This window comes from Pseudomonas brassicacearum (genome assembly GCF_000585995.1).
In the GTDB taxonomy this organism is placed as follows: Bacteria; Pseudomonadota; Gammaproteobacteria; order Pseudomonadales; family Pseudomonadaceae; genus Aquipseudomonas; species Aquipseudomonas brassicacearum_A.
Map to the genome: position 1 here is coordinate 5,635,001 of NZ_CP007410.1, position 115,100 is coordinate 5,750,100.

The 115,100-nt window shown below is 60.8% G+C and carries 105 protein-coding genes, 4 tRNA genes and 2 pseudogenes (2 of these 111 running past the window's edge); 49 read left to right on the plus strand and 62 right to left on the minus strand.

The features are described from left to right. The 6 genes from msrQ to CD58_RS24145 form a co-directional block, all read right to left on the minus strand. Nucleotides 1-217 carry the 5' end (the start) of a protein-methionine-sulfoxide reductase heme-binding subunit MsrQ gene (gene msrQ, locus CD58_RS24120; protein ID WP_025215492.1) on the minus strand. It extends 404 nt beyond the left edge of the window, so 217 of the gene's 621 nt are visible here — the first part of the coding sequence; it begins with the start codon at nt 215-217; its stop codon lies beyond the left edge, outside the window. After that, complete coding sequence (gene msrP, locus CD58_RS24125; protein WP_025215493.1) at nt 217-1,230, minus strand: protein-methionine-sulfoxide reductase catalytic subunit MsrP; 1,014 nt, start codon at nt 1,228-1,230, stop codon at nt 217-219. Before msrP ends, msrQ begins: the two co-directional genes overlap by 1 nt. Nucleotides 1,231-1,305: 75 nt before the next feature. After that, nucleotides 1,306-2,151 carry a CDP-diacylglycerol--serine O-phosphatidyltransferase gene (pssA, locus tag CD58_RS24130; protein ID WP_025215494.1) on the minus strand — a complete coding sequence of 282 codons (846 nt, stop codon included), beginning with the start codon at nt 2,149-2,151 and terminating at the stop codon, nt 1,306-1,308. A gap of 144 nt (nt 2,152-2,295) precedes the next feature. After that, nucleotides 2,296-3,312 carry a ketol-acid reductoisomerase gene (gene ilvC / locus CD58_RS24135; protein WP_003185459.1) on the minus strand — a complete coding sequence of 339 codons (1,017 nt, stop codon included), beginning with the start codon at nt 3,310-3,312 and terminating at the stop codon, nt 2,296-2,298. A 46-nt stretch (nt 3,313-3,358) separates the two neighbouring features. After that, nucleotides 3,359-3,850 carry an acetolactate synthase small subunit gene (ilvN, locus tag CD58_RS24140; protein WP_003176102.1) on the minus strand — a complete coding sequence of 164 codons (492 nt, stop codon included), beginning with the start codon at nt 3,848-3,850 and terminating at the stop codon, nt 3,359-3,361. A gap of 2 nt (nt 3,851-3,852) precedes the next feature. After that, entirely contained in the window at nt 3,853-5,577 is a 1,725-nt protein-coding gene (locus CD58_RS24145) for an acetolactate synthase 3 large subunit (protein WP_025215495.1), read from the minus strand. A 400-nt stretch (nt 5,578-5,977) separates the two neighbouring features. Between CD58_RS24145 and CD58_RS24150 the strand changes: the two genes are divergently transcribed. Next, the gene (locus tag CD58_RS24150) at nt 5,978-6,400 is read left to right on the plus strand and encodes a DUF4124 domain-containing protein (protein ID WP_025215496.1); all 423 of its coding nucleotides are present in this window, start codon (nt 5,978-5,980) and stop codon (nt 6,398-6,400) included. Nucleotides 6,401-6,406: 6 nt separating this feature from the next. Here the strand turns inward: CD58_RS24150 and CD58_RS24155 are convergent, their stop codons facing one another. From CD58_RS24155 to mrcB, 3 genes are read right to left on the minus strand one after another with little or no spacing between them, the layout of a single operon-like run. Then, nucleotides 6,407-6,736, minus strand: coding sequence for a YqcC family protein (locus CD58_RS24155; RefSeq protein WP_025215497.1), 330 nt, complete (start codon nt 6,734-6,736; stop codon nt 6,407-6,409). Beyond that, a complete protein-coding gene (locus CD58_RS24160) occupies nt 6,736-7,455 on the minus strand; it encodes a tetratricopeptide repeat protein (protein ID WP_025215498.1) in 720 nt (239 codons plus the stop codon). The genes CD58_RS24155 and CD58_RS24160 overlap by 1 nt, the downstream gene beginning before the upstream one ends. Nucleotides 7,456-7,471: 16 nt before the next feature. After that, the gene (gene mrcB, locus CD58_RS24165; protein WP_025215499.1) at nt 7,472-9,790 is read right to left on the minus strand and encodes a penicillin-binding protein 1B; all 2,319 of its coding nucleotides are present in this window, start codon (nt 9,788-9,790) and stop codon (nt 7,472-7,474) included. A 117-nt stretch (nt 9,791-9,907) separates the two neighbouring features. Between mrcB and CD58_RS24170 the strand changes: the two genes are divergently transcribed. The 3 genes from CD58_RS24170 to CD58_RS24180 all read left to right on the plus strand — a co-directional run bounded on the left by CD58_RS24170 (nt 9,908) and on the right by CD58_RS24180 (nt 12,407). Continuing rightward, complete coding sequence (locus CD58_RS24170; RefSeq protein ID WP_025215500.1) at nt 9,908-11,464, plus strand: AAA family ATPase; 1,557 nt, start codon at nt 9,908-9,910, stop codon at nt 11,462-11,464. A 94-nt stretch (nt 11,465-11,558) separates the two neighbouring features. Beyond that, complete coding sequence (locus tag CD58_RS24175; RefSeq protein WP_025215501.1) at nt 11,559-11,900, plus strand: pentapeptide repeat-containing protein; 342 nt, start codon at nt 11,559-11,561, stop codon at nt 11,898-11,900. Nucleotides 11,901-12,134: 234 nt separating this feature from the next. Further along, nucleotides 12,135-12,407, plus strand: coding sequence for a TfoX/Sxy family protein (locus CD58_RS24180; protein ID WP_025215502.1), 273 nt, complete (start codon nt 12,135-12,137; stop codon nt 12,405-12,407). 653 nt (nt 12,408-13,060) lie between these two features. Here the strand turns inward: CD58_RS24180 and CD58_RS24185 are convergent. From CD58_RS24185 to CD58_RS24200, 4 genes and pseudogenes are all read right to left on the minus strand, one after another. After that, nucleotides 13,061-13,908: pseudogene (locus tag CD58_RS24185) on the minus strand (ChaN family lipoprotein). A gap of 21 nt (nt 13,909-13,929) precedes the next feature. Continuing rightward, on the minus strand, nt 13,930-14,697 hold the full coding sequence (locus CD58_RS24190; protein WP_025215503.1) for a heme ABC transporter ATP-binding protein: 768 nt from the start codon (nt 14,695-14,697) through the stop codon (nt 13,930-13,932). Further along, nucleotides 14,697-15,680 carry a FecCD family ABC transporter permease gene (locus CD58_RS24195; RefSeq protein WP_162178174.1) on the minus strand — a complete coding sequence of 328 codons (984 nt, stop codon included), beginning with the start codon at nt 15,678-15,680 and terminating at the stop codon, nt 14,697-14,699. The genes CD58_RS24190 and CD58_RS24195 overlap by 1 nt, the downstream gene beginning before the upstream one ends. 50 nt (nt 15,681-15,730) lie before the next feature. Further along, nucleotides 15,731-16,609 (minus strand): heme/hemin ABC transporter substrate-binding protein, encoded by an 879-nt coding sequence (locus tag CD58_RS24200; protein WP_025215505.1) that lies wholly within the window; start codon nt 16,607-16,609, stop codon nt 15,731-15,733. 263 nt (nt 16,610-16,872) lie between these two features. Here CD58_RS24200 and CD58_RS24205 point away from each other — a divergent pair, with 263 nt between their 5' ends. Continuing rightward, complete coding sequence (locus CD58_RS24205) at nt 16,873-17,190, plus strand: Rieske (2Fe-2S) protein (RefSeq protein ID WP_025215506.1); 318 nt, start codon at nt 16,873-16,875, stop codon at nt 17,188-17,190. Here CD58_RS24205 and sfsA read toward each other — a convergent pair. Together sfsA and CD58_RS24215 are read right to left on the minus strand one after the other, a co-directional pair. After that, the gene (gene sfsA, locus CD58_RS24210; protein WP_025215507.1) at nt 17,146-17,901 is read right to left on the minus strand and encodes a DNA/RNA nuclease SfsA; all 756 of its coding nucleotides are present in this window, start codon (nt 17,899-17,901) and stop codon (nt 17,146-17,148) included. The genes CD58_RS24205 and sfsA overlap by 45 nt on opposite strands. Continuing rightward, the gene (locus CD58_RS24215) at nt 17,901-19,073 is read right to left on the minus strand and encodes a pyridoxal phosphate-dependent aminotransferase (RefSeq protein WP_025215508.1); all 1,173 of its coding nucleotides are present in this window, start codon (nt 19,071-19,073) and stop codon (nt 17,901-17,903) included. The genes sfsA and CD58_RS24215 overlap by 1 nt, the downstream gene beginning before the upstream one ends. Before the next feature lie 350 nt (nt 19,074-19,423). Between CD58_RS24215 and dksA the strand changes: the two genes are divergently transcribed. The 15 genes from dksA to CD58_RS24290 all read left to right on the plus strand — a co-directional run bounded on the left by dksA (nt 19,424) and on the right by CD58_RS24290 (nt 39,519). Further along, on the plus strand, nt 19,424-19,867 hold the full coding sequence (dksA, locus tag CD58_RS24220; protein WP_025215509.1) for an RNA polymerase-binding protein DksA: 444 nt from the start codon (nt 19,424-19,426) through the stop codon (nt 19,865-19,867). 230 nt (nt 19,868-20,097) lie between these two features. Next, nucleotides 20,098-20,988: a tRNA glutamyl-Q(34) synthetase GluQRS gene (gluQRS, locus tag CD58_RS24225; protein ID WP_025215510.1), complete on the plus strand. Its 891-nt coding sequence runs from the start codon at nt 20,098-20,100 to the stop codon at nt 20,986-20,988. A gap of 80 nt (nt 20,989-21,068) precedes the next feature. Next, the gene (locus CD58_RS30885; protein WP_003176118.1) at nt 21,069-21,245 is read left to right on the plus strand and encodes a hypothetical protein; all 177 of its coding nucleotides are present in this window, start codon (nt 21,069-21,071) and stop codon (nt 21,243-21,245) included. Beyond that, the gene (locus CD58_RS24235; protein WP_025215511.1) at nt 21,229-24,183 is read left to right on the plus strand and encodes a sensor histidine kinase; all 2,955 of its coding nucleotides are present in this window, start codon (nt 21,229-21,231) and stop codon (nt 24,181-24,183) included. Before CD58_RS30885 ends, CD58_RS24235 begins: the two co-directional genes overlap by 17 nt. Before the next feature lie 22 nt (nt 24,184-24,205). Next, on the plus strand, nt 24,206-25,636 hold the full coding sequence (locus CD58_RS24240) for a sigma-54-dependent transcriptional regulator (protein WP_025215512.1): 1,431 nt from the start codon (nt 24,206-24,208) through the stop codon (nt 25,634-25,636). A 725-nt stretch (nt 25,637-26,361) separates the two neighbouring features. After that, nucleotides 26,362-27,759, plus strand: coding sequence for a polynucleotide adenylyltransferase PcnB (locus CD58_RS24245; protein WP_025215513.1), 1,398 nt, complete (start codon nt 26,362-26,364; stop codon nt 27,757-27,759). A 3-nt stretch (nt 27,760-27,762) separates the two neighbouring features. Further along, nucleotides 27,763-28,248, plus strand: a complete 486-nt coding sequence (gene folK / locus CD58_RS24250; RefSeq protein ID WP_025215514.1) for a 2-amino-4-hydroxy-6-hydroxymethyldihydropteridine diphosphokinase — start codon at nt 27,763-27,765, stop codon at nt 28,246-28,248. Nucleotides 28,249-28,612: 364 nt separating this feature from the next. After that, nucleotides 28,613-29,413 (plus strand): 3-methyl-2-oxobutanoate hydroxymethyltransferase, encoded by an 801-nt coding sequence (panB, locus tag CD58_RS24255; protein WP_025215515.1) that lies wholly within the window; start codon nt 28,613-28,615, stop codon nt 29,411-29,413. Further along, a complete protein-coding gene (gene panC, locus CD58_RS24260; protein WP_025215516.1) occupies nt 29,410-30,270 on the plus strand; it encodes a pantoate--beta-alanine ligase in 861 nt (286 codons plus the stop codon). Before panB ends, panC begins: the two co-directional genes overlap by 4 nt. A gap of 30 nt (nt 30,271-30,300) precedes the next feature. After that, entirely contained in the window at nt 30,301-30,681 is a 381-nt protein-coding gene (gene panD / locus CD58_RS24265) for an aspartate 1-decarboxylase (RefSeq protein ID WP_025215517.1), read from the plus strand. A 363-nt stretch (nt 30,682-31,044) separates the two neighbouring features. Further along, nucleotides 31,045-32,709 (plus strand): glucose-6-phosphate isomerase, encoded by a 1,665-nt coding sequence (pgi, locus tag CD58_RS24270; protein WP_025215518.1) that lies wholly within the window; start codon nt 31,045-31,047, stop codon nt 32,707-32,709. Between the two features lie 191 nt (nt 32,710-32,900). Next, on the plus strand, nt 32,901-34,838 hold the full coding sequence (gene acs / locus CD58_RS24275; RefSeq protein ID WP_025215519.1) for an acetate--CoA ligase: 1,938 nt from the start codon (nt 32,901-32,903) through the stop codon (nt 34,836-34,838). A 313-nt stretch (nt 34,839-35,151) separates the two neighbouring features. Then, nucleotides 35,152-36,168, plus strand: coding sequence for a class I SAM-dependent rRNA methyltransferase (locus tag CD58_RS24280; protein ID WP_025215520.1), 1,017 nt, complete (start codon nt 35,152-35,154; stop codon nt 36,166-36,168). A 119-nt stretch (nt 36,169-36,287) separates the two neighbouring features. Continuing rightward, nucleotides 36,288-39,221, plus strand: a complete 2,934-nt coding sequence (locus CD58_RS24285) for a DUF748 domain-containing protein (protein WP_025215521.1) — start codon at nt 36,288-36,290, stop codon at nt 39,219-39,221. Between the two features lies 1 nt (nt 39,222). Beyond that, the gene (locus tag CD58_RS24290; RefSeq protein ID WP_025215522.1) at nt 39,223-39,519 is read left to right on the plus strand and encodes a DUF2845 domain-containing protein; all 297 of its coding nucleotides are present in this window, start codon (nt 39,223-39,225) and stop codon (nt 39,517-39,519) included. A gap of 337 nt (nt 39,520-39,856) precedes the next feature. Here CD58_RS24290 and CD58_RS24295 read toward each other — a convergent pair whose 3' ends face one another. Both CD58_RS24295 and CD58_RS24300 read right to left on the minus strand, forming a co-directional pair. Then, nucleotides 39,857-40,210 (minus strand): BON domain-containing protein, encoded by a 354-nt coding sequence (locus CD58_RS24295; RefSeq protein ID WP_025215523.1) that lies wholly within the window; start codon nt 40,208-40,210, stop codon nt 39,857-39,859. Between the two features lie 311 nt (nt 40,211-40,521). Continuing rightward, nucleotides 40,522-40,950, minus strand: a complete 429-nt coding sequence (locus CD58_RS24300) for a pilin (protein ID WP_025215524.1) — start codon at nt 40,948-40,950, stop codon at nt 40,522-40,524. A gap of 225 nt (nt 40,951-41,175) precedes the next feature. Between CD58_RS24300 and pilB the strand changes: the two genes are divergently transcribed. The 5 genes from pilB to yacG are packed head-to-tail and all read left to right on the plus strand — an operon-like array spanning nt 41,176 to nt 45,806. Beyond that, nucleotides 41,176-42,876 (plus strand): type IV-A pilus assembly ATPase PilB, encoded by a 1,701-nt coding sequence (pilB, locus tag CD58_RS24305; protein ID WP_025215525.1) that lies wholly within the window; start codon nt 41,176-41,178, stop codon nt 42,874-42,876. A gap of 2 nt (nt 42,877-42,878) precedes the next feature. Next, nucleotides 42,879-44,096, plus strand: coding sequence for a type II secretion system F family protein (locus CD58_RS24310; protein WP_025215526.1), 1,218 nt, complete (start codon nt 42,879-42,881; stop codon nt 44,094-44,096). A 1-nt stretch (nt 44,097) separates the two neighbouring features. Continuing rightward, nucleotides 44,098-44,967: a prepilin peptidase gene (locus CD58_RS24315; RefSeq protein WP_025215527.1), complete on the plus strand. Its 870-nt coding sequence runs from the start codon at nt 44,098-44,100 to the stop codon at nt 44,965-44,967. Between the two features lie 12 nt (nt 44,968-44,979). Continuing rightward, on the plus strand, nt 44,980-45,603 hold the full coding sequence (coaE, locus tag CD58_RS24320; RefSeq protein ID WP_025215528.1) for a dephospho-CoA kinase: 624 nt from the start codon (nt 44,980-44,982) through the stop codon (nt 45,601-45,603). Then, entirely contained in the window at nt 45,600-45,806 is a 207-nt protein-coding gene (yacG, locus tag CD58_RS24325) for a DNA gyrase inhibitor YacG (RefSeq protein WP_025215529.1), read from the plus strand. The genes coaE and yacG overlap by 4 nt, the downstream gene beginning before the upstream one ends. A 20-nt stretch (nt 45,807-45,826) precedes the next feature. Here the strand turns inward: yacG and CD58_RS24330 are convergent, their stop codons facing one another. Next, entirely contained in the window at nt 45,827-46,042 is a 216-nt protein-coding gene (locus tag CD58_RS24330; RefSeq protein ID WP_003185533.1) for a hypothetical protein, read from the minus strand. A gap of 63 nt (nt 46,043-46,105) precedes the next feature. Continuing rightward, nucleotides 46,106-46,792 carry an energy-coupling factor ABC transporter permease gene (locus CD58_RS24335; protein ID WP_025215530.1) on the minus strand — a complete coding sequence of 229 codons (687 nt, stop codon included), beginning with the start codon at nt 46,790-46,792 and terminating at the stop codon, nt 46,106-46,108. A gap of 231 nt (nt 46,793-47,023) precedes the next feature. Between CD58_RS24335 and CD58_RS24340 the strand changes: the two genes are divergently transcribed. Genes CD58_RS24340 through CD58_RS24355 form a run of 4 tightly spaced genes read left to right on the plus strand, consistent with a single transcriptional unit; the run spans nt 47,024 to nt 49,759 of the window. Further along, nucleotides 47,024-47,650 carry a DUF1780 domain-containing protein gene (locus tag CD58_RS24340; RefSeq protein WP_025215531.1) on the plus strand — a complete coding sequence of 209 codons (627 nt, stop codon included), beginning with the start codon at nt 47,024-47,026 and terminating at the stop codon, nt 47,648-47,650. Beyond that, nucleotides 47,647-48,174: an MOSC domain-containing protein gene (locus CD58_RS24345; RefSeq protein WP_025215532.1), complete on the plus strand. Its 528-nt coding sequence runs from the start codon at nt 47,647-47,649 to the stop codon at nt 48,172-48,174. The genes CD58_RS24340 and CD58_RS24345 overlap by 4 nt, the downstream gene beginning before the upstream one ends. 52 nt (nt 48,175-48,226) lie before the next feature. Beyond that, nucleotides 48,227-48,400: a DUF3094 domain-containing protein gene (locus CD58_RS24350; protein WP_003185543.1), complete on the plus strand. Its 174-nt coding sequence runs from the start codon at nt 48,227-48,229 to the stop codon at nt 48,398-48,400. Between the two features lie 60 nt (nt 48,401-48,460). Further along, complete coding sequence (locus CD58_RS24355) at nt 48,461-49,759, plus strand: NAD(P)/FAD-dependent oxidoreductase (protein WP_025215533.1); 1,299 nt, start codon at nt 48,461-48,463, stop codon at nt 49,757-49,759. A gap of 179 nt (nt 49,760-49,938) precedes the next feature. On the opposite strand, the gene CD58_RS32030 is transcribed toward CD58_RS24355, so the two are convergent. From CD58_RS32030 to rluD, 9 genes and pseudogenes are all read right to left on the minus strand, one after another. Then, nucleotides 49,939-50,802, minus strand: a complete 864-nt coding sequence (locus CD58_RS32030) for a methyl-accepting chemotaxis protein (protein WP_413776659.1) — start codon at nt 50,800-50,802, stop codon at nt 49,939-49,941. Further along, nucleotides 50,794-51,564: pseudogene (locus tag CD58_RS32035) on the minus strand (MCP four helix bundle domain-containing protein); the annotation flags it as partial. The pseudogene CD58_RS32035 and the gene CD58_RS32030, both read right to left, overlap by 9 nt. A 153-nt stretch (nt 51,565-51,717) precedes the next feature. Beyond that, nucleotides 51,718-51,794: transfer RNA gene (locus tag CD58_RS24365), tRNA-Pro, on the minus strand. 93 nt (nt 51,795-51,887) lie between these two features. Continuing rightward, nucleotides 51,888-51,963 (minus strand) — tRNA-Lys (locus CD58_RS24370). Nucleotides 51,964-51,968: 5 nt separating this feature from the next. Next, nucleotides 51,969-52,045: transfer RNA gene (locus CD58_RS24375), tRNA-Pro, on the minus strand. A gap of 7 nt (nt 52,046-52,052) precedes the next feature. Then, a tRNA-Asn gene (locus CD58_RS24380) sits at nt 52,053-52,128 on the minus strand. Nucleotides 52,129-52,542: 414 nt separating this feature from the next. Then, complete coding sequence (gene clpB / locus CD58_RS24385) at nt 52,543-55,107, minus strand: ATP-dependent chaperone ClpB (RefSeq protein WP_025215535.1); 2,565 nt, start codon at nt 55,105-55,107, stop codon at nt 52,543-52,545. A 129-nt stretch (nt 55,108-55,236) separates the two neighbouring features. Beyond that, nucleotides 55,237-55,962, minus strand: a complete 726-nt coding sequence (pgeF, locus tag CD58_RS24390) for a peptidoglycan editing factor PgeF (RefSeq protein ID WP_025215536.1) — start codon at nt 55,960-55,962, stop codon at nt 55,237-55,239. Further along, a complete protein-coding gene (gene rluD / locus CD58_RS24395; protein WP_025215537.1) occupies nt 55,959-56,921 on the minus strand; it encodes a 23S rRNA pseudouridine(1911/1915/1917) synthase RluD in 963 nt (320 codons plus the stop codon). Before rluD ends, pgeF begins: the two co-directional genes overlap by 4 nt. A gap of 151 nt (nt 56,922-57,072) precedes the next feature. Between rluD and CD58_RS24400 the strand changes: the two genes are divergently transcribed. From CD58_RS24400 to CD58_RS24410, 4 genes are all read left to right on the plus strand, one after another. Further along, complete coding sequence (locus CD58_RS24400; RefSeq protein WP_025215538.1) at nt 57,073-58,089, plus strand: outer membrane protein assembly factor BamD; 1,017 nt, start codon at nt 57,073-57,075, stop codon at nt 58,087-58,089. Nucleotides 58,090-58,257: 168 nt separating this feature from the next. After that, entirely contained in the window at nt 58,258-58,491 is a 234-nt protein-coding gene (locus CD58_RS29575; protein WP_025215539.1) for a PP0621 family protein, read from the plus strand. Further along, nucleotides 58,481-60,070, plus strand: a complete 1,590-nt coding sequence (locus CD58_RS24405; protein WP_025215540.1) for a two-component system sensor histidine kinase NtrB — start codon at nt 58,481-58,483, stop codon at nt 60,068-60,070. The genes CD58_RS29575 and CD58_RS24405 overlap by 11 nt, the downstream gene beginning before the upstream one ends. Further along, the gene (locus CD58_RS24410; RefSeq protein ID WP_025215541.1) at nt 60,067-61,413 is read left to right on the plus strand and encodes a sigma-54-dependent transcriptional regulator; all 1,347 of its coding nucleotides are present in this window, start codon (nt 60,067-60,069) and stop codon (nt 61,411-61,413) included. Before CD58_RS24405 ends, CD58_RS24410 begins: the two co-directional genes overlap by 4 nt. Nucleotides 61,414-61,599: 186 nt before the next feature. On the opposite strand, the gene CD58_RS24415 is transcribed toward CD58_RS24410, so the two are convergent. From CD58_RS24415 to CD58_RS24455, 9 genes are all read right to left on the minus strand, one after another. Continuing rightward, entirely contained in the window at nt 61,600-61,965 is a 366-nt protein-coding gene (locus CD58_RS24415) for a DUF6124 family protein (RefSeq protein ID WP_025215542.1), read from the minus strand. 1,021 nt (nt 61,966-62,986) lie between these two features. Beyond that, entirely contained in the window at nt 62,987-63,151 is a 165-nt protein-coding gene (locus CD58_RS31145) for a hypothetical protein (RefSeq protein WP_158482165.1), read from the minus strand. Nucleotides 63,152-63,296: 145 nt separating this feature from the next. Continuing rightward, nucleotides 63,297-64,397: a glycine oxidase ThiO gene (thiO, locus tag CD58_RS24425; protein WP_025215544.1), complete on the minus strand. Its 1,101-nt coding sequence runs from the start codon at nt 64,395-64,397 to the stop codon at nt 63,297-63,299. Between the two features lie 54 nt (nt 64,398-64,451). Continuing rightward, entirely contained in the window at nt 64,452-64,853 is a 402-nt protein-coding gene (locus tag CD58_RS24430) for a type IV pilin protein (protein WP_025215545.1), read from the minus strand. 10 nt (nt 64,854-64,863) lie between these two features. Beyond that, the gene (locus CD58_RS24435) at nt 64,864-67,977 is read right to left on the minus strand and encodes a pilus assembly protein (protein WP_025215546.1); all 3,114 of its coding nucleotides are present in this window, start codon (nt 67,975-67,977) and stop codon (nt 64,864-64,866) included. Further along, nucleotides 67,964-68,443: a pilus assembly PilX family protein gene (locus CD58_RS24440; protein WP_025215547.1), complete on the minus strand. Its 480-nt coding sequence runs from the start codon at nt 68,441-68,443 to the stop codon at nt 67,964-67,966. Before CD58_RS24440 ends, CD58_RS24435 begins: the two co-directional genes overlap by 14 nt. A 10-nt stretch (nt 68,444-68,453) precedes the next feature. Further along, nucleotides 68,454-69,167, minus strand: a complete 714-nt coding sequence (locus CD58_RS24445) for a PilW family protein (RefSeq protein ID WP_025215548.1) — start codon at nt 69,165-69,167, stop codon at nt 68,454-68,456. Next, the gene (pilV, locus tag CD58_RS24450) at nt 69,164-69,625 is read right to left on the minus strand and encodes a type IV pilus modification protein PilV (RefSeq protein ID WP_025215549.1); all 462 of its coding nucleotides are present in this window, start codon (nt 69,623-69,625) and stop codon (nt 69,164-69,166) included. The genes CD58_RS24445 and pilV overlap by 4 nt, the downstream gene beginning before the upstream one ends. Next, entirely contained in the window at nt 69,622-70,095 is a 474-nt protein-coding gene (locus CD58_RS24455) for a GspH/FimT family pseudopilin (protein ID WP_025215550.1), read from the minus strand. The genes pilV and CD58_RS24455 overlap by 4 nt, the downstream gene beginning before the upstream one ends. A gap of 261 nt (nt 70,096-70,356) precedes the next feature. Here CD58_RS24455 and CD58_RS24460 point away from each other — a divergent pair, with 261 nt between their 5' ends. After that, nucleotides 70,357-70,872: a GspH/FimT family pseudopilin gene (locus tag CD58_RS24460; RefSeq protein ID WP_025215551.1), complete on the plus strand. Its 516-nt coding sequence runs from the start codon at nt 70,357-70,359 to the stop codon at nt 70,870-70,872. On the opposite strand, the gene ispH is transcribed toward CD58_RS24460, so the two are convergent. The 6 genes from ispH to murJ form a co-directional block, all read right to left on the minus strand. Beyond that, a complete protein-coding gene (gene ispH, locus CD58_RS24465; protein ID WP_025215552.1) occupies nt 70,849-71,796 on the minus strand; it encodes a 4-hydroxy-3-methylbut-2-enyl diphosphate reductase in 948 nt (315 codons plus the stop codon). The two genes, CD58_RS24460 and ispH, sit on opposite strands and share 24 nt — an antisense overlap. A 192-nt stretch (nt 71,797-71,988) precedes the next feature. Next, nucleotides 71,989-72,426 (minus strand): FKBP-type peptidyl-prolyl cis-trans isomerase, encoded by a 438-nt coding sequence (gene fkpB / locus CD58_RS24470; protein ID WP_025215553.1) that lies wholly within the window; start codon nt 72,424-72,426, stop codon nt 71,989-71,991. Then, entirely contained in the window at nt 72,419-72,943 is a 525-nt protein-coding gene (gene lspA, locus CD58_RS24475; protein WP_025215554.1) for a signal peptidase II, read from the minus strand. The genes fkpB and lspA overlap by 8 nt, the downstream gene beginning before the upstream one ends. Next, the gene (gene ileS / locus CD58_RS24480; RefSeq protein WP_025215555.1) at nt 72,936-75,767 is read right to left on the minus strand and encodes an isoleucine--tRNA ligase; all 2,832 of its coding nucleotides are present in this window, start codon (nt 75,765-75,767) and stop codon (nt 72,936-72,938) included. Before ileS ends, lspA begins: the two co-directional genes overlap by 8 nt. Before the next feature lie 13 nt (nt 75,768-75,780). Further along, nucleotides 75,781-76,719: a bifunctional riboflavin kinase/FAD synthetase gene (gene ribF / locus CD58_RS24485; protein WP_025215556.1), complete on the minus strand. Its 939-nt coding sequence runs from the start codon at nt 76,717-76,719 to the stop codon at nt 75,781-75,783. Between the two features lie 129 nt (nt 76,720-76,848). Then, nucleotides 76,849-78,387 carry a murein biosynthesis integral membrane protein MurJ gene (gene murJ / locus CD58_RS24490; RefSeq protein WP_025215557.1) on the minus strand — a complete coding sequence of 513 codons (1,539 nt, stop codon included), beginning with the start codon at nt 78,385-78,387 and terminating at the stop codon, nt 76,849-76,851. Nucleotides 78,388-78,641: 254 nt separating this feature from the next. On the opposite strand from murJ, the gene rpsT reads away from it, so the two are divergent. After that, on the plus strand, nt 78,642-78,920 hold the full coding sequence (gene rpsT / locus CD58_RS24495; RefSeq protein WP_003185593.1) for a 30S ribosomal protein S20: 279 nt from the start codon (nt 78,642-78,644) through the stop codon (nt 78,918-78,920). A 179-nt stretch (nt 78,921-79,099) separates the two neighbouring features. Here the strand turns inward: rpsT and CD58_RS24500 are convergent, their stop codons facing one another. From CD58_RS24500 to rplU, 5 genes are all read right to left on the minus strand, one after another. Next, complete coding sequence (locus CD58_RS24500; RefSeq protein WP_025215558.1) at nt 79,100-79,564, minus strand: CreA family protein; 465 nt, start codon at nt 79,562-79,564, stop codon at nt 79,100-79,102. 9 nt (nt 79,565-79,573) lie between these two features. Further along, complete coding sequence (gene proB / locus CD58_RS24505) at nt 79,574-80,692, minus strand: glutamate 5-kinase (RefSeq protein ID WP_025215559.1); 1,119 nt, start codon at nt 80,690-80,692, stop codon at nt 79,574-79,576. A 282-nt stretch (nt 80,693-80,974) separates the two neighbouring features. Further along, nucleotides 80,975-82,198: an Obg family GTPase CgtA gene (gene cgtA, locus CD58_RS24510; protein WP_025215560.1), complete on the minus strand. Its 1,224-nt coding sequence runs from the start codon at nt 82,196-82,198 to the stop codon at nt 80,975-80,977. Nucleotides 82,199-82,388: 190 nt separating this feature from the next. Then, nucleotides 82,389-82,646, minus strand: coding sequence for a 50S ribosomal protein L27 (rpmA, locus tag CD58_RS24515; protein WP_003176049.1), 258 nt, complete (start codon nt 82,644-82,646; stop codon nt 82,389-82,391). A 35-nt stretch (nt 82,647-82,681) separates the two neighbouring features. Continuing rightward, a complete protein-coding gene (rplU, locus tag CD58_RS24520; RefSeq protein ID WP_003176051.1) occupies nt 82,682-82,996 on the minus strand; it encodes a 50S ribosomal protein L21 in 315 nt (104 codons plus the stop codon). Between the two features lie 239 nt (nt 82,997-83,235). Between rplU and CD58_RS24525 the strand changes: the two genes are divergently transcribed. From CD58_RS24525 to CD58_RS24535, 3 genes are all read left to right on the plus strand, one after another. Next, nucleotides 83,236-84,204, plus strand: a complete 969-nt coding sequence (locus CD58_RS24525) for a polyprenyl synthetase family protein (protein WP_025215561.1) — start codon at nt 83,236-83,238, stop codon at nt 84,202-84,204. A gap of 129 nt (nt 84,205-84,333) precedes the next feature. After that, complete coding sequence (locus CD58_RS24530; protein WP_025215562.1) at nt 84,334-84,675, plus strand: zinc ribbon domain-containing protein YjdM; 342 nt, start codon at nt 84,334-84,336, stop codon at nt 84,673-84,675. 203 nt (nt 84,676-84,878) lie between these two features. Further along, the gene (locus CD58_RS24535) at nt 84,879-85,136 is read left to right on the plus strand and encodes a hypothetical protein (RefSeq protein WP_025215563.1); all 258 of its coding nucleotides are present in this window, start codon (nt 84,879-84,881) and stop codon (nt 85,134-85,136) included. A gap of 126 nt (nt 85,137-85,262) precedes the next feature. On the opposite strand, the gene CD58_RS24540 is transcribed toward CD58_RS24535, so the two are convergent. From CD58_RS24540 to CD58_RS24555, 4 genes are all read right to left on the minus strand, one after another. Beyond that, entirely contained in the window at nt 85,263-85,880 is a 618-nt protein-coding gene (locus CD58_RS24540) for an FKBP-type peptidyl-prolyl cis-trans isomerase (RefSeq protein ID WP_025215564.1), read from the minus strand. Nucleotides 85,881-86,084: 204 nt separating this feature from the next. Beyond that, a complete protein-coding gene (locus CD58_RS24545) occupies nt 86,085-86,573 on the minus strand; it encodes a TIGR00645 family protein (RefSeq protein ID WP_025215565.1) in 489 nt (162 codons plus the stop codon). 131 nt (nt 86,574-86,704) lie between these two features. Then, nucleotides 86,705-87,046: a hypothetical protein gene (locus tag CD58_RS24550; RefSeq protein ID WP_025215566.1), complete on the minus strand. Its 342-nt coding sequence runs from the start codon at nt 87,044-87,046 to the stop codon at nt 86,705-86,707. 324 nt (nt 87,047-87,370) lie between these two features. Next, a complete protein-coding gene (locus CD58_RS24555; protein WP_025215567.1) occupies nt 87,371-89,809 on the minus strand; it encodes a Lon protease family protein in 2,439 nt (812 codons plus the stop codon). Nucleotides 89,810-90,082: 273 nt separating this feature from the next. Here CD58_RS24555 and CD58_RS24560 point away from each other — a divergent pair, with 273 nt between their 5' ends. From CD58_RS24560 to CD58_RS24575, 4 genes are all read left to right on the plus strand, one after another. Next, nucleotides 90,083-90,571 (plus strand): DUF3015 domain-containing protein, encoded by a 489-nt coding sequence (locus tag CD58_RS24560; RefSeq protein WP_025215568.1) that lies wholly within the window; start codon nt 90,083-90,085, stop codon nt 90,569-90,571. 89 nt (nt 90,572-90,660) lie between these two features. Then, the gene (locus tag CD58_RS24565; protein WP_025215569.1) at nt 90,661-92,514 is read left to right on the plus strand and encodes a DUF4105 domain-containing protein; all 1,854 of its coding nucleotides are present in this window, start codon (nt 90,661-90,663) and stop codon (nt 92,512-92,514) included. A 116-nt stretch (nt 92,515-92,630) separates the two neighbouring features. Continuing rightward, complete coding sequence (locus tag CD58_RS24570; protein ID WP_025215570.1) at nt 92,631-92,987, plus strand: hypothetical protein; 357 nt, start codon at nt 92,631-92,633, stop codon at nt 92,985-92,987. Between the two features lie 70 nt (nt 92,988-93,057). Next, the gene (locus tag CD58_RS24575) at nt 93,058-93,549 is read left to right on the plus strand and encodes a GreA/GreB family elongation factor (protein ID WP_025215571.1); all 492 of its coding nucleotides are present in this window, start codon (nt 93,058-93,060) and stop codon (nt 93,547-93,549) included. A 217-nt stretch (nt 93,550-93,766) separates the two neighbouring features. Here CD58_RS24575 and ettA read toward each other — a convergent pair whose 3' ends face one another. Then, on the minus strand, nt 93,767-95,431 hold the full coding sequence (gene ettA, locus CD58_RS24580) for an energy-dependent translational throttle protein EttA (RefSeq protein WP_025215572.1): 1,665 nt from the start codon (nt 95,429-95,431) through the stop codon (nt 93,767-93,769). Nucleotides 95,432-95,702: 271 nt separating this feature from the next. Here ettA and CD58_RS24585 point away from each other — a divergent pair, with 271 nt between their 5' ends. The 3 genes from CD58_RS24585 (at nt 95,703) to CD58_RS24595 (ending at nt 101,801) form a co-directional block, all read left to right on the plus strand. Continuing rightward, entirely contained in the window at nt 95,703-99,551 is a 3,849-nt protein-coding gene (locus CD58_RS24585) for an EAL and GGDEF domain-containing protein (protein WP_025215573.1), read from the plus strand. A 230-nt stretch (nt 99,552-99,781) separates the two neighbouring features. Further along, nucleotides 99,782-101,035 carry a serine hydroxymethyltransferase gene (gene glyA / locus CD58_RS24590; protein WP_025215574.1) on the plus strand — a complete coding sequence of 418 codons (1,254 nt, stop codon included), beginning with the start codon at nt 99,782-99,784 and terminating at the stop codon, nt 101,033-101,035. 226 nt (nt 101,036-101,261) lie between these two features. Then, the gene (locus tag CD58_RS24595; RefSeq protein WP_025215575.1) at nt 101,262-101,801 is read left to right on the plus strand and encodes a hypothetical protein; all 540 of its coding nucleotides are present in this window, start codon (nt 101,262-101,264) and stop codon (nt 101,799-101,801) included. 128 nt (nt 101,802-101,929) lie between these two features. On the opposite strand, the gene yjiA is transcribed toward CD58_RS24595, so the two are convergent. The 3 genes from yjiA to CD58_RS24610 form a co-directional block, all read right to left on the minus strand. Beyond that, entirely contained in the window at nt 101,930-102,898 is a 969-nt protein-coding gene (gene yjiA / locus CD58_RS24600) for a GTPase (protein ID WP_025215576.1), read from the minus strand. Between the two features lie 559 nt (nt 102,899-103,457). Then, nucleotides 103,458-103,655, minus strand: a complete 198-nt coding sequence (locus CD58_RS24605; RefSeq protein ID WP_025215577.1) for a YbdD/YjiX family protein — start codon at nt 103,653-103,655, stop codon at nt 103,458-103,460. 15 nt (nt 103,656-103,670) lie between these two features. Further along, entirely contained in the window at nt 103,671-105,737 is a 2,067-nt protein-coding gene (locus CD58_RS24610) for a carbon starvation CstA family protein (RefSeq protein WP_025215578.1), read from the minus strand. A gap of 158 nt (nt 105,738-105,895) precedes the next feature. On the opposite strand from CD58_RS24610, the gene CD58_RS24615 reads away from it, so the two are divergent. After that, complete coding sequence (locus CD58_RS24615; protein ID WP_025215579.1) at nt 105,896-106,252, plus strand: PilZ domain-containing protein; 357 nt, start codon at nt 105,896-105,898, stop codon at nt 106,250-106,252. Nucleotides 106,253-106,482: 230 nt separating this feature from the next. On the opposite strand, the gene radA is transcribed toward CD58_RS24615, so the two are convergent. From radA to katB, 3 genes are all read right to left on the minus strand, one after another. After that, nucleotides 106,483-107,850, minus strand: coding sequence for a DNA repair protein RadA (gene radA, locus CD58_RS24620; protein WP_025215580.1), 1,368 nt, complete (start codon nt 107,848-107,850; stop codon nt 106,483-106,485). Nucleotides 107,851-107,893: 43 nt separating this feature from the next. Continuing rightward, nucleotides 107,894-108,442 (minus strand): ankyrin repeat domain-containing protein, encoded by a 549-nt coding sequence (locus CD58_RS24625; RefSeq protein ID WP_025215581.1) that lies wholly within the window; start codon nt 108,440-108,442, stop codon nt 107,894-107,896. A 67-nt stretch (nt 108,443-108,509) separates the two neighbouring features. Then, complete coding sequence (gene katB / locus CD58_RS24630; protein ID WP_025215582.1) at nt 108,510-110,051, minus strand: catalase KatB; 1,542 nt, start codon at nt 110,049-110,051, stop codon at nt 108,510-108,512. Between the two features lie 283 nt (nt 110,052-110,334). Between katB and mscL the strand changes: the two genes are divergently transcribed. Continuing rightward, entirely contained in the window at nt 110,335-110,748 is a 414-nt protein-coding gene (gene mscL / locus CD58_RS24635; protein ID WP_003205779.1) for a large-conductance mechanosensitive channel protein MscL, read from the plus strand. Nucleotides 110,749-110,790: 42 nt separating this feature from the next. On the opposite strand, the gene CD58_RS24640 is transcribed toward mscL, so the two are convergent. Further along, complete coding sequence (locus CD58_RS24640) at nt 110,791-111,567, minus strand: ferredoxin--NADP reductase (RefSeq protein ID WP_025215583.1); 777 nt, start codon at nt 111,565-111,567, stop codon at nt 110,791-110,793. A 293-nt stretch (nt 111,568-111,860) separates the two neighbouring features. Here CD58_RS24640 and CD58_RS24645 point away from each other — a divergent pair, with 293 nt between their 5' ends. Both CD58_RS24645 and CD58_RS24650 read left to right on the plus strand, forming a co-directional pair. Next, a complete protein-coding gene (locus tag CD58_RS24645) occupies nt 111,861-112,574 on the plus strand; it encodes an autoinducer binding domain-containing protein (protein WP_025215584.1) in 714 nt (237 codons plus the stop codon). Nucleotides 112,575-112,754: 180 nt separating this feature from the next. Then, on the plus strand, nt 112,755-113,879 hold the full coding sequence (locus CD58_RS24650) for a methyltransferase (RefSeq protein WP_025215585.1): 1,125 nt from the start codon (nt 112,755-112,757) through the stop codon (nt 113,877-113,879). A 71-nt stretch (nt 113,880-113,950) separates the two neighbouring features. Here CD58_RS24650 and CD58_RS29585 read toward each other — a convergent pair whose 3' ends face one another. Further along, nucleotides 113,951-114,115: a DUF2474 domain-containing protein gene (locus CD58_RS29585; RefSeq protein WP_080712613.1), complete on the minus strand. Its 165-nt coding sequence runs from the start codon at nt 114,113-114,115 to the stop codon at nt 113,951-113,953. 21 nt (nt 114,116-114,136) lie between these two features. Further along, nucleotides 114,137-115,100: the 3' portion of a cytochrome d ubiquinol oxidase subunit II gene (cydB, locus tag CD58_RS24655; protein WP_025215586.1), read on the minus strand. 44 nt of this gene lie beyond the right edge of the window; only the last 964 of its 1,008 coding nucleotides appear in the window; its start codon lies beyond the right edge, outside the window — the gene reads right to left on this strand; it ends in the stop codon at nt 114,137-114,139.

Genomic DNA, 115,100 nt, shown 5'->3' on the forward strand with positions numbered 1-115,100 from the left:
GCCTGACCGCGATCCACCCCGCCCACCCCGTCAGCTTCTGCAGCGGCGTCATGCTCAAGGTGATCAGCAGCAAGGTCAGCGTCCCCAACCCGAGACGATCCACCAGTACCTTGCCCGGGTCAGGACCCAGTGAATTCATCAAAGCCTCGTACAGCCAGAACAACGGCCAGATCGCCGCCGCGACGAAGACGCCGATCCGCCATATCGGGAAACGCATCAGTAGTCCTTCCTCAAGTCCATCCCTGCATAAAGAGAAGCGACTTCATCCTGATAGCCGTTGAACATCAGCGTATCGCGAACGTTGGGACTGAACAGCCCACTCGGTAAGCGACGCTCATGGGCCTGGGTCCAGCGCGGGTGATCGACCGTCGGATTAACGTTGGCATAAAAACCGTATTCATCAGACGCGATGCTTTGCCAAGTCGTCTTCGGCTGCTCGCTCACCAGGCTGATGCGCACAATGGACTTCACACTTTTGAAACCGTACTTCCACGGCACCACCAGCCGCAACGGCGCACCGTTCTGGTTTGGGAGCTCTCGCCCGTACATCCCTACCGCCAGGATTGCCAGCGGGTTCATCGCCTCATCCAACCGCAAGCCTTCCACATAAGGCCAGTCGATCAAGGCGAAGCCGGAGCGCTGTCCTGGCATGACCTTGGGATCCTGCAGGGTTTCGAAGCGAATGTATTTAGCCTTGGAAGTAGGCTCGACCTGCTTGAGCAAAGCCGAGATGGGAAAACCAATCCACGGGATGACCATGGACCAGGCTTCGACACAGCGCAGGCGATAGATACGCTCTTCCAACTGATAGGGCTTCATGAAGTCTTCCAGGCCATAACGGCCCGGCTTGCCCACCTCCCCGTCCACCACCACGCTCCAGGGCTCGGTTTTCAAGGATCCGGCATTCGCCGCCGGGTCACCCTTGTCGGTCCCGAACTCATAGAAGTTGTTGTAATGGGTGGCGTCTTTGAACGGCGTGATTGACTCATCCTTGACCGTGATCGCACCCCACTGGGTGGACGGCAGCTTCTCGGCAAACCAGGACGGTGCCTTGCCGGGCTCGACATCGGTATATCGCGCGGCATCGGCAGCACCCGCCCAACGCGGCAGGCTGCTCACGGCGAGACCCGCCATGGTTGCGCCCAGCATTTGACGACGGGATAGATAAAGGGATTCAGGCGTGACGTCCGATTCACGGCAGTCGGACGTCTTGGGGATCTTGATCAGCATGACAACTCCGCAGTATTTGGAGGCAGATGCACCAATAGACTGCGGAGTATGGGGGAAATTACATTAAGGCAACGTTTAGCGTCGACGAAGACGCAGTAAGTATTGCACTGGTCCGGAAGCGGCATAGGCGAGGAACACCAACAGCAGAATACGCGGCGGATCACTGAAGACCACCGCGAACACCAGCACCACCGCCAGAATCGCAACGAACGGCACGCGCCCCTTCAAATCCAGTTCCTTGAAGCTGTTGTACTTGATGTTGCTGACCATCAACATCCCGGCCGCCGCGACCAACAGCGCCACCAGGAACGACATTTTCGAACCCTGGATACCGTAGTCGCTGAATGCCCAGACAACACCCGCCACCACACCTGCCGCAGCCGGACTGGCCAGGCCGATGAAGTAACGTTTGTCAGCCTTGCCGACTTGCGTGTTGAAGCGTGCCAGGCGCAGCGCGGCACCCGCCACATAGATGAAGGCGACCATCCAGCCGACCTTGCCCATGTCTCCCAGCGCCCAGCCGAACGCCAGCAAGGCGGGGGCCACGCCAAAGGCGACCATGTCGGACAGCGAATCGTATTCAGCGCCGAACGCACTCTGGGTATTGGTCATGCGGGCCACGCGCCCATCCAGACCGTCGAGCACCATGGCGACAAAGATCGCAATGGCAGCGAAGGCGAAGTAACGACTCGCCCCTGCACTATCACCAGCGCTCAACGCGGCCTGGGCGCTCATGGAACTGATGATGGAATAGAAACCGGCGAACAGGTTCGCGGTGGTGAACAGGTTCGGCAGCAGATAGATGCCACGATGCCGGACCTTACGGCCTTCAGCGTCATGGCCTTCCTCGACGTGTTCATCGATGGGTAGCAGGCTTTCGGCGTCAGGAGCCTGATTTGGCTCGTCGGGACGTTCAGTCATGGACAGTACCTTGCAACGGTGTGAAAAAATTCGACAGGTGTCTGGGACGACGGTTCGGCCGCAAACGATGCAGCTTTATACCAGAAGCCACCGCCCAAACGAAAAAACGCGGCCAGGGCCGCGTTTTTCGATCAAGCTCGCGACTTAGTTCTTGGCTTTGTCGACGATCTTGTTGGCACCGATCCACGGCATCATCGAGCGCAGTTGCTCACCGATGATTTCGATACCGTGGGCGGCGTTGTTACGACGCTTGGCGGTCATCGAAGGATAGCCGGTGGCGCCCTCGCTGATGAACATCTTGGCGTATTCGCCGTCCTGAATACGTTTCAGGGCGTTGCGCATGGCCTGGCGGGACTCGGCGTTGATCACTTCCGGACCGGTCACGTACTCGCCGTATTCGGCGTTGTTGGAGATCGAGTAGTTCATGTTGGCGATACCGCCTTCGTACATGAGGTCAACGATCAGTTTCAGTTCGTGCAAGCATTCGAAGTAGGCCATTTCTGGCGCGTAGCCCGCTTCGACCAGGGTTTCGAAACCGGCTTTCACCAGCTCGACGGTGCCGCCGCACAGAACGGCTTGCTCGCCGAACAGGTCGGTTTCGGTCTCGTCCTTGAAAGTGGTTTCGATGATGCCGGTACGGCCGCCACCGACACCGGCAGCGTAGGACAGGGCGACGTTCTTGGCATTGCCGGACGCATCCTGGTAGATCGCGATCAGGTCAGGGATACCGCCGCCCTTCACGAACTCGGAACGTACGGTGTGGCCCGGAGCCTTCGGCGCGATCATGATCACGTCGAGGTCGGCGCGCGGCACAACCTGGTTGTAGTGGATCGCGAAGCCGTGGGAGAAGGCCAGGGTGGCGCCTTTCTTGATGTTCGGCTCGATTTCGTTCTTGTACAGGGCAGACTGGAACTCGTCCGGGGTCAGGATCATGACCAGGTCAGCCGCGGCAACGGCAGAAGCCACGTCGGTGACTTTCAGGCCATGGGCCTCGGCCTTGGCAACGGTGGCCGAGCCTTTACGCAGGCCGACGGTCACGTCAACGCCGGAGTCCTTCAGGTTGCACGCCTGGGCGTGACCTTGGGAACCGTAGCCGATGATGGCGACTTTCTTGCCCTGGATGATCGACAGGTCGCAGTCTTTATCGTAGAAAACTTTCATGAATTTCCCCTATATCCCGGCCGTTCAGGCCATTCGCTAATTTGGTTTAGATGCTCAGTACTTTGTCGCCACGGGCAATCCCGGTGACGCCACTGCGTACGGTTTCCAGAATCGAGGCAGTGCCGATCGATTGAATGAAGCTGTCGAGCTTGTCGCTGGTACCGGTCAACTGAACGGTATAGACGCTGGCGCTGACATCGACGATCTGCCCACGATAAATATCGGTAGTGCGTTTGATCTCGGCGCGCTGGGCGCCGGTGGCCTTGACCTTGACCAGCATCAGCTCGCGCTCGATGTGAGCACTTTCCGACAGGTCCACCAGCTTGACCACCTCGATCAGCTTGTTCAGGTTTTTGGTGATCTGCTCAATGACTTCATCGTGACCAACAGTGGTCAGCGTCAGACGCGACAGGGTCGGGTCTTCGGTTGGCGCCACAGTCAGGCTTTCGATGTTGTAGTTGCGCTGCGAGAACAGGCCCACAACACGAGACAGCGCACCCGGTTCGTTTTCCAGAAGCAGGGAAATAATATGTCGCATGATTAGGTACGCTCCGTCTTGCTCAGCCACATATCGCGCATGGAGCCGTCTTTGATCTGCATCGGGTAGACGTGCTCACTGGTGTCGACCGAAATATCGATGACCACCAGACGGTCCTTCATGGCGAACGCTTCCTCCATCTTCGACTTCAAATCCTTCGATTCGGTGATGCGCATGCCGACGTGACCATAGGCCTCTGCAAGCTTGACGAAATCAGGCAACGATTCCATGTAGGAGTGCGAGTGACGGCTACCGTAGCTCATGTCCTGCCACTGGCGAACCATACCCAGCACTCCGTTGTTCAGGATCACGATCTTCACCGGCAGACCGTATTGCAGGCAGGTGGACAGCTCCTGGATGTTCATCTGGATGCTGCCCTCGCCCGTGACACAGGCAACGTCGGCATCCGGAAAGCTCAACTGGATACCCATGGCCGCCGGGAAACCGAAGCCCATGGTGCCCAGGCCACCGGAGTTGATCCAGCGGTTGGGCTTGTTGAACTTGTAGTACTGCGCGGCGAACATCTGGTGCTGGCCCACGTCGGAGGTCACAAAGGCATCGCCCTTGGTCACTTCGCACAGGGTCTCGATCACGGTCTGCGGCTTGATCACGCTGCCGTCGCCCTTGTCGTAAGGGAACAGGCCACGGTCGCCGCGCCATTCATCCACTTGCTTCCACCAACTGGCCACGGACTCCTTGTTCGGTGTCTCGCCAATTTCCTTGAGGATGGCGACCATTTCGGTCAGCACGCTTTCTACAGGACCGACAATTGGCACGTCTGCCTTGATGGTCTTGGAGATGGAAGCCGGATCGATGTCGATGTGGATGATCTTGGCGTTCGGGCAGAACTTCGCCGGGCCGTTGATGACACGGTCGTCGAAACGCGCGCCGACTGCCAGGATCACATCGGCATGGTGCATCGCCAGGTTGGCGGTGTAGCTGCCGTGCATGCCGAGCATACCGATAAACTGACGGTCGGTGCCCGGGTAGGCGCCCAGCCCCATCAAGGTATTGGTGACAGGCAGGTTGAGCATTTTCGCCAGCTCGGTCAGCGGCGCGGAGCCATTACCGAGGATCACGCCACCACCCGAGTACAGCACTGGGCGCTTGGCCGCCAGCAGCATTTCGGCGGCCTTGCGGATTTGCCCGGAGTGCCCGCGTACGGCCGGGCTGTAGGAGCGCAGCTTGGCTTTTTTCGGGAAGATGTATTCGAACTTCTCGGCCGGGTTGGTCATGTCTTTCGGAACATCGACCACGACCGGGCCCGGACGACCGGACTCGGCCAGGTAGAAGGCCTTCTTCATGACTTCCGGGATCTCCGACGCGTGCTTGATCATGAAGCTGTGCTTCACGATCGGCCGGGAGATACCGATCATGTCGGTTTCCTGGAATGCATCGGTGCCAACCAGGGTGCTGGGCACCTGGCCGGAGATGATCACCATCGGGATGGAGTCCATGTACGCCGTGGCGATCCCGGTGATGGCGTTCGTGGCGCCTGGACCGGAAGTCACCAGTACCACGCCGGCCTTGCCGGTGGCACGGGCATAGCCGTCAGCCATATGGGTCGCCGCTTGCTCGTGACGAACCAGGATGTGGGTCACTTCCGGCTCTTTGAACAGGGCATCATAGACATGAAGAAGAGCACCACCAGGGTACCCGTAGATATACTTGACGCCTTCGTCACGCAAAAAGCGGACGAGCATCTCACCGCCAGATAAAAGCTCCACGTTGTTCACCTCTAAAACGCCAGAATACCGACCCTCAAAAGGGGACGGGTCTTAATAGGTTTACTTCTCGGCAGAGCATGAGCGACGGTGGTCGCCGACTACGTCAGCACTGACTGAGCAAGTATTGGGATCGTCCCAAGTGTTGCGGGTCTTTCCCACCCAGCGCGAGGTAACGCGTTGCGGGTGTAACAGGTCGGCGCGGATGTGCGCCTCATGATCTGCCGAGTGGGTCTGCTTCTGGCAGTCCCTCTACAGCGGACTTTGGATTCTTCTGTTTCGCCTTCTGCAAGTCAAGTCGTCAATGTACTTTATTCGAACTAAGCACATGAGAACGCAAGAAAAAACCTTTAAACGGCAACTGTGTTAGCTTCAATTGCGCAACCCATGACAAGGAAACAGCATGCGAATGTTCTTCTTGACGGCCAGCCTGCTGGTTGGCCTGAGCCCGATGTGCATGGCCGGTCAGGTCTACAAATGGGTCGATGCCCAGGGGGTCACCCACTTCGGATCCCAGCCGCCCCAAGACGCGGAGGCCACGACCGTGATCAAGTCTTCGCCGTCCGTCGCCAAGCCGCCCGCACCGCCTTCCGGCGGGCCCATTGGCGACCAGAAGGCGATCGATAAAGAGGTCAAGAAACAGATTGCCGAGCAGCAAGCCCAGCTCAAGGCATTCTGCGAACAGGCCCGGACCAACCTGGCGCAGTTACAGAACAACCCGCGGGTACGTGAAGACGTAGAAGGGGAAATGCGCCGCCTCACTGGCGAAGAGCGGCGCCAGCGCATCGAGGAAACCCGCAAGCAGATCGATGAGCATTGCCAGTAAGGTCGGTCAGCCGACGTTGCTGATCATCTGATCGAACTGCGCCAACAGCCGCTGCAACTCCACGCCCTGCCCGGGGCGCTGGGCATAGACCATTTCCGCCATGGCGAGGATGCCCGAGGCGTTGGGCAGCGGCAGGTCATTTTCCAGGATGGCTTTCATCCGCGGCAGGAAAATCCATTGCAGCCATTGCTCGAAGTCCAGGGTGTCGACCGCGAACGGTTCGACACTGGCCAACGCCTCGGCCGAAGGCGAAACGTCGCTCCACCAGCCCTGGACCCGCAACTCCCGTTCGATCAGCAGCAACTGATCGGCAATCTGGGGAAAACGTGCATCCATCAGAGCGATACCTTGGCCTTCTGACGGGCCAACGCGGCACCAGCCGAGTCGCCCTGTTTCTCACGAGCCTGGGCAATCAATTCCCACAGGCTGGCCTGAAGCGCCGGACGACCACTGCTGAAGGTCAGGCCACGACGGGCGAGTTGTTCAGCTTGCGGCGCATCACCCTGGGCCATGCGCACTTGGGCCAGGCGATAAAGCACCTGCGGTTCCCGCGGCGCTACACGCTGGGCACGCTCCAGACTGGAAGACGCACCGTTGAGGTCGCCCCCGGCCTGCTGCTGTTGCGCAGTGGTGAGCAGGGCCAGTACCGGACCGTCCAATTGTTCATCGGCGGACAAACCGCCCGAACGGGTGGACGGAATGCTGCTCGGCGTCGAAGGCATGCTGTAGCTGCCCTGATCGACCGGCGAGGTCTCGATAGGTCCCGGCGTGATGGGGCCCGGCGTGATCGGTGTGCTGCTGATCGGCGCCGAGGTCACGGCTCCACCACCCGGCACCATCACCACGACACCGGTGTCGCCTTGGGGAATCGCCTGGGTCTGGCCTTGCACTGGCCGCTTCACGGTCGTTTGCCGGAAACCGCCGTTGGCCGAGACCCGCTCACTGTTGGAAACCGCCGTGCCGGAGTCGACCACCGGAATCGAACCGCGCTGTACGGTAGAGCAACCACTGAGCAAAGCCACGGCCGTTACCGCTGGAATCAACCACTTGTTCACTTGAAACCCTCTTTGCTTAATTCATCCAGTCCTTGACCCAATCCATCACCGACTCGGCGGGATTCGTGCCGCCACAGGCAGCACCGGGTGGCGGCTCGCTGCCGCGAATATACGGCATCTGTACGGCGCCCGGGCAATTGGCGTCGGAACCTTGTCCGGTGCGCGAATCGACCCAGGCCTGAACGATGTTGTCCGGTTGCGGCATGTCCAGGGGCAACGGGTCGGCCTTGCGCATGAAACTGGTCCAGACCTGCAACGCGCCGGTGGCACCGGTGAACGGGGTCTTGCCGTTGTCATCCCGTCCGAGCCAGACCACGGCCAGCAGATCCTGGCTGAAGCCGGCGAACCAACTGTCACGCGAATCGTTACTGGTACCGGTCTTGCCTGCCAGGTTCAGGGTCCGAGGCAACACGTTATAAACCGAACTGCCGGTACCTTCACGCATGACCCGCTGCATAGCGCTCTGGATCAGATAAATAGAAGCCGGATCAAACCGCTGCTGGATCTGGAACGGATAACGCTTGAGCGGTTCGCCATCGGCGGTCAGCACACTGCGGATCCCGCGCATAGGCGTATTGAAACCACCGTTGGCCAGCGTCTGGTACATGGCGGCCACCTCGATTGGCGTGAGGCCACCGGCCCCCAGCAGCATCGACGGAAACGCCGGGAATTCGCGGCTTACCCCCAGGCGCGCCAGGGTCTTGAGTACGTTCGGCACACCCACTTCCAGCCCGAGGCGAGCCGTCGAGAGGTTGTAGGAATGCGCCAGCCCCTGGTACAGGAATACCGTGCCGTGGGAGCGACGATCATAGTTCTGTGGCTTCCAGACTTGGCCGTCCGCGCCCTTGACCGAGAACGTCTCGTCCGACAACCAACTGGTCAGCGTGTACTGGCTCGGTTTCTCCAGCGCGGTGAGGTACACCGCAGGCTTGATCAGGGAGCCAATCGGGCGGACCGCATCCAGCGCCCGATTGAAGCCGGCGAAGCTGGCCTGGCGACTGCCGATCATGGCCTGGACTTCGCCAGTCTCCGGGTTGGTCACCACCATGGCGGCTTCGACCTCTTCGGCGCCCTTGCGCCCGCCCAGCCGTTTGAAGGTGTCCTCGACCGACGCTTCGGCCTTCATTTGCAGGATCGGGTCGAAACTGGTGAAGATCCGCAGGCCCTCTTCGGTCAAGTCTTCGTCACGGTAATCTTGACGCAGTTGGCGCTTGACCAGGTCCATGAAGCCGGGGAACGAGCTGTCCGCCAGACTGCCGCGCTTGGTCACGCCCAGTGGCATTTTCTTTGCCGCTTCGACCTGCTCGGCCGTTGCCACGCCTTGTTGTTGTAGCAGGTCGAGCACCAGGTTGCGCCGCTCGAGGGCACGTTCCGGATTACGCCGCGGGTTGTAGGAAGAAGGCCCCTTGACCATGCCCACCAGCAACGCCACCTGATGCAGCTTGAGCTCGGACAACGGCTGGCTGAAGAAGAACTGGCTGGCGAGGCCGAAACCGTGCACCGCCCGCTGACCGTCCTGGCCGATGAAGACCTCGTTGAGGTACGCCTCCAGGATCTCCTGCTTGTCGTAGTGCATCTCCAGCAGCAGCGCCATCATGGCTTCGGTGAGCTTGCGGGTGAGACTGCGCTCGTTGGTCAGGTAGAAGTTCTTGACCAACTGTTGGGTCAGGGTACTGCCACCCTGGCGCATATGGCCCGAGGACGTGTTGACCCAGACAGCCCGGGCAATCGACTTGGGCGAGACACCGAAGTGATGATAGAAGTCGCGGTCTTCGACGGCGATCAGCGTATCGAGCAGGAACGGCGGCACCTGGTCGATCTTGATCAGGATCCGGTCTTCGAGATTCTTCGGGTACAGACCACCAATCAGCAGCGGCTCAAGGCGTACCACCGACAGGCTCGCGTTGTTGGCGCCGGTCAGCGCTGCCACGTAGTCGCCGGAGAAACGCACCCGCACCGGTTGCGCCTGCTCCATGCCCTCGTAGAACTGGAAGCCACGGGTATTGAGGTCGACGGTATTGCCATTGACCGAGGCCGCGCCCGGGCCATTGGCCACGCTTTCACGGCGATAGCCCAAGGCATCGAGTTCGGTCAGGAAGTCTTCCTTGCTCAGCTTTTGTCCGACGAACAGCTCCAACGGCCGGGCGTAGACCTTGGCCGGAATGGTCCAGCGCTTGCCGGAGAACTTCTCCTGGACCACGGCATCGAGATAGACCGCAAAACCGGCGAGCACGACGAGGCCAACCAGGCTGAGTTTAAGGGCCCAGCCCAGCCAGGGCCGCAGGCGGCTGGCGGGTGGTTTCTTGGGGGTGCGGGGGGATCGGGTACGAGTCATGGCGGCGGATTATACGCACTTTGCGGCGGTTCAACATGAGGCCGACGAGGTTTGCGTTAGCGCGGCTTGCCGCCATAATGACGGCCTTGAATTTTCCCAGACTCTGAAGGATCGCCCGTGAGCCAATCCCTGATCGCTGCCCTGCAAAACCCGGCCCTCTACCCGCATCCCGTCGAAGGGTTCCAGGTCATCGAAACCCACATTTCCTGGGTATTGCTCACCGGGCCCTACGCCTACAAATTCAAAAAGCCGGTCAATTTCGGTTTCCTCGACTTCACCAGCCTGGAGGCGCGCAAACATTTCTGCGGTGAAGAATTGCGCCTCAACCAGCGCTTGACCCAGGACCTGTACCTGGAAGTCCTGCCGATCACCGGCAGCGCCGAAGCACCGCAATTGGGCGGCGACGGTCCAGCCGTCGAATACGCCCTGAAGATGCGTCAGTTCCCGCAAAGCCAACTGCTCAGCACCTTGCAAGCCAACGGTGAACTGACCACCACGCACATCGACGAGATGGCCGCGCAGATCGCTCAATTTCACCTGAGCACGCCCAAAGTGCCCGCAGAAAATGCTGCCGGCACCCCGGACAGCGTGATGGCGCCCGTACGGCAGAACTTCGAACAGATTCGCCCGTTCCTCAGCGACAAGGCTGACCTGCTACAACTCGAAGCGCTGCAAGCCTGGGCCGAAAGCAGCTTCGAACGCCTCAAGCCGCTGCTCACCGAGCGCAAGACCGACGGTTTCATCCGTGAATGCCATGGCGATATCCACCTGGGCAACATCACATTGATTGACGGCAACGTGGTGATTTTCGACTGCATCGAGTTCAACGAGCCGTTCCGCTTCACCGACGTCTACGCCGACACGGCGTTCCTGGCGATGGACCTGGAAGACCGTGGGCTCAAATCCCTGGCGCGGCGCTTTGTCAGCCAATACCTGGAGTTGACCGGTGATTACCGGGGCCTGGAACTGCTGAACTTCTATAAAGCCTACCGTGCCCTGGTCCGCGCCAAGGTCGCACTGTTCAGCATGCCGGCCGAAGCCGATCCGGTGCAGCGCGCCACGACCCTTCGCCAATACCGCAACTATGCCAACCTGGCCGAAAGCTACAGCACCATCCCGTCACGTTTCCTGGCCATTACCCACGGTGTTTCGGCCGTTGGCAAAAGCCATGTCGCCATGCGCCTGGTGGAAGCACTGGGGGCGATTCGCTTGCGTTCGGACGTGGAGCGCAAGCGCCTGTTCGGTGAGCAACAAGTTCCCAACGATCCACAAACCGGCATCTATAGCAGCGACGCCAGCAGCGCCACCTATGCCCGCCTGCATGAAATCGCCGACGTGATTCTGCGCGCCGGTTTCCCGGTGGTGGTCGATGCCACTTACCTCAAGTGCGATCAGCGCGACGCGGCAGCGAAAGTCGCCGAGGCCACAGGCGCTCCATTCCTAATCCTTGATTGCAATGCGCCGCAAGCCGTCATCGAAAGCCGGCTGGCCCAGCGTCAAGCCGACCAGAAAGACCCCTCGGACGCGAACCTGGCCGTCATCGCTGCACAACAAGCCAGCCGTGAAGCGCTCACCCCGGCGGAAATTCTCTGCAGCAAACGGGTCCAAACCAATGAAAGCGGCACGCTCGATGTTGTGGTCGCGCAGATCCGTCAGCGCCTGCCGGGCCTGTAAGTCACTATTTCTTCGGTCGTGAGGCGATACCCGGCTTCACGGCCGCCAAATAGTGGCACTATACTGGCGTCATAAAACCAACAGGTGATATGAAATGAGCCTACCCAAGCTTCTCAATACCCCGCTTTATGCCTTGCTGCGTAAAGACGATATCGCAGGTTTCAACAGTGAACGCCCTCAAGGTCCGGTCGACATGCGTGGCGGCGATTTTCGTGGCCTTGATCTGCGGGAACTGAACGCGGACGACATTGATTTCAGCGACGCTTACTTCCGTTCCGCCGATTTGCGCGGCATCGATTTTCGTAAGTCGTCACTGGAAGGCGCGAGCCTGGCCCATGCGCAAATATCCGGTGCCTACTTCCCGCCTGAGTTGTCTGCCGACGAAATCCTGATGTCGATGAATTTCGGCACCCGGCTGCGTTACCGCACCCGCTGACACTGTGGAAACCGGGTAGGCCGATACGCGGCAGACCTCCCACAGACCGGACTGAGCTCCAGCGCCCCCGCTCGCGCTGGACGATGCACCTTGCTGCGCCCTCCCCCTCCATCGTGCGTAATGCATTAGAAGCTTTTGCGTTGAATCCCACCAAAGAATCACGCTTTTCCTACTGACCGCTACACTGCTCAGAAGCTTGCCCAACGCACCAGTCGGCCGTCGCAAGGAGGCTCGATGAATGATGAACTGCAACACCTGAAGAATCTGGGCAAGACATCAGCCCAGTGGCTGCATGCCGTGGGCATTCATAGCGCCTCGGATCTACGCCGGCTTGGCGCGGTGGATGCCTATCGGGCCGTGCGCACTCGCGGCTTCCGGGCTTCCAAGGTGTTGCTGTATGCCATCGAAGGCGCGTTGATGGATGTGCATTGGAACGATATTCCTGCAGAGCGCAAGGAAGCCCTTAATCAGCAGTTGGAGGCTATTTCGACGCGTCATAAAGGCTGACTTTCTTCTTTGTTTTTCGACGGGTGCTGTGACTGATCGGGTTATTTTGGCGATTCGGAAAAACAATGTTTGACATGGTAATGAGAATCGCTATGATTAGCACATCCGGTCGCGAGACTGGTCGATATTTGAACAGCCCTTGGTTCGGACTCTCAGATATCTCCTCATCAGGCTAATCACGGTTATTTGACCCGGCTCTTGCCGGGTCTTTTTTTGTCTGCTCAAAAACAGCCCTCTCTTTTTGGGGGCGGGGTTTGTGTGTATATCCGTTTCTGCGGTAACGGCTACTGGCGGTTCCGCCCTTACGGCGGGTCACTTTCGAAAAGCGCGAAAGTAACCAAAGCGCTCATGCCCCACCACTCGGTGCCTCGCCTAGGCTCGGCATGCCCGAACGCAGGCATTGCTCCGTGGGCCGCCGCGAAGGGCCATCCATGGCCCAGCGCGGCTAACCCGGCATCCATGCCGGGTTGCCCACTGCGCAATGCCTGCGTTCGGCCAGCGTGGTTAATGGGGCGCCGAGATCAACGTCCACAGCAGAGCAAAAGCAAAGCAAAGCAAAAGCAAAAGCAACGGCGGCTTTTCGGTGAAACTGGAAAGTGTCCACTATGTCCCCGCACACCCGTCAACCCTGTGTCCGGTCCGCGCAAGCCTATTCAGTTCTTCATGTGCTCACGCATCTGCGCGCAGTAATCCTGGGGTGGTTTGGCGGGGGTGTACCAGACGTAATCGGCCATGGCCGATGTCACCTCGCTGCCCTCTTCGGCCAGCATCAGGACGATTGGCGCTTCGTCGGCGCCGAGGTCCAGGGTATGTAGCGGCACGCCAACATCCTTGCGTCCATGCCAGGCGCCGGCGAATAGCAATGCGGGTGTCGGTGTACTCAATAGGCGTTCCGCCATGCGCCGGTCACGCTGTTGCTGGACAGCCAGCATCGCCAGCATTTGTGATTCAGGCAGCAGACCGCAGTGGGATTCGCGGATTTGCCCCAATAGCGCGTTCTTTACCGCAACCGCATTGGCACGAGTGCCGCTCAAGTCCGGCGCTTGGCGATAGGCGCGTTGGATCTCGGCGGCGTCCAGGTTGGCCGCCAGTAAAGGATAATGTTGTGCCAGGGCGAACTCGACGACGGGCCCATACAGAGTCCAGTCCCAGCCCGGCGACCAATCCAGTGCCCCAGGCAGATCCTTTGGCAAGGCGGGTAACCGGCGGACTGCGTCCACTCGCGGCTGTTGGGATGGAGTCAGCATTTCCAGCAACAAGCTGCCTTGGTCCCGCTGCCCGGCCAAGGCTTGGAGCAGCCATAGCTGCAAGGCGTGGTGATCTCGATTGTCATGCTGCTCACCCACCACCACCCGGGGGCCTTCGCCAGGCGGTCGACCAGCGCCTGGGACGTCAGGGCCTGGCCAGTGTGCAGATCACGGATCTGCCCGTCGACCGGGGGCGGCGTGAGGCTCTGACAAGCCGTCAATACACTCAATGCCAGTATCAGGATCAGGCGCACGTTTACATCCTCAAGGCACCCTCAACGGGCGATGATCAATGGATGCCCGCGTTCCGGATGGGGTTGCACCAGCACCTCCAGGCCAAACACCGCTTTGAGCGGCTCCGGGCGCAGCACTTGCTGGGGTGTGTCCAGGGCCACCGGCCGGCCGGATGCGAGCAGCAACAGGCGATCACAGTAACGCGCCGCCAGGTTCAGGTCATGCAGGATCACCAGCACGGCGCCGCCGCGATCAGCGAATTCACGCACCGCCTGCAGGATGGTGTGCTGATGCAGGGGATCGAGCATTGAGGTTGGCTCATCCAGCAACAAGGTTTGCCCCGCCTCGCCCGGCCACAGCTGCGCAAGTACCCGCGCCAGATGTACGCGCTGGCGCTCGCCTCCCGACAAGGCCAGGTAACTGCGGCCGTGCAGATGCGCCGCATCTGCGGTTTGCAACGCCGACGCGACGATTTGCTCATCGCGCACTCGCCCACTCTGATGAGGCAGGCGCCCCATGCCGACCACCTCCTCGACGCGGAAGGCAAAGTCCAGGGTCGAAGACTGCGGCAACACCGCCAGGCGACGGGCGCGCTCGGCACCGTTCCACTGCGCCAGCGGCCGATCATCGAGCCAGACCTCTCCCTGGGCCGGGCGCAATTCGCCGCACAGGCCCGCCAACAAGGTACTTTTTCCCGCACCATTAGGCCCGAGCACCCCGAGCACTTCGCCGGGTTGAAGCACCAGATCGACATCCGCCAGCACGGTTTGGCGACCACGGTGAATGTGCAGGTTCTGCGCTCGCAACATCAGGCGCGCCCTCGCAGCAACAGATAAAGAAAGAACGGCGCCCCGATAAAGGCCGTGATGATGCCGATCGGTAGCTCCGCCGGTGCCAGTGCCAGGCGTGCCACCAAGTCGGCGAACAGCAGCAGGCTCGCCCCCGCCAACACTGAAGCCGGCAGCAGGACGCGATGGTCGGGGCCCGCCACCAGCCGCACCAGATGGGGCACCACCAGCCCGACAAAACCAATCATGCCCGCTGCCGCCACCGCCGCGCCAACGCCCAAGGCCGTGCAGAGCACCAGCTCCCGCTTGAGGCCTTCGACGTCGATGCCCAGATGGGCCGCCTCGGATTCACCCAACAACAATGCATTGAGCGCCCGGCCCCGACGTGGCAACCAGAGCGCCACCCCGGCGCTGACCAGCAACAGCGGCCACAACCGCGCATAGCTGGCGCCGTTGAGACTGCCCAGGTTCCAGAACGTCAGGGTGCGCAAGGTTGCGTCGTCCGCCAGGTAAGTGAGCAGGCCAACGGCCGAGCCGGACAACGCGGTCAGGGCAATACCGGCCAGGAGCATGGTCGCGACGTGGGTCTGGCCGTTGCGTCGACCGAGGCGATAGACCAGCGCCGCGACCCCGAGCCCACCGAGAAATGCACACAACGACAACACGTAGGGGCCGAAGGCTTCGGGCAATCCACCCAACGCCGAACCACCGACAATGGCGAAGGCTGCGCCCAGCGCCGCGCCAGCGGAAACCCCCACCAAGCCCGGATCGGCCAGGGGGTTGCGGAACAGCCCCTGCATCGCTACACCGGACAACGCCAATACCCCGCCCACCGCCAGCCCCAGCAAGGTGCGCGGCAAACGGATCTGGCCAAGGATCAGTTCGGCCTGCTCCAGGCCATCGGCAGCCACCGGCAAACCTAGCAGGCGCAACGCGACGCGCAGGGTATCGAACAACGGCAAGCTCACTGGCCCCAGGGCCAGGGACAGCCAGATCGCCAGCAGACACAGCACACTCAGGCCGATGAACAAGCTGCGCGGCTTGACCAACCGGGTCATGGCGCCTTGGCCGACGGGGTCGGATAGAACCCGGCCGTCAATTGCGCCAGGCTTTGCGGCAACCGCGGCCCCAAGCCGCCTACCAGCAGCGTCGGGTCGAGTTCGATAACACGCCCAGCAGTGGCGGCCCGGGTCGATGAGAGGATCGGGTTTTCCTTGAACAAGGCCGCCCGCGCGTCTTCACCGCTCAAGGTGCGGTCGGCGAAGACCAATACTTCGGGATTCAGGCTCGCCAGGGTCTCCACTGAAAACGGCTTGTAACCGCTGTGGGTCGCCAGGTTGTGACCACCGGCCTGCTGCAATAGCCAGTCGGCGGCAGTGCCCTTGCCCGCGACCAGTGACTTGCCGCCGGAGCTGCCCACCAACAGCAATACGCCGGGCGTCTTTTGTTTACGCTGGGCCTCGGTCACCCGGGCATTTTGTTCGGCGAGCTGTTTTTGATAACGGTCGAACAACTGCGCCGCCTCGGCCTCGGCCCCCAGCAACTGCCCCAAGTGCCGTAGATTGCCCTGGAGGGTCGGCAGATCCGGTGTGGCCGAGAACAATTCGATCTGCACTCCGGCGCTGCGGATCTGCGACAACACCGGCGGCGGGCCCATTTCTTCAGTGCCCATCAGGATCTGCGGGCGCAGGCTCAGCACGCCCTCCGCCGACAGCTGTCGCTGATAACCGATACTGGGCAGGGCCCGCAGGGATTGTGGATGCTGGCTGGTGGTGTCCACGCCCACCAGTTTCGATTCGCCACCCAAGGCGCTGACCCATTCCGATAATGCGCCGCCGGCACTGACCCAGCGTTGTGGCAAATCGGCCGCAGTGGCCCCTTGGTTCATCAGCAGTGCGACACAGAGCGCAACAACGCGGATATTCAGGCGCATCAGGCAGCTTCCTCGAAGAAGTTTTCCACAGGGTCGAGCATGGACCCGTCGGGCCAAGTATCCTCAGCCTCTGCGAAGGAGGCGCCATTTGATAATTGTTTTCATTTGGCCGTCAAGCGTGAACCTTCAGCCACACGAAACCCTGTGGGAGCGAGCTTGCTCGCGATAGCGACGTGTCAGTCACCGAGATGTTGAATGTACCCTCGTCATCGCGAGCAGCTTGCTCCCACAGTGGATTGACTCCGACCAATATCGAGACACACATGAAGTTTCTTTGTACCGCCGCCCAATTGCCCGACAACGGCAGTCGCGGTTTCGACATCGATGGGCGCAAGGTGCTGGCGGTGCGGCGCGCGGGCCAGGTTTATGCCTATCTCAACCGTTGCCCGCACCGCGGCGTGCCATTGGAATGGCAACCCGACCAGTTTCTCGACCCCAGCGCCAGCCTGATCCAATGCGCCACCCATGGTGCACTGTTTCTGATCGAAAGCGGTGAATGCGTGGCCGGCCCCTGCGCCGGTCAGTTCCTGGCGGCGTTAGACAGCCGGGAGGACGAACAAGGAATCTGGGTGCAGCTGTAGGGGTTCGAGCAACACCGGCAACGGACGATCCACCCACATCTGCTCGGCGGTCAGCGTGACGCCATAGGCCAGCACCTCCACCCCCGCCGCCACCGCATCGCGCAAGGCAGCCGCGTACACCGGGTCGATTTCCTGCGCCGGGCGCACCGCCTCGATGCCGCTCAGGTTTACGCAATACAGCTGCACCGCCCGCACGCCTTCCCGGGCCAGGCAGGCGAGTTCGCGCAGATGCTTGGCTCCGCGCAGGGTCACGGCATCGGGAAACGCCGCCACATCCGTGCCCTCAAAACCCAGCGTGACGCTTTTGACTTCGACCCAAGCCGAACTGTTTTCGTAGTCCAGCCTGAAATCGATACGGCTGTTTTCCTGACCATAGGCCACTTCACGCTTGAGCCCGGTAAACCCGTTCAATTCGCTGATGACCCCGGCGCGCAGAGCCTCTTCGATCAAGGCATTGGCCCGCGCGGTATTGATGCAGGCGAGCCGCCCCTGCGGGGTTTCGCCGATTTCCCAAGTGCCGGGCAGCTTGCGCTTGGGGTCGCTGGAGCGACTGAACCAGACGCGTGCGCCTTCGGCCATGCAATTGAGCATCGAACCGGTGTTCGGGCAGTGGATAGTCAGAAGTTCGCCATGAACGGTCTCGATATCGGCGAGAAAACGCTTGTAACGTCGAATCAGTCGACCTTCTTCCAACGCAGGGGAAAAACGCATCAGCCTTGCCAGCTCCGCAGTCCACGTTCGATTCGTTCCACCGCTTCTTGAAGCCGCGGCAGGCTCTGGGTGTAGGCGAAACGCACATGGTGGCCGGCCTGGTAACGTCCGAAATCCAGGCCCGGCGTAAACGCCACGTGCTCGGTTTCCAGGAAATGCTGGCAGAACGCAAAGGCATCGCCACCGAACGCGCTGATATCGGCGTAGAGGTAAAACGCCCCCTCCGGCTCCACCGCGATACCGAAGCCCAACTCACGCAGGGCCGGCAGCAGAAAGTCGCGCCGCAGCGCGAACTCGGCCCGACGTTGCTCGAAGATTTCGATGGTGGCGGGTTCAAAACAGGCCAGGGCCGCGTACTGAGCCATGCTCGGCGCACTGATGTAGAGGTTCTGCGCGAGTTTTTCCAGCTCGCCCACGGCCGCCGAAGGGGCCACCAGCCAGCCAAGCCGCCAGCCGGTCATGCCGAAATACTTGGAAAAACTATTAAGGACAAAGGCATCGTTGTCGACTTCCAGCACGCTGGCGGCGTCGGTGCCGTAGGTCAAGCCGTGGTAGATCTCATCCACCACCAGATGGCCGTTATGCCGCTTGATGGCCTTGGACAACCCGGCCAACTCGTCCCGGGTGAGGATTGTCCCGGTCGGGTTGGCCGGCGACGCCACCAGCGCGCCGACGCTGTCCTGGTCCCAATGGCGGTCCACCAGGTCCGGCGTCAATTGGTAACGCACGTCCGGACCCACCGGCACCAATTGCGCCGCGCCTTCCACCAAGCGCAGGAAGTGGCGGTTACACGGATAGCCAGGGTCGGCCAACAACCAGTGTTTGCCTGGGTCCACCAGCAAGGCGCTGGCCAGCAGCAACGCACCGGACCCACCCGGGGTGACCAGGATCCGTCGTGGATCGAGGTCCACCCCGTAGCGCTGGGCGTAAAAACCCGCGATGGCTTCACGCAACTCGGGAATGCCACGGGCGGCGGTGTAGCGGGTCTTGCCCGCCGCCAGCGCCGCCTGGCCGGCCTGGATGATCGGCTCGGCCGTGGTGAAGTCTGGCTCGCCGATCTCCAGGTGGATGACGTCATGCCCCACGGCCTGCAATTCATTGGCACGGGCCAGCAGCGCCATCACATGGAAAGGTTCGATGGCGCGGCTGCGCGCACTGTAGGGCTGAGCCATTGGCCTTCCTTCAGGTGAAAAAGAACCGATTCTACCCAACTCTGCGCCCAAGTCAGAAACAACTGCGGAACGAGCGCGAACCTCAAGCGGTCAGAGCCCTCGGATTACTGGAAATGACTCCAGCGATTGGCCCAGGCTTGACTAGAATCAAGCATTGAGCAGGATTACATCTGCACCGAACCGAACCCGACCACGCTTTACAAAGCCCCGGCCGCCGCAGGCTCGACAACCGGGAGTAGCGCGGCCCGATTTGATCTGGTAAGTTCGCCCGCTTGCAGCCGCAGGGCCGGCAGGTGTCGGTGATGGAGCAATCCTGCGTAGTGGATTACAAGAGTAGAGGCGGTCCATTCATGCCCACCCAAGCAAAGCAGAATCAAAATCAGACGCTCAGCGGGTTTGAGCCTTACGTCCAGAAAGCTGGCGAAGAGTACATGGGCGCCCCCATGCGCGCGCACTTCACCAAGATCCTGAACAAGTGGAAACAGGACTTGATGCAGGAAGTCGACCGCACCGTGGATCACATGAAAGACGACGCGGCCAACTTCCCTGACCCGGCCGACCGTGCCAGCCAGGAAGAAGAATTCAGCCTGGAACTGCGCGCCCGTGACCGTGAGCGCAAGCTCATCAAGAAAATCGACAAGACCTTGCAACTGATCGAAGACGAAGAATACGGTTGGTGCGAGTCCTGCGGCGTCGAGATCGGCATCAAGCGACTGGAAGCACGTCCAACCGCCGACATGTGTGTCGACTGCAAGACCCTGGCGGAAATCAAGGAAAAACAGGTCGGCAAGTAATTGCCCGGGCTGTCACAAAAAAACGGAGCGTTCACACGCTCCGTTTTTTTGTTTCTGAAACTTCCTCCAAGCGTGACAAAACCCTGTGGGAGCGAGCTTGCTCGCGATAGCGCCGGATCAGCCAGCATCCATGTGACTGACACCCCGCCATCGCGAGCAAGCTCGCTCCCACAGAGTGATCGCAGATAGATACATGTTCCCGCCAAACCGGACCTAGTAACATTCTTCCCATGACGCCCACCTCCCCCTACATCGGCCGCTTCGCCCCCACCCCCAGCGGCCACCTGCACTTCGGCTCGCTGGTCGCCGCGCTGGCGTCATACCTGGATGCCCGGGCCGTGGGCGGGCGCTGGTTGCTGCGCATGGAAGACCTCGACCCGCCACGGGAAGAACCCGGCGCGCAAGCCGCGATCCTCCGGGCACTGGAAAGCTATGGGTTTGAATGGGACGGCGAAATGGTCCGCCAGAGCGAGCGCCATGAAGCCTACGACCAGGTCATCAACCGGCTGCTCAGCCAGGGGTTGGCCTACGCGTGCACCTGCTCGCGTAAACAACTGGAGGCGTACCAGGGCATTTACCCTGGATTGTGTCGCAACGCCGGGCATGGCACTGAGAACGCCGCCATTCGCCTGCGCGTTCCTGAGTTGGTGTACCACTTCACCGACCGGGTCCAGGGTGAGTTTCGCCAGCACCTGGGCCACGAAGTCGGTGACTTTGTGATTCGCCGACGCGACGGGCTCCACGCTTATCAACTGGCCGTGGTGCTGGACGACGCCTGGCAAGGGGTCACCGATATCGTGCGCGGCGCCGACCTGCTGGACTCCACGCCGCGCCAGCTCTACCTGCAAGAGCTGCTCGGGCTGCCACAACCGCGTTACCTGCACGTGCCGTTGATCACCCAGCCCGACGGGCACAAGCTGGGCAAATCCTATCGTTCGCCACCGCTGGCGGCCGAGCAGGCTACGCCGCTGCTGTTGCGGGCGTTGCGCGCCTTGGGCCAGCAACCGGGCCTCGAATTGGTCGACGCCAGCCCACGGGCATTGCTGGATTGGGGCGTTCGCCACTGGGAGGCGGCCAAGATCCCGCGCACACTGACCCTGCCTGAAGCGCAAATACGTTGACGGCCCTTGCAGCTTGGCGCCCATCCGTTACCATCGCCGCACGTTTTCGGGCACGCGCTTAAAATTAAAGAGAGACCGGGATGTACATCTATCGCTTGGTCCTGCTCCTGGTAGTGGGGATTTACCTGTTCTCCCCGGCCATCATGGATTGGTGGATCGACGCCACGGGTGCCTGGTATCGGCCGTATCTGCTCTGGCTGATCCTGATCGTCGTGACCTTCATCCTGCAGAGCCAAAAAGATGCCGATGAGCTTTAGCCTGACCCAGATGATCCTGATCAGCGCCGCCTACCTGGCGGTGCTGTTCGGCGTGGCCTGGATCAGCGAACGAGGGATGATCCCCCGGGCGATCATCCGCCACCCGCTGACCTACACCCTGTCGCTGGGTGTCTACGCCAGCGCCTGGGCGTTCTATGGCACGGTAGGGCTGGCCTATCAGTACGGCTATGGTTTCCTGTCCAGTTACCTCGGCGTCTCGGGCGCGTTCCTGCTGGCGCCGGTGTTGCTCTACCCGATCCTGAAAATCACCCGCACCTACCAACTGTCGTCCCTGGCCGACCTGTTCGCCTTTCGTTTCCGCAGCACCTGGGCCGGCGCGCTGACCACCATTTTCATGCTGGTCGGCGTATTGCCGTTGCTGGCCCTGCAAATCCAGGCCGTGGCCGACTCCATCAGCATCCTGACCCGAGAACCCGTGCAGCACCGGGTGGCGCTGAGCTTCTGCGCGCTGATCATCCTCTTCACGATTTTCTTTGGTTCCCGGCACATCGCCACGCGGGAAAAGCACGAAGGCCTGGTGTTCGCCATCGCCTTCGAATCGGTGATCAAACTGATCGCCATCGGCGGTGTCGGCCTCTATGCCCTGTACGGCGTGTTCGATGGCCCGCAACAGCTGGAAGTGTGGTTGCTGCAGAACCAGACCGCCCTCGCCGCCCTGCACACGCCCTTGCAGGAAGGCCCATGGCGCACGCTGCTGCTGGTGTTTTTCGCCTCGGCGATCGTGATGCCGCACATGTACCACATGACCTTTACCGAAAACCTCAACCCGCGCTCGCTGGTCAGCGCGAGCTGGGGCCTGCCGCTGTTCCTGCTGCTGATGAGCCTGGCGGTACCGCTGATCCTGTGGGCGGGCTTGAAATTGGGGGCCAGCACCAATCCGGAATACTTCACCCTGGGCATCGGCATCGCCGCCAACAACAAAGCCTTGGCGCTGCTGGCTTACGTCGGAGGCCTGTCGGCGGCCAGCGGCCTGATCATCGTCACCACACTGGCACTGTCGGGCATGGCCCTCAACCATTTGGTGCTGCCGCTCTACCAGCCACCGGCCGAAGGCAATATCTATCGCTGGTTGAAATGGACCCGGCGGGCGCTGATCGTCGCCATCATCATGGCTGGCTACGGCTTCTACTTGATGCTGGGCGAGGGCCAGGACCTGGCCAACCTCGGCATCGTTGCCTTCGTCGCCACCCTGCAGTTCCTGCCCGGCGTGTTGTCGGTGCTGTATTGGCCGACCGCCAACCGCCGCGGTTTCATCGCTGGCCTGCTGGCAGGGATTCTGGTGTGGCTGGTCGCCATGCTGTTGCCGCTGGTGGGCAACCTGCAAGGCTTCTACATTCCGCTGCTCAACATGATTTACGTGCTCGACGACACCAGTTGGCACATGGCAGCCATCGCCTCCCTGGCGGCGAACGTGTTGATGTTCACCCTGATTTCGCTCTTCACCAACGCCAGCAGCGAGGAGGCCAGCGCCGCCGAAGCCTGTGCCGTGGACAACGTCCGCCGCCCGCAGCGCCGCGAGCTGCACGCTGCTTCGCCCCAGGAGTTCGCCACGCAACTGGCCAAGCCCCTGGGCGCCAAGGCCGCGCAAAAGGAGGTCGAACAGGCCCTGCGCGACCTTTATCTACCTTTCGATGAGCGCCGCCCCTATGCATTGCGCCGCCTGAGGGACCGGATCGAAGCCAACCTGTCGGGCTTGATGGGCCCCAGCGTGGCCCAGGACATGGTCGAGACGTTCCTGCCCTACAAGGCCGGCGGCGAGAACTACGTCACCGAAGACATCCACTTCATCGAAAGCCGCCTCGAGGACTATCACTCGCGCCTCACGGGCCTGGCCGCCGAACTGGACGCCCTGCGCCGTTATCACCGCCAGACCCTGCAAGAACTCCCGATGGGCGTGTGTTCCCTGGCCAAGGATCAGGAAATCCTGATGTGGAACAAGGCCATGGAAGAGCTGACCGGTATCGCCGCCCAACGGGTGGTCGGGTCACGCCTGAGCACGTTGGGCGAGCCGTGGAAAGGCTTGCTGCAAGGGTTCATCGACCTGCCGGACGAGCACTTGCACAAGCAACACCTGGCCCTCGATGGCCAGACGCGCTGGTTGAACCTGCACAAGGCGGCGATCGACGAGCCACTGGCGCCGGGCAACAGCGGCCTGGTGCTGCTGGTGGAAGACCTCACCGATACCCAGATGCTTGAAGACAAACTGGTCCACTCCGAACGCCTGGCGAGCATCGGCCGGCTGGCCGCCGGGGTGGCCCACGAGATCGGCAACCCGATCACCGGCATCGCCTGCCTGGCGCAGAACCTGCGCGAAGAACGCGAGGATGATGGCGAGCTGACGGAAATCAGCGGCCAGATCCTTGAACAGACCAAGCGCGTGTCGCGCATTGTTCAGTCGTTGATGAGCTTCGCCCATGCCGGCGGTCATCAACACAACGATGAGCCCGTCTGTCTGGCCGAAGTCGCCCAGGATGCCATTGGTCTGCTAGCACTCAACCGGCGCAATTTCGAAGTGCAATTTTTCAACCTGTGCGATCCGGATCACTGGGTCGACGGCGATCCCCAGCGGCTCGCCCAGGTGTTGATCAACTTGTTGTCCAACGCGCGCGACGCCTCACCGGCCGGCAGCGCGGTGCGAGTCAAGAGCGAAGCCTTTGAGCACACGATCGACCTGATCGTCGAAGACGAAGGCAGCGGTATCCCACAGAACATCATGGATCGATTGTTCGAACCCTTCTTCACCACCAAGGATCCTGGCGAAGGCACCGGTCTGGGCCTCGCACTGGTCTATTCCATCGTTGAAGAGCATTATGGACAAATCACCATCGACAGCCCGGCCGATGTACAAAGCCAACGCGGCACCCGTATCCGGGTAACCTTGCCGCGTCATGTCGAAGCGACGTCCGCTGTGAACTGAGACCGTCGAGAGAATCGAATCAATGCCGCACATTTTGATCGTCGAAGACGAAACAATTATCCGCTCCGCCTTGCGCCGCCTGCTGGAACGCAACCAGTACCAGGTCAGCGAAGCCGGTTCAGTGCAGGAAGCACAAGAGCGTTTCAGCATCCCAACGTTTGACCTGATCGTCAGCGACCTGCGTCTGCCCGGCGCCCCCGGCACCGAGCTGATCAAGCTCGGTCAAGGCACGCCGGTGCTGATCATGACCAGTTACGCCAGCCTGCGCTCGGCGGTCGACTCCATGAAAATGGGCGCCGTGGACTACATCGCCAAACCCTTCGATCACGACGAGATGCTCCAGGCCGTGGCCCGCATCCTGCGCGACCGACAGACGGCAACCGGCAACGCCGTGGAGCCCGTCGGCAAGACTTCGGCCGCGGCAAAAGCCGGCGCCAGCAACCATAACGGCGAAATCGGCATCATCGGCTCCTGCCCGCCCATGCAGGATCTGTACAGCAAGATCCGCAAAGTGGCGCCAACCGACTCCAATGTCCTGGTCCAGGGCGAGTCCGGTACCGGTAAGGAATTGGTGGCCCGGGCGCTGCATAACCTCTCTCGCCGGGCCAAGGCGCCGATGATCTCGGTGAACTGCGCGGCGATCCCGGAAAGCCTGATCGAGTCCGAGCTGTTCGGTCACGAGAAAGGTGCGTTTACCGGCGCCAGCGCCGGACGCGCCGGGCTGGTGGAAGCAGCGGACGGCGGCACGCTGTTCCTCGATGAAATCGGCGAACTGCCGCTGGAAGCCCAGGCACGCTTGCTGCGTGTGCTTCAGGAAGGCGAAATCCGCCGGGTCGGCTCGGTGCAGTCGCAGAAGGTCGACGTACGCCTGATCGCGGCCACCCACCGCGACCTCAAGAGCCTGGCGAAGATCGGCCAGTTCCGTGAAGACTTGTATTACCGCCTGCACGTCATCGCCTTGAAGCTGCCGGCCCTGCGCGAACGTGGCGCGGACGTCAACGAAATCGCCAATGCCTTCCTCGCTCGCCAGAGCGCCCGGGTCAACCGCACCGACCTGACGTTCGCCCCGGACGCCGAGCAGGCGATTCGTCATTACGCTTGGCCGGGTAACGTCCGAGAGTTGGAAAACGCGGTCGAACGGGCAGTGATCCTGTGCGAGAGCCCGGAAATCTCCGCCGACCTGCTGGGCATCGACATCGAACTCAGCGATCTGGACGATGAGGAATTCATCGGCCTGGCCCCTCAACAGGGCGCGGCCAACAACACCAGCCACGAGCCCACCGAAGACCTGTCATTGGAAGACTACTTCCAACATTTCGTCCTGGAACACCAGGACCACATGACCGAGACCGAACTGGCGCGCAAGCTGGGTGTAAGCCGCAAATGCCTGTGGGAACGCCGCCAGCGCCTGGGCATTCCACGACGCAAGACCGGCGTGGCCAGCGAAAGCTGACTGTGTGGGAGCAAGCTCACTCCCACAGTGAATGTGAAAAAACTGTTACCTCAGCTTTTTCACGTAACAGAAGCCGGGGTTTACGGTAACGAAACCCCGGCTTTTTTTCGCCCCGGAAAAACCGCTATAAGCATAGAAGCCCCGGTTTTCCGGGGCTTTGCAAAAGTTGGCACGCACCCTGCTATAGCTTTGGTACAAGAACAATAACAAGCAATGCACAAGACAATAAAAATAAGACGAATCGACTCACGCACAATAAAAACAAGACGGCGAGAGGCGCAGCTAACTGATTCTTTTGGAGAGGCGTTGTATTTGGGGCTTGCCCCACAACCAGGCCGAGAACAATAAAAACTGTCTCAAGACAGGTGCCTGAACTGGTTGGATCGATTGATCACTGCAACACAGCGACCAAAGCAATCCGTTTGCTCTTGACTCCCGATTGGGAGGGTCACGAAGGAAAAACCTTGTGGCGCGGGCACTCAACAAAAACAAGAAGCCCGAAACCAATAATAAAAATAGAGCACGTAACTAATTCTGGGGGAGCTTCGGCTCCCCTTGTGGTTTCTGTCATTTCCCTTCCTTGAAGCCTACAAAGCTTGTCGCTTGCAGCTTGCAGCTCAAAACTGCTGTGTCCTACACCATCCCTCGACTAAATGCTAGAATCCCCGCCCATCATGCGGTCATTCTTCGTTTTTGGCCGAATATTCCTTCAAACAGTGCATCCCATGCTGAAGAAGCTGTTCCAGTCATTCCGTTCTCCCTTGCGTCGTACGCAACACATTCGCAGCACGCCTGAAGTGCTCAACAGCGGCCAGCATTCCCTGCAAAAGGCCCAGTTCAGCCGTTATGCGGTGAACATCGTCGAACGCCTGCAGAACGCCGGTTACCAGGCTTACCTGGTCGGTGGTTGCGTGCGCGACATGCTGCTCAACATCACGCCCAAGGATTTCGACGTCGCCACCAGCGCCACGCCGGAACAGATACGGGCCGAATTTCGCAATGCGCGGATCATTGGCCGGCGCTTCAAGCTGGTCCACATCCACTTCGGTCGCGAAATCATCGAAGTGGCGACATTCCGCGCCAACCACCCGCAAAACGATGAAGAAGAAGACAGCAACCAGTCTTCTCGCAACGAGAGCGGGCGCATCCTGCGCGATAACGTCTACGGCACGCTGGAAGAAGACGCGCAACGCCGCGACTTCACCATCAACGCCCTGTATTACGATCCGGTCAGCGAGCGCATCCTCGATTACGCCAACGGCGTACATGACATCCGCAATCGCCTGATCCGCCTGATTGGCGATCCAAAGCAGCGCTACCAGGAAGACCCGGTGCGGATGCTGCGGGCCGTACGGTTCGCCGCCAAGCTGGATTTCGGCATCGAAAAACACAGCGCCGTGCCGATTCGCGAATTGGCGCCGATGCTGCGGGAAATTCCTTCGGCGCGCCTGTTTGAGGAAGTGCTCAAGCTGTTCCTGTCGGGCAACGCGGCGGACACCTTCGAGATGCTGGTGGACCTGCAGCTGTTCGACCCGCTGTTCCCGGCCAGCGCCGAGGCGCTGGAGCACAACCCGACCTACACCCACACCCTGATCAGCGATGCGCTGATCAACACCGACCTGCGCATCAAGCAGAACAAGCCGGTGACCCCGGCCTTCCTGTTCGCCGCCCTGCTCTGGCCTGCCCTGCCGGCCCGGGTCCTGCGTTTGCAGGAGCGCGGCATGCCGCCGATCCCGGCGATGCAGGAAGCCGCCCACGAGCTGATCAGCGAACAGTGCCAGCGCATCGCCATTCCAAAACGCTTCACGATGCCGATCCGCGAGATCTGGGACATGCAGGAGCGTCTGCCACGGCGCAGCGGCAAACGGGCCGACCTGTTGCTGGACAACCCACGTTTCCGCGCCGGCTACGACTTCCTGCTGTTGCGCGAAGGCGCCGGCGAGCAGACCGATGGCCTGGGTGAATGGTGGACGGATTATCAGGACGCCAATGAGAGCGAGCGCCGCGACATGATTCGTGAGCTCAGCGGCAAGGACGACGGCGCCAGTGGCCCACGCAAGCGTCGTCGCAGCAGCGGCGCCAAGCGTAAACGCGCGGGTGTATCGGGCGCTTCGGACGAGTAATCGATGGAACGCATCTACATCGGCCTGGGCAGCAACCTGGCCGAACCCGCCGAACAATTGCGCAGTGCCGTCCAGGCGCTGGCGCAACTTGCCGACACCCAGCTGGCGGGCGTTTCAGCGTTCTATCAAAGCGATTCCCTGCTGCCTGGCCAGCCGCGCTACACCAACGCGGTGGCAGCGCTGGACAGCCGACTGGCGCCGCTGGACCTGCTCGATGCGCTGCAAGCCATCGAAACCGGCCAAGGCCGTGAACGCCTGGAGCGTTGGGGCCCGCGCACGCTGGACCTGGATATTCTGTTGTTTGGCGATCGCCTGATCGACGAGCCCCGTCTCAAAGTCCCCCACTACCATATGCAGGCCCGGGCCTTTGTGCTGTATCCCCTGGCGGAACTGGCGCCCACCGACCTGCGCCTGGCCGATGGGCGCTTGCTCAAGGATCTCCTCGCAGCGTGTCCTTTCATGGGTCTGGAACGCCTGCCTCCCAACTGACGAAAACCATCCCCTGTGGGAGCGAGCTTGCTCGCGATAGCGTCGGATCAGCCAGCATTGATGTTGACTGACACACCGCTATCGCGAGCAAGCTCGCTCCCACAGGCTCCGGTACCGGACAGTCACATCCGGGACGCTCCCCAAGCTGAAACGCATCAGTAACCGCGGTAACACCCGCCGGTAACACATCCAATTGACTTCCCGGCAGCGCCTCACGACTATAGGCGTCCCGTAGCCGCCAACGCGGCGTTAAAGGGCGCAATCCAGGCCTTACAAGCACCACGCATAGAGGGTGCGCCTGTATAGATGACGATTCATGCGCGTTACTCGCAGTAGCTCAAGAGCGCCTAATGAGGACTTTTTCATGCCAGCTATTACCCTGACCACGCTGCAAGGTCTCAAGCAAAAAGGTGAGAAAATCGCCATGCTGACCTGCTATGACGCAACCTTCGCCCATGCCTGCAACGAGGCCGGTGTCGAAGTGCTGCTGGTGGGCGATTCCCTCGGCATGGTGCTGCAAGGTCACGACAGCACGCTGCCGGTGACCACCGCCGAGATGGCCTACCATGTGGCCGCCGTCAAACGCGGTAACACCGATGCGTTGATCCTCGCCGACCTGCCGTTCATGGCCTACGCCACCCTCGAACAAACCATGACCAACAGCGCCATGCTGATGCAGGCCGGCGCCCACATGGTCAAGGTCGAAGGCGCGTTGTGGCTGGCCGATTCGATTCGGCTGCTGGCTGAACGTGGTATCCCGGTATGCGCGCACCTGGGCCTGACACCCCAGGCGGTGAACATTCTCGGGGGCTACAAGGTTCAGGGCCGCAATGAGAACCAGGCACGGCAGATGCGCGCCGATGCCATTGCCTTGGAACAGGCTGGCGCCGCGATGTTGCTGCTCGAATGCGTACCCAGCGAGCTGGCGGAAGAAATCACCCAGGCGGTGAAGATCCCGGTGATCGGGATCGGCGCCGGCCACGCCACCGACGGTCAGGTGCTGGTCCTGCACGACATGCTCGGGCTGTCGATCACCGGTCGCGTGCCCAAGTTCGTGAAGAACTTCATGGTTGGGCAAACCTCCATCCAAGCGGCCCTGAGCGCCTACGTCGCGCAAGTCAAGGCGGCGACCTTCCCAGGCGTTGAACACGGATTCTCGGCATGAACACCGTCAAAACCGTACGTGAACTGCGGGCCGCCGTGGCCCGTGCCCGGGGCGAAGGCAAACGCATCGCGTTCGTGCCAACCATGGGCAACCTGCACAGCGGTCATGTGGCGCTGGTGACCAAGGCGGCGCAGCGGGCCGACTTCGTGGTCACCAGCATTTTCGTCAATCCGCTGCAATTCGGCGCCGGCGAAGACCTGGACAAATACCCCCGCACCCTCGCGGCCGACCAGGAGAAACTGCTCCAGGCCGGCTGCCACCTGCTGTTCGCCCCCAGTGTCGAAGAGATGTACCCCGACGGCATGGCCGGGCAGACACGGGTCAGCGTCCCGCAGTTGTCCGAAGGCCTGTGCGGCGCCAGTCGCCCCGGGCATTTCGAGGGCGTGGCAACGGTGGTCAGCAAGTTGTTCAACATGGTCCAACCTGACCTGGCGGTGTTTGGCCAGAAAGACTTCCAGCAACTGGCGGTGATTCGCGCGCTGGTCCATGACCTGAACATGCCGATCCAGATCATCGGCGAACCCACCGTGCGCGCCGAGGATGGCCTGGCGCTGTCGTCGCGCAACGGCTTCCTCAGCCCAGAGCAACGCGCTATCGCGCCCGTGGTCTACCGCAGCCTGAGCCAGATGGCCGAGGCGATCCGCCAGGGGCGGCGGGATTTCCCGGCATTGGTTGCCGAGCAGATCAAGCAACTCGAGGCCGCCGGCCTGCGTCCCGATTACCTGGAAGTCCGTCACGCCAAGACCTTGCGCCCGGCGTTGAGCGAGGACCGCGACCTGGTGATTCTGATAGCAGCATTCCTGGGCACCACGCGGCTGATCGACAACCTGCACCTGGACCTCGACGCCCCCGTCTGAACGTCGCCAAACAAGCTGAAGGAAACCCTCATGCACACCATCATGCTCAAGGCCAAGCTGCACCGCGCCGAAGTCACTCACGCCGTCCTCGATTACGAAGGCTCCTGCGCCATCGATGGTGAATGGCTGGACCTGTCGGGTATCCGTGAGTACGAACAGATCCAGATCTATAACGTCGACAACGGCGAGCGCTTCACCACCTATGCCATCCGTGGCGAGGAAGGTTCGCGGATGATCTCGGTCAACGGTGCCGCGGCGCACAAGGCCAAGGTCGGTGACCGCGTCATCATCTGCGCCTATGCCCACTACAGCGAAGCCGAACTACTCAACTTCAAGCCCCGCATGCTGTACATGGCCCCGGGCAACGAGCTGAGCCACACCAGCAACGCCATCCCGGTTCAGGTTGCCTGATCGAACCGACCTGCTTAACCACTTCCCCCTGTGGGAGCGAGCTTGCTCGCGATAGCGGTAGACCAGTTGATAGAGATGCCGACTGACACACCGCTATCGCGAGCAAGCTCGCTCCCACAATGAGTACTCAGTGTTAGGAAGATGCCTTTACTCTTCCGTCTGTCGGCCCATTCCCTCCCCTGTTGTATAAAAAAGTACCGGGAACCGGTCTGACAAAGTCAAGACAGATCGCAACGCGAGGTTTACTGTAGTCGCCCTGCGCCAAAAGATCGTGTCGACGCAGTTGTCCGGACGCCCACCTCGGGCCGGGCCGGAATTTTTAGTGTACAAAAGGTCGTTCAAGTAAAAAGGAAACCCGCAGCGATGGCGTATTACCGAACCCCTCATGACGTGACCGCTCTGCCTGCCTGGCAAGCGCTGAATGACCACCGCAAAGCCATGCAGGATTTCAGCATGCGCGAAGCGTTCAATGCCGATCCGCAGCGTTTCAGCCAATTCACCCTGTCGAGCTGCGGCTTGTTTCTCGACTATTCAAAAAACCTGATCAACGCCCAGACCCGCGACCTGCTGGTGGGCCTGGCCAATGAAGTCGACCTCAAGGGCGCCATCAAGTCGCTGTTCGAAGGCGAAATCGTCAACGCCTCCGAAGGCCGCCCTGCCCTGCACACCGCCCTGCGTCGGCCGGTGGGCGATAAATTGCTGGTCAATGGCGTCAACGTGATGCCGGACGTGCACAAAGTGCTGAACCAGATCACCGATCTGGTGGGCCGCATTCACGACGGCCTGTGGCGCGGCTACACCGAGAAACCGATCACCGACGTGGTGAACATCGGCATCGGCGGTTCCTTCCTCGGCCCAGAGCTGGTGTCCGAAGCGCTGTTGTCCTACGCGCATAAGGGCGTTCGCTGCCACTACCTGGCGAACATCGATGGCAGTGAGTTCCACGAACTGACCATGAAACTGCGCGCCGAGACCACGCTGTTCATCGTCTCGTCGAAATCCTTCAACACCCTCGAAACCCTGAAGAACGCCCAGGCCGCTCGCGCCTGGTACCTGGCCCAGGGCGGTTCCGAGGCAGAGCTGTATCGCCATTTCATCGCGGTATCGAGCAACAACGCCGCCGCCGTGGCCTTCGGCATCCGCGAAGAAAACATCTTCCCGATGTGGGACTGGGTTGGCGGGCGTTACTCGCTGTGGTCCGCCATCGGTTTGCCGATTGCCCTGGCCATCGGCATGTCGAACTTCAAGGAATTGCTCTCCGGGGCCTATTCCATGGACCAGCACTTCCAGAGCGCACCGTTCGAACAGAACATGCCGGTGCTGCTGGCGCTGCTGGGCGTGTGGTACGGCAACTTCTGGGGCGCGCAAAGCCACGCGATCCTGCCGTACGACCATTACCTGCGCAACATCACCAAGCATTTGCAGCAGCTGGACATGGAATCCAACGGCAAGAGCGTGCGCCAGGACGGCACCCCCGTATCGACCGACACGGGCCCAGTGATCTGGGGCGGCGTCGGTTGCAACGGTCAGCACGCTTACCATCAGTTGCTGCACCAAGGCACCCAGTTGATCCCGGCCGACTTCATCGTGCCGATTGTCAGCTTCAACCCGGTGTCCGATCACCACCAGTGGCTGTACGCCAACTGCCTGTCCCAGAGCCAGGCACTGATGCTGGGCAAGACCCGCGCCGAAGCCGAAGCTGAGCTGCGGGACAAGGGCGCGAGCGAAGAAGACGTGCAGAAACTGGCGTCTCACAAGGTGATCCCGGGCAACCGTCCGAGCAACACCCTGGTGGTCGAACGCATCAGCCCACGTCGCCTTGGCGCACTGGTGGCGCTGTATGAACACAAGGTGTTCGTGCAAAGCGTGGTCTGGGGCATCAACGCCTTCGACCAATGGGGCGTGGAGTTGGGCAAGGAGCTGGGCAAAGGTGTCTACAACCGTCTGGTGGGCAGCGAAGAAAGCCCGGCCGAGGATGCCTCGACCCAGGGTTTGATCAACTACTTCCGCGGGCGTCATCGCGGCTGATCTTGAGGTTGCACTGCCCTTGTGGGAGCGGGCTTGCTCGCGAAGACGGTGTGTCAGTTGCCATTCATGTGTCTGACACACCGCTTTCGCGAGCAAGCCCGCTCCCACAATGACTCCATGTACAACTTGAACTCGATATTCGCAGGGCGCATCTTTATGACTTGTCGCAAAAACAAGAATAAGGAACCGTCATGTTCGATATCAGCCAGTACCCCCAAGCCGATGCCGTCCGCCGGGCGGCGCAACTGAGTCAGGACGAGTACACGCGGCTCTACAAAGAATCCATCGAACACCCCAGTGCCTTCTGGGCCGAGCAGGCCACGCGTTTTCTCGACTGGATGACGCCCTGGCAAACCGTCCAGCGCTATGACCTCAGGACCGGCGACGCCAAGTGGTTCGCGGGCGGCAAGCTGAACGTCAGCGCCAATTGCATCGACCGGCATCTGGACACTCGTGGCGACCAGACGGCAATCATCTGGGAAGGCGACGACCCCGCCGAATCGGCAGAAATCACTTACAAAAAACTTCACAATCATGTCTGCCGCCTGGCCAACGTGCTGAAAAGCCGTGGGGTGAAGAAAGGCGACCGGGTCTGCATCTACATGCCGATGATTCCGGAAGCGGCCTACGCCATGCTCGCCTGCACCCGCATCGGCGCGGTGCATTCGGTGGTCTTCGGCGGCTTCTCACCGGACTCCCTGCGCGACCGGATTCTCGACGCCGATTGCCGCACCGTGATCACGGCCGACGAAGGCGTGCGTGGCGGGCGCTTCATACCGCTCAAGCGTAACGTCGACAAGGCGCTGGAAGGCTGCCCGAACGTCAGCACCGTGCTGGTGGTCGAGCGCACCCAGGGCGAAGTGATCTGGGTCGAGGGTCGTGACCTGTGGTACCACCAGGCCATGCACGACATGAGCGACGACTGCCCCCCTGAGCCGATGGACGCCGAAGACCCGCTGTTCATCCTCTACACCTCCGGCAGCACCGGCAAACCCAAGGGTGTGCTGCACACCACGGGCGGTTATCTGCTGCAAGCGGCGATGACGTTCAAGTACGTACTGGATTACCGCGACAACGAGGTGTTCTGGTGCACGGCCGATGTTGGCTGGGTCACAGGCCACAGTTACATCGTCTACGGCCCGTTGGCCAACGGCGCCACCACACTGATCTTCGAAGGCGTTCCGAGCCACCCCAGCAGCTCACGCTTCTGGCAAGTGATCGACAAGCACCAGGTCAACATCTTCTACACCGCCCCCACCGCCTTGCGCGCCTTGATGCGTGAAGGCGCCGGGCCGTTGCAGGAAACGTCCCGCAAAAGCCTGCGATTGCTCGGCAGTGTCGGTGAGCCGATCAACCCGGAGGCGTGGGAATGGTATTTCAACGTGGTGGGCGAGCAGCGCTGCCCGATTGTCGATACCTGGTGGCAGACCGAAACCGGCGGCATCATGCTCAGCCCGCTGGTGAGTGCCCCGCGGCTCAAACCCGGCTGCGCGACCCGGCCGATGTTTGGCGTGCAACCGGTGTTGCTGAATGAAGTCGGCAAGGAAATCCACGGTGCCGGCAGCGGCGTGCTGGCGATCAAATCCAGTTGGCCGGCGCAGATTCGCAGCGTCTACGGCGATCATCAGCGAATGATCGACACCTACTTCAAGCCCTACCCCGGCTATTACTTCACTGGCGACGGCGCTCGCCGCGACGAAGATGGCGACTACTGGATCACCGGGCGTATCGACGATGTGATCAACGTCTCCGGGCACCGTATCGGCACCGCCGAGGTGGAAAGCGCCCTGGTCCTGCACGACAACATCGCCGAAGCGGCGGTCGTTGGTTACCCCCACGACCTCAAGGGCCAGGGCATCTATGCCTTTGTCACACCAATGAACGGTGTGGAGGCCAACGACGATTTGAAGAAAGAATTGCTGGCCCACGTCAGCAAGGAAATCGGCAGCTTCGCCAAACCGGAACTGATCCAGTGGGCGCCCGCGTTGCCCAAGACCCGTTCGGGCAAGATCATGCGGCGGATCCTGCGCAAAATCGCCTGCAACGAGCTCGACAGCCTCGGCGACACCTCGACCCTGGCCGATCCGAGCGTGGTGGAGGGGTTGATCGACAAGCGCCTGAATCGCTGAGCCAGGCGACTCGGCCCCCCGAGGCACCGAGTCCCTGTGGTGAAGGGATTCATCTGTGGCGAGGCTTTTATCTGTGGCGAGGGGATTTATCCCCGTTGGGCTGCGCAGCAGCCCCCTACAGCAAGCGAGGTCTGGCTGACACTCCGAGTAGTCAGATCTTAGGGCTGCTGCGCAGCCCAGCGGGGATAAATCCCCTCGCCACAAATGAATCCCCCACAGGTCGGTGCCCGGCTTCACATGCGTATGCAATCCCCAACCCGGGTTTGCAGAACTGCTAAACTCCCGCGCCTCATTTCTCTAAGGCGCGCCCGGCATGTCTTCCTTGAATCAGGCGCTGCGCGCCGCCCTCGACCAGCGTCAGGACCTGCTCGGCCAATTGCACCAGCAAGGCACCGATTGCTATCGCCTGTTCCACGGCAGCCAGGAAGGCGCGCCCGGCCTGACCGTCGACCGCTACGGCCCGCAACTGCTGGTGCAGAGCTTCCACCAATCGCTGGAGCGCGAGGCCTTGCTGCAACTGCACGGCATCGTCAACGAACGCCTGGGCCTGGACACCCTGCTGGTCTACAACGACCGTGCCCGGGGCAATTCGCGCATAGACCGTCAGGACACTGTCTATCAAGCCGACGCAGCCGCCCTGCAAGACCTTATCGGCCATGAATGGGGCCTGAACTACCGCGTTCGTGGACGCCATGCCGGGCAGGACCCGCTGCTGTTCCTCGACCTGCGCAACGCCCGGGGCTGGGTCAAGGCACACAGCCGCAACAAAAGCGTGCTGAACCTGTTCGCCTACACCTGCGGCGTCGGCCTGAGCGCTGCGGCCGGTGGAGCACGGGAGGTGTGCAACCTGGACTTCGCCGAAGGCAACCTGGCGGTGGGGCGCGAAAACGGCTTGCTGAACCCTGATTTGCCCGCCATGGAATTCGTGCAGTCGGATTACTTCCCGGCGATCCGCCAACTGGCCGGCCTGCCCATCAGCCAGCGACGCGGGCAAAAACTGCCCAGCTACGTGCGCCTGGAACAACGCCAGTACGACCTGGTGCTGCTCGATCCGCCGGCCTGGGCCAAGAGTGCTTTCGGCACCGTCGACCTGTTGCGCGACTACCAAAGCCTGCTCAAACCGGCACTGCTGACCACCGCCGACGATGGCGTGCTGATTTGCTGCAACAACCTGGCAAAAGTCTCCATGGACGACTGGCGTGAACAGGTGTTGCGTTGCGCCGAAAAGGCCGGCCGCCCGGTACGCGAATGGAGCGTGCTGACGCCCGGCAGCGATTTCCCCTCCCTGGACCAGCAACCGCCGCTCAAGACGCTGGTCCTCCAGCTCTAAGCCAAGCTCAGAATTCTTACGCAAAAAACGGACAAATCTCTTAAATCACAGTGGCTTCGGAACCGTAAACGCATGCCATACTCCAAGGCACTCCGAATTCACACTAGATGAAGCCGCACATGCCCAAAGGATTGATACGCGCTTTCGGCGCCCTGTTGACCGTACTGGCCCTCTACAGCCTGTTGGGTTTTCTGATACTGCCGGGCGTCGCCTTGCGGATCGCCAATCAGCAATTGGCCGCGCATGCGACGATGCCGGCCCAGATCCAACGCATCGAACTCAACCCTTTCAGCCTTGAAGTCACCCTTTGGGGCCTGAATATCGGCGAACCGGGCAAGGAACAGGTCGGCTTCGAACGGCTCTACGCCAACCTGCAACTCGACAGCCTATGGTCCGGCGCCCTGCACCTGACCGATATCGAGCTGGACAAGCCCAAGACCGAAGTCATGTTCGACAAGGGCGGCCAGTTGAACCTGTTGGGCCTGTTCAAGCTCCCCGCCAGCGAACCAACGCCCGCCGATCCCGAGGCCAAGCCGTTCCCCCTGCGGGTCGATCGCATCAAGTTGGCCGGCGGTTATGTGCATTTCCAGGACTTGCGCCCCAGCGAGCCCATCGAATTTCTCTACGACACCCTCGATTTCGAGCTGAAGAACCTCAGTACCCTGCCCGACGACAACGCCGACATGACCCTGGTGGCCGCCGGCCCCGAAGGCGGACAGATCGACTGGACCGGTAATTTCAGCCTCACGCCGATTGCCTCCGAAGGTACCCTCAAGGTGACCGGCGGCCAGATGAAAGCCTGGTGGCCCTACGTGCGCGACGCGGTACCGCTGGTATTGGAAAACGGCGTCCTGAACCTCAGCACCGACTACAAGCTCAACCTGGCCAAGGGCACCGAACTGCTGCTCAGCAACGCCGCGGTCAGTGTCGCGCCCTTCTCCATCAAGGCGCCCGATGGCCGTCCACTGGTGAAACTCGAACGCCTGGATGTCAGTGAAACCACGGTGGACCTGGCCAAGCAGCAAGTGGTGGTGGGCAAGATCCGCAGCCAGAAGCTGGAAACCTGGGCCGCTCGCGAGGCAGACGGGCAACTGGACTGGCAGAAGCTCTTCGCCAGCCAGCCGGCCAAACCGCAGGTCAAGGCGGAACCGGCATCCGCCCCGGCCGCCGCCGATTCGCCAAAACCTGAACCGGCGCCTCCCAGCAAACCGTGGCAGGTGCTGTTGAAAGACGTGCAACTGCGTGACTACCAGGTGCACCTGGCCGACCGCCAGGCGCAGCCCGCCGTGGCACTCGACGTCGGCCCTCTGAACCTCGACCTGCAGAACTACGACACCCTCAACGGCTCGCCCTTCAGCCTCAAGCTGGACACCGGCCTGGGTAAGCAAGGCAAGATCCTGGCCGACGGCGAGGTCAACCTGAACCCGATCAGCGCCCGGCTCAAGGTCAAGACCCAGGACATCGACCTGCGGGTTGCCCAGTCGTATATCAACCCGTTCATTCGCCTGGAGCTACGCTCCGGGATGCTTGGCAGCGATCTGGCGGTAGACCTCAAGAGCACCGAACCGCTGGCATTCGCGGTCACCGGTCGCGCCCAGGTCGATCAGTTGCACACCCTCGACACCCTAAAGACCCGCGACTTCCTCAAGTGGCAGCGTCTGGTGCTCGAAGGCCTCAATTATCAGCACGGTGACAGCCTGTCCATCGACAAGGTCAACCTGTTCCAGCCTTACGCGCGCTTCATGATCAACGACGACCGCACCACCAACGTCGATGACCTGCTGATCCCACAACCGGCCGACAGTGGCGCAAAGAGCACTGCGGCAAAACCGAAGTCCCAGGAAAAACCGCTGGGCATCCACATCGGCGGCATCGCCATCAACGACGGTTCGGCCAACTTCGCCGACTTCAGCCTGACACCCAACTTCGCCACGGCTATCCAACAGCTCAACGGTGCGATCGGCACGATCGACAGTCGCCAGGCCAAACCGGCGACCGTGGACGTCAAGGGCAAGGTCGACCGCTACGCGCCTGTCACCATCAAGGGCGCGCTGAACCCCTTCGACCCGATGGCCAGCCTCGACATCGCCACCAGTTTCAAACGGGTCGAGCTGACGACCCTTACGCCCTACTCCGGCAAGTTCGCCGGCTATCGCATCCGCAAGGGCCGGCTCAATCTCGATTTGCACTACCGCATCACCAAAGGCCAGCTCCAGGCGGAAAACAAAGTGGTGGTCGAGCAACTGCAACTGGGAGAAAAAGTCGACAGCCCGGACGCCGTGAGCCTGCCGCTGAAACTGGCCATCGCGTTGCTCAAGGATTCCGAGGGCAGGATTTCCATCGAACTGCCGGTCACCGGCAACCTCAACGATCCCCAATTCAGTGTCATGCCGATTGTCTGGCAGACCCTGCGCAACCTGGTGGTCCGGGCGGCCCAGGCGCCGTTCAAACTTATCGGCGGGCTGGTGGCCGGTGGTGGTTCGGAGGACCTGGGCAGTGTGTCGTTCGCGCCGGGCTCCAGCGATCTGAGCAAGGAAAACGAAGGTGTATTGCTGAAACTGTCCGAAGCCCTCGGCAAGCGTCCGGAGCTGCGCCTGGAGATCGAAGGCACCGCCGCCGAAGGCAGCGACGGCCCTCTGCTTGCCGCCCAGCGCCTGGAGCGCGAATACCAGTACAACTACTACAAGATGCTCCAGCGCCGAGGCGACAAAGTGCCGGCCCAGGCCTCGCTGTTGGAGGTGCCCGAGGATGAAAAACCACCGCTGCTCGAAGGCATCTATCGCACGCGCCTCAAGACCCAGCCACCGGCTGAATGGACCCAATTGGATAAAAAGGCGCGTATCGAGAAACTGCGCGAAGGCGTGATCAAGTTCTGGAGCGGCAGTGACGTGCTCTTGCGCCAACTGGGGCAAGAGCGGGCCAGCAGCATCAAGGACTTCCTGGTGGACAAGGGCCGCCTCGCCGACGACCGCGTGTACTTCATCGACGCCAGCCTCGGCCAGGCCGAAAGCGACGGTCGCGTGATTACCCCACTGCATCTGGATGCTGAATGACATGAAGCGTTTGTATGGGCTCAGCCTGGGTCTACTGCTCGTCGCAGGCCAAGCGTCGGCAGCCGATACGCTGCGTTGCGGCAGCCAGTTGATCAGCGTCGGCGACCGCTCGAGCGAAGTGCTGCAAAAGTGCGGGCAGCCAGTGGCGCGGGATGACTTGGGCTATAAACGCAGTGTCAATCGCCGGGAAGAATATCCGGTGGAGGAATGGACCTACGGCCCCAACAGCGGCATGTACCAGTACCTGCGTTTCGAAGGCAATCGGCTGGTGCAGATCACCAGCAAGCGGGGGCGCTGAGCGGCCACTGCACAATGGCGACATGTGGGTTGATTGTGCCGACGTCTTCGCGAGCAAGCCCGCTCCCACAGTAGACCGAGTTCGTTCAGGAAGAATGCGATCAAAATGTGGGAGCGGGCTTGCTCGCGAAAAAGGCGACTCGGTTTATCAGGCGTGCCACGCATACCAGCCCTCGCACCTTTGTATCCCTGAATAGAACAGGCCCCCGGCACGAATGCCGGGGGCCTGTAATGGCCACATCCGTGTGGCCTTTCGCATGAACTCCAAAGCAACGGCAAACGTATATCTAGGCCCGCTTGCCGCGCCTTCTCCCAGTCCAGGCGAGAAGTCTTAAGCCTTATTCGGCTTTCAGGCCGTCAGCCGATACGGCTTTGACGCCTTTGATTTTCTTGGCGATCGCCACAGCGGTGTCTTTTTGTGCATCAGTGACTTTGGTCATCGAAGATAGGGACACAACACCTTTGTTGGTTTCGACCTTGATGTCGCTGCCAGGAATGCCTTTTTCGGTGACCAGGTCAGCTTTGACCTTGGTGGTGATCCAGGTATCGGAAACGTCTTCCTTGGCCTCTGTCACTTCGCCCGCAGCCAGCATCATTGGCGCCTGAGTTGCTTGAGTGGTCTCGGCGAATGCGCTAGCCATGGTCAGGGTCAGTGCGGTAGCAGCGGCGGCAGTGATAGCGAACTTCTTCATACGAGTAACTCCTGTTTTTCTCAAAAACTGCCGGACGTGCATCCCGGCAGGGTTAACAGGAGTAGTGCGAAGGCTGTGCCAGTTTTGACGAACTTATTAAATCGTTTTAAATCAATCAGTTAAGCGAAGCGGTGTTTTTCATAATCATGCAAAATGCATGAACGGTTGATTCTGGACATGCAAGTTGCGGGTTTTGGTTTCCAACTAACCATATGAATTTCTAAGCTTTTCTATTTTCATTCAAAAACATGGACGATATCGTTTTCGAAGATAAAAAAGCCCCGCTCATCAGAGCGGGGCGCCTACTGTTATTAACCTGCTGGGGCGGCAGCGCCGCCAGTACAGCCGGCGGGTAAAAACTCCTGGGCCGCCGTAGAGCCGCACGTCCAGACGCCTGCCGCAGAACGGCTCAGGGTGATTGTTTGACCTGCCACAGGAGCAGGCGCATTGCGAAGAATACAAGCGATGGTACCCGTTCCGGCGGAAGCAGTGCCTGAAGCGCTCATAGTGCAGTTGCTGGTAGATGCAGTTCCCCCTATAAGGTCCAACGTTGGATTGGTACCTTGATTCATGACGTCTTCAAACGGCACTTTCAATGCAGATGCCTCTGCCAACCCCGCCGTCGCCTTGGCCCGCGCCTGGTACTTGGAATACTGCGGCAACGCAAACGTCGCCAGAATGCCGATGATCGCCACGACGATCAGCAGCTCGATCAGGGTAAAACCACTCTGCTTATTCATAGACATCTCCATAGCATGAGGCGAAATCTCATGACCTGAAACGGCCGTTGCACGGCACATGCCAACCCTTTGCAACCCGGCCCACAAGGGGCCGCAACCCGCACAACACCTACGTCCTACCCCAACAACCGCACTATCTGACGTTTTTTGTCACCCTGCCGCGCTGGTTTGGCGTCGATGCTTGACTAGGCTATAAGTCATGAACTGTTCGCCGCCGGTATCCCCATGAATGACATCGCCCTCAGCGGCCTGACCAAACAATTGGTGCTGGCCGAACTGATCACGGAGCAAAGTGCGCAGCAGGCGTACCAACAGGCCCAGCGCAGTCGCATGCCCCTGGTCAGTTACCTGGTGCAAAACAAACTGGTCCAGAGCCGTCAGGTGGCGGAAATCGCCTCGGAGCATTTCGGCGTCGCCCTGCTGGACCTCAACAGCCTGGACAGGGACACCCAGCCCATCGGCCTGGTCAGCGAAAAACTGGTGCGCCAACATCACGCCCTGCCCCTGTGGCGGCGCGGCAACAAGTTGTTCGTGGGCATCTCCGACCCGACCAATCACCAGGCCATCAATGACATTCAATTCAGTACCGGCCTGACCACCGAAGCCATTCTGGTGGAGGACGACAAGCTCAGCGACGCCATCGAAAAGTTTTTCGAATCCAGTAGCACGGGCCTGGAAGGCATGGGCGATGTCGACCTGGACGGCCTGGACATCGAATCGATCGACGATTCCAAGCAGGATTCCATCGGCGGCCAGGACGTCGACGATGCGCCGGTGGTGCGCTTCGTCAACAAGATGTTGCTGGACGCGATCAAGGGCGGCTCTTCCGACCTGCATTTCGAGCCCTATGAAAAAACCTACCGGGTGCGGGTGCGCACCGACGGCATGCTGCGGGAAGTGGCCAAGCCACCGATCCAGTTGGCCACCCGCATCGCCGCACGCCTCAAGGTCATGGCCAGCCTCGATATCTCCGAACGGCGCAAACCCCAGGACGGGCGGCTGAAAATGCGCCTGTCGAAAAACAAATCCATCGACTTCCGGGTCAACACCCTGCCTACGCTCTGGGGCGAGAAGGTGGTAATCCGGATCCTCGATCCCTCCAGTGCGCAAATGGGCATCGATGCCCTGGGCTACGAGCCGGAACAGAAAGACCTGTACATGGCGGCCCTCAAACAGCCACAAGGGCTGATCCTGGTGACCGGGCCGACCGGTTCGGGCAAGACCGTGTCGCTGTACACCGGGCTGAATATCCTCAACACCGTGGACATCAACATTTCCACCGCCGAAGACCCGGTGGAGATCAACATGGAGGGCATCAACCAGGTCAACGTGAACCCGCGCCAGGGGCTGGATTTCGCCCAGGCCCTGCGCTCGTTCCTGCGCCAGGACCCGGATGTGATCATGGTCGGCGAGATCCGCGACCTGGAAACCGCCGAAATCGCCATCAAGGCCGCCCAGACCGGGCACTTGGTGCTCTCCACGCTGCACACCAACAGCGCCGCCGAAACCCTGATCCGCCTACAGAACATGGGTATTCCGGGCTTCAACATCGCCACGGCGGTGCACCTGATCATCGCCCAACGGCTGGCGCGCAAGCTGTGCACCCACTGCAAGAAAGCCATCGAGATTCCCGAGGAAACCCTGCTCAAGGAAGGTTTCCCCCGGGAACGCATCGGCACATTCACGATCTATGAGCCGGTCGGTTGTGAACAGTGCAACCATGGTTACAAAGGGCGCGTGGGGGTCTACGAAGTGGTCAAGAACACGCCCGAACTGCAGCGGTTGATCATGGCCGAGGGCAACTCGCTGGAAATCGACCTGCAGATGCGCAAAGACGGTTTCAACGACCTACGTACCTCGGGGTTGCACAAAGTGATGCAAGGCGTCACCAGCCTCGAGGAAATCAACCGGGTCACCAAGGATTGAACATGGCGGTCAAAGCAGTAAAAACCGATGTCTACACGTGGGAAGGCAAAGACCGCAAAGGCACGAAAATGAGCGGTGAACTGACCGGTCAGAGCCCAGCCCTGATCAAGGCTCAGTTACGCAAACAGGGCATCAACCCGGAGAAGGTACGCAAGAAATCCACCTCGATATTCAGCAAGGGCAAGCGCATCAAGCCGTTGGACATCGCCCTGTTCACCCGCCAGATGGCGACGATGCTCAAGGCCGGCGTGCCGCTGTTGCAGGCGTTCGACATCATTGGCGAAGGCTTCGACAACGCTAATATGCGCAAGCTGGTGGACGAGGTGAAACAGGAAGTCGCTGCCGGCAACAGCTTCGCGGCGTCGTTGCGAAAATGTCCGCAGTATTTCGATGACTTGTACTGCAACCTGGTAGACGCCGGTGAACAGGCCGGTGCCCTGGACACGCTGCTGGATCGGGTCGCGACCTACAAGGAAAAGAGCGAAGCGCTCAAGGCCAAGATCAAGAAAGCCATGACCTACCCGGCGGCCGTAGTGGTGGTCGCGGCCGTGGTCACCGGCATCCTGCTGGTCAAGGTGGTGCCGCAATTCGAATCGGTCTTTTCAGGATTCGGCGCACAGCTACCGGCCTTCACGGTGATGGTCATCGGCCTGTCGGAATTCCTGCAGCAATGGTGGTGGGTGGTGCTTGGCGGGTTTGTGGGGACGTTTTTCGGCGTGAAATACGCGCTCAAGCGCTCCCAGGGGTTTCGCGACTGGCGCGATAAATGGCTGCTCAAGCTGCCGCTGATAGGCAGCTTGATGTACAAGTCCGCTGTGGCCCGCTACGCCCGGACGCTGTCCACCACATTCGCCGCCGGCGTGCCGCTGGTAGAGGCACTGGATTCGGTCTCGGGGGCCACCGGTAACGTGGTGTTCAAACGCGCGGTGCAGCGCATCCGCCAGGATGTCTCGACCGGCATGCAGTTGAATTTTTCCATGCGTGCGTCAGGCATCTTTCCCAACCTGGCGATCCAGATGACCGCCATCGGCGAGGAGTCCGGCGCGCTGGACGACATGCTCGACAAGGTGGCGAGTTTTTATGAGGCCGAGGTGGACAATCTGGTGGACAACCTCACCAGCCTGATGGAACCCTTCATCATGGTGGTCCTGGGGGTGGTCGTCGGTGGCCTGGTGGTTGCCATGTACCTGCCCATCTTTCAACTCGGCTCTGCGATCTGACATGCCCCTGACTGATTTCTTCGTGCTCTATCCCCTGGCCTTCGTGCTCACTGCGTTATTGCTCGGATTGATCGTCGGCAGCTTCCTCAATGTACTGGTGTGGCGCCTGCCGAAGATGCTCACCCGAGAATGGCGCGTGCAAGCCCACGACCTGCTGGGCCTGCCGGCCGAAGCGCCCGGCCCGGTCTACAACCTGATGCTGCCGCATTCCCAGTGCCCCCACTGTGGCCATCGTATCCGCGCCTGGGAAAATATCCCGTTGCTGAGCTACCTGGTGTTGCGCGGTCGCTGCTCCAACTGCGCCGCGCCCATCGGCAGGCGCTACCCGCTGACCGAACTGGCCTGCGGCGCCGTGTCAGCGTTCGTCGCCTGGCATTTCGGCTTTGGCTGGCAGGCCGCGATGGTGATGGTGTTGAGCTGGGGCCTGCTGGGCATGAGCCTGATCGACGCCGAGCATCAATTACTGCCTGATACCCTGGTGCTGCCGTTGTTGTGGCTGGGCTTGATCGTCAACAGCTTCGAGCTGTTCGTCCCCTTGAACCAGGCGATGTGGGGCGCGGTGGCCGGTTACCTGGCGCTGTGGTCAGTGTTCTGGGTGTTCAAGCTGATCACCGGTAAGGAAGGCATGGGCTATGGGGATTTCAAGCTGCTGGCGATGCTGGGAGCCTGGGGTGGCTGGCAGATCCTGCCGCTGACATTGCTGCTGTCGTCGCTGGTGGGCGCCGTTGTCGGCGTGATTGTGCTGCGCCTGCGTAATGCCCCGGGGTCGACGCAGATCCCCTTCGGACCCTATCTGGCCATTGCCGGCTGGATTGCCTTGCTCTGGGGTGGTCAAATAACCCACTTCTATTGGCAGTCTGTCGGTTTCTAATGTCGATCTTTTATGAATAACCCTGTGGAAAAACCCTGGATTCTCGGCCTGACCGGTGGCATCGGCAGCGGCAAAAGCGCGGCGGCCCAGCATTTCATCGACTTGGGCGTGCACGTCATCGACGCCGATCACGCGGCGCGCTGGGTGGTTGAACCCGGTCGTCCGGCATTGGCTAAAATTGCTGAACACTTCGGCCCTGGCGTATTGCAGGCCGACGGCACGCTGGACCGAGCGGCCCTGCGCAAACTGATCTTCGAAAATGCCGAGGAGCGTCGCTGGCTCGAAGCGCTGCTGCATCCACTGATCGCAGACGAGATCGCTCATCATCTGGCCCAGGCACAATCGCCCTACGCGATTCTGGTCTCGCCGCTGCTGATCGAATCGGGCCAGTACACCATGACCCAGCGGATCCTGGTGATCGACGCGCCGGAACAGTTGCAGATCGAACGCACCTTGCAGCGTGACCAGACCAGTGAGCAGCAGGTCCAGGCCATCCTCAAGGCCCAATCCAGCCGCCAGGATCGCCTGAGCCATGCCGACGACGTGGTGGTCAACGACCGCGACCTCGCCTGGCTACACAGCGAGGTCGAGCGCCTGCATCACTTTTACCTTACTTTGCGTGGAGGCCAATCATGAGCCAAATTCCAACCGTTGATTGCCCAACCTGTGGCGCCCCTGTGGAATGGAGCCCGGAGAACACCTTCCGGCCGTTCTGCTCCGATCGCTGCAAACTGATCGACCTCGGCGCCTGGGCGTCGGAAGAACACAAGATTCCGGTCAGCCCCGATGCCGAGGATGAGCTGTTCAGCGAAGATTTCGAGCCTCGCTCGCACCATTAAGGCATTAAGGCATTAAGGCATTAAGGCCGCATGAAACCGTAGTCCTGCTCATCGTCGAGATTTTCCGCCAGGAAACTCAACTCATCGGCCAAATCTTCAACGCTGCGCACTGTCTTGCTCTGCTGCACAATCGCACTGAGCAAGGCACGCAGGCTCAAGCCCGGGTCGAAACCGATCTCCATGGCCGCATCGTGGCTACGCCTGATCTCTTGTCTCGCCCACTCATAAACACTCATGGTTGTACTCCTGGAAGTTTTCCAGAGCATGAAGGGCGCCTGCCCGGCCAGCCTTGATGTGAATCAAGGCTTGTCATCATCGTTCCAGGGCGCCGACAGGTAGCGCGTGCGGTTGAACGTCTCCAGCCATTCAGGGCTGAACACCACCAGCGCACTGATCACCATGCCGTTGATGAAGGCCTCGGGGAAGATGATCAGCCAGAGATAGCCGATGAAATCCTCGAGCCAGTAAGGCATGGCGAATATGCCGTCGTACCACAACAGGCCAAGCCCCAGCAGCAAGCACAACAATGCCGAAAGCGCCGCGGCGAGAAATCCCGAACAGAAGATGTACACGAACAAATTGCGCGGCTGGGCGCGCTCCACCAGGATCGCGCAACACTCGGTGACCAGCACTGGCAACAGGATCAACAATGCACCGTTGACGCCCACCGCCGCCATGTCCTGGCGGCCCAGCAGCACCAGCGCAAGTTGGGCAAAAAGGCCGCCGAGAATCGCCAGCGGCCAGTCCAGCAGCAGGGTCACGGCGGTCATGCCGATAAAGTGATACGAGACGCCCGTGTCGAAATCCCGTCGCACCAGCCACAACAGGAACAGCGCCAGCACCGTGCCGAACAGCAAGTGCTGGCGACGGTTGTCAGTGAACAGCTCGACCCACGGCGCCCGCGCCACGGCCCAGACCAACACCGGCACATAAATCAGCCAGCCGCCCGCCAGGGTCTGCGGTGAGAGCAGCTCGGCACCGATCATGGGACTACTCCTTTGCTTGTCCGTGCATCAAACGGGCTGTTGTGGCGAGGGAGCTTGCTCCCGCTCGAGCGCGAAGCGGTCGCAAATTCTTTTGGGTCTGCTTCGCAGCCCGACGGGAGCAAGCTCCCTCGCCACGGTTACTTCAAGCCAGCAGTCTACACCCCACCCACAATGTCCATTAATCAACGCAACGCTTTCAGCTTGTCGCAATTGAACGCTAAGCTTGGGCTCATGGATGATTCCGATTATTTACGCCTGCTGACCATCGCGGCCGAGCAAGCCAACGCCTTTCTCTCCAATGCCCGCAAATGGGAGCGTGAGCGTTGGGTCTGCCAGCGTCTGCTGCAAGGGCTGAACGTGCCCTATCGCGCCGACGAGTTCGCCCCCGCGGGAGAACCGCCGGACGTGTTGTTTCGGGATGCCAACTTCGAGGTGTTTTTCGTCCTCGACGAAGGCCGGCGCCTCAATGATGAGTGGCGCGACGAACTGCAACGCCGGCGCAGCGCCTTCTCCCTGAGCCAACTGGTGCGCCGCGAAGCCAAGCCCCGGCGGATCCCGGCCAATGAGTTCCTGATGCGGCTGGCTCCAACCCTGCGCAAGAAAGCCCACAACTACACCGAGCGCGGCATGGACCTGGGGGACCTGGATATCATTGCCTTCGCCAGCCTCAAGCGCGAAGTGCTGGACCTCAACAGCCACTTCCCACCGCCCACCGAATACCTGCGCCAGGGTTGGCGCTCGCTGTCGCTGGTGGGGCCGACGTTCGCCCGGGTGCTGTTCGCCCACCCCGACGCGCCGGATTTCCTACGGGGCAACCTGGGACGCAGCATCGTGTTCGATGTCGGGATAAGCCTGTGAGCCCGTTACAGGAACTGATCGCCGCCGTGCCCCAGCAAGGCCGCGTACGCTGGATTGGCGTACGCCCCCAAGGCCATGCACCCATGCTCGAACTGGACGCCGTGGAGGCACGCCTGGAGGCCGGCCTGACGGGCGACCATGCCCGTCCCGGCGTGCGCAATGCGCGGCAAGTCACCTTGATTCAATGGGAACACCTGGCCGTGATCGCCTCGCTAATGGGACGCCCGGCTGATCGCCCCGTGTTACCGCAAGAACTGCGCCGCAACATCGTGGTCAGCGGTATCAATCTGTTCAGCCTCAAGGGCCGGCGCTTCCGCATCGGCCAGGCCCTCTTCGAAACCACCGGCTGGTGCCAACCGTGCGCGCGACTGGAGCGCAACCTGGGGGAAGGTACGTTCCAGGCCGTACGCGGCCATGGCGGAATCACCGCACGGGTGATAAAAAGTGGAATCATTCGCCTGGACGACCGCTTGAGTGTCGAACCCGTTCCGGCGAGCGGCTACGCTGCTTTCAATGCCGGATAGCCAGACGCTGTAGCGTCTACACCTTTCGCAACGTCTACCTGACGAGGCCTTTATGACCAGCCGCCTGAACCCAGATGACCAGAAGCATGTCGAAGAGTACCTGCAACTGTCCCAGCACCGAGTCGAGCGCCGGCCTTTCCGGCCGTGGATGCTCCTGGTGGTGGTACTGGCCGTGACCATCGGCCTGGGCCTGTTGAGCCGACTGATCAGTTACCTGACGCTATGAAGCGCATCGCGCTCGCTCGGGTAACGGCACCGATTTCCTTTAGCCTTGCGAGATATCCCCATGACTCATCGTATTGTCATCGTTGGCGGCGGCGCCGGCGGCCTGGAGTTGGCTACCCGCCTGGGTAAGACTCTGGGCAAGCGTGGCACGGCCAGTGTGATGCTGGTCGACGCGAACCTGACCCACATCTGGAAACCGCTGCTGCACGAAGTGGCCGCCGGATCCCTGAACTCCTCCGAAGACGAACTCAACTACGTCGCCCAGGCAAAATGGAACCACTTCGAGTTCCAGCTGGGGCGCATGAGCGGTCTGGATCGCGAGCGCAAGCGAATCCAACTGGCCGCCACCTATGACGAAGCCGGCCTGGAGCTGTTACCGGCCCGGGAGCTGGGCTACGACTCCCTGGTGATTGCCGTCGGCAGCACCACCAATGACTTCGGCACCGAAGGCGCGGCGCAGCACTGCCTGTTCCTGGATACCCGCAAGCAGGCCGAGCGCTTCCATCAGCAATTGCTCCACCACTATCTGCGTGCCCACGCCGGACAGACCGATATTGTCGAGCGCATCAGCGTCGCCATCGTCGGCGCCGGTGCGACCGGTGTCGAACTGGCGGCCGAGCTGCACAATGCCGCTCACGAACTGCACGCCTATGGCCTGGACCGGATCAAACCGGAGAACATGCACATCACCCTGATCGAGGCGGGTCCACGGGTCTTGCCAGCGCTGCCGGAGCGTATCGGCGGGCCGGTGCACAAGACTCTGGAGAAACTCGGAGTCAACGTCATGACCAACGCTTCCGTCAGCCAGGTGACCGCCGACAGCCTGATTACCGCGGACGGCCAAGTGATCGACGCGAGCCTGAAAGTCTGGGCCGCCGGGATTCGCGCCCCGGATTTCCTCAAGGAAATCGACGGGCTGGAAACCAACCGGATCAACCAGCTGCAAGTACTGCCGACACTGCAGACCACCCGCGACGAGAACATCTTCGCCTTCGGCGACTGCGCCGCCTGCCCACAACCCGGCAGCGATCGCAATGTTCCGCCCCGCGCCCAGGCCGCGCATCAGCAGGCATCGCTGCTGGCCAAATCCCTGAAGCTGCGTATCGAAGGCAAGGCCCTGCCGCACTACAAATACACCGACTACGGCTCGCTGATTTCGCTGTCGCGTTTCTCGGCGGTAGGCAACCTGATGGGCAACCTCACCGGCAGCGTGATGCTCGAAGGCTGGCTGGCGCGGATGTTCTACGTGTCGCTGTACCGCATGCACCAAATGGCGTTGTACGGCCTGTTCCGCACGGCGATGTTGATGCTGGGCAGCAAGATCGGGCGTGGCACCGAGCCACGGCTGAAGTTGCACTGAGGCCTGACTGACGATTGCGCTGGATCAGCAATATTGATGCTGAATGATCCACCGCAATCGCGAGCAAGCTCGCTCCCACAGGATGACCGCGATCAGCTGTGGGAGCGAGCTTGCTCGCGATGAGGGCAGTACAGTCAATGCTAACTTCGGGCAGGACCTCTGTCCGAGCTATCCATCAATCAAACCTGAAACCGCTGCACCATCGTGCGCAACGAATTCGCCAGTTGCGACAACTCATGGCTGGAGGCACTGGTCTGGCCCGCGCCGGAAGCCGAGCGCACCGACAAATCACGAATGTTCACCAGGTTGCGATCCACCTCGCGAGCCACTTGCGCCTGTTCTTCGGCGGCGCTGGCGATCACCAGATTGCGTTCGTGGATTTCATTGACCGACGTGGTGATGGTCTGTAGCGCTTCGCCCGCCCGCTCCGCCATCGCCAGGGTACTGGCGGCGCGACTGGAACTGGCCTGCATGGAATCGAGCGCCTGGGTGGCGCCGCTGCGCATGCCCTGGACCATTTGCTCGATTTCCTGGGTCGATTGCTGCGTGCGATAAGCCAACGCCCGCACCTCATCGGCCACTACCGCAAACCCACGACCGCTTTCGCCGGCCCGGGCCGCTTCAATGGCCGCATTGAGGGCCAGCAGGTTAGTCTGCTCGGCGATGGCGCGGATCACGTCCAGTACCTTGCCAATGTCCTGCGATTGGTTGGCCAGGGACTGCACCAGGCCGCCGGTCACCTGCACATCGCTGGCGAGGGCGCCGATGGCGCCGACCGTGTCGCTGACCCGCTGCTGCCCAAGGGATGCCGACTCACTGGACTGGCGCGTGGCGTCAGAGGTGGAAACCGCATTGCGCGCGACCTCTTCCACCGCCGTGGTCATTTCGGTGACAGCCGTGGCGGCCTGTTCGATTTCGTTATTCTGTTGTTGCAGGCTCTGGGTACTGTCGAGCGTGACCGCATTCAACTCATCGGCGGCGGTGGCCAATTGCGCCGCCGAGCCGCTGATGCCCTGCAAGGTTTCCCGCAGGTTCTGCTGCATGGTCGCCAGCGCCTTGAGCAAGCGGCTCACTTCGTCGTTGCCGTGGGTCTCGATCGGTCGAGTCAGGTCGCCTCGGGCTACGTTCTCTGCGGCATTCAGCGCCTCGCCCAAAGGCCTGACGATGCTGCGGGTGAGCAGCATGGCCAGCACGACCGTGGCCAGGGCCGCGAGCACCACGAACAGGCTGACGATCATCCGGGAATTGGCGTAGTGCTCCTGGGACTTCTGGCTCTCGATGGAGACTTGTTTGGAGAACAGCTCGGCCAGATCATTGAGCTGTTTACCGGAACCGTCCACCACGGTCTTCATGTCCACCAGCAGCAGCTTGATCAGCTCGTCCCGACGCCCCTGCTCTGCCAGGGTGAAGGATTGCGCGATACCGGTACGGTAAGCGGCAAAGGTCTGCTTGAACTGGTCGTAGAGGGCCTTGCCTTCAGGGGTGACGACGAGCTTTTCGTAACTGGCGATTTTTTCGCTCAGCTCCTTGTCGCGCGTGTCCATTTGGCCGCGGTACACCGGGATGTTCTTCGGGTCCTGGTCCAGGGCCATGCGCAGGGAAATCGTACGGATACGCAACATCCATTCACGGATCTCGTCACCGCCACGGATGCTGGGCAGCCATTGGGTCTCCACGGCGACTTCACTGTCACGGATGCTCGACATCTGCCCCAACGCAAACACCCCGAGCAACGCCACCAGCAGGGCGATCAAGGCAAAACCCAACGCCGCACGGGGGGCGATATTCAGCTGACGAAGAAACATAACGAGGTGCCTTTTTTATTGTTTGCCTGAAATAGGGCGGACGTCCGTGCCCCTGTCGGCGTGTTATCGGCAAGTTGTACGACGACTTGAGGGATTTACATTTTTCGCAGGCAAAAAAAATCCCCGTATCTTTCGATACGAGGATTTTCAATATGGTCGGGGTAAGGGGATTCGAACTCCTGACATCCTGCTCCCAAAGCAGGCGCGCTACCGGACTGCGCTATACCCCGGTAAAAAAAAGGCGACCTTCGCAAGTCGCCTTCTCGATCAGCGCTTTTGGCCTCTGATCTTAAGATTCGATTCCAGCGAGCTGGTTTCAAAAATGGTGGGTCGTGTGGGATTCGAACCTACGACCAATTGGTTAAAAGCCAACTGCTCTACCAACTGAGCTAACGACCCAAAGATGGTCGGGGTAAGGGGATTCGAACTCCTGACATCCTGCTCCCAAAGCAGGCGCGCTACCGGACTGCGCTATACCCCGATTGAAATGGCTCCGTGACCAGGACTCGAACCTGGGACCCAATGATTAACAGTCATTTGCTCTACCGACTGAGCTATCACGGAACTGATATTTCAAGTTACAACGTTGAAGCTAGCTTCAACCTCTTCTACCCTTACGCATCGCTGCGTTCGTGTGTCTGAGGCGCGCTATTCTACAATCTTAAAAACCTCTGTCAACCCCTTAAATTGCTTTCAAGACAATGATTTGCAACTTATTTCGGGTTCTTTCTCAGGGAGAAGTAACCCTTGGGGGTGACGTACTGCGGGGCGCACTTTACAAGCCTTTTCCTTTGAGTTCAACGGCCTGATGAAAAAAATGGCGCTTGGAAGCGAGCCCTCATAAATCAGGAAAAGAACACCCGTCGTGGCGAGGGAGCTTGCTCCCGCTGGGTCGCGTAGCGGCCCCTCAAAAAGCGAGGAGTGCTTCGCCCTCCAGCGGGAGCAAGCTCCCTCGCCACAAAAGCCCAGACAATCGCCTCAGTTGAAGACGATTTCGTCGTTCTCCACAGTGCCCGTCACGGTTTCGCCTGGCATGAAGCGACCGGACAGAATCAACTGCGCCAGCGGGTTTTCGATCCAGCGCTGGATCGCCCGCTTCAACGGCCGTGCACCATAGACCGGGTCGTAACCCACGGCGATCAACTTGTCCAAGGCCTCGCTGCTCAATTGCAGCTTCAGCTCGCGCTCGGTGAGGCGGCTGCGCAGGCGACCGAGCTGGATCTCAGTGATGCCGGCGATCTGATCACGGGCCAGCGGCTCGAAGATCACCACTTCATCCACCCGGTTGATGAACTCCGGCCGGAAGTGGGTGGAAATCGCATCCATCACCGCAGCGCGTTGCGCCTCGCGGTCCCCCACCAACTCCTGGATTTGCGCCGACCCCAGGTTGGAGGTCATCACAATCACCGTGTTGCGGAAGTCCACCGTACGCCCGTGGCTATCGGTGAGGCGGCCATCCTCCAGCACTTGCAACAGAATATTGAACACATCCGGGTGGGCCTTCTCGACCTCATCGAGCAGGATCACCGAGTACGGCTTGCGACGTACCGCTTCGGTCAGGTAACCGCCCTCTTCATAGCCCACGTAACCCGGAGGCGCACCGATCAGCCGGGCCACGGAATGCTTCTCCATGAATTCGGACATGTCGATGCGCACCATCGCTTCTTCCGTATCGAAGAGGAACTCGGCCAGCGCCTTGCACAGCTCGGTTTTACCAACACCGGTCGGGCCGAGGAACATGAACGAACCGCTCGGACGATTCGGGTCCGACAGCCCGGCACGGGACCGGCGCACGGCGTTGGAGACCGCCACTACCGCTTCTTCCTGGCCAATCACGCGCTGGTGCAGCAGGCTTTCCATCTTCAGCAGCTTGTCGCGCTCGCCTTCGAGCATTTTCGACACGGGAATGCCGGTCCACTTGGAGACCACTTCGGCAATCTCTTCCTCAGTGACCTTGCTGCGCAGCAACTGGTTTTCGCTCTTGCCGTGCTGGTCGACCATTTGCAGGCTGCGCTCCAGGTCCGGGATCACCCCGTACTGCAGCTCGGCCATGCGGTTGAGGTCGCCTTTGCGGCGGGCCGCTTCCAATTCCTGGCGGGACTGTTCGATTTTTTGCTGGATCTGCGCCGAACCCTGGACTTCGGCTTTCTCCGAGTTCCAGATCTCTTCGAGATCGGAATATTCGCGCTCGTGACGAACGATTTCTTCCTGCAACTTCTCCAGGCGCTTCTTCGCCGCTTCGTCACTTTCTTTCTTCAAGGCCTGGGATTCGACCTTGAGCTGAATCAGGCGCCGCTCCAACCGATCCAGCACTTCGGGCTTGGAGTCGATTTCCATGCGGATGCGGCTGGCCGCCTCGTCGATCAGGTCGATGGCCTTGTCCGGCAATTGCCGGTCGGTGATGTAGCGGTGGCTGAGCTTGGCCGCGGCGATGATCGCGCCGTCGGTGATCGCCACCTTGTGGTGAACTTCGTAGCGTTCTTTAAGGCCGCGCAGGATGGCGATGGTGTCTTCTTCGCTCGGTTCCTCCACCAGCACTTTCTGGAAGCGCCGCTCCAGCGCCGCATCCTTTTCTATGTACTGGCGGTACTCGTTGAGCGTGGTCGCGCCGACACAGTGCAACTCGCCACGGGCCAGCGCCGGCTTGAGCATGTTGCCAGCGTCCATCGAGCCTTCACCCTTGCCCGCACCGACCATGGTGTGCAATTCGTCGATGAACAGAATGATCTGTCCTTCCTGCTTCGACAGTTCATTGAGCAGGGATTTGAGCCGTTCTTCGAACTCGCCACGGTACTTGGCACCGGCGATCAACGCGCCCATGTCCAAGGACAGCAGGCGCTTGCCCTTGAGGCCATCCGGCACTTCGCCGTTGATGATGCGTTGGGCCAGGCCCTCGGCGATGGCGGTTTTACCCACGCCAGGCTCACCGATCAGCACTGGGTTGTTCTTGGTACGGCGCTGCAGCACCTGGATCGTACGGCGGATTTCGTCGTCGCGACCAATCACCGGGTCGAGCTTGCCTTCCTCGGCGCGCTTGGTCAGGTCGACGGTGTATTTATCCAGCGCCTGGCGGGACTCCTCGTGGTTGGCGTCGTTCACCGCTTCGCCGCCACGCAGGTTGTTGATGGCATTTTCCAGGGCTTTCTTGCTCACGCCCTGGCCCAGCAGCAATTTGCCGAGCTTGCTGTTCTCGTCCATGGCAGCGAGCAGCACCAGCTCGCTGGAAATGAACTGGTCGCCCTTCTGCTGGGCCAGGCGATCCGCCTGGTTGAGCAGCCGCGCCAGATCCTGGGACATGTTCACATCCCCTGTCGGATTCTGGATCTTGGGCAACTGGTCGAGTTCTTTGGTCAACTCTTTACGCAGGCTGCTCACGTCAAAGCCTACCTGCATCAGCAGTGGCTTGATCGAGCCGCCCTGCTGCTCGAGCATGGCCTGCATCAAGTGCGCCGGTTCGATACCGGGATGGTCGAGGCCGACGGCCAGGGACTGGGCATCGGACAGGGCCAACTGCAATTTGCTGGTTAAACGATCAATACGCATGGGTCACCTTCCTTTTGAGCAGGCCGGACCTAAAAACATCCTGAATGAAGAAACCTGCCAGATACCGTTATAGATGTGGTCGATTCTGGAAGATTCAAGCAGTGCACTGTTGATGCAGATCAGAGAAGTCTAGCGTTCGATCCAAATCAGGGAGGCGAAGCGACCGGTGCGCGGATTGCGGCGGTAGGAAAAGAAGCGTGAGTCAGTCACGGTGCATAGACCCCCACCGTAGACGGCCGTGACGCCCCGTGCCGCCAGCCGCAGACGTGCCAACGCATAGATGTCGGCGAGGAACTTGCCGGCGTTGTGGCTCGGGACGAAGGCCTGTGCCGCCTGGGGCAACTGCGCGATGAAGGCTTCACGCACCTCGGGCCCGACTTCGAACGCTTGCGGGCCGATGGCCGGGCCGAGCCAGGCAAGGATTTCATCGGCGGGGTCTTCGAGGCTGTCCAGGGTGGCCTCCAGCACGCCATTCGCCAATCCGCGCCAACCGGCATGGGCCGCCGCGACGCGGGTGCCGGCACGGTTACAGAACAGCACGGGCAAGCAGTCCGCCGTCATCGCCGCGCACGCGATACCCGGCGTGGCGGTCCAGCTGGCATCGGCGGTTGCCACCTGGTCCGGGTCGGCCTCGACCACGGCAATGCCGTGGACCTGCTGCAACCAGGCCGGGGTGATGGCGAAGTGATCGGTGAGACGGCGACGGTTTTCGGCGACAGCCGCCGGGTCGTCGCCCACATGATCGCCCAGATTGAGACTGTCGAACGGCGCCAGGCTGACGCCGCCCTCACGGGTGGTGACGCAGGCCTTTACCCGGCCCGGCGCGGGCCAGTCGGGTATCAGCCAGTCACTCATCCGATGAACGCCTCGCGATCCTGCTTGAGCAAGGTCAGCAGCCAGACGAAGTCATCCGGCAACGGCGACTCCCAGCTCATGCGTTTACCGGTGGTCGGATGATCCAGCTCCAGGAAACGCGCGTGCAGCGCCTGGCGCGGGAAGTTTTTCAGCGATTCGACCATGGTCTGGCTAGCCGCCGGCGGAATGCGGAAACGTCCACCGTAGGCTGGGTCGCCCACCAGCGGGAAGTTGATGTGGGCCATGTGCACGCGAATCTGGTGGGTACGGCCAGTTTCCAGCTTGACCCGCACATGCGTGTGGGAGCGGAAGCGTTCGAGCACGCGGTAATGACTCACCGCCTGCTTGCCGCCCTCCATTACCGCCATGCGTTGGCGCTGTTGGCCGTGACGGCCGATGGGTGCGTTGATCTTGCCACCGGCGGTGACCACGCCGATCACGATGCATTCATAGATACGGCTGACACTGCGGCTTTGCAGCTGTGTGACCAGTTGTGTCTGCGCCTGGATGGTCTTGGCCACCACCATCAGACCGGTGGTGTCCTTGTCCAGGCGATGCACGATGCCGGCGCGCGGCACATTGACGATACCGGGAACATGGTGCAGCAGGGCGTTGAGCAGGGTGCCATCGGCATGACCCGCCGCCGGGTGTACCACCAGACCCGCAGGCTTGTTGATCACCAGGATGTCATCGTCTTCATAGACGATGTCCAGGGCGATGTCCTGGGCGACCCATTCTCCCTGGGCCTCCTGTTCGGCAGTCAGCTCGAGGATGGCACCGCCATGGACGATGTCACGCGGGCGGATCACCGCCCCATCCACAGTCAGGCGGCCGTCCTTGATCCAGGCGGAAAGGCGCGAGCGAGAGTGCTCGGCGAAGAGTTGTGCGGCGACTTGATCGAGGCGTTGGCCGCCCAATTCGGACGGCACCTCTGCGCGAAGTTCTATTTTATCGGACATGCTCGGACTGGGCGTCGGCACAGCCTTTGGTTTCGGCTGCGCGCTTGTGGTTAAATACGGCGTCTTTTGCCCCGAGGCTTTTCAACGGGGCGCTCATCATAACAGGACGGCCCCGCCCAAGACAGCGGCCGTCATAGGGACGCAAGCCGCCATGCAAGTGAAACACCTGCTGCTGATCGCCATCCTCGCATTGACTGCTGCTTGCTCGTCGAAGGAAGTCGTAGACGAAAACCTGAGCGAAGTCGAGCTGTACCAACAGGCGCAGACCGACCTGGACAACAACAGCTACACCAGCGCCACAGCCAAGCTCAAGGCGCTGGAGTCGCGGTATCCGTTCGGGCGCTACGCCGATCAGGCTCAACTGGAGCTGATCTACGCCAACTACAAGAACGCCGAGCCGGAAGCTGCAAAATCCGCCGCCGAGCGCTTCATTCGCCTGCACCCGCAGCACCCGAACGTCGATTACGCCTATTACCTCAAGGGCCTGACCTCCTTCGACCAGGACGTCGGCCTGCTGGCGCGCTTCCTGCCGCTGGACATGACCAAGCGTGACCCGGGCGCCGCGCGCGACTCCTACAACGAGTTCGCCCAGCTGACCAGCCGCTTCCCCAACAGCCGCTACTCGCCGGACGCCAAGCAGCGCATGATCTACCTGCGCAACCTGCTGGCCTCCTACGAAATCCACGTGGCCGACTACTACCTGACCCGTCAGGCCTACGTCGCCGCCGCCAACCGTGGCCGCTACGTGGTGGAGAACTTCCAGGAAACCCCGTCGGTGGGCGACGGCCTGGCGGTGATGACCGAAGCGTACCAGCGCCTGCACCTGGACGACCTCGCGGCCACCAGCCTGGAAACCCTCAAGCTGAACTACCCGGATCACCCTTCCCTGGTCGATGGCCAGTTCACCCCACGGGTTGACGAAGCCGACAACCGTTCGTGGCTGAGCAAGGCGACCTTGGGCCTGATCGAGTCCCGTCCGCCGCTGCCGCCGGGTGAAACCCGCGCAAACCAGGACGTGCAGCGTCAGTTCCAGGATGCCAAGGAAGCCATTCCGAGCGAGCTCAAGCCTAAAGACGAAAATGGCGACGTGATCGAAGAAGAAGAGCCTGAAAGCGAGTCCAGCGACCGTTCCTGGTTCAGCTACATGACCTTCGGCGTGTTCGACTGATCAATCGAAAAAACCTGACGCTGATGACTCCCACGCTCCGCGTGGGAACGATCAACTCAAAAAGGGAGACCCACGGTCTCCCTTTTTTGTGCCTGGCCTTTATTGCGCTGTGCGCCGTTCCAGTCCTTTGGCTAAACTGCCGGATCACTCGCCAGAAAGCCGCCCATCATGCTTCGTTTACTGATCTTGTTCGCTGTCGTTGCCGCCGCCATATGGATCTTTCGCGGGGTGAAGTCCGGCCCCCGGGCGTCGCGTTCCACTCCGGAGCAAGACGCACCGCCCATGGTTCGTTGCGCCCATTGCGGCGTACACCTGCCTCGTGACCGGGCGCTGGCCCTCGAACAACAATGGTATTGCAGCCAGGCTCATCTCGAGCAAGGCCCAGGCACCCGTGAGCGCTGAGGCCTCAAGCCCGCGCGTCAAACAGGCGCAGCGCCTGCTGCGTCTCTATCACCTGTACCGCCTGAGCATCGGCATCACCCTGGTGCTGCTGATCTCCAGCAACATGGACAATCGCCTGCTGGAGTTCGCCAACGACGACCTGCTGCGCAGCGGCAGCTGGTTGTACCTGGTGCTGAACATCCTGCTGGTGGTGTTCCTTGAAAACACCCGCCGCCCTGCCCGGCTGTTCGGCCTCGCCCTCACCGACGTGCTGTTGCTGTCGTGGCTGTTCTTCGCCGCTGGCGGCGCCCCCAGTGCCATCGGCAACCTGCTCATCGTCTCGGTCGCCATCGGCAACACGCTGTTGCGCGGTCGAATCGGCCTGTTGATCGCCGCCGTCGCCACGATTGGTATCGTCAGCTCGACGTTCTTCCTCGGCCTGAGCGATTCGAACCGCCCCAGCAGTTACTTGCAGGCCGGCACCCTGGGGGCGTTGTGTTTTGCTGCCGCCCTGCTGGTACAAGGCCTGACCCGGCGACTGGAAGCCAGTGAAACCCTGGCCGAGCAACGCGCCAGCGAAGTGATCGGCCTCGAAGCGCTCAACGCGCTGATCCTGCAACGCATGCGCACCGGCATCCTGGTGCTGGATCGCGAGCGCCGGGTGCAACTGGCCAACGAAAGCGCGCTGAACCTGCTGGGCATGCACGATCTGGTCGGCCAGCCGATCGACGACTATTCCATGGCCCTGGTGGAGCGCCTGCAACTCTGGCTGAACAACCCCAGCCTACGCCCGCAGAGCCTGACCATCAGCGGCACCGGCCTCACCCTGCAACCGAGCTTCATCGCCCTGGGACACAACGACCAGCATCAGACCCTGGTATTCCTCGAAGACCTGGCCCAGGTCGCCCAGCACGCCCAGCAACTCAAACTCGCCTCCCTCGGGCGCCTGACCGCCGGTATCGCCCATGAAATCCGCAACCCTTTGGGGGCGATCAGTCATGCGGCGCAATTGCTGCGCGAATCCGAGGAACTGAACGACGCGGATCGACGTCTGACGCAGATTATTCAAGACCACTCCCAACGAATGAATCGCGTCATTGAAAACGTCCTGCAACTGTCCCGCCGCCAGCAAACCACGCCCCAACGCCTGGATCTGCGGGCCTGGCTCGCCCAGTTCGTCCGCCAAGCCCACGAAAGCGCAGCCGAGCACCAACAATTGCACCTGAGCATCGACCCGGGCGACTACACCACGCTGATGGATCCCGACCAGTTGACCCAGGTGCTCGACAACCTGTTGCGCAACGCCTGGCGCCACAGCGCCATGCTCCATGAACAGGCCGAGGCCTGGCTGAAACTGTTCATCGACCCCCATAGCCAGCTATCCACACTGGATATCCTCGACAACGGCCCCGGCGTCACAGCGGAGCAGCAAGCGCATCTGTTCGAGCCCTTCTTCACCACCAGCAACCAGGGCACCGGCCTTGGGCTCTATCTGTCCCGTGAGCTGTGCGAAAGCAACCAGGCCCGCCTAGACTTCAAACCACGCCAAGGCGGCGGCTGCTTTCGCATCACCTTTGCTCACGGACGGAAACAGATTTGAATATTCGCTCACGGCAACGAATCCTGATCGTCGATGACGAACCGGACATCCGCGAACTCCTGGACATCACCCTGGGAAGGATGAAACTCGACACCCGCAGCGCCAAGAACCTCGCCGAGGCCCAAAGCCTGCTGATGGCCGAAGCCTTCGACCTGTGCCTGACCGACATGCGCCTGCCCGATGGCACCGGCCTGGAACTGGTGCAACACATCCAGCAGCGTTACCCCCAACTTCCCGTGGCGATGATCACCGCCTACGGCAGCCTGGAAACCGCCATCGACGCCCTGAAGGCCGGGGCCTTCGACTTCCTGACCAAACCGGTCGACCTGGGCCGCCTGCGAGAGCTGGTCACCAGTGCCTTGCGCCTGCCATCCGTCGCCACACCGGCCACCACCATCGAGCGCTGCCTGCTGGGCGACTCCCCACCGATGCGCAGCGTGCGCAAACAGATCGAAAAACTCGCCCGGAGCCAGGCACCGGTGTACATCAGCGGGGAGTCAGGTTGCGGCAAGGAACTGGTTGCCCGATTGATCCACGAACAAGGTCCCCGCACCAACCAGCGTTTTGTACCGGTCAACTGTGGGGCGATTCCCACCGAGCTGATGGAAAGCGAGTTTTTCGGCCATCGAAGAGGCAGCTTCAGCGGCGCCATCGAAGACAAACCCGGATTGTTCCAGGCCGCCCACGGCGGGACCCTGTTCCTCGATGAAGTGGCCGACCTGCCCTTGGCCATGCAGGTCAAACTGTTGCGGGCGATCCAGGAAAAAGCCGTGCGCGCCGTTGGCGGCCAGCAGGAAGAAGTGGTGGATGTGCGCATCCTCTGCGCGACCCACAAGGACCTGGACGGCGAAGTAGCCGCCGGGCGCTTTCGCCAGGACCTGTACTATCGGCTGAACGTCATCGAACTGCGTGTGCCGCCATTGCGTGAACGCCGCGAAGACATTGGGCTGCTGGCCGAGCACATGCTCCAGCGCCTGGCGGCCAACGCCGGCAGCCCTGCGGTCAAGCTTCATCCCCAAGCGCTGGATGCCCTGCGCAACTATCGCTTCCCGGGCAATGTGCGGGAACTGGAGAACATGCTCGAACGGGCCTACACCCTTTGTGAGCATCAACAGATCGAAGCCGACGACCTGCGCCTGGCCGAGGGCAATGGCAGCGCTGAGGCGGGCAATCCCGACTTGATGCAGGTCGACAATTTGGAAGACTACCTGGAAGACGTCGAACGCAAACTCATCCTCCAGGCCTTGGAGGAAACCCGCTGGAACCGCACGGCGGCGGCGCAGCGGTTGAAGTTGTCGTTTCGGTCGATGCGGTATCGGTTGAAGAAGTTGGGGTTGGATTGAGCCACGGTTTTCAAGCCCATGCTGCCCCCGTGGCGAGGGAGCTTGCTCCCGCTGGGCTGCGCAGCAGCCCCGAACCTGGCACCTCGGTGTGTCAGGTTGATTGAGTCGCTGCTTTTGGGGCTGCTGCGCAGCCCAGCGGGAGCAAGCTCCCTCGCCACAGGGGCTGTGTTCGCCTTGGCAGCTTTTCTAGCCCTTCGCCACCGGCACCTGCTCGTCCAGCGCACGATTGGCCAATAACTCACTCAACTCGATCAGCTGTTGCACACCCAATGCAACATGCCGTCGCGAGCCGTTAAGCTCGAAGGCCAGGTCGCTGATTGTTGCATTGGCGGAGGCAAGGGTTTCGCTGAGGTTGGCGAGGAGGCATTCGGTGTCTATGCCTTCCACGACGGTGAATAGCTGGTTTGAGGGTGGTTTCTTTTTGGCTTCGGGCTTTGGGGCTAGGTAATAGTCGAGGGCGCGCTGGGCGGCTTCGTCGAGCTTTTGAGGATCGAGTCCATTTTGAGCTGATGAGGAATCGGTTTCGGGGGGATTGGGTGTGACCTTGATCATCGTGCATCTCCAAGATATGGAGCTGCCACTGATCGCCGCGACGCGATTGGAAGTGGCAGCTGTACGCAGGTTCGCGGACCGAACTTGGAGCCTCCGGCATACCCGAAGGTATCCCACGCACAGCCAGCCATGACAGAACGACAAATACCGAAGTACTGTCGTCGGCTGGAATTATGCACCAAGTTAGCGGGCCGCGACGCCCGGACGCTGAATTGGCAGCGACAGGGGGAGGTTAGCCAGAGCCCTTCCCACTCGGCAACCGCCAGAACTCGTCGGAAATGTCTGCTTAAATTAGAAGGTTGTCCGACCATTCCCACAAATTCTGATTTGGCTGTCAGGGCATCGGGAGTGTGTATATCCGTTTCTGCGGTAACGGCTACTTACGGTTCCGCCCTTACGGCGGGTCACTTTCGAAAATCCGGAAGCCGGCCCAGGCGAAAGTAACCAAAGCGCTTTTGCCCCACCACTCGGCACCTCGCCTAGGCTCGGTGTGCCCGAACGCAGGCATTGCTCCGTGGGCCCGCCGCGAAGGGCCATCCATGGCCCAGCGCGGCTATCCCGGCATCCATGCCGGGATGCCCACTGCGCAATGCCTGCGTTCGGCCAGCGTGGTTAATGGGGCGCCGAGATCAACGTCCGGTGCGAGGCGGCCTTATAGCCGACCTGGTTCTTGATGGAGACCGCGTTTCTCCTGTGGGAGCGGGCTTGCTCGCAAAGGCGATGCCACTGTCGATGAGGATGTTGCGTTTGCTGGCCTCATCGCGAGCAAGCTCGCTCCCACAAGGGATGGGTGGCGTATACAAAATTTGTAGCTGTTGAAGGTCTAAATGTGGGAGCGAGCTTGCTCGCGATGACGGTAGGAAATCCAACCGCTATGTCAAGGAATTACCGCTATCGCGAACAGGCTGAGGCTATGAAGACGCGACCGCAGTCAATCAGGATGCCGTATGTACCGGCCTCTTCGCGAGCAAGCCCGCTCCCACAATTGGGTCGGAGTACGACAAAAGAGACAGGTCGGCTCTCAGGCCGCCTCGCGTCGGACGTTGATCTCGGGCGCCCCATTAACCACGATGGCCGAACGTAGGTATTGCGCAGAGGGCACCTCGGCATGGATGCCGAGGTAGCCGCGCAGGGCCATGGATGGCCCTTCGCGGCGGCCCACGGAGCAATGCCTACGTTCGGGCATGCCGAGCCTAGGCGAGGCACCGAGTGGTGGGGCAAAAGCGTTTTGCTTACTTTTGCGCTTCTCAAAAGTGAGCCGCCGTCAGGGCGGAACCCTAAGCCGCCGTTACCGCAGAAACGGATATGTACTCAGTAAAAATGCCCCAAACCTACAACCGCCCCGCCAACGCATAGGGAGCAGGATCAATCACCGCCTCCCGCCCCAACATCAGATCCGTAAACAACCGACACGACGCAGGCGCCAACACCAACCCATTGCGATAATGCCCACAATTCAACCACAACCCCGCAAACCCCGGCACTTCGCCAATATAGGGAATACCCTCCGGAGACCCAGGCCGCAGCCCAGCCCAATGGCCAACCACCTCAGCCCCCGCCAGCGCCGGAATCAACTGTTGCGCCGAAGCCTTCAGACTGTCCAAAGCAGCATCGGTCGGCGTCTTGTCGAAGCCCTCGCGCTCCAGCGTACTGCCAACCAGAATATGCCCATCGCGACGAGGAATCGCATAACGACCCTTGGCCAACACCATGCTCGATAAAAAATCCGACGCACACTTGTACAAAATCATCTGGCCCTTGACCGGCTCGACCGGCAACTTCAGCCCCAGCGTCTTGAGCAACTCACCGCTCCAGGCGCCTGCGGCCAGCACCACCTGATCGCCATGTATCGGCCCCACCGAGCTGTCCACCCCGACGACACGCTCACCCTCGCGAATGAACCCACTGACTTCACAGTGCTCATGAACCGTGACATTGGGCAGCGCCAGCAAGGCAGCCTTGAGGGATTTCACCAAGCGCGGATTACGCACGTTGGCCACATCGGCCATGTAGATCGCCCGGGAAAAACCCGCCCCCAGAACCGGCACAGCATCATGAACAGCGGAGATATCCACAGCCCGCAGCGGACGCCCTTCCCGCTCGGCCCAGGCCAGCGCCTCTTCCTGATCGTCCAGGTCCAGCCAATACAGGCCGGTGACATGCACTTGCGGATCGATCCCCGTGGCCGCAAACAAACGCTCGCCCAATTGTGGATAAAAATCCTGCGACCAATGGGCCAGCGCGGTGACCGCCGGGCTATAGCGCCACGGGTACAGCGGCGAAACGATACCGCCGCCGGCCCAGGACGACTCCTGGCCGAGACTGGAGCGGTCCAACAGCACCACACGCTGCCCCTCGGACGCCAGATTGAACGCCGTCAGCAGGCCGATGACTCCGCCGCCGACAATCACCACTTGCTGTTGCCTGGTCATGTTTTGATTCGACTCATAAGACAGAGGGCGCAAGCGTGCACCCGAATAAAAAACTCAGCGGCCCCAGCAATCCTTGGCGGTCAGCCCGGCAGCCTGGTTGACCATGTCTCGCGTGCCTGTGTTGTTGATCCTGAAATCACCGCACTTGTCCGTGGCCATGGACGAACCGCTCTTGCGCACGGCGGTCAGGGTGAAGCTTTGGTCCGCCAGTGTCTGGGTAATGGTATAAAAATCGTTGCCGCTGCTCAGGCCTGTGGCGTTGGTGTAGACGTTATTCTTCGAGTAATAACGTTCAAGAATTTGCGCCTGCTGCGCCAACAGCCCGGCGATTTCAGTACGTCGGCCCTTCTTCATGTATTCGGTCAGGCTCGGATAGCCGATGGTGATCACAATACCGATGATCGCGATCACGATCATGATTTCGATCAAGGTGAAACCCCGGTTGGATCTGTGCATACCTTACCTCTCACTGAATTTGTCGCCACATGATGCGACGGCTGCCGCCAACGGTTTTTTCCAGCAACTCGGTGATGTTGCCGCTGGAGTCGTTGACGATCATGTTGGTGGCCCCGCTGGCGCTGACGACGGCACTCAAGGTCGGGATACCGCCGGTGAAGACCACCCCGCTGGAAATCGTGTCGAGGGTATTGAGCGCACCGTCACCGTTGGTATCGAGCACCGCGTAGTTGAGCATCTTACCGTTGAACGCATCCACTTCGATCAGTTTGCCGGTACCGAAGCTGGCGCATGGGTCGGTGGTGTCCACGGCGGCCGTGGTAAAGACCACGCGCCCGCTCACCAGATTGGCCGGGTTGATCACCCGCTCGCCGGTCAGCACGTTGTTGTACACCAGGGGCAGGTACCAGCCCTTTTTCGAAGGATAAGCCACGTCGTTCTGGCTGGTGGTCACGAACTGCCCCGTGGTGCCTGAGAACACCCCGGTGATGGACTGCGCCTGCAGGCTCGATACAGTGATTTGCCCGGCGCCGCCGGTGGCGTCCCAGATCGAGTAGAACCCTTGCAGGTCCTTGTTGAGTTTGTCCGCCGTTTCGTTGAACTTGCCGGTGCCGAAAAATACCTGGGTACCGCCCTGCGGATTGTCTGCCAGCAACGGTTGAACGGTGATCGGCTGGGTCGCGCCACCGGGCGCGGTGAACAACGGCTGGCCGGCAAACGCCACGCCCCAAGCGGTCGGGGAAGTGCCACTGAGGTCGAATTTCCACATCCTTCCTCTCAAGTCGCCCCCGTACGCAGCCTGCACCACGTTCTGGGAATTGACCCGCAGCTTGACCGACGACAGGCCGTTATTGGTTTCGCTGCTGTTGATGACGATTTTCCTGATCAACGAACCGTCGCGGATGTCCACCACGTACAACGCCGCCACGCCGCTGTTGCTGCCATAGCCATTGGAGATGAACGCCGCCCAGCGTCCATCCGCCAGGCGGGCGACTTCGGGGTGGGCGTAGGCGTAGCCCAGATCATTGAAGGCGTTGGCCGTGTTGGCAACGGCCGGTGCGCTGATTTCCCACAGCGCCCGAAATGCATTGCCCGCCGCCGCATCGAACAGCTGGACCGCGAAGAACGTCTTGCCTCCGGCGCCAGTGCCGCCCACGGCCACCGTCTTCCAGGCACTTCCCGATTGCGTATCGAACACGCCGATCTGGCCATCCACCAAGAACTTGTGGCTCACACCATTGATGTAGGTGGTATCGGCAATGTCCTGCAACGAGGGCAGCACGCTCGACGGCATGTAGGCGTAACGCCGCGTACCGTTGGCACTGTTGATGACACTGAAAAAACCGTCGTTGGCGTTCACCACCAGGTTGGCGCTCATGTTCGTCGCCTTGGTCGTCAGATACGTGCTGTAGCTGGTGTCGTTGAGCAAATCCGCGGCGGTCTGCTCATTGGGCGATGCCAGCACCAGTGGCGAGTTGATGATGTCCCCCAGTAACACGCTGCGCACCTTCAAGCCGGTTTTGTTGACGCCCTTGCTCCACTCCACCAGATCGTTGCCGGTGATTCCCGTGGGCAGGTTCTGGTTGAGGCTGGTTTGCTGGGCCGGTGAAAAGTTAGCGTAGGCCAAGGTCACAGGCGCATTGGTCGCGGTATTCCACGACTGATAAATCGGCGCCGTGGCGCCGGGCACGATGGCCGTGTCGGTGGTCCATTGCACTGCAGCCCTGTTGACCGTGCCGGCCGAGGTGAAGCCGAACGCCCGGATGGTCCCGCGCCAGTCCTTGGGGTCATACGTGGTCTGGTAGTAGCTGGAGGTACTGGACAACGTGGCGGCATTGGTCGTGCCAGCGCCCCCGGACCCGGCCTTGGAGGTGATGTCGCTCAGGGCAGAGGCCAACGCCGAGTTGAGGCCTTCGCTGTCGGTCGCTTGGTAATACTTGCCCGCCCCGTAGCGGGCGGCGTCGGAGAGCATTTGATTGGTGGCGGTAAAACCCACGGTGTAGGTGTTCAGGTACTGCCGATTGAAATCCGTGGCGTTCCAGCTCTGGCCGGTGGCGTCGGTGCCGGTGGAGCGCATGTCGATGTCGAAGGCGAACTTGGCGATGTCGTCCAGGTAGAGCGTGTCGCCCTCGCTGTCACCACTGGGGTTGTCGCCATCGTTGGTGCTGATGCCATCCCAGTTGGGCAGCCGGGCGCCGCCCGTTGGGGTACCCTGCGGGTCGTTGGTGGGGAATGTCCGGTCATAGGTGGGCAACCCGTCGGTGATCACCACGCCGAAGTTTTTCTGGCAACGGTACTGGATCGGGCTGGTATAAGTGCTCGGCGTGCCGTTGTAGTACGGCGCCATGCCCCTGAAGTAACGGGTGACTTCGTAATAGCTCTCGGCCAGCGGCGTATTCGCGACGGCACCCAGCGCGTTGATGGCGTTGATCAGGGCAGTGTAGTTGGTGTTGGCCTGGGTCTGGGTCACGCTGCCGCTGACCGGTGACAGATCGCTGACCGCACGGGCGATGTAGCCCCCAGGACCTGAGTTGTTGCTGTTGGGCGGGTTGAAGGTGGCAAGGCCAATGCGCAAGGCGCGGTTAGCGGCGACCAAGTCGTTGGAGACATCCCGTGCCACGTTGATTCGATAGTCGTTGGGGATCGTGCCGGTGGTGAAGTCCCGGCTCGATCCGTTGGCCAGGGTCACCAGATACGCCAGGTATTTACCGGTGTAACGGGTATTGCCGCCTCCCACAGGATCTGGCAACCGAAGACAGACCCGCCCAATGCTGGGTCGATAGAAACCGTACCAGCCAGACGAGCAGCCGCCCCGCAACAGACCTACCAACAGGATGTTCGAATCTTCCAGGTCCAGCTCATACCTGTCGTTACAGTTGTTACTGGCGCTGCAAGCATAAGTGCGCGTCTGTGTCGCCGCCGGATCAAACCCCGCCGCCCAGATAATATTATTCATACTCCCCGAATCATCGATCAGCAGCATCACGTTCGGCGTAACCGCAGCCGCACTCAACAGCGGCGAATCCGAGGGCGTGAACGCAAACGCCGGGGCCGCCAGGTAAAGGCTGAGCAACGCGCCCCACAGCGCCTGCATCCAATTGCGGCGCACCTTAGTACTTCGCATAAATGCTCTCCACCACGCTGCGCTGGTTATTCCCCACCACAGCCACCGCCGTGATCCTGTACAGCGTCGCCGACGTATTGCTGGGCACATTGACCGCCGCGAGCGTGGTGCCAATGTTCTGCACCCCATAAAACCCGCCAGCGGCGGCGACCCAGGTCACTCCCGACAATGAGTTGCGCCCGGCTACCGAGAGGGTCGCCGACTCAGCCGGAGGCGCACATTGCGTTGTGGTGGTACACACCGCCAGCGCATAGGTCTCGACCTGCACCGCACTCTCGCCCATCCTCAGCGCCGCCTCGGCGATCTGGAAAGACTGGTTGCGCAGCATGACGCTGCTGGTCATCTTTTCCTGGAGCGTGGCGCTCTGCATCGACGACAGGCCGATCAGCGTCAGCAGCAACAGGAAAACCAGGCTGACCAGCAAGGCCATGCCGCGCTGGCTGTGTTTGATGGACGTCGTATTCATCAAGCGCCCCTCACAAGAGCCGGTTGCGCAAAGCGGCAACCACGTTGAAGGTCTGCTCGCGCACGGCGTTCTTCGGATCGAAGAGCGTCAGGGTCAGGCGCACGCTGCGAATCAGGGCCGGGTCCGCCGGATTGCTGCTGTAGCTCGACGCCGCGGTGGCCGACGCGCTACCGGCCACGCCGAACGTCACGTTGAACGTTCGCACGTTGTCTACCAGCACCGCCTGGGTCGGGTTGCCGGCACCGGTGCCCATCAGCAACTGGTTATTACTGAAGCTGTAGACCAGTCGTCGTATCGGAAACGCCAGCTGCCCGGTCGCGGGTGCCCGTACGCCGGTGTAGGCGGTGGCCGAGGTGCGGCAATCGGAGACGACGGTCCACGTCGGCGCACCGCCGCCACTGCCGACATCCGTCGTCACCAGGGTCAGTTTCAGGTTGGCGTTGTCCCAGCGGATCGGCGTGATCTGACTGGCATTGAAATCCCCCGCCGTGGAAGCATCGGTAATGGTTCCCAGACAACCGAACATGCCCACCATGCGCAGCTCCTGGACCATTTTGCTCAGGGCGAACCGGGCATCCTCCTGCATCACCGCCGCGGCACCCTGGCTGATGTAGGTGTTTTTGGCCGCAATGAAAATCTGCACGACGCCCAGCACGACGATCAGGCTGAGCACCAGCGCGATCATCAATTCAATCAGGCCGAATCCCCGGCAATGCCTGCTCATGGCGGCGTCCCCAGCGGGTCGACGGCGGCACGACTGGTCAGTACAAAGCTGCGTCGCGCCTCGGCCGCATCGGACGTGTTGGCGGCTCGGTCGTCGTCCCAGGAAATGGTAATGGTGTAGACCCGCTGGTTCAGTCGTATGGTGCCCGTGGCCGTGGCACCGCCGAAGGCAATGATGTTGGTCTTGAAGTCGTAGAGGTCCTGGTCACGCGCCACGTTAAGGTTTGGTGAATTGGGTGGCGTGATGGTGTAGTCGGCACCGGAATTGGCGCGAATACGGTCCAGGATGTCGTAGGCGATGAAGCTGGCCTGGCTGGTCATGCGCGAACTGTCGGTGTACTTGAGGGCATTGAGCTGGATCATCGCCGCCCCCAGCATGCCCACGCCGAGGATCAGCACCGCCACCAGCACCTCGATCAGCGTCATGCCCGCCTGTGCCCTGTTACTGCAATCCTTCATCCGCACCCACCACCCAATACGATTCGTCCATTGAGGCAAACACTCAGCGTCCGGCTCTGCGCCCCCCTTACATAATTGAAACTCACCGGCACGGCCAGGGCCGACAACCCGCCAAGGCTGTTGAAATCGATGCTGGTCACCTCCAAGCTTAGTGTCAGAGTGACGCCGCTGCCCATCGCTGGAATAACCCGCAATACATTGGCCGGCGAGCCAGTACTGTCGTACACCGTGAGTTCGCCGCTCCAGGCCCCGCCCTCGGCCGTGGGGCGAATTCGAATGGTGGTACCGCGATCGATCGCCTCCATCCGGGCGAAGTTCAGTGCCCGGCGCAGATCGCCGATCTCGGTATCGGCCTTGGTGCTTTGCATCGATCCAGTAAACGCCGGTACCGCCATCGTGATCAGGATCAGCAGCACACCCAAGGCCACCAGCACCTCGATCAGCGTGAAACCTTTTGTACGAGGATCCATCGGTGCCCTCCGTTGCCGTCGGCTATACCTGCTTCTACACGCTAGAACAAACCACCGCTGTGTGCCCAATACTGCCCTGTGGCGAGGGGATTTATCCCCGCTGGGTTGCGCAGCGGCCCCCAAACCAACCTACGCAGGGTGTCAGGTTGGATCGTAATCAGCTTCATTGGGGCTGCTGCGCAGCCCAACGGGGATAAATCCCCTCGCCACAATGGGCTATTAATCTTGAATCCGCTTCACATTCTCCAGGGAGGAGATGTCATGCACCAACAGGGCTTCAGCCTGATCGAGCTGCTCATGGGACTAGTGATTGCGGCAATTGTTCTGCCGTGGGCCTGCGCAAGCTATACAGCGCTGGTCGAAGCCACCGAACGCAAAGACGCCGCGCAGTTGCTGGCCAGTGGTTTGCGTAGCGCCCGCAGTGAAGCCATCACGCGCAACCGGACCGTCGTGATCAGGGGGATAGACAACGATTGGGGCCGAGGCTGGCGGATCACCCTGGACGACAAGGAGAAGACATTGCTGATGGAGCGCAGCGGCCGCGCGCGCGTGATAGGCAACTGGCCGGTGAAGCGCTCGGTGAGGTTCGGCAGCCAAGGGCAAGCGCTGCTGCCCAGCGACGCATTCCAGGCTGGCACACTGCATGTCTGCGCCAAACGCGAGCCGGTCAGTCACCATCAGGTGGTGCTGGCGCGCAGCGGGCGCATCAGCCTGCGCAGCGAAAAAACCGAGCAGGCCTTGTGCGAAAAAGGCTTAAAGCAGGGAGCGAACGCGTAGTTCCTTGGGCATGGAGAAGGTGATGTTCTCCTCGCGCCCGGCCAGTTCATCGGCACCGGTGGCGCCCCAGGCCTGCAATTGCTGGATCACGCCGCGTACCAACACTTCCGGCGCGGAGGCACCGGCGGTGATACCGATACGCTCGACGCCATCGAACCAGCTGCGCTGCATGTCCTCGGCACCGTCGATCAGGTAGGCCGGGGTGTCCATGCGCTCGGCCAGTTCCCGCAGGCGATTGGAGTTGGAGCTGTTCGGGCTGCCGACCACCAACACCACGTCACACTCGTTCGCCAGTTGCTTGACCGCGTCCTGACGGTTTTGGGTGGCGTAGCAGATGTCGTCCTTGCGTGGGCCGCCAATGGCCGGAAAGCGGGAGCGCAGGGCGTCGATCACACGGCTGGTGTCGTCCATGGACAGGGTGGTCTGGGTGACAAAAGCCAGGCTTTCTGGATTACGCACCTGCAAGGCCGCGACGTCATCCTCGTCTTCGACCAGGTAGATCGCACCGCCATTTTGGGCGTCGTACTGGCCCATGGTGCCTTCGACTTCCGGATGGCCTTCGTGGCCGATCAGGATACATTCGCGACCGTCACGGCTGTAGCGCGCGACTTCGATATGCACCTTGGTCACCAGTGGGCAAGTCGCGTCGAAGACCTTCAGGCCACGGCCGGCGGCTTCGGTCCGCACCGCCTGGGAAACCCCGTGGGCGCTGAAGATCACGATGACGTCGTCCGGCACCTGCTCCAGTTCCTCGACGAAAATGGCCCCGCGACTACGCAGGTCTTCGACGACGAATTTGTTGTGGACCACTTCGTGGCGCACGTAGATCGGCGGCCCGAAGACTTCCAGGGCGCGGTTGACGATTTCGATCGCCCGGTCCACACCGGCGCAGAAGCCACGGGGGTTGGCGAGTTTGATTTGCATGCTGTGCCTCGTGTCTTGCGCGCAAGAAATTGAATCAGTGCTTGTCGATCAAGCAAAAAAGCCCGAAAACAATGGAGATCCCATGTGGGAGCGGGCTTGCTCGCGAAAGCGGAGTGTCAGTCAGCACAGATATTGGATGTGCCGACGCTTTCGCGAGCAAGCCCGCTCCCACACTAAACCGCATTCACTCAGTTACAACGCCTTGACGTCGAGGATTTCCACTTCGAAGTTCAAGGTCTTGCCCGCCAGCGGATGGTTGAAGTCCACGGTCACCTGGGCGTCGTTGAAAGCCTTTACCACACCCGGCAGCTCGGTGTTGGCGGCGTCGTTGAAGATCACCAGCAGGCCCAGGGACAACTCCATGTCCTGGAACTGGGAGCGTGGCATGGTCTGCACGTTTTGCGGGTTGGGCTGACCAAAGGCGTTTTCCGGTGGCACGACTACGGTGCGCTTGTCGCCGGCCTTGAAACCGAAGATCGCCGCTTCGAAGCCTGGCAGCAGGTTGCCGTCGCCGACCTTGAACACGGCCGGGGCCTTGTCGAAGGTGCTATCGACGGTGTCGCCGTTTTCCAGGTGCAGGGCAAAGTGAAGCTTCACTTCAGTGTTTTGAGCGATACGCTGCTCAGTCATGGACGGTTTCTCCGGTTTTCTTGCTCTTGAACATGTCCAGGGCGAGCATCACGGCGCCCACGCTGATGGCGCTGTCGGCAAAGTTGAACGCCGGGAAATACCAGCGGTTCTGCCAATGCACCAGGATGAAATCGATCACGTGGCCGAGGGCGATCCGGTCGTAAAGATTGCCCAGGGCGCCACCGAGCACCAACGCCAGTGCCACGGCCAGCCAGGTCTCGTCACGGCCCAGGCGTTTGAGCCAGACCACGAGAACAGCGCTGACCACGACAGCGATCAGGGCGAACAACCAGCGCTGCCAGCCCGAACTGTCGGCCAGAAAGCTGAACGCGGCGCCCGTGTTGTAGGCCAGGGTCCAGCTGAAGTAGTCAGGGATGACCACGATCTGCTGGTACATGGTCAGCGAGCCTTCGAAGTAGAACTTGCTGGCCTGGTCGATGACCAGGACCAGCACGCTCAACCAGAGCCAGCCCAGCCGTCCGAAACGGCCCGCTGCGTTAGGCGCCACATTAGGCATAGTGGCGAACCTCGCCGGTGCCGCTGATGTTGTCGACACAACGCCCGCAGATTTCCGGATGCTCCGGGTTCACGCCAACGTCTTCGCGGCAGTGCCAGCAACGGGCGCACTTGGTGTGGATCGACTTGACGATCTTGAGCTTCAAGCCGCTGACTTCGGTGACCACCGCATCGGCCGGCGCCTGCACCAACGGGGCGACACTGGCGGTGGAGGTGATCAGCACGAAACGCAGCTCGTTGCTCAGCTTGGCCAGGTCACTGCTCAGGGCCTCTTCAGCGTAAAGCGTCACTTCGGCCTGCAGGTTGCCACCGACGGCCTTGGCCGCACGCTGGATCTCCATTTCCTTGTTAACCGCGGTCTTGACCGCCATGATCCGGTCCCAATAGGCACGGTCCAGTTCGAAGCCCTGGGGCAGTTCGGTCAAGCCTTCGTACCAGGTGTTGAGCATCACCGACTCGTTGCGCTCGCCCGGCAGGTATTGCCATAGCTCATCGGCGGTGAACGCCAGGATCGGCGCGATCCAGCGCACCAGCGCTTCGCTGATATGGAACAGCGCGGTCTGGCACGAACGGCGGGCCTTGCTGTTGGCGCCGGTGGTGTACTGGCGGTCCTTGATGATGTCGAGGTAGAAACCACCCAGCTCCTGCACACAGAAATTGTGGATCTTGGAGTAGACGTTCCAGAAGCGGTACTCGCCGTAGTGTTCCTGCAACTCGCGTTGCAGCAGCAGGGTACGGTCGACGGCCCAACGGTCCAGCGCGAGCATGTCTTCGGCCGGCAGCAGGTCGGTGGCCGGGTTGAAGCCGGTCAGGTTCGAGAGCAGGAAGCGCGCGGTGTTACGGATCCGCCGGTAGGCGTCCGCGCTGCGCTGCAGGATCTGTTCGGAAACGGCCATTTCGCCGGAATAGTCGGTGGACGCCACCCACAGACGCATGATGTCGGCGCCCAGGGTGTCGTTGACCTTTTGCGGCGCGATCACGTTGCCCAAGGACTTGGACATCTTGCGGCCAGACTCATCGACGGTGAACCCGTGGGTCAGCAGCTCGCGGTACGGCGCATGGTTGTCGATGGCGCAACCGGTCAGCAACGATGAGTGGAACCAGCCGCGGTGCTGGTCCGAACCTTCCAGGTACAGGTCGGCACGCGGGCCGGTCTCGTGGCCCATCGGGTGCGAACCGCGCAGCACGTGCCAATGGGTGGTACCGGAGTCGAACCAGACGTCCAGGGTATCGCTGATCTTGTCGTACAGCGGCGCTTCGTCGCCCAGCAGCTCGGCAGCGTCCATCTTGAACCAGGCTTCGATGCCTTCGACTTCGACGCGCTTGGCCACGGCTTCCATCAACTCGACGGTGCGCGGGTGCAGCTCACCGCTTTCCTTGTTCAGGAAGAACGGGATCGGCACGCCCCAGTTGCGCTGGCGGGAGATGCACCAGTCCGGACGGTTGGCGATCATCGAGTGCAGGCGCGCCTGGCCCCAGGCCGGCACGAACTGGGTCTCTTCGATGGCCTTGAGCGAACGCTGGCGCAGGGTGTCGCCAGTGGTGGGCTGCTTGTCCATGCCGATGAACCACTGCGCGGTGGCGCGGTAGATCAGCGGAGTCTTGTGGCGCCAGCAGTGCATGTAGCTGTGTTCGATGACCGTGGTGTGCAGCAGCGCGCCGACTTCGGTCAGTTTGTCGACGATGGCCGGGTTGGCTTTCCAGATGAACTGGCCGCCAAAGAATTCCAGCGACGGCACGTACACGCCATTGCTCTGCACCGGATTGAGGATGTCGTCGTTGACCATGCCGTATTTCTTGCAGGTCACGAAGTCGTCGACGCCATAGGCCGGTGCGGAGTGAACCACGCCAGTGCCAGCGCCCAGCTCCACGTAGTCGGCCAGGTACACCGGCGACAGGCGGTCATAGAACGGATGACGGAAATTGATCAGCTCCAGCGCCGAACCCGGCGCAGTAGCCAGCACCGAGCCTTCGAGGTTGTAGCGGACCAGGCAGGACTCGACCAGCTCTTCAGCCAGCACCAGCAGCTTGTCGCCGACATCGACCAAGGCGTAGTTGAATTCCGGATGGACGTTCAGCGCCTGGTTGGCCGGGATGGTCCACGGGGTGGTGGTCCAGATCACGATCGAGGCCGGTTTGCCCAGCTTGCCCAGGCCGAAAGCGGTCGCGAGCTTGTCTTCATCGGCAATCGGGAACGCAACGTCGATGGTCGAGGACTTCTTGTTCTCGTACTCGACTTCCGCCTCGGCCAGGGCCGAACCGCAATCGAAGCACCAGTTCACCGGCTTGAGGCCCTTGAACACGAAGCCGCCCTCGACGATTTTCGCCAGGGCACGGATTTCACCGGCTTCGTTCTTGAAATCCATGGTCTTGTACGGATTGGCGAAGTCGCCCAGCACACCGAGGCGGATGAATTCGGACTTCTGCCCTTCGATCTGCTCGGTGGCGTAGGCACGGCACAGCTCGCGGGTCTTGTCCGCGCCCAGGTTCTTGCCGTGGGTCACTTCCACCTTGTGCTCGATCGGCAGGCCGTGGCAATCCCAGCCCGGGACATAAGGCGCGTCAAAACCCGACAGGGTCTTGGAGCGGATGATCATGTCCTTGAGAATCTTGTTCAGCGCGTGACCGATGTGAATGGTGCCGTTGGCGTACGGAGGGCCGTCGTGCAGGACGAACTTCGGACGATCCTTGCCAATTTCGCGCAACTTTCCGTACAGGCCAATGCTGTCCCAACGCTGCAGAATCTGTGGTTCGCGCTGAGGCAGGCCGGCCTTCATAGGGAAGGCGGTGTCCGGAAGGTTTAGCGTGGCTTTATAGTCGGTCATTTAAGGCTCTTCATTAGCGATTGGCGCTGGTTGCGACAAGGGCACGGGCGGCGGCGATATCTGCATGGATCGCCGTCTTGAGCGCCTCCAGAGAGGCAAAACGCTGCTCTTCACGCAGCTTTTGGTGGAAAACCACCGTCAAACGCCGGTCATACAGATCGCCGGCAAAATCCAGAACATGTACTTCGAGGTGGGCCTTGCCATCCCCTTGGACCGTGGGCCGTACGCCGATATTGGCGACACCGGGCCAGGTCTTGCCGTCGATCTCGACGCTCACCAGGAACACCCCGGTCAGCGGCACACGACGGCGCTTGAGTTGCACGTTGGCCGTCGGCGTGCCCAATTGGCGCGCCAGCTTCTGCCCGTGCAGGATCCGTCCGGCAATCCGGTACGGCCGGCCGAGCAAGCGCTCGGCCAATTCGAAGTCGGCAGCCGCCAGGGCATTGCGAACCTGGGTGCTGCTGACGCGCAAGCCATCGATCTCGACCGTCTGCGCCGCTTCGACAGTAAAACCCTGGGCGATACCGGCCTGTTGCAGGTAGTCGAAATCCCCCGACCGGTCACAGCCGAAACGGAAATCATCGCCGACTTCCAAATGCTTCACGTCGAGACCGTCCACCAGGATGGTGTCGACGAACTCGGCAGCGCTGAGCTTGCTCAGGCGCTGGTTGAAGGCCAGGCACAGGACCCGGTCGACGCCTTCGGCGGCCAGCAGTTGCAGTTTGTCCCGCAACCGGGCCAGACGGGCCGGGGCGGTGTCCGGGGCGAAAAATTCCCGGGGCTGCGGCTCGAAGATCACCACGCAGCTGGGCACGCCCAATTCCAGCGCACGCTCGCGCAGCCGCGCCAGGATAGCCTGGTGGCCACGGTGAACACCGTCAAAGTTGCCAATAGTGGCGACACAGCCCCGATGTTGGGGGCGCAGGTTGTGGAGGCCTCGAACCAGCTGCATAACGCGCTTCTTGCTCATAAAGTGGCCGATTATAACCACACCCGGCGGCCGACGACAGGCAACACCGCACCCCAAAGTGATCGAACCGACAAAACCACTGCCCAGCCCGGGATTATCGAGGGCCGAGCCTCAGCCCAAGGCCTTGCGGTTGAAGTCGCGCAGACGGAAACCCATGAGCAACAACATACCGAAATACGTCACCACACCGGCGGCGACCAGCACGCCCAGGCGCAGGAAACGTTCGGGCATCTGCCCGTCGCCCCAGGGTGGCATGAAATGCATCGCGCCAAGTAAAACCACCGACATCATCGCCACGGCCACCAGCAGCTTGAGACCAAACTTGCCCCAGCCCGGCTGCGGCTGATACATCTTCTGCTTGCGCAACTGATAAAACAGCAACCCGGCGTTGAGGCAGGCACCGGCACTGATCGCCAGGGCCAGGCCGGCGTGGGCCAGCGGACCGATCAGCAACAAGTTGAACAACTGGGTCATCACCAGGGTGAAAATGGCGATCTTTACCGGTGTGCGAATGTTCTGCTGGGCGTAGAAGCCCGGCGCCAGCACCTTGATCACGATAATCCCGAGCAAGCCCACCGAATAAGCGATCAGTGCGCGCTGGGTCATCAAGGCGTCGAACGCGTTGAACTGACCGTACTGGAACAGCGAAACGGTCAGCGGCTCGGCCAGGATCCCCAGCGCCAGGGAGCACGGCAAGACCAGCACGAAACACAAGCGCAGGCCCCAATCGAGGATGCGCGAGTATTCCTGGCGGTCCTGGCTGGCGTAGGTCTTGGCCAGGGTCGGCAACAGGATCGTGCCCAAGGCCACACCCAATACGCCGGACGGCAACTCCATCAGACGGTCGGCGTAGTACATCCACGACACCGAACCGGCCACCAGGAACGAAGCGAAAATGGTGTTGATAATCAGGGAAATCTGGCTCACCGAAACCCCGAGGATCGCCGGCAGCATCTGCTTCATCACCCGCCACACACCGCTGTCACGCAGGTTCAGCCGCGGCAGTACCAGCATGCCGATTTTCTTCAGGTGCGGCAGTTGATACAACAACTGCGCCAGGCCACCCACCAGCACGGCCCAGCCGAGAGCCATCACCGGCGGATCGAAATACGGCGTCAGGAACACTGCGAACACGATCATGCTGACGTTGAGCAGGGTCGGCACAAAGGCCGGCACGGAAAAACGGTTCCAGGTATTGAGGATCGCCCCGGCCAGGGATGACAGGGAAATCAGCAATATATAAGGAAAGGTCACCCGCAGCAGATCAGCGGTGAGCTGGAATTTTTCCGGGGTATCGGTGAAACCTGGCGCCGTGGCCCAGATCACCCAGGGCGCGGCGAGCATGCCGGCGGCCGTGACCAGCGCCAGCACCAAGGTCAGTAGGCCGGTGACGTAGGCAATGAATGTGCGGGTTGCCTCATCGCCCTTCTGGCTTTTATATTCCGCCAGGATCGGCACAAAGGCCTGGGAAAACGCCCCCTCGGCGAAGATCCGTCGCAGCAGGTTGGGCAACTTGAAGGCAATGAAGAAGGCATCGGTGGCCATCCCGGCGCCGAATATCCGTGCGATCAGCGTGTCGCGAACGAACCCCAGGACGCGGGAAAGCATCGTGATAGAGCTGACGGCAGCCAACGATTTGAGCAGATTCATGAAAAGAGTTTTTGCCTGTCGATAAACAGCAGGCGAACAACGCGCCCACTTATGCGATACTCCGCGCCGCTAAACAGTACAGAGCCAAAGCCCGCGAGTTTACAGGTCGCACGCCGGAAAGAAATCCTTCGGTGCGCTGCACCTGCCATTCAGCGGAACGCGTCACCCGCCCTTGACAACACGTCAACTCATCGGCATGATTCGCGGCCTATTTTGTTTGCTATTTCCTAAAAAGTCTTTCGAGGAGCTCGACGGTGGCCAACACACCTTCCGCCAAAAAACGTGCAAAACAGGCTGAGAAGCGTCGCAGCCACAACGCCAGCCTGCGTTCCATGGTCCGTACCTACATCAAGAACGTAGTTAAGGCCATCGACGCAAAAGACGCTGAAAAAGCCCAAGCTGCTTACGTTCTGGCTGTGCCAGTTATCGACCGCATGGCCGATAAAGGCATCATCCACAAGAACAAGGCTGCTCGCCATAAGAGCCGCCTGAATGGCCACGTAAAGGCCCTGAACGTTGCCGCTGCTGCCTAAGCGACGCGTTCATTAAAAAACCGACCTCAGGGTCGGTTTTTTATTGCCCGGGATTTAACCGGCACGCCGCAAAAAATGTGGGAGCGGGCTTGTTCGCGAAAGCGGTGTGCCAGGCAACATCTACTCCACTGACAGACCGCATTCGCGAGCAAGCCCGCTCCCACAGGGCTATGTGTTGATTATTGAGCGCGAGCCCACGGCAAGATCGGAATCGCCGTCACCGCGTTCTGCGGGCTGCCCTCGATCACACGGTCGCTGTAGACCAGGTACACCAGTGTGTTGCGCTTCTTGTCGAGGAAACGCACCACCTGCATGGTCTTGAACACCAGGGAAGTGCGCTCCTTGAACACCTCCTCGCCATCCTTGAGCTCGCCCTTGAAGTTGATGGGTCCCACCTGGCGGCAGGCGATGGACGCCTCGGCGCGATCCTCGGCCAGACCCAGGCCGCCCTTCACGCCGCCAGTCTTGGCCCGCGACAGGTAACAGGTCACGCCTTCGACCTTGGGATCATCGAATGCCTCGACCACGATCCGGTCGTTCGGCCCGACAAACTTGAACACCGTCGACACCTGGCCAATTTCCTCGGCCGACGCCAGCAGCGGTACTGCCAGCAGCAAGCCGATCAATCCTTTTGCCAAACCCATGATTTTTCCTTAGACGAGGATCAGGTTGTCACGGTGAACCAGTTCAGGCTCCGCCATGTAACCCAACAGACCGACAATCGCATCAGACGATTGACCGATGATTTTCTGTGCTTCCAGCGCACTGTAGTTGGCCAGGCCACGAGCAATCTCGCGACCATCCGGCGCCACGCACACGACCATTTCGCCCCGACGGAAACTGCCCTGGACCAGCTTCACACCCACCGGCAGCAGGCTTTTGTTGCCCTGGGACAAGGCCGTCACGGCGCCCGCATCCAGCACCAGCGTGCCACGGGTTTGCAGGTGCCCGGCGAGCCATTGCTTGCGCGCTGCCAGCATGCCGCGCTCAGGGGACAGCAAGGTGCCGATGCGCTCGCCCGCCTTCAGACGATCCAGCACCCGCTCCAACCGACCACCGACAATGATGGTGTGGGCCCCGGAACGCGCCGCCAGGCGCGCGGCACGCAGCTTGGTTTGCATACCGCCACGCCCCAGCGCACCGCCAGTGCCACCCGCCACCGCATCCAGGGCCGGATCATCAGCACGGGCTTCATAGATCAACTGGGCATTGGGGTTGTTGCGCGGATCAGCATCGAACATGCCGTCGCGATCCGTGAGGATCACCAGCAGATCGGCTTCCACCAGGTTCGCCACCAGCGCGGCCAAGGTGTCGTTGTCGCCGAAACGGATCTCATCGGTAACCACCGTGTCGTTCTCGTTGATCACCGGGATGACTTTCAACTCGACCAGCGCCCGCAAGGTACTGCGGGCATTGAGGTAGCGCTTGCGGTCGGACAGGTCATCGTGGGTCAGCAGAATCTGCGCCGTATGGCGACCATGCTCGGCAAAGCTCGACTCCCAGGCCTGCACCAGACCCATCTGGCCGATGGCAGCGGCGGCCTGCAGCTCGTGCATCGCGCTGGGTCGCGACGTCCAGCCCAAACGGCTCATACCCGCTGCCACGGCCCCCGAGGAAACCAATACCAGCTCGACGCCAGCCTCATGCAAGGCCACCATCTGCTCGACCCACACCGCCATCGCCTGACGATCCAGACCCTTGCCATCCGCCGTCAGCAGCGCGCTACCGATCTTCACGACCCAGCGCCGCGCACCCGTCACCTTGCTCCGCATCATCTTCAACCTTTGCCAGCGAACGGCGCGACCCAGCGCCGCCCATGGGATTATTCGTATTTGCGTTTTACAGAAACCAAAACGCCGCTCGAATGAGCGGCGCCTTGGAAACCGGCTTGCCGGCGATGATAACACTGCGCTGAAACACTTGAACCTGTGGGAGCGAGCTTGCTCGCGATAGCGGCGTGTCAGCTAACGACCATGTCAACTGACAGACCGCTATCGCGAGCAAGCTCGCTCCCACAGGGCTCCTACAGGTCCTGGCTTCACGCCAGCACAAAATCAGTCGCGAACGTAGATAATTTCCGGACCGTCTTCGTCATCCACGTCTTCTTCGTCCCAATCGTCGTCACCGATGTCATGGACCGACTTCACGCCGCTGCGACGCAGGGCACGCTGGTCATCCAGCGCCTGAAGCTGGGCACGGGCCTCGTCTTCGATGCGCTGGTCGAGTTCGGCCAGCTCTTCCTTGTAGGCCGGGTCATTGGCCAGGCGATCGGCGCGATCTTCCAGGTAACGCATGATGTCGTGGCACAGGCGCTCGGTGCCTTCTTTGGCAATGGCCGAGATCACGTGGACCGGACCTTCCCACTCCAGGCGATCGACGATTTCCTTGACCCGCTCTTCATGCTCTTCTTCGAGGATCTGGTCGCATTTGTTCAGCACCAGCCAGCGATCACGCTCAGCCAGGGCCGGGCTGAACTTGGTCAGCTCACTGACGATGACCTCGGCGGCATCGGCGGCACTGGTGTCATCCAGCGGCGCCATGTCCACGAGGTGCAGCAACAGGCGCGTACGGGACAAGTGCTTGAGGAAGCGAATCCCCAGGCCAGCACCATCGGAAGCGCCCTCGATCAGCCCCGGAATGTCCGCAACCACGAAGCTCTTCCAACGGTCGACGCTGACCACGCCCAGGTTCGGCACCAGGGTGGTGAACGGGTAATCGGCCACTTTCGGCTTGGCCGCCGACACCGAGCGAATGAAGGTGCTTTTACCGGCGTTCGGCAGACCCAGCAGGCCCACATCAGCCAGCACTTTCATTTCCAGCTTCAGGTCACGCTGCTCGCCGGGCTTGCCTGGCGTGGTCTGGCGCGGCGCACGGTTGGTACTGGACTTGAAACGGGTGTTACCCAGGCCGTGCCAGCCGCCATGGGCGACCAGCAGACGCTGGCCAGCCTTGGTCAGGTCGCCAATGACTTCCTGGGTGGCGGAGTCGATCACCGTGGTGCCAACTGGCACGCGCAGGACCAGGTCCTCACCTTTTTTGCCGGTGCAGTCGGTGCTGCCGCCGTTGGAGCCACGCTCGGCATCGAAGTGCCGGGTGTAACGGTAGTCCACCAGGGTGTTGAGGTTTTCGTCGGCGAGCATGTAGATCGAGCCGCCGTCGCCCCCGTCACCACCGTTCGGGCCGCCGTTTTCAATGAATTTTTCCCGACGGAAACTCATGCAACCATTGCCGCCGTCGCCAGCCTTTACTCGGATCGATACTTCATCAACAAACTTCATGACACACGCCTCTCGCCATACGGACGAGCCAAAAAAACAAGACATAAGACTCTTGCAAAAATGAACGCAGCGACCTGATGAAACGCCCCAATTGCAGCGCCGACAGCCCATACAAACAGTTTTGCAAGAGACTCACCCCACAAACGAAAAAGCCCCGTCGCAAGACAGGGCTTTTCCAGCATTCTCGCGATTAAGCCGCGACAACACTCACGTAACGGCGGTTGAACGCGCCCTTTACTTCGAACTTGATCACGCCTTCGATTTTAGCGAAGAGGGTGTGATCCTTACCCATGCCAACACCGTAACCGGCGTGGAATTGGGTGCCGCGCTGACGCACGATGATGTTGCCCGGAATGATTTTCTGGCCGCCATACATCTTCACGCCAAGACGTTTGGCTTCTGAGTCGCGACCGTTACGGGTACTACCACCAGCTTTTTTGTGTGCCATGAGTTCAATTCTCCTAGTGAGGAATTAGGCTGAAATTAAGCCTGAATACCGGTGATTTTGATCTCGGTGTACCACTGGCGGTGGCCCATACGCTTCATGTGGTGCTTACGGCGACGGAACTTGATGATGCGGACTTTATCGTGACGACCTTGGGAGATCACTTCAGCCACAACGGTAGCGCCAGCAACGACTGGAGCGCCGATATTCACGTCATCGCCATTGGCGACCAACAGAACGCGATCAAAAGTCACGGATTCGCCGGTAGCGATTTCCAGTTTTTCGATCTTCAGGTATTCACCTGGGGCGACCTTGTATTGCTTGCCACCAGTAACAATTACTGCGTACGACATGGTATTTCTCCGATAATCCTGCTCACCCAGCGCTTTATAAGAAGAGGTATTGGCTGGCATGGCTGCATGGGCTGGAAGGCCCGGATGCAATTGCGTAAGGCAGGTGCTGCCCAGGAAGTTCAGGGTGCGCGATTGTACGCAAGCCGCCAGCGCCTTGCAAGTAGCCGTCCATCGCGCCTTGACACCTGCGGACGTGGGTCCTAGCATGCCGCGCAACCCTTCTGGAGCACCTGTCGCTGATGCAACCCCAAGCTTTCTACCGCGCGGTGGCGGACGATTTTAGCGCCGTCGACGGCATCATCAAGAAGCAGCTGACTTCCCGAGTGCCTCTGGTATCGAAAATCGGCGATTACATCACTTCAGCCGGTGGCAAGCGCCTGCGTCCTTTATTGGTGCTGTTGTGCGGCAAGGCCCTGGGTCGTGAAGGCGATGACATGCGCCTGCTGGCCGCCACCATCGAGTTCCTGCACACCGCAACCCTGTTGCATGACGATGTGGTCGACATGTCCGGCATGCGCCGTGGCCGTTCGACCGCCAACGCCATGTGGGGCAATGCCCCGAGCGTGCTGGTGGGCGACTTCCTCTATTCGCGCTCGTTCGAAATGATGGTCGAACTGGGCTCGATGCCGGTGATGAAGATCCTGTCCCAGGCCACGCGCATCATCGCCGAAGGCGAAGTGCTGCAGTTGTCCAAGGTGCGCGATGCCAGCACCACCGAAGAAACCTACATGGAAGTCATCCGCGGCAAGACCGCGATGCTCTTCGAAGCCTCGACCCACAGTGCCGCGGCCCTGGCCGGCGCCAGCGCCGAGCAGAGCGAAGCGCTGCGCACCTTTGGCGATCACCTGGGCGTGGCCTTCCAACTGGTGGACGACCTGCTGGACTACAAGGGCGACGCCGAAACCCTGGGCAAGAACGTCGGCGACGACCTGGCCGAAGGCAAGCCGACCCTGCCGCTGATCTACACCATGCGCGAAGGCACGCCAGAACAGGCGGCACTGGTACGCAAGGCGATCCAGAAAGGCGGGATCGAGGACCTGGAAAGCATTCGCGAAGCCGTCGAGGCGTCCGGCTCGCTGGACTACACCGCGAAACTGGCCCGTGACTACGTCGCCCGCGCGATCAAATGCCTCGACGCCCTGCCAGCCAGCGAGTACCGCGACGCGCTGGTGGAGCTGAGTGAGTTTGCGGTGGCGCGTACTCACTAAGTCAATTGCAAGAGGCTTTTTGTGGCGAGGGAGCTTGCTCCCTCGCCACAGGACCGCATACACCCCTCTCAGCAACAAAACCCTATATAATGTGCGCCCTTTTGCCCTCCTGATACCCAAGGAACCTTAGTGAGCACGTTGCCTCCCTGCCCGAAATGCAATTCCGAATACACCTACGAAGACGGCACTCAACTGGTCTGCCCGGAGTGTGCCCACGAATGGTCTGCCAGCGGCGAAGCTGAAACGGCGTCCGATGACACCGTGAAGAAAGATTCGGTCGGCAACGTCCTGCAGGACGGCGACACCATCACCGTGATCAAGGACCTCAAGGTCAAGGGCACGTCGCTGGTGGTCAAGGTAGGCACCAAGGTCAAGAACATCCGCCTGTGCGATGGCGACCACGACATCGATTGCAAGATCGACGGGATCGGCCCGATGAAGCTCAAATCCGAGTTCGTCAGAAAAGTCTGATCTTTGTGTATCCCATCCCGCGCGCCTGCGTGGGATGGTGCTTCGCCCTCCCCGCTTCAGCCCCGCTTTCCGCACACAGCCAAGCGCCAGTCGGTTTGACCTGACACGACCCACCGTCAGAAAACGAATCGGAGCACCAATAGAGACTTGCTATTTAGCGAATAAGAATTATTCTCATCGAACCCATCAAGGAGATGAGAACCATGACTTATTTGATCGATGCCTGGCTGGACCGCCCACATCCCTACCTCAGGATCCTGCATCGGGAAACCGGGGAAGTCTGTGCAGTGCTTGAAGAAGAAGCCTTGAACGAGTTGCAGGACCAGGGAGATCTGGACCTCAACAGCCTCAATTCCAGCGAACCGCTGGTGCTCAAGGAGCTGGTGCGCAATCTGTTCCTGTTCTGTTATGCCCGGGCGTTGCGCCCGACAAGCGATTTCAATGGCAGGTTTCACGGATGAAGCAGGCAAACCCTGTGGGAGCGAGCTTGCTCGCGATGGCGGCGTATCAGCTGACAAGATGTCGTCTGACCCTCCGCTTTCGCGAGCAAGCTCGCTCCCACAAGAGCTTGTTCAAGCGTTGATGCCTTACAGAACGTCCAGCAACTCGACGTCGAACACCAATACGCTGTGCGGCGGGATGCTGCCAACGCCTTGAGCGCCGTAAGCCAGTTCGCTCGGCACGTACAAACGCCATTTACTGCCGGCGTTCATCAGTTGCAGTGCTTCGGTCCAGCCAGGGATCACGCCGCCCACCGGGAATTCAGCAGGCTGGCCACGATCGTAGGAGCTGTCGAATACGGTGCCGTCGATCAGGGTACCGTGATAATGGGTACGCACCTGGTCTTCACGGGACGGCTTGGCGCCTTCGCCCTGGGTCAGCACTTCGAACTGCAGGCCGGAAGCCAAAGTGGTGATGCCTTCGCGCTTGGCATTTTCAGCCAGGAACGCACGGCCTTCGCCAGCGGCGGCTTCAGCCTTGGCAGCGGCTTCGGCCTGCATGATTTCGCGGATGACTTTGAAGCTGGCGGACATCTCGTCCTGGCCCACACGGCTTGGCTTGCCGGCGAAGGCGTCGGTCAGGCCGGCCAGGATCGCGTCCAGGCTGACGCCCGGTGGCGGGTTGTCGCGCAGCTGGTCGCCCAACTGACGGCCAATGCCGTAGCTGACGCGGGTTTCGTCGGTGGACAGGTTAACTTCGGACATGATGCTGCTCCGCTGTGCGGACGGCTCGGGAAATTGCCGTGCGTGACACAGCGCCTCCCGGAGCGCCCGGAACCAAAAGGGCGAGCAGACTAGCACAGATGCCGAGGCGGGTGACGAGCCCCCGCGTCAAAGCATCGCCCCAGAAACGACAACGCCCGCCTGCATCTCAGCAGGCGGGCGCCGCGCCGGGGCGATGAAACGACCTCAGTGCTTGGTCAGTTTATCCAGGTAGCCCATGGCAAATGCCGACACCACGAACGTCATGTGGATAATCACGTACCACATCAGGTGTTCGGGATCGACGTTCTTGGCGTCCATGAAAATGCGCAACAGGTGAATGGAGGAAATGGCCACGATCGAGGCGGCGACTTTCATCTTCAGCGATGAAGAGTCCATGGTGCCCAGCCAGTTGAGCTTTTCCTTGTCGGAGTCGATGTCCAGTTGCGAGACGAAGTTCTCGTAGCCGGAAATCATCACCATCACCAGCAGGCCACCCACCAGTGCCATGTCGATCAGCGACAGCAACACCAGGATCAGCTCGGATTCAGCCATGGCAAACACGTTGGGGATGACGTGAAAGACTTCCTGGAAAAATTTCAGCGCCAGGGCCAGCAAGCCCAGGGACAGCCCGAAGTAGATCGGCGCCAGCAGCCAACGGGAGGCGTACATTGCATTTTCGATAAAGCGTTCCATTGAATCTCACACCAGGGCTGAAAAATCGCGGCGAGTATATCAGCCACGACCTGCCCTACAAACGCCGAGCCCATCCTTGGCCCCAGCCCTTGTTTCAAAATCTTACAGCCGCTGCCCGCGCAACGATGCCTTCAATGCAGCGGGCGAAACTCGAAGCCGTCGACGCTGCGACAACGACCGCCATTGATCTCACGCAATTGAGCCTGCATGTGCAGGCACCAGATTTGCGGATCGTCGGCCAATGTATAGCCGTGCGTGGTCAGGGTCTGGACGATGTTATCGAGGATCGATTCGGCGGCGTTCGGGCCAGGAAACGGGCCCTGGGCCTTGATGGCAGAAGGTTGTTCACCGGCCATTCCGGCGGCGAAGAGCACGGTCCACATACCGGTATCTCCCGCGAGTGGGCGGATGGCGCATTCGATACGGGTGACAAGGCCCAAGCATTGACGAGTGAGGCAAAGGTTGCGCGACATGGCGGCGCCCCTCGGTAGATCCGGTATTCAGCCCCTTAAATGAGGCTGTTTCGATCCGATGATGACTCTCGTTATCCTTGAGCTGAGGATAGAAGAAAAGTTCCGGGCGCAAGGGTTTTCGAGACTAGAATGCGCCGAGCGGTCATAGTGTGAATATTGACGCCAAAGTGGCGGCATTTCTGACAAGAAACCACCGCAAAACCTATTGTGGGAGCGGGCTTGCTCGCGAAAGCAGTGTGTCAGCTAACGACTATGTCAACTGACAGACCGCTTTCGCGGGCAAGCCCGCTCCCACAGGGGTTTATACGGGCGATCAAGAGAACATCAGGCCGGCTTGGCCTCCGCCAACGCCTGCTGCGCCAGTTCCTTTTCCGCTTCCTTGATGTCGTCTTCGCTGATCATCTCCGCAATGACCCGCAGCCGCTCCACCACCCGGGCGTTGACGCTGCCTTCCGGGAATTCGCCGTTTTCGTCCGGCTCACCGGCAGGCTCGCCCACCAGCAGACTCAAGGCTTCGTCGGCCTGGCGCACGGCATAGACGTGGAATTGCCCGGCGCGCACGGCAGCCAACACTTTCTCGTCGAGCATCAGGGTGGCGACGTTGGCCTGGGGAATGATCGCCCCTTGCTCACCGGTCAACCCACGGGCTTCGCAGAGGCGGAAGAAGCCTTCGATCTTCTCGTTGACCCCGCCCACCGCCTGCACTTCACCGAACTGGTTGATCGAGCCGGTGATGGCGAAGCACTGCTTCAACGGCGTCTTCGACAAGGCCGAGATCAGCGTGCACGCCTCGCCCAGGGATGCGCTGTCGCCGTCCACATAACCGTAGGACTGCTCCAGGGCGATGCTCGCGGAGATCGCCAGCGGGAATTCCTGGGCATAACGGCTGCCCAGGTAACCCGTGAGGATCATCACGCCCTTGGAGTGGATCGGCTGGCCGAGGTTGACCTCGCGCTCGATGTCGACAATCCCGCTGCCGCCCGGGTACACCGTGGCGGAAATCCGCGCCGGTACACCGAACGCCGAGTCGCCAACCTCCAGTACCGTCAATCCGTTGCATTTGCCCACGGCCGCGCCGTCGGTGTCGATCAGGATGATCCCCGCCAGCATGTCGTCGAGGATCCGTGCCGAGACACGCCCGGTGCGCGTGGCCTTGGCCTTGAGGGCGCGTTCGATGTGGCCGGCGTCGGTCATCTCGTCACCGGCCAGCTGACGAATGAAATCCGCCTCGCTGACCAGTTGGAACAGGTCGCCGATCCGCGCCGACAAGCGCCCCTGGTGTTCGGCCAGGCGCGCACTGTAAGTGGCCAGGCGCGCCACCGCATCGGCGGTCAGCGGGGCCATGCCTTCTTCCGAAGTACGGGTCTTGAGCAACTGGGCGAACTGCTCCAGGCTCTCGTCGCCCATCGGGATGTCTTCATCGAAATCCACCAGCACGCGAAACATTTCCTGGAAATCCGGATCCAGGTCCTGCAACGCGTAGTAGAGCTGGCGCGCGCCGATGATCACGACCTTGACCTGCAACGGGATGTGCTGCGGCGTCAGGGTCACCGTGGCCAACCGACCCAGCTCACCCAGCGGCGATTCCATTTTCAGCTTGCGCGATTGCAGGGCGCGCTTGAGCGCATCCCACACGAACGGCTCGCCGAGCATTTTTTCGGCTTCAAGAATCAGGAAACCGCCGTTGGCCCGGTGCAAGGCCCCCGGACGCAGCTGCCGATACGTGGTGTAGAGCGCACCCTGGTCGGTGCTGTATTCGATGCGGCCGAACAGGTTGTCGTAGGTCGGGTGCGGCTCGAACACCACCGGGGCGCCACCGCTGAACGGATGCCCGACCACCAGGCTCGGGGCGTATTGCTCTTCCAGCAGCTTGCGGGCGATGGCGTCGGTCTTGCTGTCGTCCACCAGTTGCTCGACCACGGTCTTGAGCAGGTACACCTGCATCGCCTGCAAATAACCGCAGACCGCCGCGTTCTCCGCGTATTTTTCCGACAGCGGCGCCAGAAGGGGTTGCAGGGCCAGGGTAATGGTTTCTTCGTTGAGCTGGCGCAACTGGTTGCTGGACTCGCGCTTCCACTGCGGGAGGCTGGCGAGTTCTTCGTTCAGGCGCTCTTCGAGGCCGGAAATGTCATCATGGAAACGCTCGCGCTCGGCCTCCGGCAACTGGGCGAATTCGGCCTCATCCAGGGCCTTGCCTTCGCTCATCGGCGTGAAGGCGATGTTGCTGCTGTCACGGTACAGCGCGACATCTTTCTCCAGCGCCAGGCGCTCGATCACATCGAGCGCGCGGTCGTAGCGCTGGTTGAACGCGCGGTCGATGGCACTTTTTTTCTGCTGGTAGGACGGGTGCTCGAACACCGCCGGAAAGGTCGCCAACAGGTTGTCAATCAGGCCGTTGATGTCGGCGATGAACGCCCCGGCAGTGCCCGACGGCAGCTCCAGGGCACGGGGTTCGCGGGGTTCATCGAAGTTGTTGACGTAGACCCAGTCGGCCGGGGTCTGCAGGCGCTTGCCTTCGGCCTTGAGATAGCGTTTGACGAACGAGAACCGGCCAGTGCCGGGCTCGCCCATGACAAATACGTTGTAACCGGGGCGCGGCATCGCCACGCCGAACTGCAATGCTTCGACCGCACGTTCCTGGCCAAGCACACCGCGGAAGGGCTCCAGATCATTAGTGGTAGAGAAGCTGAACTGTTCAGCGGAAAACGGACGGGTCAGCGCTTCGGGCGCTAGACGCAAGCTGGCAGCAACAGGATCAGGCATCGGGCTTCCTTACATCAGGCGGGGCAGATAACGGCATTCTGGCGCCCCCCGCACCTGACTGGCAAGGAGCGCCTCAGGCCAAAGCATAGTCAAGACGCGAACCCCGGGCAGGGCCCCGTGAATTCATGACTTGGCGGATAGTTTTTGCAAAATGTCACGGAACCCTCGGATCGTGCCTAAACTCCAAATTGCGCGGCTGGAACATAACCAGCCCACTGGCAGCTGTAGGGGCCAGACCCTGTCCATTGGTATGCACATAAAGAGAACATAGCTATGAAACGGATTCTTCTCGGTACTCTCTTCACCGCTGTATCCCTCAACGCCATGGCTCAGGCGCCGGGCGGCCCGGATTGCGGCTGGGGCAACATGCTGTTCGAAGGTCAGCGTGGCACTCCGGCTCACTTCCTGGCATCCACCACCAACGGCACTTCCGGTAACGCGACCTTCGGCATGACCTCCGGCACCAACGGCTGCTCGACCAACGCGGCACTGACCTACGGTGGCAAGTCCTGGCTGGCCATGAATGGCATGATGAACGAGCTGTCCGAAGACATGGCCAAGGGTCAGGGCGAAGCACTGACGACCTACGCCGTGGTACTGGGCGTGGCGCCGGAAGACCGTGCGCATTTCTCTGCCGTCACTCACGAGCACTTCCAGCAGATCTTCAGCAAGGCTGACGTGACCGCAGAAGACGTGCATACCAACACCCTGACCGTACTGAAAAGCGATCCTCGCCTGGCCAAGTACGCGACTCAAGCTTAAGCTCGGTACCGCTCGCTCCTCTCGGGGAGCGGGTTTTTCTTTTTGGGGCCCCTTTCGGTCTTTATTTTCGACTTTCCAAGTAGCCGACTATGCTCAAACGCCTTGCCTGGCTGGCGCTCTGTGTGTGCGCCCCGCTGTCCGCCGCGCCTCATATCGACCCTCAACGTTTGCAGCAACTGGCCAATGACCGCTTCTGGATCTCCCTGGGCCACTACGAAACCGCCAAGCTTGGCGGCTGGCGCAGCTACGTCAGCGACAAGAAATTTTTCCTCGCGCCCGACGGCAATGAACATCCCGACCGTGAGCTGACCGCCACCCTCCAAGCCCTGTACGGCCCGGCCAGCGCTGGTCAGCAGCACGCCCAGTGCGTGTTCCCGGCGCGAACGCGCTGGCTCAAGGCGCAGCTCAAGCTGACGGACCTGCCGGCCATCGATTGCAGCGAGTTCACCCAGTGGTTCAAGGACGTGTCGCCCCACAGCGCGGTGATGATTTTCCCCGCTGCGTACCTGAACAGCCCTTCGTCGATGTTCGGCCATACCCTGTTGCGCATCGACCAGGCTGATGTGCAAAGCGACAAGACCGCCCTGCTCAGCTATGCGATCAATTTCGGTGCCTACATCGAAGGCTCGGATAACAGCATCCTCTATGCCTGGAAAGGCCTGATGGGCGGCTATCCCGGCCTGTTCGCCCTGGTGCCGTACCAGGAAAAACTCTCCGAGTACCGTAGCCTGGAGAACCGCGACCTGTGGGAATACCGCCTCAACCTGAGCCAGGCGGAAACCGAGCGCATGGTCGAGCACGTCTGGGAACTCAAGCAGATTCAGTTCGACTATTTTTTCTTCGATGAAAACTGTTCCTATCGCCTGCTCGAATTGCTCCAAGTGGCCCGCCCCAGCCTGCGCCTGACCGAACAATTCCCGTTGACGGCGATTCCCACCGACACCGTCAAGGCCGTGAAAGAAGCCGGGCTGGTGGAGAGCATCGAGTATCGGCCATCCCGGGAACGGGAACTGCTCAGTCGGGCGGAACCGCTCAGCGATGACGAACAACAATGGGTGCTGAAGGTCAGCGCCGACCAGCAGCAACTCCAAGCCCCCGACTTCAAGGCGCTGCCACGGGCGCGCCAGGCGCTGATCATCGATGCGGCCTATCGCCTGGAACGCTATCGGGCCAACGGCCAGGAACGCGACCCGCAACGGGCCCAGCGCAGCTTCGAGCTGTTGCGGGCGATCAACCAGAACCCCGCGCCGGAACTCGACATCCCGCAACCGGGCCTGCCCGAGGATGGCCATGAGTCGCGCACCTGGCAAGCTGGCCTCGGCACCCGGGGCGACCGGGCGTTCGGCGAGTATGGCTTGCGCATGGCCTATCACGACCTCAACGACAACGCCGAGAGCTTCCCCCTGGGGGCGCAGATCGAAATCCTGCAACTGAAGCTGCGCCAGTACGAAGGCAATGACTGGCAGCTTCAGCAATTGGACCTGGCGACCATTCGCTCCCTGACCCCGCGCAACGAGCTGCTGCAACCGCTGTCCTGGCAGGTCACCGGTGGCCTGGAGCGGGTGCCGGGCAAACACGATGATGAAACCTTGGTCAGCCACGTCAATGGCGGCGCCGGTGGTACCTGGGCGCTGGGCGAAGAGGTCCTGGGCTTTGCCCTGGGCACGGTGCGGGTCGAGCACAACAACGACTTCGCCCAGTTCATCGCCCCGGCCGCCGGTTTCAACAGCGGCGTGCTGTGGAAGAATCCGCTGGGCAACCTGAGCCTGGAAGCCAAGGGCGATTACTTCGTCAACGGCGAGGTGCGCCGTAGCCTGAGCCTGAATCAACAGTGGGAATTGTCCCGCAACCTCGGCCTGCGCTTGAGTGCCCAGCGAGAATTCAGCCACCTGGCTTCGCCGGAGAACGAGGTGATGCTCGAGGTGAAGTGGTATCACTATTGACCGAGACCGCTCTGCACGCGCCCAGAGACAAACGGATTAATCACAGGGCTTTCACATCGGCCTGACGAATCCGCTTCTAGACTTCTCGTATAAGCGGATACGGCAGGAAGGCTCAAATGAGGCGCGCGGCAGTGGTACTGGGTGTGTTGATGTTGCTCGGCGGCTGTGAAACCACTCATGAAGACCTGATCGCCCGAGGTTATCCACCGGCGTTCGCCGACGGCTACGACGACGGTTGCAGCAGTGGTCGGCAAGCGGCGGGGGTGATCACTGGCCAGTTCAGGAAAGACGTGCCGCGTTATCTCAAGGATCCGCGCTACGCAGAAGGCTGGAGCGATGGTTTCCGGCAGTGCCAGGCGATGCGCGAAAGCGAGGAGCGCAATGCCTACCGCGATCGTCATTGGGATGACCACGAACGTGCCTGGCAACAAGAAAAGGATCGGGACGCCGGCCGGGCTTATCGCTCGCCGTGAGTCGCGTACAGACATCCGTCGAAACCAAAAGCCTGCAACCATGGCCCAAGCTCCAATAGAGGAGAACACCATGAGCCGCGCTTTCGTCAACGAAGACAACGCCGCTGCCCAGGCCGATCAGCCGGTCGAACGCCAGGTCAGTGCGCAACCCAATTACGTCACGCCCACCGGGTTCGCCCAGTTGCAGGCCCGGGTCACCGAGCTGCAGGCGTTGCACAGCCAACAGGCGGCCAGGAAGGATCAGGCAGACAAGCAGCGCATCGCCGACATCGAACGAGACCTGCGCTATTTCAACCAACGCTTGCAAAGCGCGCAGGTCGTCGCGCCGACGTCAGCGGATCAAGTGCGGATCGGGCATTGGGTGACGTTTGTCGATGAGCACGATCACGAGCAGCGAGTGCAATTGGTGGGTGAAGATCAGGCCGATGCGGCCACTGGACTGATCAACTGGGGCTCGCCGCTGGGGCGGGCATTGCTGGGGGCGAAAGTTGGGGATGAGGTGATCTGGACGCGACCGATGGGGAGTCTCGCCATTGAAGTCATGGCGATAACGCTTGATTAACGGACTGAGCAGCCCGCTCCCACACTGGATCGACGGTAGTCCGCGATTTCCAGCCAGCCAATCCCCCTGTGGGAGCGAGCTTGCTCGCGATGAGGCCGTCACATCCAACATCATTGCAAGCTGATCCAACGCCTTCGCGGGCAAGCCCGCTCCCACACTGAATTGCGCCATGAAAAACGGAGCCCGAAGGCTCCGTTTTTTCATGCAACCAACCGACTCAAGCCAGTTTCTTGTGCCGTACGCGGTGCGGCTGGGCAGCCGCTTCGCCGAGGCGTTTCTTGCGGTCGGCTTCGTACTCGGTGTAGTTGCCTTCGAAGAACACCGCTTGCGAATCGTCTTCATACGCCAGGATGTGCGTCGCCACACGGTCGAGGAACCACCGATCGTGGGAGATCACAATGGCGGCACCCGGGAAGTCCAGCAAGGCCTCTTCCAGGGAACGCAGGGTTTCGACGTCGAGGTCGTTGGACGGTTCGTCGAGCAGCAGGACGTTGCCGCCCTCCTTCAAGGTCAACGCCAGGTGCAAGCGACCGCGCTCACCACCGGACAGGTCCTTGACGAATTTCTGCTGGTCGCCGCCCTTGAAGTTGAAACGGCCCACGTAAGTGCGCGACGGGATTTCATAGTTGCCGATGCGGATCTGGTCGGAACCGTCGGAGATCTGCTGGAACACAGTCTTGCTGCCGTCCAGGTCTTCGCGGCTCTGGTCGACGCAAGCCAGTTGCACGGTTTCACCGACTTCGATGCTGCCCGAATCCGGCGTTTCCTTGCCCATCAACATGCGGAACAACGTGGATTTACCCGCACCGTTACCGCCGATCACACCAACGATGGCCCCTTTGGGCATGGAGAACGACAGGTTGTCGATCAGCACGCGGTCGCCATAGCCCTTGGTGACGTTCTTGAACTCGATGACCTTGTCACCCAGGCGCGGACCGGCCGGGATGTAGATCTCGTTGGTTTCGCTGCGTTTCTGGAATTCCTGGGACTGCATTTCCTCGAAGCGCTGCAAACGTGCCTTGGATTTGGACTGGCGAGCCTTGGCGCCTTTGCGCACCCACTCCAGTTCTTCCTTCATGGCTTTTTCGTGGGCCGACTGCTGCTTGGATTCCTGGGCCAGACGATCGGACTTGGCTTCCAGCCAGCCCGAATAGTTGCCCTCGTACGGAATACCCGCGCCACGGTCCAGTTCGAGGATCCAGCCGGCGACGTTGTCGAGGAAGTAACGGTCGTGCGTGATCGCGACCACAGTGCCCGGGAAATCGTGCAGGAAGTGCTCCAGCCAGGCGACGGAATCGGCGTCCAAGTGGTTGGTCGGTTCGTCGAGCAGCAACATGTCCGGGGCAGACAGCAGCAACCGGCACAGGGCCACGCGGCGTTTTTCACCGCCGGACAGGTGTTCGACCTTCGCGTCCCAGGCGGGCAGGCGCAACGCATCGGCGGCGACTTCCAGCTGGCGGTCCAGGTTATGGCCATCACTGGCCTGCAGGATCGCTTCAAGCTTGGCCTGCTCGGCGGCCAGCTTGTCGAAATCGGCATCCGGCTCGGCGTAGGCGGCGTAGACCTCGTCCAGGCGCGCCTGGGCGTCCTTGATCACGCTGACCGCTTCCTCGACCACTTCACGCACGGTCTTGGTCGGGTCCAGCTGCGGCTCTTGGGGCAGGTAGCCGATGTTCAGGTCTGGCATCGGACGGGCTTCGCCGTCGAATTCGTTATCGACGCCGGCCATGATTTTCAGCAGCGTGGACTTACCCGAGCCGTTAAGGCCCAGTACGCCGATCTTGGCGCCGGGGAAGAACGAGAGTGAAATATTTTTCAGGATTTCCCGCTTCGGCGGAACAACTTTGCTCAGCCGATGCATGGTGAAGACGTATTGAGCCATGGTGAACCTAGCGTCAGTGACAGGTGAAAAGAACGAGCCAGGCCATGCGCGGCGCGGGCACTTGATAGTCATCAATGCCTGCGGGCAGTTAAAGCCTGGGGATCTGGAGCCGGAGCGCTCTTGTTTGACCGGCAAAGCTACCTCAACCGTCGGTCAAGGTCCAGCCGCCAAGGGCTGGCACTTTGCCACAACTCAAGGCATGCTAGCCGCCCTTCGGGCGTCCGGCTTATAGTGCACGTCGCGCCAGTCCAGCAAACTGCAGGATTCCAGCTTGTCCAAAGTCACGCCGTCCCTGTCCCCACGAGCACCGACTGGTGTGCCCAGCGCCCCCCTGCGCGGGACATTGAAGAGCGCGCTGGCCACGCTGGTGCTGGTGTTGCTCGGATTGCTCTTCTGGCAGTTGCTCGACCAACTGCGCGAAACCCAGCAGCAACAGCGCCAATACACCATCGAATACACCGCCGACCTGGCCGCGCAAGTCAGCCTTAACATGGCCCTGAACGCGCAAATCGCCCTCAATTTGCTACCGATCGTCGAACAACCGCAAACGACCGACGAACAGCAGGCCCTCTTGCGCAAACTCCAGCAATCGTTGCCCGAGCTGCGCAGCCTGGTCTTGCTGAGCCCGTCCGGCAAAGTGCTCAGCGACAGCGCAGCCGACAGCCAGGACGCCGACTACCTGAGCGAACTGGTGCGCCGCAGTCGTGCCCAGGCGCACTATTTCAGCAATGCCAAAGACGGCTCCGTGGTGCATCTGCTGTTGCACCAGGCCACTGGCAGCACCCGCGGTTACTGGGCCCTGCGCCTGTCTCCAAGCTTTTTCTCGACCCTGACCAAACAGGCCGATGTGGGCTTGCGCCCGTTGTGGCTGGTGGAGAACCGTCTTGACCAGCAGATCATCAGTCGCGATGAAGGCCTGACCTCGGCTCGCCCTGCCTACCTATCGCCGGATGACCTGAGCAACACCGTGCTGACCGTGCCCTTGAGCAGCAGTGACTGGCAACTGCGCGGGCTGTTCGACCAACGCCAGGTGATCGAGCAACTGCTACCGGCCTTCATCGGCAAGTGCCTGCTGGGCCTGGCATTTTCAATGCTGCCGGTGCTCGCGTTACTGAATACGCGCCGACGCCAGCGCCAGTTGCACGAAGGTCGTCGTCGCTACCAGGATATTTTCGAAGGCACCGGCGTGGCCCTGTGTGTGCTTGACCTGTCTGGGCTCAAGGCCTTTTTTGACAGGGCCGGCCTGCACAACGGCGATCAATTGCGAGCCTGGGTGGAACGTCCGCACCAGTTCGAGCAGCTGCGCCAGGAAGTGCAGGTCACCGAAGTCAATCAGATGGCGCTGAAGCTGCTCAACGTCGATTCCTGCGAAGAAGCCTGGCAATTGTTGGTCGGCAAAGGACCGCAGGACAACAACCCCATCGGCTCGAAACTGCTCGAAGCGCTGCTCGACCCGCACAAACAGCTGGAACTGGAGATCAAGCTCCAGGATGCCCATGGCCGCGATCAACACCTCTGGCTGGTACTGCGCCTGCCGGAAAAGCAGCAAGACTATAACGCCGTCATCCTGAGCATCAGCGACATCACCAGCCGCAAGCTGATCGAGCTCTCGCTGCTTGAACGCGAAGGTTTCTGGTCCGACGTGGTGCGCACCGTGCCGGATCATCTCTACGTGCAGGACGTCATCAGCCAGCGGATGATCTTCAGCAACCATCACCTGGGCCAGACCCTGGGGTACGACCGTACCGAACTGCACCAGATGGGCGAGTACTTCTGGGAAATCCTGCTACACAGCGAAGATGCCGAGCACTACCACAACCTGCGCCAGGAACAACGGCGCGGCGGGTATACACAACTGCTGCAATGTCAGCTGCGCTTTCGCCATCGCAACGGCAAATGGCGGTGTTTCGACATTCGCGAACAGGCACTGGCCCGGGACCGGCACAACCAGGTGACACGGATCATCGGCGTGGCCAAGGACGTCACCGAGCAGATCGAGGCCAGCGAATCGCTGCGCGACAGCGAGCAACGCTACCGAATGCTCGCCGAAAGCATCAGCGACGTGATTTTCTCCACCGACAACAAACTCTCGCTCAACTACGTCAGCCCCTCGGTACAAGCGGTGCTGGGCTACAACGCCGATTGGATCTTCCAAAACGGCTGGCAATCAATCATTGCCAATCCGCAACAGTTGACCGGCATCTACACCTTGATGGACCGCGTCAGCAAGGCTCTCGACATTCCCGAGCAACTGGCCGAACTGCGCAACCAGCTACAAACCCAGCTGTTCCTGTTCGACTGCCTGCGTGCCGACGGGCGCAAGATCCCCATCGAGTTGCGGCTGGTGCTGGTGTGGGATGACAACGGTGGATTCGAAGGCGTGCTCGGCGTCGGCCGCGACATCAGCCAGCAGCGGCGCGCCGAAAAAGACCTGCGCATGGCCGCCACGGTGTTCGAGCACTCGACCTCGGCGATTCTGATCACCGACCCGGCTGGCTATATCGTCCAGGCCAACGAAGCCTTCAGCCGCGTCAGTGGTTATGCGGTGTCGCAAGTGCTGGACCAGTTGCCCAACATGCTGACCGTGGACGACCAGCAGGAAGCTCACTTGCGCTACGTGCTCAAGCAGTTGCAACAGCACAGCACCTGGGAGGGCGAGGTCTGGCTCAAGCGCCGCAATGGCGAACACTATCCGGCCTGGGTCGGCATCACGGCGGTACTGGACGATGAAGGCGATCTGGCCAGCTACGTGTGCTTCTTCAGCGACATCAGCGAACGCAAGGCCAGCGAGCAGCGTATCCATCGCCTGGCCTACTACGACGCCCTGACCCACCTGCCCAACCGCACGCTGTTCCAGGATCGCCTGCACACTGCCTTGCAATCGGCCGAAAGGCAGAAGACCTGGGTGGTGCTGATGTTCCTCGACCTGGACCGTTTCAAGCCGATCAACGACTCCCTGGGCCACGCCGCTGGCGACCGGATGCTCAAGGAAATGGCCACGCGGCTGCTCGGCTGCGTGGCCGACGACGACACCGTGGCACGCATGGGCGGCGACGAGTTCACCCTGCTGCTGCAACCTCGGGCCAGCCGGGAAATGGCGCTGAACCGGGCGATTACCGTGGCCGAGCAAATCCTCGCCAGCCTGGTCCGGCCATTCGTGCTCGAAGGCCGGGAGTTCTTCGTCACCGCCAGTATCGGTATCGCCCTGAGCCCCCAGGACGGCAACGAGCTGAGCCAACTGATGAAAAACGCCGACACGGCCATGTATCACGCCAAGGAACGCGGCAAGAACAACTTCCAGTTCTATCAAGCCGACATGAACGCCAGCGCCCTGGAGCGGCTGGAACTGGAAAGCGACCTGCGCCATGCCCTGGAACAGAACGAGTTCGTGTTGTATTACCAACCGCAGTTCAGCGGCGATGGCAAACGTTTGACCGGCGCCGAGGCCCTGTTGCGCTGGCGTCATCCACGCCGTGGGCTGGTGCCGCCGGGGGATTTCATCCCGGTGCTCGAGGAACTCGGGCTGGTGGTGGACGTCGGCGATTGGGTCATCACCGAGGCCTGCCGGCAACTCAGGACTTGGCACCAGGCCAAGGTCCGGGTGCCGAAGGTCTCGGTCAACATTTCGGCCCGGCAGTTCTCCGACGGCCAACTCGGCACGCGAATCGCCAATATCCTGCGCAGCACTGGCCTGCCACCGGCCTGTCTGGAGCTGGAACTGACTGAAAGTATCCTGATGCGTGAAGTCAGCGAAGCGATGCAGATCCTGGACGGCCTGAAAAACCTGGGCCTGAGCATCGCGGTGGATGACTTCGGCACCGGCTATTCGTCGCTCAACTACCTCAAGCAGTTTCCCATCGACGTGCTGAAGATCGACCGTACCTTTGTCGATGGCCTGCCGTCAGGCGAACAGGATGCCCAGATCGCCCGGGCGATCATCGCCATGGCCCACAGCCTCAACCTGGCGGTGATTGCCGAAGGTGTCGAGACCCACGAACAACTGGAATTCTTGCGCGAGCACGGTTGCGACGAAGTCCAAGGCTACCTGTTCGGCCGCCCAATGCCGGCCACCCGGTTCGAAGCGCAGTTCAGCAATGATGCGTTGTTCATGCTCGACTGAGGTTCTTCGGTGCCTGCTGTGGCCTCATCGCGAGCAAGCTCGCTCCCACATTTGGACCTGTGTCCCCATAACCCTGTGGGAGCGAGCTTGCTCGCGATGGGGCCCGCCAAGGCAACGCAGAATGGCGCGTGAAACCCATTCGTCCGCGACATGACGTCCTTTCATATGCCTTCCAAAACCGGTTGGGTTAGAATGCCCCCCTTTTCTGCCCCCGATCCTTGAGGACCGCCATGTTCAGCCGTGATTTGACTATTGCCAAGTACGACGCCGATCTCTTTGCCGCCATGGAGCAAGAAGCTCAGCGCCAGGAAGAGCACATTGAGCTGATCGCTTCGGAAAACTACACCAGCCCCGCGGTGATGGAAGCTCAAGGCTCGGTACTGACCAACAAGTACGCCGAAGGTTATCCGGGCAAGCGCTACTACGGTGGTTGCGAGTTCGTCGACGTGGTCGAGCAACTGGCCATCGACCGCGCCAAGGAACTGTTCGGTGCCGACTACGCCAACGTCCAGCCCCACGCCGGTTCCCAGGCCAACGCTGCCGTGTACCTGGCGCTGCTGTCGGCCGGTGACACCATCCTGGGCATGAGCCTGGCCCACGGCGGTCACCTGACCCACGGCGCCAGTGTTTCGTCCTCGGGCAAGCTGTACAACGCCATCCAGTACGGCATCGACGGCAACGGCCTGATCGACTACGACGAAGTCGAGCGCCTGGCCCTCGAGCACAAGCCGAAAATGATCGTGGCCGGCTTCTCGGCCTACTCGCAGATCCTCGACTTCCCACGCTTCCGCGCAATCGCCGACAAGGTCGGTGCCTACCTGTTCGTGGACATGGCTCACGTGGCGGGCCTGGTCGCCGCTGGCGTCTACCCGAACCCGGTGCCGTTCGCCGACGTGGTCACCACCACGACCCACAAGACCCTGCGCGGTCCACGTGGCGGCCTGATCCTGGCTCGCGCCAACGCCGACATCGAGAAGAAGCTGAACTCCGCCGTCTTCCCGGGCGCCCAGGGCGGTCCACTGGAACACGTGATCGCCGCCAAGGCGATCTGCTTCAAGGAAGCGCTGCAACCTGAATTCAAGGCTTATCAGCAGCAAGTGGTAAAGAACGCCAAGGCCATGGCCGGCGTGTTCATCGAGCGCGGCTTCGACGTCGTGTCGGGCGGCACCGAGAACCACCTGTTCCTGTTGTCCCTGATCAAGCAGGACATCTCCGGCAAAGACGCTGACGCGGCCCTGGGCAAGGCGTTCATCACCGTGAACAAGAACTCGGTGCCAAACGATCCTCGCTCCCCGTTCGTCACCTCCGGCCTGCGCTTCGGCACCCCGGCCGTGACTACCCGCGGTTTCAAGGAAGCCGAGTGCAAGGAACTGGCCGGCTGGATCTGCGACATCCTGGCAGACCTGAACAACGAAGCGGTGATCGACGCCGTTCGTGAGAAGGTCAAGACCATCTGCAAGAAGCTGCCGGTATACGGCGCTTAATCAGTCTTTCAGACCGCAGTAAAAAGGCCCGCCTCTTTCGAGGCGGGCCTTTTTTATTGACCTTTAAATAGGTCACGGCAACTAGCAGCCGCTTTTTAACATTCAACAATTGTCACCGCACTTAACTTCCCGCAATACAAACAACACCAACAGCGATCAACAAACCAATAAGATCCGCCTCGCTCCACGTCGAACTTCACCGCTCACTACAGGATTCAATCATCACATGGACAGTGAAAAATCTTTTCATGCAACACTTCGCATGTTTGACGCCCACGTAAATTTACTGGAAACGCTGCATGGTAAACCCGCGATGGCAACCGTCAGTTCATTCAGCGGTGGATTCTTTACCGGCAAACCGCAAACCCATGATCACTCACACCTGCTGGGCATGCGCGCCGGAGCCCAGGGCGTGGCCCCTACCCCATTGTTGCTGCATTTCCGGCCTACGCCCACTGGCTACATCCTGACCCTGAAAAACCCCGGGGAACACTACAACAAACTGATGAGCAAGAGCTGGCTTGAAGTGCTTGGCGCAGAAAATTCAAACACAGCCAATCCGACGCGTTTCATCTTTATCGATCATCAACACAAGATCATCACCCGAAAAAACATCAACGCCCAGCACACCCCCATCTCGCTCATGACCGCGACTGATAAATATGTCGGCGGATTAAGAGTGCGTGGCTCGCCTTACATCTATCTTGCCGAGACCGAAGAAAGATCAAAAATAACTTTTATCTTGAGCCTGCACGAAAGCATGTAGATTTCGAAAAAAACATATCACCAGACAGCGCTTGTGGCGAAGGATAATCTCTCGCCACAAGGTTCTACGGTGGACGGCTTCTTCAACAACTCAACTTGGGCAAGTGGACAGCCGCAGGGCACCGGACGTCAAAGCAGGATGGCTTCGAAGCCTGCGCGGATTTTTTCTTCGGGCAGTTCGTCGGCGATGAACACGATCACGCTTTCCCGGGCTTCATCCGAGGCCCATTCGGTGTCCCAATCGAAACCGTACAGCTTGAGTACACCCTGGAACACCAACCGCCGGGATTCGCCTGCGATGTTCAGCACGCCCTTGTAGCGCAGCAGCTGCTTGCCATGCTCTTCCAGCAACTGGTTCATGAACTCGCTGAGTTTTTCGATATCCAGCGGTTTGTCGGTGCGCAGCACGAGGCTGCTGATCCGATCGCCCGTAGTGGCCTTGCCGACCGGCCGCAGGCTGAACCCTGCGCCCAGGTCCGCATTGAGATTGAACCCTCGGATGTCGAGCAGTTCGGCCAGATCGATCTTGCCGTGTTCAACCACCCTGATGGGCGCCCGCCGGTTGATGCGCGCCAGACGCTCGCCAAGGGCTTGGACCTGGGCAGCGTCCACCAGATCGGTTTTGCTCAAGAGCAGGCGGTCGGCAAATCCGACCTGGGCCTGGGCGATGGCCTGGGTCAGGTGGACATCGGCGTGAGCAGCGTCTACCAGGGTCAGAATCCCATCGAGGATGTAGCGCTCGCGCAGGTCCTCGTCGATGAAGAACGTCTGCGCCACCGGGGCCGGGTCAGCCAGGCCGGTGCACTCGATCACCAAGCGGTCGAAGGCGATCTCGCCGCTGTCCAGCCGTTCAAGCAGCAGGTACAGGGCTTTGGTCAGGTCGGTGTGGATGGTGCAGCACACGCAGCCATTGGCCAGGGTCATGACTTGCACCGGCTCGTCGCCCAGCAATTGGGTGTCGATACCGGCATCACTGAATTCGTTCTCGATCACGGCGATTTTCAGGCCGTGCTCGGCCTTGAGCAGGTGACGCAACAGCGTGGTCTTGCCAGCGCCGAGGAAGCCGCTGAGGATGGTGACCGGGATGGGAGAGGACAAACTGAATCTCCTTGATGCCTGAAAGGAAAACGGTTTTGTGGGAGCGAGCTTGCTCGCGAAGGCGGTGGATCAGTTGACATCGATGCTACTGACCCGACGCCATCGCGAGCAAGCTCGCTCCCACAAGGGGATCTGTGGTAGCCCGCAAATGTTGAAACCACCCCAAAACAACTGTGGGAGCGGGCTTACTCGCGAAGGCGGTGTGTCAGTTGACATCGATGCTACTGACCCGACGCCATCGCGAGCAAGCTCGCTCCCACAAGGGGATCTGTGGCAGCACGCAAATGTTGAAATCACCCCAAAACAACTGTGGGAGCGGGCTTGCTCGCGAAGGCGGTGTGTCAGCCACATCAATGGCGACTGACCCGACGCCATCGCGAGCAAGCTCGCTCCCACAAGGGGATCTGTGGCAGCACGCAGATGTTGAAACCACCCTAAAACAACTGTGGGAGCGGGCTTGCTCGCGAAGGCGGAGTGTCAGCCACATCAATGGCGACTGACCCGACGCCTTCGCGAGCAAGCCCGCTCCCACGGGGGTTACTTCAACCCAAGCGGTGTTTCAACAACACTTGGGCCCACCCTTGCCACCGTAGCGGGCCTCCTGGCGTTCGCGGAAGAACGCCTCGTAGTCCATCAACGGTTTGTCCGGGTGTTTGGTTTGCATGTGCTCGACGTAGTTGTCGTAGTCGGGCATGCCGACCATCAGGCGCGCGGCCTGACCGAGGTATTTACCGAGGCGACCCAGGTCATTGAACATCGTTGCAATCCTCTATCAAGCGTCCGGCACGGCCTGGAATGGCGCTTCTTTATCCGTACGTTCCTTGGTGCCCCAGGCAGCAATGCCGACCTTGAGCGCGTAGAACAGGATGCTGAATACCACGAACAGGAACAATACCGTCAGCGTGGCGTTGGTGTAGGCGTTGAACACCACGTGCTGCATCTGCTCGATGCTCTTGGCCGGGGCCAGGATCTGGCCGGCGGCCAGGGCATCGTTGTATTTGCGCGCCAGGGCCAGGAAGCCAATCGCCGGGTTAGCGTCGAACAGCTTGATCAGGCCCGCCGTGGTGGTGCAGATCAACAGCCAGACCGCCGGCAGCATGGTCACCCAGACGTAGCGCTGGCGCTTCATCTTGATCAGCACCACGGTGGCGAGCATCAGGGCAATACCGGCCAGCATCTGGTTGGAGATGCCGAACAGCGGCCACAAGGTGTTGATGCCGCCCAGCGGATCGATCACGCCCTGGTACAGCAGGTAACCCCACAGCGCCACGCAACCGGCGGTGGCGATCAGGTTGGCGGTCCAGGATTCGGTGCGCTTGAGCGAAGGCACGAACGAGCCCAGCAAGTCCTGCAGCATGAACCGTCCGGCACGGGTACCGGCGTCCACCGCCGTGAGGATGAACAACGCTTCGAACAGAATCGCGAAGTGGTACCAGAACGCCATGGTGTTCTCACCCGGCAGCACCGAGTGCAGGATCTGCGCGATACCGACCGCCAGGGTCGGCGCACCGCCGGCACGGGCCAGGACGGTGGTTTCGCCGATGTCCTTGGCCACCGCTTGCAGCGCCTCGGGGGTGATTGCAAAACCCCAGCTGCTGACGGTTTGCGCCACGGCCACCACGTCACCTCCGACGATCGCCGCCGGGCTGTTCATGGCGAAGTACACGCCTGGCTCGATCACCGACGCGGCGACCATGGCCATGATCGCCACGAACGACTCCATCAGCATGCCGCCGTAACCGATGTAGCGGGCGTTGACTTCGTTATCCAGCAGCTTGGGCGTGGTGCCCGAGGAGATCAGCGCATGGAACCCCGAGACCGCGCCGCAGGCGATGGTGATGAACAGGAACGGGAACAGCCCGCCCTTCCACACCGGACCGGTGCCGTCGGTGAACTGGGTCAGCGCCGGCATTTTCAGCTCGGGCATGGTGACCAGGATGCCGATGGCCAGGGCGACGATGGTGCCGATTTTCAGGAACGTCGACAGGTAGTCCCGCGGGGCCAGGATCAGCCACACCGGCAGCACCGCCGCGACAAAACCATAGCCGATCAACATCCAGGTGATCTGGATCCCGGTGAAGGAGAAGGCCTTGGCCCAGACCGGGTCGGCGGCGATCTGCCCGCCCAGCCAGATCGAGCCCAGCAGCAACAGCACGCCGATGAGCGAGATTTCACCGATGCGGCCCGGGCGGATGTAGCGCATGTAGATGCCCATGAACATCGCGATCGGGATGGTCGCCATCACCGTGAAGATCCCCCACGGGCTCTCGGCCAGGGCCTTGACCACGATCAGCGCCAGCACCGCGAGGATGATGATCATGATCAGGAAGCAACCGAACAGCGCGATGGTGCCGGGGATGCGGCCCATTTCTTCCCGGACCATGTCGCCCAGGGAACGACCGTTACGGCGGGTGGACAGGAACAGGATCATGAAGTCCTGCACCGCACCGGCCAGCACCACGCCGGCAATCAGCCAGAGCGTGCCAGGCAGGTAGCCCATCTGCGCCGCCAGCACCGGCCCGACCAGCGGCCCCGCACCGGCAATGGCCGCGAAGTGGTGACCGAAGAGAATGTGTTTGTTGGTCGGGACGTAGTCCAGGCCATCGTTGTTGAGCACGGCGGGGGTGGCCCGGCGCGCATCGAGTTGCATCACGTTGTTGGCGATGAAGAGGCTGTAGTAGCGGTAAGCGACCAGGTAGATGGCCACGGCGGCGACGACGATCCACAAGGCATTGATCGCCTCGCCTCGACGCAATGCCACGACGCCCAGGGCGCAGGCTCCTACAACGGCCAGCAGTAGCCAGGGTAGATGGCGCAGCAGGCTATTATTGTTTTTCATTTTTATATTCCAGCCAGGGTGGACAAGAAAGAGTGCCATCGGAGTTTAGCGCTAACCCGGGTAAAGGCCATACCTGACATTCGTCTGCCACCGGCCGAACGGTGTCGATGACCGGCCAGTAGGGTCTATAGTCATTAAATCTTCAGAGGGAAAGCGTAATGAGCGAACGCCGCCGCTTCGTACGAATAGAGTTCCATGCCAAGACCGAGCTGACCCAGGGCCCATTCACCTGGCCGGTGAAACTGCTGGACCTGTCCCTTAAGGGCCTGCTGATCGAAAAACCCCAGCCCTGGCTGGGCAACGCCGAAAAAACCTTCATGGCCGACATTCACCTGAGCAATGAGGTCGAGGTGAAGATGGAAGTCAGGCTCACCCACGACGATCACGGCCACCTGGGCTTTGTCTGCGAGCACATCGACCTGGACTCCATCGCACACTTGCGCCGACTGGTGGAGCTGAACCTGGCCGATCATGACGAACTGGAGCGGGAATTCGCGGCGTTGATCCAGGTTTGAACCAGCCTGCGCGCTCTTTGTGGCGAGGGGATTTATCCCCGCTGGGCTGCGCAGCAGCCCCCGAAAAGCGACGCCAATCTACCTGACACAACGAGTTGTCAGATTCAGGGCTGCTTCGCAGCCCAGCGGGGATAAATCCCCTCGCCACAGATAAATCCCCTCGCCACAGATAAATCCCCTCGTCACAGATAACTCCACTCGTCACAAAGGGCCTTGTAAAGCCTTTAGGATTACTCGAACAACGCATCCAACGCCTGTTCCAGGCGTGTCACCGCAATGATCTGCAACCCCGGCGGCGCTTCCTTCGGTGCATTGCCCTTGGGCACGATGGCGCGCTTGAAGCCATGCTTGGCCGCTTCCTTGAGCCGCTCCTGGCCACTGGGCACCGGCCGGACTTCCCCCGACAGCCCCACTTCGCCGAACACCAGCAGATCATGGGGCAGCGGTCGATTGCGCAGGCTGGACATGACCGCCGCCATCAGCGCCAGGTCGGACGCGGTTTCCAGCACCTTGACCCCACCGACCACGTTGAGGAAAACGTCCTGGTCGTGAGTCGGAATCCCACCGTGTCGATGCAGGACCGCCAACAACATGGCCAGCCGATTCTGGTCCAGGCCCAAGGTGACCCGCCGCGGGTTCGCCAGGTGACTGTCATCCACCAGTGCTTGCACTTCCACCAGCATTGGCCGGGTGCCTTCCCAGGTCGCCATGACCACGCTGCCCGGCACTTCTTCCTGGGCACGCGTCAGGAAGATCGCCGAAGGGTTGGAGACTTCTTTCAGGCCTTTGTCGGTCATGCCGAACACACCCAGTTCGTTGACGGCGCCAAAGCGGTTCTTCACGGCCCGCAATAGACGCAGGCGCCCATCGGACTCGCCTTCGAAATACAACACGGTGTCGACCATGTGCTCCAGCACCCGGGGTCCCGCCAGCGCCCCCTCCTTGGTGACGTGGCCCACCAGGAAAATCGCCGTGCCGCTCTGCTTGGCGTAACGCACCAGCAACGCCGCGCTTTCGCGCACCTGGGACACACCGCCCGGGGCCGATTGCAGTTGTTCAGTGAAAATCGTCTGGATCGAATCGATCACCATCACCTTGGGCTTTTCCAGGCGGGCCGTGGCGATGATGGTCTCGATGCAGGTCTCGGTCATGACCCGCAGTTGGTCCTGGGGCAGCCCCAGGCGCCGGGCGCGCATGGCGACTTGCTGCTGGGATTCCTCACCGGTGACGTACAGCGCCGGCATGCGGGTGGCGAGGTTGCACAAGGTTTGCAGGAGGATGGTGGATTTGCCGATGCCCGGGTCCCCGCCGATCAGCACCACCGAACCGTCCACCAGGCCCCCGCCCAGCACGCGGTCGAGTTCGCCGGAGGCGGTGGAAAAGCGCGGGATTTCCTCAACGCTGACTTCGGCCAGGGTCTTGATCTGCGCCTGCTGACCGGCCCAGCCCGTACGGCCGGTAGGCGCCGCCGCGCCGCCGCTTTCCACCATGGTTTCGGTCAGGGTGTTCCAGGCTCCGCACTCGCTGCACTGGCCGGCCCATTTGGGAAAGGTCGAACCGCACTCGGTGCAGCCGTACATGCGCTTTGCCTTGGCCATCTGAACTCCCGGATAAAAACCGCGATGATAGCCCAGGCAGCCACTAGCGCGGGGCCGGCATTCTGATTTCACCGTTGGCCAGGTCCGCCGCCGTATTGCCCAGCGGATCCCGGGCCTGCAGGTCGGCGCCCTTGGCCTTCAAGGCATCGAGCAATTCGGCACGCTTGAACAGCCCGGCGTACATCGCGGCGGTCTGCCCGGCCCCGTTGCGCTGGTCCGGGCTGCAATCGGTGGAGAGCAAACGACGCGCAATCTGCACTTCGCCCTTGAAAATGGCGCCCATCAGCGCCGTGTTACCGCGTTTGTCCTGGGCGCAGGCATCGGCGCCGGCGGCCAAGAGCTGCTCCACCGCCGGGCCGTGGCCGTGATAAGCCGCGAGGATCAGGGCGGTGTAGCCCTTTTCATCCTGGGTGTTGAGGGCGTAACCGGCCTCGATAAAGGTCTCGAGCATCGGCACATCGCCCCGACGGGCGGCGTCAAAGTAGTAATTCTGCAACTGTTCTTGTACCGCCACCGGGTCGGCAGGCACGGGCTGATCGGCCCACACGCTCAATGAGCAGGCTGTGAGCATCGATAACAGTAGCTGACGCATCATGACGTCTCCTTTGGCATATGACTGTGGGAGCAGAACGCGCTCCCACAGGTTTTGCGGCGATGGATCAGTCGCTCAGTTTTTCCGCCAGCGCCTTGACCCGGGCCAGATCCCCTTTGGCGACACGGGCCACTCCAGTGCCGTATTCAGGGTCAGCCTTGTAGAGGAATGACAGGATGATGTGCTTGCTCTCGTCATCGGTGGTCGCCAACGACCCACCGAAACTTTCGATCAAGTCACTACGCTCCTTCTGGTTGAACGAGCGGTACAAATCACCGGCCTGCTTGAAGTTTTGCTCGCGTTGGATCTTCGCCTGCTGGGTGCTGCCGCTCAACGCGGTCTGGCTGTAGCGAGCCGATGGCTGTTCCTCGCGCGGCGTCAGGCGACTCGGCTCATAATTAACGCCGGTGCTGGTGCTCCCTGGGTTCATCGCACCGTCCTGGTTACCGTTGTTCACCGCCACCTTGGGGGCGTTGATCGGCAACTGCAGGGCATTGGCGCCTATCCGGTACATCTGCGTATCGGCGTAGGAGAACACCCGCCCCTGCAGCAGACGGTCCTCGGAAGGTTCGATTCCCGGCACCAGATTGGCCGGCGCCATCGCCACCTGTTCGGTTTCCTGGAAGACATTCGCCGGATTGCGGTTCAAGACCATTTGTCCGACTTTACGTTCAGGCACACCCGGCCAGATCTTGGTCGCGTCCAGTGGGTCGAAGTCAAACGTGGACAAGTCTTGTGGGTTCAGCACCTGAACATACAAGTCCCACTTCGGGAAGTCGCCTTTATTAATATGACTGACCAGATCATTGGTCATATGGCTGTAATCTTGCCCCTGAACTTTCGCCACTTCTTTCGGATCGAGATTCTTCAGGCCCTGCAAACTTTTCCAATGAAACTTCACATAGTGAACTTCACCCTTGGCGTTAACCAACTTGTAGGCATGCACACCGTTACCGTCCATTTCACGATAACTGGCCGGGGTGCCGGAGTTGGAATACAACTCAGTCAGCGTGCGCGTTGATTCTGGCACATGGGAGAAGAAGTCAAAACGACGCGAGTCATCGTCCAGGTTAGTCCGTGGGTCGGGTTTGAACGCGTGGACCATGTCGGGAAACTTGATGGCATCGCGAATGAAGAAGGTCGGAAAGTTGTTACCCACCAGGTCCCAGTTACCGTCGGCCGTGTAGAACTTTGTGGCAAAGCCACGAGGATCGCGCAGGGTTTCCGGGGAGTGGTTGCCGTGCACCACGGCAGAAAAGCGCACGAACACCGGCGTGACCTGGCCCGCGGCGAAGACCTTGGCCTTGGTCAGGTCGCTCAGGTCATCGGACACCGTGAAGGTGCCATGGGCGCCGGTACCACGGGCATGCACCACGCGCTCGGGGATGCGTTCGCGGTCGAAGCGCTGCAGCTTCTGGATCAACTGCACGTCTTGCAGCAGGGTCGGGCCATTGGGGCCGGCCGTTTGCGAATTCTGGTTGTCGCCCACGGCAGCACCGTTGTCACGGGTCAGGGTGGCAGCGTTGACGGACAAGGACAGCAGGCTGGCGGTCAGCACAACAAGAGCGCGGCGGTGGGGAAAAGCCCCGTAGCCAAGGGAAGTATTCATAGGCATGTTCCTCTGGTGTTATAGAGCGCATCCATGTGCGCCATCCAGAGGCTAGTGCCCGAAAAAGGAAAACCTAAATAGAAATGCCGTACCGCTGCGATAGAAAAAACGTTGTGGGGGATCGACCGGAAACCGCGTATCACGCGCGATTGATGGCACTTTGTAAACTTTTCACCCAGGGCTGGGTCGATAACTGAAGCTTTGTAAGCAAGCGTTTCGAGCGAGACGCGTTGGGCTGATTTACACTGCCCACTACCCACTTCATCTGTACAAGGAACAACTCATGGGCGTGCTAAGCGAGTTCAAGGCCTTCGCGGTCAAAGGCAATGTCGTCGACATGGCCGTCGGGATCATCATCGGTGCCGCTTTTGGCAAAATCGTCTCGTCATTCGTTGGAGACGTGGTCATGCCACCGATAGGCCTGCTGATCGGTGGGGTGGACTTCAGTGACCTGGCCATTACCCTCAAGGCCGCCCAAGGTGATGCGCCTGCCGTGGTACTGGCCTACGGGAAATTCATCCAGAGCACCATAGACTTCATCATCGTGGCATTCGCCATTTTCATGGGCGTCAAGGCCATCAACCGCCTCAAGCGTGAAGAAGCCGTAGCCCCAAGCGCGCCTCCGGTTCCGACCAAGGAAGAACTGCTGCTGAGCGAAATTCGCGATCTGCTCAAGGCCCAGAACGAGCGGCCCTGAATCCTCCCCTATTAAAAGTGGCGTCCTTGGGACGCCATTTTTCTACCAGTAGTTTTCCACCGCCACCTGGCCAGGTCGACGGGTAAGGCTCAGTTGCAAGCCCCTGGCCTTGAGCAGCTTGCGCGTGTCATCGATCATTTGCGGGTTGCCGCACAGCATCACTCGTGAATGTTCCGGTGTCAGCTCTACCTCGGCCACCCGCTCCAGTTCGCCATTTTCGAGTAACGTGGTAATCCGCCCACTGAGGGCCCCCGGATGTTGCTCACGCGTGACGGTCGCAATGAAACGAAACTTATGGGCGTACTCGGCCAGGTAGTCGCGCTGGGTCAGCGCTTTGATCAAGTCCTGATACGCCAGCTCCCGCGCCTCGCGCACGCTATACACCAGGATGATGCGTTCAAATTTTTCCCAGACTTCAAAGTCCTGGAGAATCGAAAGAAACGGTGCAACGCCCGTCCCGGTGGACAACAACCATAGATCCCGCCCATCCACGAAACGATCCAACGTCAGGTAACCAAAGGCCTGGCGTTCCACCAACAGTTCGTCACCTGGCTTCAGGCGGCTCAGCTCGCTGGTGAATTCGCCATCCGGGACCACGATGGAAAAGAACTCGAGGAATTCGTCGAAGGGTGAAGACACCATGGAGTACGCGCGCCAGACAGTGCTCCCGTCCGCCTTGGTCACGCCCAGCCGGGCGAACTGACCCGCCCGGAAGCGAAAGCCGCGATCCCGGGTCGTGCGCAAGGTAAACAAATGAGACGTCAATGGCTGGACATCGAGCAGGGTTTGGCGGGTGAACTTTTCTGCGCTGTCGGTCATGAGTCACTCCAATGAGACAAGGCTCACAGTGTCCCGCAAAGTGAACAACGTCACCACTGATGTCGAGTAATGGCTATTTAATTGCAGCCCTTATTTACCCTACGCAGACCTTCTACCAAACTTGTACAACTCGGGAACCCTGTAAAAATAATTAACTAAAGATCTATTTCCCTAAACACATTTGCAATGTAAGCGAACTAAAAAAAACCCACTACAAAACTAGGAATAGTCCTACACTGAAGTTTCGCATGATGGATTGGATCCACAGGGATGAATCAACCCAGGAGAAGGCGATGGACAAGTGGAAGGACTTGCAGCTGAGAAAACTATCCTGTGAAAAAGACCTGCAGACGGCTTATCGTCTGGTCCTGAATTTCTTTAACAATCAAGGATTTGAATATTGCGCATTTGCAGCCTACCTCGGAAGCCCTGATAAGCACACCAGCAAGGTGAACCTCAATAACTACCCTTATGGATGGGACAGGTTTTATGAACAGAACGGTTATGCTTCGAATGATCCAGTAGTAGCACATTGCAATCAATCGCCGCTACCCATTTTGTGGAATGAACATGTGTTTGCCCAGGCCCCCAAGTTATGGCGGGAACTTAATCGACAAGGACTCAGATACGGCTGGACCCAGGCCGTTCATGATGAACAGGGAGCACATTGCAGCCTGTTCAGCCTCGCACGGACTCATAGCCCCATCGACATCGAGGAACATTATGGCAATCTCGGCTACGCCATTTTCGCCAGTCAAAGGCTGCATACACTCGCCGGCAAAAAATTATCTGACAGCGTCGCGGTCAGGCAAAAATGTCACTTGTCGCCGAGAGAGATCGAAGTGTTGAGATGGTCTGCCGAAGGCAAGACGGCGTCGGAAGTAGGCAGGATTTTGTGTCTTTCCGAACGGACCGTGAATTTCCATGTATGCAGTTGCATGCGCAAACTGAATGTCAGCAATAAGATTTCAGCGGTGGCCAAAGCCGCTCAAATCCATGTGATCTGAACAACGGAACGGCATTGCCGACCTGAAAATCCCGCGAGTAATGTGCCACGAAAAAACGTACCATTTACGGCTCCACTTGAATGATGCCGCTTCTTGCACGCGACGGAGTTCATTCAGGCGGTCCCGCTGAGACACCTGCCCGGGGCAGCGGGACATTCGTTGATCTCCAGAGTCCCAGCCATGCCCTTGCTCCACAGTCCCTTCGCCCAACTCGACCTGATCCGCCAACCCGAACAGCAGAGCGAGCCGCTGCAAGCCTTCGATGCGGCCGATGAATACCTGCTCGCGCATCTGGCCGAACAACAACCGGCCGCGGATACCCGGGTGCTGGTGCTCAATGACGGCTTCGGCGCCCTGGCGGCCAGCCTGGCCGGCAACGTTGAGGTGATCAGCAGCGGTGACTCATTCCTGGCCCTGCAAGCCCTGGAGAAAAACCTGGTGCGCAATGGCCGGGCCTTTGACGCGGTGCCGACCTTGCCGGCCAGCGAACCTTTGACCGGCCCCTTCGATCGTGTACTGATCAAAGTGCCGAAAACCCTGGCCCTGCTGGAAGAACAACTGATTCGCCTGCAAAGCCAACTGGCCCCCGGTGCCCAGGTGATTGCCGGGGCAATGGTCAAGCATCTGCCCCGGGCCGCCGGCGACTTGTTGGAGCGTTACATCGGCCCGGTGCAGGCCTCCCTGGCGGTGAAAAAAGCGCGCCTGTTGATCGCCACGCCTGCCGCCCAGGCACCGGCCGTATCGCCCTACCCCAGCCGTTACTGGCTGGACGAGCCGAAGATCGAACTGCTCAACCACGCCAATGTGTTCTGCCGCGAAGGCCTCGACATCGGCACCCGCGCCTTCCTGCCGCACCTGCCGAAAAACCTGGGCAGCGCCCATGTCGCGGACTTGGGATGCGGCAACGGCGTGCTGGCGATCGCCAGTGCCCTGCAAAATCCCGAGGCCCGCTACACCCTGGTGGACGAGTCCTACATGGCGGTGCAATCGGCAGCCGAGAACTGGCGCGCCGCCCTGGGCGAACGCGAGGTGACAATACGGGCCGGTGACGGCTTGGTCGGACAGGAGGCGCAATCCCTGGACGTGGTGCTGTGCAACCCGCCCTTCCACCAACAGCAAGTGGTGGGTGATTTCCTCGCTTGGCGGATGTTTCAACAAGCGCGCGAAGCGTTGGTGGTCGGCGGCGCGCTGTACATCGTCGGCAACCGGCACCTGGGCTACCACAGCAAACTGGCGCGGCTGTTCCGGGGCGTCGAGCAAGTGGCCGCCACACCGAAATTCGTCATCCTCAAAGCGCGCAAATAATTTATCCACAGCCAAAAAAAACCCTCCGTCAGGAGGGTGGAAGCCGTGCCACAAGGCAACGGGACGGGAAATCAGTGGGTGGTCAGGCCCGCGGCGTTCATGAACATCCGCATCAGGCTGGCGACAATAAACAGCGCCAGCACACTGCCGGTCCAGATCACCGTCAGCCAGCCGAGCCGCTGCCAGAGCGGTTTTTTCTCGGCGGCTTCGATGTCTTTCAAATCAGGTCTGGCCATGCTCAACACCTCGCAGGTCGATCAATGGTAACCGTCGTCGTGGGTCACCTTGCCGCGGAATACGTAGTAGCTCCAGAAGGTGTACACCAGGATCAACGGAATGATGAACAGCGTGCCGACCAACATGAAGCCCTGGCTCTGGGGCGGTGACGAGGCGTCCCAGATCGAGATGGACGGCGGCACGATGTTCGGCCACAGGCTGATACCCAGGCCGCTGTAGCCGAGGAAGATCAGCACCAGGGTCAGGATGAATGGCGTGTAATTGGCGTTGCGAGCGACCGCGCGGAACAGCCCATACATGGTCACCAGCACCAGGATCGGCACCGGCAGGAACCAGAACAGGTTCGGCAGGGTGAACCAGCGGGCCGCGATGTCGGCGTGGGCCAGCGGCGTCCAGATGCTGACGATCCCGATCACCGCCAGGACCACGAACGCCAGCGGCCTGGCCAGGTCATGCATCTGTTCCTGCAACTTGCCTTCGGTCTTCATGATCAGCCAGGTGCAGCCGAGCAAGGCATAGGCCGCGATCAACGCCAGGCCACAGAACATCGTGAACGGTGTGAACCAGTCCAGGGAGCCCCCGGCGAACTGGCGATTGACCACGGGGAAACCGTCGATGAATGCGCCTAGCGCTACACCCTGGAAGAAGGTCGCCGTCAGCGAACCGCCGATGAAAGCCTTGTCCCACAGGTGCCGTTTCTCCGCCTTGGCCTTGAAACGGAATTCGAAGGCCACGCCCCGGAAAATCAGGCCGATGAGCATCAGGATCAACGGCAGGTACAGGGCCGACAGCACCACCGAATAAGCCAGCGGAAACGCCCCGAACAGGCCCGCCCCACCCAGCACCAGCCAGGTTTCGTTACCGTCCCAGACCGGCGCCACGGTGTTCATCATCACGTCGCGGTCGCGCTCGCCCTTGACGAAGGGGAAGAGGATGCCGATCCCCAGGTCGAAGCCGTCCATGACCACGTACATCATGATGCCG

Coding starts and splice junctions, on each gene's coding strand:
- CD58_RS24190 (WP_025215503.1), bottom strand. CDS start 14,697: ATGTTGCGAGCGCAGAACCTGCACATTCACCGTGGTCGCCAAACCGTG.
- CD58_RS24575 (WP_025215571.1), top strand. CDS start 93,058: ATGAGCCGCGCTTTCGTCAACGAAGACAACGCCGCTGCCCAGGCCGAT.
- pgi (WP_025215518.1), top strand. CDS start 31,045: ATGGCGTATTACCGAACCCCTCATGACGTGACCGCTCTGCCTGCCTGG.
- CD58_RS24570 (WP_025215570.1), top strand. CDS start 92,631: ATGAGGCGCGCGGCAGTGGTACTGGGTGTGTTGATGTTGCTCGGCGGC.
- CD58_RS24610 (WP_025215578.1), bottom strand. CDS start 105,737: ATGAAAAACAATAATAGCCTGCTGCGCCATCTACCCTGGCTACTGCTG.
- CD58_RS24350 (WP_003185543.1), top strand. CDS start 48,227: ATGACCAGCCGCCTGAACCCAGATGACCAGAAGCATGTCGAAGAGTAC.
- CD58_RS24595 (WP_025215575.1), top strand. CDS start 101,262: ATGGACAGTGAAAAATCTTTTCATGCAACACTTCGCATGTTTGACGCC.
- CD58_RS24650 (WP_025215585.1), top strand. CDS start 112,755: ATGCCCTTGCTCCACAGTCCCTTCGCCCAACTCGACCTGATCCGCCAA.
- CD58_RS24440 (WP_025215547.1), bottom strand. CDS start 68,443: ATGAATACGACGTCCATCAAACACAGCCAGCGCGGCATGGCCTTGCTG.
- ilvC (WP_003185459.1), bottom strand. CDS start 3,312: ATGAAAGTTTTCTACGATAAAGACTGCGACCTGTCGATCATCCAGGGC.
- CD58_RS24565 (WP_025215569.1), top strand. CDS start 90,661: ATGCTCAAACGCCTTGCCTGGCTGGCGCTCTGTGTGTGCGCCCCGCTG.
- CD58_RS24540 (WP_025215564.1), bottom strand. CDS start 85,880: ATGTCCGAAGTTAACCTGTCCACCGACGAAACCCGCGTCAGCTACGGC.
- radA (WP_025215580.1), bottom strand. CDS start 107,850: ATGGCCAAGGCAAAGCGCATGTACGGCTGCACCGAGTGCGGTTCGACC.
- pssA (WP_025215494.1), bottom strand. CDS start 2,151: ATGACTGAACGTCCCGACGAGCCAAATCAGGCTCCTGACGCCGAAAGC.
- CD58_RS24215 (WP_025215508.1), bottom strand. CDS start 19,073: ATGGCTCAGCCCTACAGTGCGCGCAGCCGCGCCATCGAACCTTTCCAT.
- CD58_RS24330 (WP_003185533.1), bottom strand. CDS start 46,042: ATGAGTGTTTATGAGTGGGCGAGACAAGAGATCAGGCGTAGCCACGAT.
- CD58_RS24445 (WP_025215548.1), bottom strand. CDS start 69,167: ATGAGCAGGCATTGCCGGGGATTCGGCCTGATTGAATTGATGATCGCG.
- panB (WP_025215515.1), top strand. CDS start 28,613: ATGCCAGCTATTACCCTGACCACGCTGCAAGGTCTCAAGCAAAAAGGT.
- proB (WP_025215559.1), bottom strand. CDS start 80,692: ATGCGGAGCAAGGTGACGGGTGCGCGGCGCTGGGTCGTGAAGATCGGT.
- CD58_RS24500 (WP_025215558.1), bottom strand. CDS start 79,564: ATGGGTTTGGCAAAAGGATTGATCGGCTTGCTGCTGGCAGTACCGCTG.
- pilB (WP_025215525.1), top strand. CDS start 41,176: ATGAATGACATCGCCCTCAGCGGCCTGACCAAACAATTGGTGCTGGCC.
- msrP (WP_025215493.1), bottom strand. CDS start 1,230: ATGCTGATCAAGATCCCCAAGACGTCCGACTGCCGTGAATCGGACGTC.
- katB (WP_025215582.1), bottom strand. CDS start 110,051: ATGAATACTTCCCTTGGCTACGGGGCTTTTCCCCACCGCCGCGCTCTT.
- lspA (WP_025215554.1), bottom strand. CDS start 72,943: ATGCCTAATGTGGCGCCTAACGCAGCGGGCCGTTTCGGACGGCTGGGC.
- CD58_RS24235 (WP_025215511.1), top strand. CDS start 21,229: ATGCCGATGAGCTTTAGCCTGACCCAGATGATCCTGATCAGCGCCGCC.
- thiO (WP_025215544.1), bottom strand. CDS start 64,397: ATGACCAGGCAACAGCAAGTGGTGATTGTCGGCGGCGGAGTCATCGGC.
- CD58_RS24280 (WP_025215520.1), top strand. CDS start 35,152: ATGTCTTCCTTGAATCAGGCGCTGCGCGCCGCCCTCGACCAGCGTCAG.
- CD58_RS24300 (WP_025215524.1), bottom strand. CDS start 40,950: ATGAATAAGCAGAGTGGTTTTACCCTGATCGAGCTGCTGATCGTCGTG.
- CD58_RS24340 (WP_025215531.1), top strand. CDS start 47,024: ATGGATGATTCCGATTATTTACGCCTGCTGACCATCGCGGCCGAGCAA.
- CD58_RS24245 (WP_025215513.1), top strand. CDS start 26,362: ATGCTGAAGAAGCTGTTCCAGTCATTCCGTTCTCCCTTGCGTCGTACG.
- CD58_RS31145 (WP_158482165.1), bottom strand. CDS start 63,151: ATGCCCGAACGTAGGCATTGCTCCGTGGGCCGCCGCGAAGGGCCATCC.
- CD58_RS24355 (WP_025215533.1), top strand. CDS start 48,461: ATGACTCATCGTATTGTCATCGTTGGCGGCGGCGCCGGCGGCCTGGAG.
- CD58_RS29575 (WP_025215539.1), top strand. CDS start 58,258: ATGCTTCGTTTACTGATCTTGTTCGCTGTCGTTGCCGCCGCCATATGG.
- rluD (WP_025215537.1), bottom strand. CDS start 56,921: ATGTCCGATAAAATAGAACTTCGCGCAGAGGTGCCGTCCGAATTGGGC.
- CD58_RS24200 (WP_025215505.1), bottom strand. CDS start 16,609: ATGCGCCTGAATATCCGCGTTGTTGCGCTCTGTGTCGCACTGCTGATG.
- CD58_RS24400 (WP_025215538.1), top strand. CDS start 57,073: ATGCAAGTGAAACACCTGCTGCTGATCGCCATCCTCGCATTGACTGCT.
- CD58_RS24315 (WP_025215527.1), top strand. CDS start 44,098: ATGCCCCTGACTGATTTCTTCGTGCTCTATCCCCTGGCCTTCGTGCTC.
- CD58_RS24560 (WP_025215568.1), top strand. CDS start 90,083: ATGAAACGGATTCTTCTCGGTACTCTCTTCACCGCTGTATCCCTCAAC.
- CD58_RS24155 (WP_025215497.1), bottom strand. CDS start 6,736: ATGGATGCACGTTTTCCCCAGATTGCCGATCAGTTGCTGCTGATCGAA.
- clpB (WP_025215535.1), bottom strand. CDS start 55,107: ATGCGTATTGATCGTTTAACCAGCAAATTGCAGTTGGCCCTGTCCGAT.
- panC (WP_025215516.1), top strand. CDS start 29,410: ATGAACACCGTCAAAACCGTACGTGAACTGCGGGCCGCCGTGGCCCGT.
- CD58_RS24430 (WP_025215545.1), bottom strand. CDS start 64,853: ATGCACAGATCCAACCGGGGTTTCACCTTGATCGAAATCATGATCGTG.
- mrcB (WP_025215499.1), bottom strand. CDS start 9,790: ATGACTCGTACCCGATCCCCCCGCACCCCCAAGAAACCACCCGCCAGC.
- pilV (WP_025215549.1), bottom strand. CDS start 69,625: ATGAAGGATTGCAGTAACAGGGCACAGGCGGGCATGACGCTGATCGAG.
- CD58_RS24555 (WP_025215567.1), bottom strand. CDS start 89,809: ATGCCTGATCCTGTTGCTGCCAGCTTGCGTCTAGCGCCCGAAGCGCTG.
- CD58_RS32030 (WP_413776659.1), bottom strand. CDS start 50,802: ATGCAGCAGAACCTGCGGGAAACCTTGCAGGGCATCAGCGGCTCGGCG.
- CD58_RS24605 (WP_025215577.1), bottom strand. CDS start 103,655: ATGTTCAATGACCTGGGTCGCCTCGGTAAATACCTCGGTCAGGCCGCG.
- CD58_RS24415 (WP_025215542.1), bottom strand. CDS start 61,965: ATGATCAAGGTCACACCCAATCCCCCCGAAACCGATTCCTCATCAGCT.
- CD58_RS24640 (WP_025215583.1), bottom strand. CDS start 111,567: ATGACCGACAGCGCAGAAAAGTTCACCCGCCAAACCCTGCTCGATGTC.
- folK (WP_025215514.1), top strand. CDS start 27,763: ATGGAACGCATCTACATCGGCCTGGGCAGCAACCTGGCCGAACCCGCC.
- CD58_RS24550 (WP_025215566.1), bottom strand. CDS start 87,046: ATGTCGCGCAACCTTTGCCTCACTCGTCAATGCTTGGGCCTTGTCACC.
- ilvN (WP_003176102.1), bottom strand. CDS start 3,850: ATGCGACATATTATTTCCCTGCTTCTGGAAAACGAACCGGGTGCGCTG.
- CD58_RS29585 (WP_080712613.1), bottom strand. CDS start 114,115: ATGGCCAGACCTGATTTGAAAGACATCGAAGCCGCCGAGAAAAAACCG.
- CD58_RS24535 (WP_025215563.1), top strand. CDS start 84,879: ATGACTTATTTGATCGATGCCTGGCTGGACCGCCCACATCCCTACCTC.
- CD58_RS24150 (WP_025215496.1), top strand. CDS start 5,978: ATGCGAATGTTCTTCTTGACGGCCAGCCTGCTGGTTGGCCTGAGCCCG.
- panD (WP_025215517.1), top strand. CDS start 30,301: ATGCACACCATCATGCTCAAGGCCAAGCTGCACCGCGCCGAAGTCACT.
- CD58_RS24180 (WP_025215502.1), top strand. CDS start 12,135: ATGAATGATGAACTGCAACACCTGAAGAATCTGGGCAAGACATCAGCC.
- ribF (WP_025215556.1), bottom strand. CDS start 76,719: ATGCAGCTGGTTCGAGGCCTCCACAACCTGCGCCCCCAACATCGGGGC.
- CD58_RS24285 (WP_025215521.1), top strand. CDS start 36,288: ATGCCCAAAGGATTGATACGCGCTTTCGGCGCCCTGTTGACCGTACTG.
- gluQRS (WP_025215510.1), top strand. CDS start 20,098: ATGACGCCCACCTCCCCCTACATCGGCCGCTTCGCCCCCACCCCCAGC.
- cgtA (WP_025215560.1), bottom strand. CDS start 82,198: ATGAAGTTTGTTGATGAAGTATCGATCCGAGTAAAGGCTGGCGACGGC.
- murJ (WP_025215557.1), bottom strand. CDS start 78,387: ATGAATCTGCTCAAATCGTTGGCTGCCGTCAGCTCTATCACGATGCTT.
- CD58_RS24310 (WP_025215526.1), top strand. CDS start 42,879: ATGGCGGTCAAAGCAGTAAAAACCGATGTCTACACGTGGGAAGGCAAA.
- fkpB (WP_025215553.1), bottom strand. CDS start 72,426: ATGACTGAGCAGCGTATCGCTCAAAACACTGAAGTGAAGCTTCACTTT.
- ileS (WP_025215555.1), bottom strand. CDS start 75,767: ATGACCGACTATAAAGCCACGCTAAACCTTCCGGACACCGCCTTCCCT.
- CD58_RS30885 (WP_003176118.1), top strand. CDS start 21,069: ATGTACATCTATCGCTTGGTCCTGCTCCTGGTAGTGGGGATTTACCTG.
- CD58_RS24645 (WP_025215584.1), top strand. CDS start 111,861: ATGGACAAGTGGAAGGACTTGCAGCTGAGAAAACTATCCTGTGAAAAA.
- CD58_RS24435 (WP_025215546.1), bottom strand. CDS start 67,977: ATGCGAAGTACTAAGGTGCGCCGCAATTGGATGCAGGCGCTGTGGGGC.
- rplU (WP_003176051.1), bottom strand. CDS start 82,996: ATGTCGTACGCAGTAATTGTTACTGGTGGCAAGCAATACAAGGTCGCC.
- sfsA (WP_025215507.1), bottom strand. CDS start 17,901: ATGCGTTTTTCCCCTGCGTTGGAAGAAGGTCGACTGATTCGACGTTAC.
- CD58_RS24625 (WP_025215581.1), bottom strand. CDS start 108,442: ATGCGTCAGCTACTGTTATCGATGCTCACAGCCTGCTCATTGAGCGTG.
- CD58_RS24460 (WP_025215551.1), top strand. CDS start 70,357: ATGCACCAACAGGGCTTCAGCCTGATCGAGCTGCTCATGGGACTAGTG.
- coaE (WP_025215528.1), top strand. CDS start 44,980: ATGAATAACCCTGTGGAAAAACCCTGGATTCTCGGCCTGACCGGTGGC.
- acs (WP_025215519.1), top strand. CDS start 32,901: ATGTTCGATATCAGCCAGTACCCCCAAGCCGATGCCGTCCGCCGGGCG.
- rpmA (WP_003176049.1), bottom strand. CDS start 82,646: ATGGCACACAAAAAAGCTGGTGGTAGTACCCGTAACGGTCGCGACTCA.
- CD58_RS24290 (WP_025215522.1), top strand. CDS start 39,223: ATGAAGCGTTTGTATGGGCTCAGCCTGGGTCTACTGCTCGTCGCAGGC.
- pgeF (WP_025215536.1), bottom strand. CDS start 55,962: ATGAGTGACTGGCTGATACCCGACTGGCCCGCGCCGGGCCGGGTAAAG.
- CD58_RS24175 (WP_025215501.1), top strand. CDS start 11,559: ATGAGCCTACCCAAGCTTCTCAATACCCCGCTTTATGCCTTGCTGCGT.
- yacG (WP_025215529.1), top strand. CDS start 45,600: ATGAGCCAAATTCCAACCGTTGATTGCCCAACCTGTGGCGCCCCTGTG.
- CD58_RS24335 (WP_025215530.1), bottom strand. CDS start 46,792: ATGATCGGTGCCGAGCTGCTCTCACCGCAGACCCTGGCGGGCGGCTGG.
- CD58_RS24455 (WP_025215550.1), bottom strand. CDS start 70,095: ATGGATCCTCGTACAAAAGGTTTCACGCTGATCGAGGTGCTGGTGGCC.
- CD58_RS24240 (WP_025215512.1), top strand. CDS start 24,206: ATGCCGCACATTTTGATCGTCGAAGACGAAACAATTATCCGCTCCGCC.
- dksA (WP_025215509.1), top strand. CDS start 19,424: ATGCCCACCCAAGCAAAGCAGAATCAAAATCAGACGCTCAGCGGGTTT.
- CD58_RS24615 (WP_025215579.1), top strand. CDS start 105,896: ATGAGCGAACGCCGCCGCTTCGTACGAATAGAGTTCCATGCCAAGACC.
- ispH (WP_025215552.1), bottom strand. CDS start 71,796: ATGCAAATCAAACTCGCCAACCCCCGTGGCTTCTGCGCCGGTGTGGAC.
- CD58_RS24205 (WP_025215506.1), top strand. CDS start 16,873: ATGAAGTTTCTTTGTACCGCCGCCCAATTGCCCGACAACGGCAGTCGC.
- mscL (WP_003205779.1), top strand. CDS start 110,335: ATGGGCGTGCTAAGCGAGTTCAAGGCCTTCGCGGTCAAAGGCAATGTC.
- glyA (WP_025215574.1), top strand. CDS start 99,782: ATGTTCAGCCGTGATTTGACTATTGCCAAGTACGACGCCGATCTCTTT.
- CD58_RS24295 (WP_025215523.1), bottom strand. CDS start 40,210: ATGAAGAAGTTCGCTATCACTGCCGCCGCTGCTACCGCACTGACCCTG.
- CD58_RS24525 (WP_025215561.1), top strand. CDS start 83,236: ATGCAACCCCAAGCTTTCTACCGCGCGGTGGCGGACGATTTTAGCGCC.
- CD58_RS24545 (WP_025215565.1), bottom strand. CDS start 86,573: ATGGAACGCTTTATCGAAAATGCAATGTACGCCTCCCGTTGGCTGCTG.
- ettA (WP_025215572.1), bottom strand. CDS start 95,431: ATGGCTCAATACGTCTTCACCATGCATCGGCTGAGCAAAGTTGTTCCG.